The organism is Caballeronia mineralivorans PML1(12), from assembly GCF_001028175.1.
In the GTDB taxonomy this organism is placed as follows: Bacteria; Pseudomonadota; Gammaproteobacteria; order Burkholderiales; family Burkholderiaceae; genus Caballeronia; species Caballeronia mineralivorans.
On record NZ_AEJF01000173.1, the window covers coordinates 56,845 to 170,528 of the forward strand.

The 113,684-nt window shown below is 60.5% G+C and carries 107 protein-coding genes, 1 tRNA gene, 1 other RNA gene and 1 pseudogene (2 of these 110 only partly in view); 61 read left to right on the top strand and 49 right to left on the bottom strand.

All coding sequences use genetic code 11. The annotated features are described in order from the left end of the window. Positions 1–194: the beginning of a DNA-binding protein YbiB gene (ybiB, locus tag EOS_RS28760; RefSeq protein ID WP_047895587.1), read on the bottom strand. It extends 769 nt beyond the left edge of the window; only the first 194 of its 963 coding nucleotides appear in the window; it begins with the start codon at positions 192–194; its stop codon lies off the left edge, out of view. A 234-nt stretch (positions 195–428) separates the two neighbouring features. Between ybiB and EOS_RS28765 the strand changes: the two genes are divergently transcribed. Genes EOS_RS28765 through EOS_RS28775 form a run of 3 tightly spaced genes read left to right on the top strand, consistent with a single transcriptional unit; the run spans position 429 to position 2,401 of the window. After that, entirely contained in the window at positions 429–1,127 is a 699-nt protein-coding gene (locus EOS_RS28765) for a fumarylacetoacetate hydrolase family protein (RefSeq protein WP_047895588.1), read from the top strand. A gap of 21 nt (positions 1,128–1,148) precedes the next feature. Beyond that, positions 1,149–1,793: a maleylacetoacetate isomerase gene (gene maiA / locus EOS_RS28770; protein WP_047895589.1), complete on the top strand. Its 645-nt coding sequence runs from the start codon at positions 1,149–1,151 to the stop codon at positions 1,791–1,793. Continuing rightward, positions 1,790–2,401, top strand: a complete 612-nt coding sequence (locus tag EOS_RS28775) for a LysE/ArgO family amino acid transporter (protein WP_047895590.1) — start codon at positions 1,790–1,792, stop codon at positions 2,399–2,401. The genes maiA and EOS_RS28775 overlap by 4 nt, the downstream gene beginning before the upstream one ends. 41 nt (positions 2,402–2,442) lie before the next feature. Here EOS_RS28775 and ftsY read toward each other — a convergent pair whose 3' ends face one another. Beyond that, entirely contained in the window at positions 2,443–3,693 is a 1,251-nt protein-coding gene (gene ftsY, locus EOS_RS28780; protein ID WP_087882012.1) for a signal recognition particle-docking protein FtsY, read from the bottom strand. Positions 3,694–4,460: 767 nt separating this feature from the next. Between ftsY and rsmD the strand changes: the two genes are divergently transcribed. From rsmD to EOS_RS28795, 3 genes are all read left to right on the top strand, one after another. Further along, on the top strand, positions 4,461–5,138 hold the full coding sequence (gene rsmD, locus EOS_RS28785) for a 16S rRNA (guanine(966)-N(2))-methyltransferase RsmD (protein WP_082163551.1): 678 nt from the start codon (positions 4,461–4,463) through the stop codon (positions 5,136–5,138). Between the two features lie 169 nt (positions 5,139–5,307). Next, the gene (coaD, locus tag EOS_RS28790; protein ID WP_047895592.1) at positions 5,308–5,811 is read left to right on the top strand and encodes a pantetheine-phosphate adenylyltransferase; all 504 of its coding nucleotides are present in this window, start codon (positions 5,308–5,310) and stop codon (positions 5,809–5,811) included. 98 nt (positions 5,812–5,909) lie between these two features. Continuing rightward, a complete protein-coding gene (locus tag EOS_RS28795) occupies positions 5,910–6,167 on the top strand; it encodes a YfhL family 4Fe-4S dicluster ferredoxin (protein WP_047895593.1) in 258 nt (85 codons plus the stop codon). A gap of 34 nt (positions 6,168–6,201) precedes the next feature. Here EOS_RS28795 and hisC read toward each other — a convergent pair whose 3' ends face one another. From hisC to EOS_RS28835, 8 genes are all read right to left on the bottom strand, one after another. Further along, a complete protein-coding gene (gene hisC, locus EOS_RS28800; RefSeq protein WP_047895594.1) occupies positions 6,202–7,266 on the bottom strand; it encodes a histidinol-phosphate transaminase in 1,065 nt (354 codons plus the stop codon). 46 nt (positions 7,267–7,312) lie between these two features. Further along, positions 7,313–7,915, bottom strand: a complete 603-nt coding sequence (pth, locus tag EOS_RS28805) for an aminoacyl-tRNA hydrolase (protein WP_047895595.1) — start codon at positions 7,913–7,915, stop codon at positions 7,313–7,315. A gap of 187 nt (positions 7,916–8,102) precedes the next feature. Further along, the gene (locus EOS_RS28810) at positions 8,103–8,735 is read right to left on the bottom strand and encodes a 50S ribosomal protein L25/general stress protein Ctc (RefSeq protein ID WP_047895596.1); all 633 of its coding nucleotides are present in this window, start codon (positions 8,733–8,735) and stop codon (positions 8,103–8,105) included. 153 nt (positions 8,736–8,888) lie between these two features. Further along, the gene (locus tag EOS_RS28815) at positions 8,889–9,842 is read right to left on the bottom strand and encodes a ribose-phosphate pyrophosphokinase (protein ID WP_047895597.1); all 954 of its coding nucleotides are present in this window, start codon (positions 9,840–9,842) and stop codon (positions 8,889–8,891) included. Between the two features lie 47 nt (positions 9,843–9,889). Then, positions 9,890–9,966, bottom strand: a tRNA-Gln gene (locus tag EOS_RS28820). A gap of 55 nt (positions 9,967–10,021) precedes the next feature. Next, complete coding sequence (gene ispE / locus EOS_RS28825) at positions 10,022–10,942, bottom strand: 4-(cytidine 5'-diphospho)-2-C-methyl-D-erythritol kinase (RefSeq protein ID WP_047895598.1); 921 nt, start codon at positions 10,940–10,942, stop codon at positions 10,022–10,024. A gap of 17 nt (positions 10,943–10,959) precedes the next feature. After that, entirely contained in the window at positions 10,960–11,571 is a 612-nt protein-coding gene (gene lolB / locus EOS_RS28830; protein WP_047895599.1) for a lipoprotein insertase outer membrane protein LolB, read from the bottom strand. Between the two features lie 20 nt (positions 11,572–11,591). Next, positions 11,592–13,460, bottom strand: coding sequence for a tetratricopeptide repeat protein (locus EOS_RS28835; RefSeq protein ID WP_047895600.1), 1,869 nt, complete (start codon positions 13,458–13,460; stop codon positions 11,592–11,594). Positions 13,461–13,545: 85 nt separating this feature from the next. Here EOS_RS28835 and mutM point away from each other — a divergent pair, with 85 nt between their 5' ends. Both mutM and mutY read left to right on the top strand, forming a co-directional pair. Next, positions 13,546–14,376: a bifunctional DNA-formamidopyrimidine glycosylase/DNA-(apurinic or apyrimidinic site) lyase gene (mutM, locus tag EOS_RS28840; protein ID WP_047895601.1), complete on the top strand. Its 831-nt coding sequence runs from the start codon at positions 13,546–13,548 to the stop codon at positions 14,374–14,376. A gap of 5 nt (positions 14,377–14,381) precedes the next feature. Next, positions 14,382–15,440 carry an A/G-specific adenine glycosylase gene (gene mutY / locus EOS_RS28845; protein ID WP_047895602.1) on the top strand — a complete coding sequence of 353 codons (1,059 nt, stop codon included), beginning with the start codon at positions 14,382–14,384 and terminating at the stop codon, positions 15,438–15,440. Positions 15,441–15,464: 24 nt separating this feature from the next. Here the strand turns inward: mutY and EOS_RS28850 are convergent, their stop codons facing one another. The 11 genes from EOS_RS28850 to kdsD form a co-directional block, all read right to left on the bottom strand. Next, positions 15,465–16,097, bottom strand: a complete 633-nt coding sequence (locus EOS_RS28850; RefSeq protein WP_047895603.1) for an LON peptidase substrate-binding domain-containing protein — start codon at positions 16,095–16,097, stop codon at positions 15,465–15,467. A 35-nt stretch (positions 16,098–16,132) separates the two neighbouring features. Further along, positions 16,133–17,029 (bottom strand): RNase adapter RapZ, encoded by an 897-nt coding sequence (gene rapZ / locus EOS_RS28855; RefSeq protein WP_047895604.1) that lies wholly within the window; start codon positions 17,027–17,029, stop codon positions 16,133–16,135. A gap of 97 nt (positions 17,030–17,126) precedes the next feature. Next, positions 17,127–18,095, bottom strand: coding sequence for an HPr(Ser) kinase/phosphatase (hprK, locus tag EOS_RS28860; RefSeq protein WP_047895605.1), 969 nt, complete (start codon positions 18,093–18,095; stop codon positions 17,127–17,129). Positions 18,096–18,283: 188 nt separating this feature from the next. Then, on the bottom strand, positions 18,284–18,775 hold the full coding sequence (ptsN, locus tag EOS_RS28865; protein ID WP_075645410.1) for a PTS IIA-like nitrogen regulatory protein PtsN: 492 nt from the start codon (positions 18,773–18,775) through the stop codon (positions 18,284–18,286). Between the two features lie 363 nt (positions 18,776–19,138). Then, entirely contained in the window at positions 19,139–19,507 is a 369-nt protein-coding gene (hpf, locus tag EOS_RS28870) for a ribosome hibernation-promoting factor, HPF/YfiA family (protein WP_047895607.1), read from the bottom strand. 173 nt (positions 19,508–19,680) lie between these two features. Further along, positions 19,681–21,210: an RNA polymerase factor sigma-54 gene (locus EOS_RS28875; protein WP_047895608.1), complete on the bottom strand. Its 1,530-nt coding sequence runs from the start codon at positions 21,208–21,210 to the stop codon at positions 19,681–19,683. 165 nt (positions 21,211–21,375) lie between these two features. Continuing rightward, positions 21,376–22,143 (bottom strand): LPS export ABC transporter ATP-binding protein, encoded by a 768-nt coding sequence (gene lptB, locus EOS_RS28880; protein WP_047895694.1) that lies wholly within the window; start codon positions 22,141–22,143, stop codon positions 21,376–21,378. Positions 22,144–22,154: 11 nt separating this feature from the next. Further along, positions 22,155–22,853 (bottom strand): lipopolysaccharide transport periplasmic protein LptA, encoded by a 699-nt coding sequence (gene lptA / locus EOS_RS28885; protein ID WP_047895609.1) that lies wholly within the window; start codon positions 22,851–22,853, stop codon positions 22,155–22,157. Between the two features lie 48 nt (positions 22,854–22,901). After that, positions 22,902–23,501: an LPS export ABC transporter periplasmic protein LptC gene (gene lptC / locus EOS_RS28890; protein WP_047895610.1), complete on the bottom strand. Its 600-nt coding sequence runs from the start codon at positions 23,499–23,501 to the stop codon at positions 22,902–22,904. 5 nt (positions 23,502–23,506) lie between these two features. Further along, positions 23,507–24,055 carry a KdsC family phosphatase gene (locus tag EOS_RS28895; protein WP_047895611.1) on the bottom strand — a complete coding sequence of 183 codons (549 nt, stop codon included), beginning with the start codon at positions 24,053–24,055 and terminating at the stop codon, positions 23,507–23,509. Further along, a complete protein-coding gene (gene kdsD / locus EOS_RS28900; protein WP_047895612.1) occupies positions 24,055–25,038 on the bottom strand; it encodes an arabinose 5-phosphate isomerase KdsD in 984 nt (327 codons plus the stop codon). The genes EOS_RS28895 and kdsD overlap by 1 nt, the downstream gene beginning before the upstream one ends. A gap of 182 nt (positions 25,039–25,220) precedes the next feature. On the opposite strand from kdsD, the gene EOS_RS28905 reads away from it, so the two are divergent. From EOS_RS28905 to purU, 5 genes are all read left to right on the top strand, one after another. Continuing rightward, positions 25,221–27,221 (top strand): monovalent cation:proton antiporter family protein, encoded by a 2,001-nt coding sequence (locus EOS_RS28905; RefSeq protein ID WP_047895613.1) that lies wholly within the window; start codon positions 25,221–25,223, stop codon positions 27,219–27,221. Between the two features lie 22 nt (positions 27,222–27,243). After that, positions 27,244–27,819, top strand: a complete 576-nt coding sequence (locus EOS_RS28910; RefSeq protein WP_047895614.1) for an adenine phosphoribosyltransferase — start codon at positions 27,244–27,246, stop codon at positions 27,817–27,819. Positions 27,820–27,841: 22 nt separating this feature from the next. Further along, positions 27,842–28,456, top strand: coding sequence for a LysE family translocator (locus EOS_RS28915; protein ID WP_047895615.1), 615 nt, complete (start codon positions 27,842–27,844; stop codon positions 28,454–28,456). Positions 28,457–28,564: 108 nt separating this feature from the next. Next, positions 28,565–29,410, top strand: a complete 846-nt coding sequence (locus EOS_RS28920; RefSeq protein WP_047895616.1) for an NUDIX hydrolase — start codon at positions 28,565–28,567, stop codon at positions 29,408–29,410. 46 nt (positions 29,411–29,456) lie between these two features. Next, positions 29,457–30,326: a formyltetrahydrofolate deformylase gene (gene purU / locus EOS_RS28925; RefSeq protein WP_047895617.1), complete on the top strand. Its 870-nt coding sequence runs from the start codon at positions 29,457–29,459 to the stop codon at positions 30,324–30,326. Between the two features lie 52 nt (positions 30,327–30,378). On the opposite strand, the gene EOS_RS28930 is transcribed toward purU, so the two are convergent. Continuing rightward, positions 30,379–31,452, bottom strand: a complete 1,074-nt coding sequence (locus EOS_RS28930; RefSeq protein ID WP_047895618.1) for an AI-2E family transporter — start codon at positions 31,450–31,452, stop codon at positions 30,379–30,381. 103 nt (positions 31,453–31,555) lie between these two features. Beyond that, positions 31,556–34,429: an excinuclease ABC subunit UvrA gene (gene uvrA / locus EOS_RS28935; protein WP_047895619.1), complete on the bottom strand. Its 2,874-nt coding sequence runs from the start codon at positions 34,427–34,429 to the stop codon at positions 31,556–31,558. A 318-nt stretch (positions 34,430–34,747) separates the two neighbouring features. Here uvrA and EOS_RS28940 point away from each other — a divergent pair, with 318 nt between their 5' ends. After that, positions 34,748–35,950, top strand: a complete 1,203-nt coding sequence (locus EOS_RS28940) for an MFS transporter (protein ID WP_047895620.1) — start codon at positions 34,748–34,750, stop codon at positions 35,948–35,950. Positions 35,951–36,027: 77 nt separating this feature from the next. After that, entirely contained in the window at positions 36,028–36,555 is a 528-nt protein-coding gene (locus EOS_RS28945; RefSeq protein ID WP_047895621.1) for a single-stranded DNA-binding protein, read from the top strand. 159 nt (positions 36,556–36,714) lie between these two features. On the opposite strand, the gene EOS_RS28950 is transcribed toward EOS_RS28945, so the two are convergent. Then, the gene (locus EOS_RS28950; protein WP_082163553.1) at positions 36,715–37,311 is read right to left on the bottom strand and encodes a mobile mystery protein B; all 597 of its coding nucleotides are present in this window, start codon (positions 37,309–37,311) and stop codon (positions 36,715–36,717) included. After that, on the bottom strand, positions 37,302–37,751 hold the full coding sequence (locus EOS_RS28955; protein WP_235442999.1) for a mobile mystery protein A: 450 nt from the start codon (positions 37,749–37,751) through the stop codon (positions 37,302–37,304). The genes EOS_RS28950 and EOS_RS28955 overlap by 10 nt, the downstream gene beginning before the upstream one ends. A gap of 557 nt (positions 37,752–38,308) precedes the next feature. Here EOS_RS28955 and EOS_RS28960 point away from each other — a divergent pair. Next, positions 38,309–38,716: a CHRD domain-containing protein gene (locus tag EOS_RS28960; RefSeq protein WP_407639191.1), complete on the top strand. Its 408-nt coding sequence runs from the start codon at positions 38,309–38,311 to the stop codon at positions 38,714–38,716. Positions 38,717–38,814: 98 nt separating this feature from the next. After that, positions 38,815–39,747: an alpha/beta hydrolase gene (locus EOS_RS28965; RefSeq protein ID WP_047895624.1), complete on the top strand. Its 933-nt coding sequence runs from the start codon at positions 38,815–38,817 to the stop codon at positions 39,745–39,747. Positions 39,748–39,751: 4 nt separating this feature from the next. On the opposite strand, the gene EOS_RS28970 is transcribed toward EOS_RS28965, so the two are convergent. After that, positions 39,752–40,594 carry an EcsC family protein gene (locus EOS_RS28970; RefSeq protein WP_047895625.1) on the bottom strand — a complete coding sequence of 281 codons (843 nt, stop codon included), beginning with the start codon at positions 40,592–40,594 and terminating at the stop codon, positions 39,752–39,754. Between the two features lie 105 nt (positions 40,595–40,699). Between EOS_RS28970 and EOS_RS28975 the strand changes: the two genes are divergently transcribed. Then, positions 40,700–42,298 (top strand): MDR family MFS transporter, encoded by a 1,599-nt coding sequence (locus EOS_RS28975; RefSeq protein ID WP_047895626.1) that lies wholly within the window; start codon positions 40,700–40,702, stop codon positions 42,296–42,298. A gap of 96 nt (positions 42,299–42,394) precedes the next feature. Continuing rightward, complete coding sequence (locus EOS_RS28980) at positions 42,395–42,883, top strand: MarR family winged helix-turn-helix transcriptional regulator (protein WP_047895696.1); 489 nt, start codon at positions 42,395–42,397, stop codon at positions 42,881–42,883. Here EOS_RS28980 and EOS_RS28985 read toward each other — a convergent pair. Continuing rightward, positions 42,880–44,154 carry an amino acid deaminase gene (locus EOS_RS28985; protein ID WP_047895627.1) on the bottom strand — a complete coding sequence of 425 codons (1,275 nt, stop codon included), beginning with the start codon at positions 44,152–44,154 and terminating at the stop codon, positions 42,880–42,882. The genes EOS_RS28980 and EOS_RS28985 overlap by 4 nt on opposite strands. 145 nt (positions 44,155–44,299) lie before the next feature. On the opposite strand from EOS_RS28985, the gene EOS_RS28990 reads away from it, so the two are divergent. Genes EOS_RS28990 through EOS_RS29000 form a run of 3 tightly spaced genes read left to right on the top strand, consistent with a single transcriptional unit; the run spans position 44,300 to position 47,130 of the window. Beyond that, complete coding sequence (locus tag EOS_RS28990) at positions 44,300–45,208, top strand: MurR/RpiR family transcriptional regulator (RefSeq protein WP_047895628.1); 909 nt, start codon at positions 44,300–44,302, stop codon at positions 45,206–45,208. 39 nt (positions 45,209–45,247) lie between these two features. Next, positions 45,248–46,729, top strand: coding sequence for an N-acyl-D-amino-acid deacylase family protein (locus tag EOS_RS28995; protein WP_047895629.1), 1,482 nt, complete (start codon positions 45,248–45,250; stop codon positions 46,727–46,729). 14 nt (positions 46,730–46,743) lie between these two features. Beyond that, entirely contained in the window at positions 46,744–47,130 is a 387-nt protein-coding gene (locus tag EOS_RS29000; RefSeq protein ID WP_047895630.1) for a RidA family protein, read from the top strand. Positions 47,131–47,180: 50 nt separating this feature from the next. Here the strand turns inward: EOS_RS29000 and queF are convergent, their stop codons facing one another. The 3 genes from queF to ilvA are packed head-to-tail and all read right to left on the bottom strand — an operon-like array spanning position 47,181 to position 50,444. Continuing rightward, positions 47,181–48,011, bottom strand: coding sequence for an NADPH-dependent 7-cyano-7-deazaguanine reductase QueF (queF, locus tag EOS_RS29005; protein WP_047895631.1), 831 nt, complete (start codon positions 48,009–48,011; stop codon positions 47,181–47,183). Then, positions 48,008–48,913 (bottom strand): 5'-nucleotidase, encoded by a 906-nt coding sequence (locus tag EOS_RS29010; protein ID WP_047895632.1) that lies wholly within the window; start codon positions 48,911–48,913, stop codon positions 48,008–48,010. Before EOS_RS29010 ends, queF begins: the two co-directional genes overlap by 4 nt. A gap of 7 nt (positions 48,914–48,920) precedes the next feature. Next, positions 48,921–50,444, bottom strand: coding sequence for a threonine ammonia-lyase, biosynthetic (gene ilvA / locus EOS_RS29015; protein ID WP_047895633.1), 1,524 nt, complete (start codon positions 50,442–50,444; stop codon positions 48,921–48,923). 513 nt (positions 50,445–50,957) lie between these two features. On the opposite strand from ilvA, the gene EOS_RS29025 reads away from it, so the two are divergent. The 9 genes and pseudogenes from EOS_RS29025 to EOS_RS49015 all read left to right on the top strand — a co-directional run. Further along, positions 50,958–55,046 (top strand): DUF3683 domain-containing protein, encoded by a 4,089-nt coding sequence (locus tag EOS_RS29025; protein WP_047895635.1) that lies wholly within the window; start codon positions 50,958–50,960, stop codon positions 55,044–55,046. Between the two features lie 36 nt (positions 55,047–55,082). Further along, positions 55,083–55,511 (top strand): HIT family protein, encoded by a 429-nt coding sequence (locus tag EOS_RS29030; protein ID WP_047895636.1) that lies wholly within the window; start codon positions 55,083–55,085, stop codon positions 55,509–55,511. A 47-nt stretch (positions 55,512–55,558) separates the two neighbouring features. Continuing rightward, the gene (locus tag EOS_RS29035; protein WP_047895637.1) at positions 55,559–55,969 is read left to right on the top strand and encodes a gamma-butyrobetaine hydroxylase-like domain-containing protein; all 411 of its coding nucleotides are present in this window, start codon (positions 55,559–55,561) and stop codon (positions 55,967–55,969) included. A gap of 97 nt (positions 55,970–56,066) precedes the next feature. Further along, positions 56,067–56,798: a bifunctional demethylmenaquinone methyltransferase/2-methoxy-6-polyprenyl-1,4-benzoquinol methylase UbiE gene (gene ubiE / locus EOS_RS29040; protein ID WP_047895638.1), complete on the top strand. Its 732-nt coding sequence runs from the start codon at positions 56,067–56,069 to the stop codon at positions 56,796–56,798. A gap of 25 nt (positions 56,799–56,823) precedes the next feature. Beyond that, the gene (locus EOS_RS29045) at positions 56,824–57,846 is read left to right on the top strand and encodes a TIM44-like domain-containing protein (protein ID WP_047895639.1); all 1,023 of its coding nucleotides are present in this window, start codon (positions 56,824–56,826) and stop codon (positions 57,844–57,846) included. A 182-nt stretch (positions 57,847–58,028) separates the two neighbouring features. Then, positions 58,029–58,733, top strand: coding sequence for a ubiquinone biosynthesis accessory factor UbiJ (locus EOS_RS29050; protein WP_082163554.1), 705 nt, complete (start codon positions 58,029–58,031; stop codon positions 58,731–58,733). An 11-nt stretch (positions 58,734–58,744) separates the two neighbouring features. After that, positions 58,745–60,322 carry a ubiquinone biosynthesis regulatory protein kinase UbiB gene (ubiB, locus tag EOS_RS29055; RefSeq protein WP_047895640.1) on the top strand — a complete coding sequence of 526 codons (1,578 nt, stop codon included), beginning with the start codon at positions 58,745–58,747 and terminating at the stop codon, positions 60,320–60,322. A gap of 7 nt (positions 60,323–60,329) precedes the next feature. Beyond that, positions 60,330–60,989 carry a methyltransferase domain-containing protein gene (locus EOS_RS29060; protein ID WP_047895641.1) on the top strand — a complete coding sequence of 220 codons (660 nt, stop codon included), beginning with the start codon at positions 60,330–60,332 and terminating at the stop codon, positions 60,987–60,989. 234 nt (positions 60,990–61,223) lie between these two features. Continuing rightward, positions 61,224–61,331, top strand: a pseudogene (locus EOS_RS49015) (FmdB family zinc ribbon protein); the annotation flags it as partial. 29 nt (positions 61,332–61,360) lie between these two features. On the opposite strand, the gene EOS_RS49020 reads toward EOS_RS49015, so the two are convergent. Continuing rightward, a complete protein-coding gene (locus EOS_RS49020) occupies positions 61,361–61,723 on the bottom strand; it encodes a hypothetical protein (protein WP_053064076.1) in 363 nt (120 codons plus the stop codon). A gap of 91 nt (positions 61,724–61,814) precedes the next feature. Here EOS_RS49020 and EOS_RS29070 point away from each other — a divergent pair, with 91 nt between their 5' ends. From EOS_RS29070 to EOS_RS29110, 9 genes are all read left to right on the top strand, one after another. Further along, the gene (locus EOS_RS29070) at positions 61,815–62,471 is read left to right on the top strand and encodes a DUF502 domain-containing protein (RefSeq protein ID WP_047895643.1); all 657 of its coding nucleotides are present in this window, start codon (positions 61,815–61,817) and stop codon (positions 62,469–62,471) included. 77 nt (positions 62,472–62,548) lie between these two features. After that, positions 62,549–64,351: an aspartate--tRNA ligase gene (gene aspS / locus EOS_RS29075; RefSeq protein ID WP_047895644.1), complete on the top strand. Its 1,803-nt coding sequence runs from the start codon at positions 62,549–62,551 to the stop codon at positions 64,349–64,351. Between the two features lie 109 nt (positions 64,352–64,460). Then, entirely contained in the window at positions 64,461–64,937 is a 477-nt protein-coding gene (gene nudB, locus EOS_RS29080; protein ID WP_047895645.1) for a dihydroneopterin triphosphate diphosphatase, read from the top strand. After that, entirely contained in the window at positions 64,934–66,214 is a 1,281-nt protein-coding gene (locus EOS_RS29085; protein WP_047895646.1) for a phospholipase D-like domain-containing protein, read from the top strand. The genes nudB and EOS_RS29085 overlap by 4 nt, the downstream gene beginning before the upstream one ends. A gap of 202 nt (positions 66,215–66,416) precedes the next feature. Then, complete coding sequence (locus EOS_RS29090) at positions 66,417–67,016, top strand: TetR/AcrR family transcriptional regulator (RefSeq protein WP_047895647.1); 600 nt, start codon at positions 66,417–66,419, stop codon at positions 67,014–67,016. Positions 67,017–67,084: 68 nt separating this feature from the next. After that, a complete protein-coding gene (locus EOS_RS29095) occupies positions 67,085–68,872 on the top strand; it encodes an acyl-CoA dehydrogenase C-terminal domain-containing protein (protein WP_047895648.1) in 1,788 nt (595 codons plus the stop codon). Positions 68,873–68,955: 83 nt separating this feature from the next. Then, the gene (locus EOS_RS29100; protein ID WP_047895649.1) at positions 68,956–71,391 is read left to right on the top strand and encodes a 3-hydroxyacyl-CoA dehydrogenase/enoyl-CoA hydratase family protein; all 2,436 of its coding nucleotides are present in this window, start codon (positions 68,956–68,958) and stop codon (positions 71,389–71,391) included. 28 nt (positions 71,392–71,419) lie between these two features. After that, positions 71,420–72,619, top strand: a complete 1,200-nt coding sequence (locus tag EOS_RS29105; protein WP_047895650.1) for an acetyl-CoA C-acyltransferase — start codon at positions 71,420–71,422, stop codon at positions 72,617–72,619. A gap of 88 nt (positions 72,620–72,707) precedes the next feature. Continuing rightward, a complete protein-coding gene (locus tag EOS_RS29110) occupies positions 72,708–73,472 on the top strand; it encodes an enoyl-CoA hydratase (RefSeq protein WP_047895651.1) in 765 nt (254 codons plus the stop codon). Between the two features lie 67 nt (positions 73,473–73,539). Here EOS_RS29110 and fdhD read toward each other — a convergent pair whose 3' ends face one another. Further along, a complete protein-coding gene (gene fdhD / locus EOS_RS29115; RefSeq protein WP_047895652.1) occupies positions 73,540–74,391 on the bottom strand; it encodes a formate dehydrogenase accessory sulfurtransferase FdhD in 852 nt (283 codons plus the stop codon). A gap of 194 nt (positions 74,392–74,585) precedes the next feature. Between fdhD and EOS_RS29120 the strand changes: the two genes are divergently transcribed. After that, entirely contained in the window at positions 74,586–75,062 is a 477-nt protein-coding gene (locus tag EOS_RS29120) for a nitrate reductase associated protein (protein WP_047895653.1), read from the top strand. Between the two features lie 412 nt (positions 75,063–75,474). Next, entirely contained in the window at positions 75,475–78,675 is a 3,201-nt protein-coding gene (locus EOS_RS29125; RefSeq protein ID WP_082163555.1) for a sensor domain-containing protein, read from the top strand. Here the strand turns inward: EOS_RS29125 and EOS_RS29130 are convergent. Next, positions 78,621–79,016: an acyl-CoA thioesterase gene (locus EOS_RS29130; protein WP_047895654.1), complete on the bottom strand. Its 396-nt coding sequence runs from the start codon at positions 79,014–79,016 to the stop codon at positions 78,621–78,623. The genes EOS_RS29125 and EOS_RS29130 overlap by 55 nt on opposite strands. A gap of 319 nt (positions 79,017–79,335) precedes the next feature. Between EOS_RS29130 and EOS_RS29135 the strand changes: the two genes are divergently transcribed. From EOS_RS29135 to EOS_RS29165, 7 genes are all read left to right on the top strand, one after another. Continuing rightward, positions 79,336–81,246 (top strand): ABCB family ABC transporter ATP-binding protein/permease, encoded by a 1,911-nt coding sequence (locus EOS_RS29135; RefSeq protein ID WP_047895655.1) that lies wholly within the window; start codon positions 79,336–79,338, stop codon positions 81,244–81,246. Positions 81,247–81,594: 348 nt separating this feature from the next. Next, positions 81,595–82,563, top strand: coding sequence for a LysR family transcriptional regulator (locus EOS_RS29140; RefSeq protein WP_047895656.1), 969 nt, complete (start codon positions 81,595–81,597; stop codon positions 82,561–82,563). A gap of 109 nt (positions 82,564–82,672) precedes the next feature. Next, entirely contained in the window at positions 82,673–83,986 is a 1,314-nt protein-coding gene (locus tag EOS_RS29145) for a Glu/Leu/Phe/Val family dehydrogenase (protein ID WP_047895699.1), read from the top strand. 282 nt (positions 83,987–84,268) lie between these two features. After that, complete coding sequence (locus tag EOS_RS29150; protein WP_047895657.1) at positions 84,269–85,162, top strand: glutamate/aspartate ABC transporter substrate-binding protein; 894 nt, start codon at positions 84,269–84,271, stop codon at positions 85,160–85,162. 69 nt (positions 85,163–85,231) lie between these two features. Next, complete coding sequence (locus tag EOS_RS29155; RefSeq protein WP_047895658.1) at positions 85,232–85,972, top strand: amino acid ABC transporter permease; 741 nt, start codon at positions 85,232–85,234, stop codon at positions 85,970–85,972. Beyond that, complete coding sequence (gene gltK, locus EOS_RS29160) at positions 85,972–86,649, top strand: glutamate/aspartate ABC transporter permease GltK (protein ID WP_047895659.1); 678 nt, start codon at positions 85,972–85,974, stop codon at positions 86,647–86,649. Before EOS_RS29155 ends, gltK begins: the two co-directional genes overlap by 1 nt. Next, positions 86,646–87,371 (top strand): amino acid ABC transporter ATP-binding protein, encoded by a 726-nt coding sequence (locus tag EOS_RS29165; protein ID WP_047895660.1) that lies wholly within the window; start codon positions 86,646–86,648, stop codon positions 87,369–87,371. The genes gltK and EOS_RS29165 overlap by 4 nt, the downstream gene beginning before the upstream one ends. A gap of 125 nt (positions 87,372–87,496) precedes the next feature. Here the strand turns inward: EOS_RS29165 and EOS_RS29170 are convergent, their stop codons facing one another. Then, positions 87,497–87,850 (bottom strand): YegP family protein, encoded by a 354-nt coding sequence (locus EOS_RS29170; RefSeq protein WP_047895661.1) that lies wholly within the window; start codon positions 87,848–87,850, stop codon positions 87,497–87,499. Positions 87,851–87,912: 62 nt separating this feature from the next. Beyond that, positions 87,913–88,815, bottom strand: coding sequence for a class II glutamine amidotransferase (locus tag EOS_RS29175; RefSeq protein WP_075645411.1), 903 nt, complete (start codon positions 88,813–88,815; stop codon positions 87,913–87,915). A 389-nt stretch (positions 88,816–89,204) separates the two neighbouring features. Between EOS_RS29175 and pyrC the strand changes: the two genes are divergently transcribed. The 3 genes from pyrC to rnpB all read left to right on the top strand — a co-directional run bounded on the left by pyrC (position 89,205) and on the right by rnpB (position 91,729). Then, positions 89,205–90,287, top strand: coding sequence for a dihydroorotase (gene pyrC / locus EOS_RS29180; protein ID WP_047895700.1), 1,083 nt, complete (start codon positions 89,205–89,207; stop codon positions 90,285–90,287). A 174-nt stretch (positions 90,288–90,461) separates the two neighbouring features. After that, a complete protein-coding gene (locus tag EOS_RS29185) occupies positions 90,462–91,256 on the top strand; it encodes a DUF3025 domain-containing protein (RefSeq protein WP_053064077.1) in 795 nt (264 codons plus the stop codon). A gap of 55 nt (positions 91,257–91,311) precedes the next feature. After that, an RNA gene (rnpB, locus tag EOS_RS43725) (RNase P RNA component class A) lies at positions 91,312–91,729 on the top strand. A 74-nt stretch (positions 91,730–91,803) separates the two neighbouring features. Here rnpB and EOS_RS29190 read toward each other — a convergent pair. Then, on the bottom strand, positions 91,804–92,226 hold the full coding sequence (locus tag EOS_RS29190) for an OsmC family protein (RefSeq protein WP_047895663.1): 423 nt from the start codon (positions 92,224–92,226) through the stop codon (positions 91,804–91,806). 638 nt (positions 92,227–92,864) lie between these two features. Here EOS_RS29190 and rplM point away from each other — a divergent pair. The 3 genes from rplM (at position 92,865) to erpA (ending at position 94,305) form a co-directional block, all read left to right on the top strand. Next, a complete protein-coding gene (rplM, locus tag EOS_RS29195) occupies positions 92,865–93,293 on the top strand; it encodes a 50S ribosomal protein L13 (RefSeq protein WP_031357525.1) in 429 nt (142 codons plus the stop codon). 11 nt (positions 93,294–93,304) lie between these two features. Then, positions 93,305–93,697: a 30S ribosomal protein S9 gene (gene rpsI, locus EOS_RS29200; RefSeq protein WP_031357524.1), complete on the top strand. Its 393-nt coding sequence runs from the start codon at positions 93,305–93,307 to the stop codon at positions 93,695–93,697. A 242-nt stretch (positions 93,698–93,939) separates the two neighbouring features. Next, positions 93,940–94,305 (top strand): iron-sulfur cluster insertion protein ErpA, encoded by a 366-nt coding sequence (gene erpA / locus EOS_RS29205; RefSeq protein ID WP_031357523.1) that lies wholly within the window; start codon positions 93,940–93,942, stop codon positions 94,303–94,305. A gap of 103 nt (positions 94,306–94,408) precedes the next feature. On the opposite strand, the gene EOS_RS29210 is transcribed toward erpA, so the two are convergent. Then, complete coding sequence (locus EOS_RS29210) at positions 94,409–95,563, bottom strand: anhydro-N-acetylmuramic acid kinase (RefSeq protein ID WP_268760364.1); 1,155 nt, start codon at positions 95,561–95,563, stop codon at positions 94,409–94,411. Positions 95,564–95,936: 373 nt separating this feature from the next. Between EOS_RS29210 and tyrS the strand changes: the two genes are divergently transcribed. From tyrS to EOS_RS29225, 3 genes are read left to right on the top strand one after another with little or no spacing between them, the layout of a single operon-like run. Then, on the top strand, positions 95,937–97,193 hold the full coding sequence (gene tyrS, locus EOS_RS29215) for a tyrosine--tRNA ligase (protein ID WP_047895664.1): 1,257 nt from the start codon (positions 95,937–95,939) through the stop codon (positions 97,191–97,193). Positions 97,194–97,197: 4 nt separating this feature from the next. Beyond that, a complete protein-coding gene (gene dtd / locus EOS_RS29220; protein ID WP_047895665.1) occupies positions 97,198–97,656 on the top strand; it encodes a D-aminoacyl-tRNA deacylase in 459 nt (152 codons plus the stop codon). Positions 97,657–97,703: 47 nt separating this feature from the next. Beyond that, the gene (locus EOS_RS29225; protein WP_047895666.1) at positions 97,704–98,366 is read left to right on the top strand and encodes a histidine phosphatase family protein; all 663 of its coding nucleotides are present in this window, start codon (positions 97,704–97,706) and stop codon (positions 98,364–98,366) included. Positions 98,367–98,405: 39 nt separating this feature from the next. On the opposite strand, the gene ruvB is transcribed toward EOS_RS29225, so the two are convergent. The 12 genes from ruvB to EOS_RS29285 form a co-directional block, all read right to left on the bottom strand. Next, complete coding sequence (gene ruvB, locus EOS_RS29230) at positions 98,406–99,470, bottom strand: Holliday junction branch migration DNA helicase RuvB (protein ID WP_047895667.1); 1,065 nt, start codon at positions 99,468–99,470, stop codon at positions 98,406–98,408. 85 nt (positions 99,471–99,555) lie between these two features. Next, positions 99,556–100,137, bottom strand: coding sequence for a Holliday junction branch migration protein RuvA (gene ruvA, locus EOS_RS29235; protein ID WP_047895668.1), 582 nt, complete (start codon positions 100,135–100,137; stop codon positions 99,556–99,558). Between the two features lie 21 nt (positions 100,138–100,158). Then, positions 100,159–100,701 carry a crossover junction endodeoxyribonuclease RuvC gene (gene ruvC, locus EOS_RS29240; protein WP_047895669.1) on the bottom strand — a complete coding sequence of 181 codons (543 nt, stop codon included), beginning with the start codon at positions 100,699–100,701 and terminating at the stop codon, positions 100,159–100,161. 105 nt (positions 100,702–100,806) lie between these two features. Continuing rightward, a complete protein-coding gene (purH, locus tag EOS_RS29245) occupies positions 100,807–102,372 on the bottom strand; it encodes a bifunctional phosphoribosylaminoimidazolecarboxamide formyltransferase/IMP cyclohydrolase (protein WP_047895670.1) in 1,566 nt (521 codons plus the stop codon). A 94-nt stretch (positions 102,373–102,466) separates the two neighbouring features. Continuing rightward, complete coding sequence (locus EOS_RS29250) at positions 102,467–102,700, bottom strand: Fis family transcriptional regulator (protein WP_031357513.1); 234 nt, start codon at positions 102,698–102,700, stop codon at positions 102,467–102,469. Next, positions 102,697–103,809 (bottom strand): tRNA dihydrouridine synthase DusB, encoded by a 1,113-nt coding sequence (gene dusB, locus EOS_RS29255; protein WP_047895671.1) that lies wholly within the window; start codon positions 103,807–103,809, stop codon positions 102,697–102,699. The genes EOS_RS29250 and dusB overlap by 4 nt, the downstream gene beginning before the upstream one ends. 238 nt (positions 103,810–104,047) lie before the next feature. After that, positions 104,048–105,274: a UbiH/UbiF/VisC/COQ6 family ubiquinone biosynthesis hydroxylase gene (locus EOS_RS29260; protein ID WP_047895672.1), complete on the bottom strand. Its 1,227-nt coding sequence runs from the start codon at positions 105,272–105,274 to the stop codon at positions 104,048–104,050. Beyond that, positions 105,264–106,667 carry an aminopeptidase P N-terminal domain-containing protein gene (locus tag EOS_RS29265; RefSeq protein ID WP_047895673.1) on the bottom strand — a complete coding sequence of 468 codons (1,404 nt, stop codon included), beginning with the start codon at positions 106,665–106,667 and terminating at the stop codon, positions 105,264–105,266. The genes EOS_RS29260 and EOS_RS29265 overlap by 11 nt, the downstream gene beginning before the upstream one ends. 31 nt (positions 106,668–106,698) lie before the next feature. Then, the gene (locus EOS_RS29270; RefSeq protein WP_047895674.1) at positions 106,699–108,018 is read right to left on the bottom strand and encodes a THUMP domain-containing class I SAM-dependent RNA methyltransferase; all 1,320 of its coding nucleotides are present in this window, start codon (positions 108,016–108,018) and stop codon (positions 106,699–106,701) included. Positions 108,019–108,169: 151 nt separating this feature from the next. Then, on the bottom strand, positions 108,170–109,612 hold the full coding sequence (locus EOS_RS29275) for an NAD(P)(+) transhydrogenase (Re/Si-specific) subunit beta (RefSeq protein WP_047895675.1): 1,443 nt from the start codon (positions 109,610–109,612) through the stop codon (positions 108,170–108,172). Beyond that, positions 109,612–109,941: an NAD(P) transhydrogenase subunit alpha gene (locus tag EOS_RS29280; protein ID WP_047895676.1), complete on the bottom strand. Its 330-nt coding sequence runs from the start codon at positions 109,939–109,941 to the stop codon at positions 109,612–109,614. Before EOS_RS29280 ends, EOS_RS29275 begins: the two co-directional genes overlap by 1 nt. Position 109,942: 1 nt before the next feature. After that, positions 109,943–111,094 (bottom strand): Re/Si-specific NAD(P)(+) transhydrogenase subunit alpha, encoded by a 1,152-nt coding sequence (locus tag EOS_RS29285; protein WP_047895677.1) that lies wholly within the window; start codon positions 111,092–111,094, stop codon positions 109,943–109,945. Positions 111,095–111,316: 222 nt separating this feature from the next. On the opposite strand from EOS_RS29285, the gene EOS_RS29290 reads away from it, so the two are divergent. The 3 genes from EOS_RS29290 to EOS_RS29300 form a co-directional block, all read left to right on the top strand. Further along, positions 111,317–111,823 carry an NUDIX hydrolase gene (locus EOS_RS29290; RefSeq protein WP_047895678.1) on the top strand — a complete coding sequence of 169 codons (507 nt, stop codon included), beginning with the start codon at positions 111,317–111,319 and terminating at the stop codon, positions 111,821–111,823. A gap of 26 nt (positions 111,824–111,849) precedes the next feature. Continuing rightward, positions 111,850–113,001, top strand: a complete 1,152-nt coding sequence (mnmA, locus tag EOS_RS29295; protein ID WP_047895679.1) for a tRNA 2-thiouridine(34) synthase MnmA — start codon at positions 111,850–111,852, stop codon at positions 112,999–113,001. 427 nt (positions 113,002–113,428) lie between these two features. Continuing rightward, positions 113,429–113,684 carry the 5' portion of a TetR/AcrR family transcriptional regulator gene (locus tag EOS_RS29300; protein WP_047895703.1) on the top strand. 320 nt of this gene lie beyond the right edge of the window, so the window shows 256 of its 576 coding nt (coding positions 1–256); the start codon lies at positions 113,429–113,431; its stop codon lies beyond the right edge, outside the window.

Below are 113,684 nucleotides of genomic sequence, written 5' to 3' on the forward strand. Positions count from 1 at the left end.
AGTTCGGCGGCCGTTTCGCCCTTCACGCGATACGCCAGCAACACGGCACCGAGTTCGAGATCGGAGACGCGGTCGTCGAGCATCGCTTCGTAGAGGGCGTAAGTGTCCTCGCGGGTCAGCGCTCGTGCGCCGTTCGGCCCGCGGCCGATTTCCTTGATGAAGCGGGCGCACGGGAAAGCTGCAGTGTCGGTCATCGAATATTCCGAGCGGCCGGCTCGCGCGTCTTGTCTTCAATCACGTTGCGCACGATCAGCCGCTTCAATGTGTGGAGTGCGGGAACCACATTCAGTACCGCATTTGAGGCGGGCGTGCAAGTTGTAGGGACGTTCTGTTCGGGCCTATAGGCCGTTCAGCCGAGTCGCGACGCACAACCGTGCACGTTAAACTTGAGATCTTGGTCGATGCTTCATCACACAGGAGAAAGCGGAATGAGTCATGTATTTGCTCCGGCACCCGCGGTTGCGGTGCCCGTTGTCGGTTCCAGCGAGCAGTTTCCCGTTCGCCGGATTTACTGCGTCGGCCGGAACTACGAGGCGCACGCGCGCGAGATGGGGCACGATCCAGATCGCGAGCCGCCGTTTTTCTTCGGCAAGCCCACCGACGCCGTGCTGTACGTCGCGCCCGGTGCGACCGGCGAATTCCCGTATCCATCGCAATCGAAGAACGTCCACTTTGAGATGGAGCTCGTGGCCGCGATCGGCAAGCAGGGTAAGGACATTCCTGCCGACAAGGCACTCGATTACGTGTACGGCTACGCGCTCGGTCTTGATATGACGCGCCGCGACCTGCAGGCGGAAGCGAAGAAGCTGGGCCGTCCGTGGGACACGGCGAAGGGCTTCGATCATTCGGCGCCGCTCGGTCCGATTCATCCGGTTGCGAAGGTCGGGCATCTGGAAAAAAGCGCGATCTGGCTCACGGTAAATGGCGAAGAAAAACAGCGTTCGGACATCTCGCAACTGATCTGGTCCGTGGGCGACACCATCGCGTATCTGTCGACGCTATTCGAGTTGTTCCCCGGCGACCTGATTTTTACCGGCACGCCTGAAGGCGTCGGCGCGATTCAGAAGGGCGACCTGATGAAAGGCGGTGTCGATGGCATCGGAGAGTTCTCCGTGCGCGTGGTCTGACTATAAAAACGGAGGAGACCGATGAAGCTATACAGCTATTTTCGTAGCTCGGCGGCGTATCGCGTGCGGATCGCGCTGAATCTCAAAGGGCTTGCGTATGAATACGCGCCGATCCATCTCCTGCGCGACGGCGGGCAACAACTGAAGCCCGAGTATCGCGAGCTGAATCCCGACGGGATCGTGCCAACGTTTATCGACGGCGACCACGTGCTGACGCAGTCGCTCGCGATCATCGAATACCTGGAAGAGACGCACCCCGAACCGGCGTTGCTGCCGGGTACGCCACTGGATCGCGCGTTCATCCGGTCGATCGCGCTGCAGGTTGCGTGCGAGATTCATCCCGTCGACAACCTGCGCGTGCTGAAGTACCTGAAGCACACGCTGCAGGTCGGCGACGAAGCGAAAGACGAGTGGTACCGGCATTGGCTGGAGTCAGGTTTCGAATCGCTGGAGAAGCGTCTGGCGAACGATCCTCGCGTAGGCAAGCTGTGTTTCGGCAATACCCCGACGCTTGCGGATCTGTGCCTGGTGCCGCAGGTGTTCAACGCGCGGCGTTTTAATATCGATATGAGCCGTTATCCGACGATCGAACGTATCGCCGATCACGCCGCGCAAATCGATGCGTTCGCGCGCGCCGCGCCCGGGCAGCAACCGGACGCCGAATGACGACAGCCGTTTTTTTATCCGGCGCCGGGCTTGGCGCAAGTTTGATTATCGCGATTGGCGCCCAGAACGCGTTTGTATTGCGGCAAGGGCTGAAGCGGCGGCATGTGGGTTGGGTCGTTCTTATCTGCGCGTTGATCGATGTATTGCTCATCGGGTTTGGGATCGGCGGGATGGGGGCGCTGATCGCGCGAGCGCCGGTGCTGCTTGGGGTGATTCGCTGGGCGGGAGCGGTGTTTCTGTTTCTCTACGGCGTGCGGGCTTTTTACGCGGCTTGGAAAGGGCCAGGGCATTTACACGTCGAGAACGGCGAATCGCAGACGGTGTTGAGCGCGGTATCGACGGTGCTCGCTTTGTCGCTGCTTAACCCGCATGTTTATCTCGACACCGTCGTGTTGCTCGGCGGGATTGGAGCGCGGTATGGCTGGCCGGGGAACGCGTGGTTTGCCGCAGGGGCTATGTGTTCGTCGATCGTCTGGTTCACGGCGCTCGGGTTCGGCGCGCGATTGCTCCAGCCTCTGTTCGAGAAGGATCTCTCGTGGAGAGTGCTCGACGTGATCGTCGGGATTGTGATGTGGTGGATCGCCGGAGCGCTGGTCGTTTCCCGGTGATTTCGCCGCTGGTTGGCGGAATGCCAACCAGCGGCGCCGGTTTAATTGCCCAGCAACGCGTCCGCAAACTCGTCGGCGCTGAACGGCTGCAAGTCCTCGACCTTCTCGCCCACGCCGATGAAATACACCGGAATCGGCCGTTGACGCGCAATTGCCGCGAGAATGCCGCCCTTTGCGGTGCCGTCGAGCTTCGTCACGATCAAACCCGTCAAGCCAAGCGCATCGTCGAACGATTTCACCTGAGCGAGCGCGTTTTGACCCGTATTGGCGTCGATGACGAGCAGCACCTCGTGAGGCGCATCCGGCTGCGCCTTCGCAATCACACGCTTCACCTTGCGCAGTTCTTCCATCAAGTGAAGCTGCGTCGGCAGGCGGCCAGCGGTGTCGGCCATCATCACGTCGATCTTGCGTGCACGCGCGGCGCCGACCGCGTCGAAGATGACGGCGGCGGCATCGCCGCTTTCCTGCGATACAACCGTCACGTTGTTGCGCTCGCCCCAAACCGTGAGCTGTTCGCGCGCGGCAGCACGGAAGGTGTCACCGGCGGCGAGCAGCACGGACTGATCGAAACGCTGCAAATGCTTGGCCAACTTGCCGATGCTCGTGGTCTTGCCCGCGCCGTTCACGCCGGCGATCATCATCACCAGTGGTTGGGCACGGCCAAGCATCAGAGATTTCTCGAGCGGCCGCAGCAGGTCTGCGAGCAGCGAGCGCAATGCGGCCTTGACCTGCATCGAATCGGTAAGGCGTTCGCTGCGCACTTTTTCGCGCAGCGCTTCGAGCAGATATTCGGTGGCATCGACACCGGCGTCCGACATCAGCAATGCCGTTTCGAGTTCCTCGTACAAATCCTCATCGATCTTCGCCCCGATGAAAATTCCCGTCAGGCCCGTACTCGTCTTCGATAAACCGGTCTTCAGGCGCGTAAGCCAGGAACGCTTCGCACTCGGTTCAGGCTCCGGCGGAGGCACGATCACAACGGTTTCTTCAGGCGCCTTCCACTGCGATGCCGTGCGGCCTTGCCAGTAGGGTTTGGCTTCGGGGGGCGTATTCGCGGAGGGGGGAGTCGGCTGGGCCGGCGTGATGGGCGTGCTTGCCGCGGGAAGTGGCGTCGCGGCAGATCCAGCCGAGCCAGTTTGCGTACCCGATGCGGATGCGAGCGGGCTCGCCGGTTGAACTGGCGTGACCGGCGCGGTGGCGGTGTGAAGCGATGTTGCAGCCGAACCTGCTTGCGTATCTCCCGCAGGGGTGGCCGGGGCCGTGGGCTGCGCCGGCGTTGAAGGCGTCGTCACGGAATGAGGCGGCGACGCGGGCGTTTCTGCAGCCGCTACACCGCGCGCGTCCGCCCGCGACGGTTGAACCACCGAGTCCGCCGATTCAACTGGTTGTACGGACCCATCATGCGATTCCACCGTTTCGCTGGACGACCCGGTTGCCGCGGCCGGCTCCGCCGCAAACACATGTCTATTCGACTGCACCGGCGCACCAGCACCGACGTCCGCCTCGCGCGCTCGCGTTTCCGAAGTCCGAACCGCTGCCTCTCCACCTTCCTGCAAGGTTTCCACCGGCTGGGCCGGCATAACCGGCGTAGTCGCGTGCCGAAGCGCTTCAGCGCCTTCGGAACCTGAATCGGCGACGTCCTCGGTTTTGTTTTCCTCGGGCGTATCGGTCGATTTGCCTATTAATCGTTTGAAAAAGCTGAACATGGTCTGCAGTGGTGGGGGTGGCGCGTTTTATCGATGCCGTCGCAACCGCGCTCCTGCGTCGAACGTGCGCAAAAACGCAAATAACGCGCAAACGCAAAGGTGACGAGGGCCGCCGTGCCGCGAAAAGCCGCCGGAAACAGCGGTAAGAGCCGGGCGTGTGCGCAAAAAAGGCGAAAGACGCATATTTTATCAGCCGGCACCGATTGTAGTGGCCGGTCCGGCGGCGAACCCCTGCATCGGGCGCGGCGGGGCTGTGGTAACGTGCCCGCATCGGCGAGTGCGAATTCTTGCAAACCGACAACGTTCTCACCCGACCCACGCGATCATTGCGCCGCCTCAACCCACGCACGTCCATGTCCCGTTCCTCGATCACCCGCACACTAGGGCGAAATCCCGAACGCAGCCCGGAGCACACCGCCGAGCGCGCATCGAAAGTCCGCGAAGCAGCGCCATCGCGTGGTGGCAAGGCGCATTCCATCCGCATTATCGGCGGCGACTGGAAACGTACGCCGCTACCCGTCCTGAGCCTGGACGGCCTGCGTCCGACGCCGGACCGTGTGCGTGAAACGCTCTTCAACTGGCTCGGCCAGTCGCTCAATGGCAAGCGTTGCCTCGATCTTTTCGCCGGCAGCGGCGCATTAGGCTTTGAAGCAGCGTCGCGCGGTGCGGTACGCGTGCTGATGGTCGAACGCAGCGGTCGAGCAGTTGCGCAACTTAAGGCGAATCAAACGCGCCTGGCCGCGAAAAACATTGAAATCGTGGAAGCCGACGCATTGCGTCTCGCCGCGGGCCTCGCGCCGAATTCTTTCGATGTCGTTTTCCTCGATCCCCCTTTCGGCGATACCGCCATGCTCCAGCGCGCCATCGAATTGGCCGTGCCGCTGGTGTCGCCGGGCGGCGCGCTGTACGTCGAATCGGGTGAACCCGTCGATCTTGCGCAAACGCCTGCGCTGGCCGGCTGGGCAATTACCCGCGAAGGCAAGGCCGGCGCGGTCCGCTATCATTTGCTGCGGCGCGAAAATGAGGAATAATGCGTTCCAAAATGACGGCCTGGCGATGTCTGGCCGACGGTGGACGGGGCTTGGTGGACGTGATGGGCGGCGGGGTATCGGCGGGATTTTCGGGTCTTGTCTATACCGGCGGCGGCCCAATCTGTATCGAAAGACATACCAGAAGAAGGTTCAGAAGAGGAGATGCCCCATGGTTGTAGCCGTTTATCCCGGAACGTTCGACCCGCTCACGCGCGGTCACGAAGACCTCGTGCGACGTGCATCGAGTATTTTCGATACGCTTGTGGTTGGCGTGGCTGATAGCCGGAACAAGAAGCCGTTCTTCAGTCTGGCGGAACGGCTGGATATAGCCCACGACGTGCTTGGCCACTATCCGAACGTGCAGGTGATGAGTTTCAAGGGGCTGCTGAAGGATTTCGTGCGCAAGAACAACGCGCGCGTGATCGTGCGGGGTTTGCGTGCCGTCTCCGACTTCGAATACGAATTCCAGATGGCGGGTATGAACCGTTATTTACTGCCCGACGTCGAAACGATGTTCATGACGCCGTCGGATCAATATCAATTCATCTCGGGCACGATCGTGCGCGAGATCGCGCAGCTCGGCGGCGATGTCAGCAAGTTTGTTTTCCCCTCGGTGGAAAAGCGCTTGCAGGACAAAGTCGGTCCGATTGCGCCGGACCCCGCGGTGCCGTGAGCGCTTGAGCGTTCACTCATGTGCTCACCAAGCGCGCTCATTGAGAGCGCGCGGGCACCGAAAAAGCCGGCAGAGATGCCGGACGAAGAGAGTAAAGCATGGCCCTGTTCATTACCGACGAGTGCATCAACTGCGACGTGTGCGAGCCCGAGTGCCCGAACGACGCCATCTCGATGGGTATCGAGATCTACGTGATCGACCCGAACAAGTGCACCGAGTGCGTCGGCCACTTCGACGAACCGCAATGCCAGCAAGTGTGTCCCGTGGAATGCATTCCACGCGATCCGGCGCACGAGGAAAACGCCATCCAGTTGATGGCGAAATATCACGCGCTGATGAAGGCGAAGGGCGCTTGATTTAAACGTCAAGCTATAAGCGCCCTTGGGCGTTTCACAGCACCGCGCGCAACGCCGCTAGCAAGGCATCACACTCGGCATCGGTGCCAATCGTGATGCGCAGATGCTGATCGATTCGCGGCAGCTTGAAATGCCGCACGAAAATCTCCTTCTCCTTCAAGCGCGCGGCGAGCGTGGCGGCATCGTGTTCCGGATGGCGCGCGAATACGAAGTTCGCTGCCGACGGCACCACGTCAAAGCCCAACGTCTGCAACTCCACCGTCAGCCGTTCGCGGCTTGCCATTACCTTCGTACAGGTTTCGCGAAACCAGTCGTCGTCTTCGACGGCCGCGATTGCCGCCACTTGCGCCAGCCGGTCGAGCGGATAGGAGTTGAAGCTGTCTTTCACGCGCGTGAGCGCCTCGATCAGCGCTTCATGCCCCAACGCAAACCCCACACGCATCCCCGCCAGCGAACGCGCCTTCGATAACGTCTGCACGACCAGCAAATTCGGATTTTCATCGATAAGCGTCACCGCTGATTCCGCGCCGAAATCCACATACGCTTCATCGATCACCACAACCGAATCCGGATTCGCCGCGAGCAGTACCTTGATCTCGGCGAGCGGCAACGCGCGGCCTGTCGGCGCGTTCGGATTCGGCAGCAGCACGCCGCCATTGGGTGCGCGATAGTCGTCTACATCGATACCGAAATCCGCATTAAGCGGCACTGCGTCGAACGCTACGCCGTACAACTGCGCGTACACGGGATAAAAGCTGTAGGTGATATCGGGGAAACGAATTGGCTTGTCGTGCTTGAGCAGTGCCTGGAACGTGTGTGCGAGGACTTCGTCCGACCCATTGCCCACGAACACTTGCTCCACGCGCAGCCCATGATGTTGCGCGATGGTCGTGCGTAAAGCATGCGCTGTCGGATCCGGATACTTGCGCAGCGAATCGCCCTCCTCGCCGAGTTCGCGCCGGATCGCATCGACTACCCGCGGCGACGGCGCATAGGGGTTTTCGTTCGTATTGAGCTTCACGGGACGCGCGAGCGCGGGTTGTTCACCCGGCACATACGGCGTCAACTTATTAACGATGTCGCTCCAGAAACGGCTCACGTGTTGCTCCTTGTTTATCCAGCAGATTCACCGCCGCGCGCCGCGTTCAGCCGTTGCGATGCAGGTTCATCATCGCTCGCTCCATCTCGTCGTTGATCGCGAACGGCATCACGGCCAGCGCGCGTTCGATCGATGCATCGATCACGTCCTGCTCCTCGCGCCGCGGCGGTTTCAGCACAAAATTGGCTACATCCGGTTTCGCACCTGCGCGCGCGCCCTCGGGAATCAGATCACGCGGATGCCCGATGCCGATCCGCAACCGCCAATACTGTTGCACCGACAAATGCGCCGTAATGTCCTTCAGGCCGTTGTGACCACCGCTGCCGCCACCGAGCTTCAGCTTCACCGTACCAGGCGGCAAATCGAGTTCATCGTGCGCGACGAGAATCTCGTCCGGCAGGATCTTGAAGAACTGCGCAACGGCCACCACCGACTGACCCGATCGATTCATGAAGGTCTGTGGCTCGAGCAGATGAACCTCTTGACCATTGAGCCGGGCGCGTCCGTAGTGGCCGTGAAACCGGCGTTCATCACGTAGCGATGCACCCGCGTCGCGCGCCAGTTGATCGACGAACCAGAAGCCGGCGTTGTGACGCGTCGCGGTGTATTCGGCGCCCGGATTGCCGAGCCCGACGATCAGTTTGATCATGTTCAATCTTGGCGGCGTAGCGGCCCGTGGTTGCTCACAGCGCAACGACAGCACAACAACACAGGACACATCAACCGCACCAGAAAAAGGCCAAAAAAAACCCGCCGGAGCAGAGCAACGGCGGGTCACTTTGTCCGCTCTTCTGGGCGGACCCGAGCGGACTCAAGCGGACAGGCTTCAGCCAGACTTATGCAGCCGGCTTGTCGCCTTCGCTCGGAGCAGCAGCGCCACCCGAAGCTGCTTCGTCGGACACGACGGCAGCCGGGATGGTCGCCGAAGCGATCACCGGGTTTTCTGCGTCGAGGTGAGCGACCAGCGCTACGCCCTTCGGCAAAACGATGTCCTTCACGTGCAGTGCGTGACCGGCTTCAATCTTCGCCAGATCGAGCTCGACGAATTCCGGCAGATCGGCCGGAAGGCATTCGATTTCGACTTCGTTCAGAACGTGCGAGATCACCGCGCCACCAATCTTCACAGCCGGATTCGTTTCTTGATTCATGAAGTGCACCGGCACCTTGGTGTGCAGTTTCTTCTTCGAATCGACACGTTGGAAGTCAACGTGCAGAACCATTTGCTTGAACGGATGGTATTGCACGTCGCGCAGCAGAACCTGTTGCGACTTGCCGGCGATTTCCAGGTCGAGAATCGACGAATGGAACACTTCTTTCTTCAGCGCGTGCCAAAGTGCGTTGTGATCGAGCTCAACAGCTTGAGCTTCAGCATTTGCGCCATATACGATGCCCGGGGTCTTGCCCGAGTTACGCAGGCGGCGGCTCGCACCCGTACCTTGCAGATTGCGCTCAAAAGCGACTACTTTCATGATTCAACTCCATAATCTGCCCGCGACCAGGCAGTGAAAACGGGGCTGTCCGCAACAGCGTTCAGCCCCAGAGCAGCGGTTCAGGCCTTCGTTCGCCTGAACCGATTACGCAGTGTTGCAGAGTTTTGAACCTCCGCTAAACCGCTAATACTTTCAACCTTCTGCGAACAGCGACATCACCGAGTCGCCGCGCCGGATACGCGAGAACGTCTCGGCCAGCAATCCCGCGCTCGACAGCACGCGCACCTTCGTACATGCGCGCGCTTCGTCAGAGAGGGGAATGGTGTCGGTGACGACGAGTTCGTCGAGTTCCGACGCCGCAATCCGCTCGCCTGCGCCACCGGACAAAACCGGGTGCGTGGCATACGCGAACACTTTCGTCGCGCCGCGTTGCTTCAAAACCTGTGCTGCCTTGCAGAGCGTGCCTGCGGTGTCGACCATGTCGTCCATGATCACGCACGTGCGGCCTTCCACTTCACCGATGATGTTCATCACTTCAGCGACGTTCGCCTTCGGGCGACGCTTGTCGATGATCGCGAGATCGGTGTTCAGTTGCTTCGCCAAGGCCCGGGCGCGGATCACACCGCCCACATCCGGCGACACCACGAGCAGGTTCTCGTAGTTCTGCTTGCGCAGATCGCCGAGCAAGACAGGCGTGGCGTAGATGTTGTCGACCGGGATGTCGAAGAAACCTTGAATCTGGTCGGCGTGAAGATCCATCGTGATGACACGATCCACACCGGCAATTTCCAGCATGTTCGCCACGACTTTCGCCGAGATGGCGACGCGGGCCGAACGTGGCCGGCGATCCTGGCGGGCATAACCGAAGTACGGGATGGCTGCTGTGATCCGGCCAGCGGATGCGCGCTTGAGCGCATCGACCATGATCATGAGTTCCATCAGCGTGTCATTGGTCGGTGCACAGGTGGACTGCAGCACGAACACGTCCTTGCCCCGCACGTTTTCCTGGATCTCGACCATGATTTCGCCGTCGGAGAAACGGCTGACCATTGCCTTGCCAAGTGGGATTCCAAGGATTTTGACGACTTCCTGTGCAAGCGCGGGATTCGCGTTGCCAGTGAATACCATCAGGCCGTCACTGCTCATCGTGCACCTGTTCTGGCTGGAGGCGAGAGGAAAAACGCGAGAAATTTTGGCAGGGGAAGAAGGATTCGAACCTTCGCATGCTGGAATCAAAATCCAGTGCCTTAACCAGCTTGGCGACTCCCCTACACTAACTTTGAGTCCTGCCGGGTAGCGTAGGACAAACCCGGCAAAACGAAACTTTACGACGCGAAAGCAAAGAGAGGATGCGAATCCAGGCTTTCGGTCACTGTGCTCTTCCAGCTTGCCGGGAGTTTGGCTTGCGCCATCTCAGCTTCGGCCTTGCTACGAAAAGCGGCAAACACGCTCGCCCCAGATCCGGTCATTCGCGCAGGTGAAAGATCCGAAAACCACTCCAACACCTGAGCTACTTCCGCGTACTTCTCAACCACAACTGCCTGCATGTCATTTCGGCCAAAACTATCAGGCCAATCTGCGTCAGAACTATGTTGTGCAAGGAAGTCCGTTATTGTGAGGACTTTTGAGTCCCTTGTCAACGCTTTCTCTGAAAAAATCGCGGCAGTTGGGACATGCACCGCAGGACTCACCACGAGGAAAAACCGTTTCGGTAGATCGACGGCTTGCAGCGTTTCACCGACACCTTCCGCAAAAGCATTGTGCCCGAAGATAAAAAACGGCACATCGGCGCCGAGTTTCAACGCCAGATCCTGCAACGCTTCTCGCGACAAATCCACGCCCCACAAGCGATTCAGGACGAGCAACGTGGTCGCGGCGTCAGAACTGCCGCCGCCGAGACCGGCGCCCATGGGCAGTATTTTATCAATTTCTATGTTTACGCCAAGAGGGCTGCCCGTTGTCGACTGCAGCAGACGCGCAGCACGTACAACAAGGTCATCCGCTTCAGATACGCCCGGCACATCGGTTTTACGTGCGATGACGCCATCGTCGCGACGGGTGAAGTGCAGCAGATCGCCCCAGTCGAGCAACTGGAACACCGTCTGCAACGCGTGATAGCCATCTGGCCGACGGCCCGTGATGTGCAAAAACAGATTGAGCTTGGCCGGCGCGAGGCAATTGCGCAGGGACGCATCGGCCAGCGGGCGCGATGAGCCCCGCGATGAACCCGGTAAAGGTGACGGCATGCTGTTGAGCTAAAACGTTACTGGTCGAGGACGAGCTTGATGTCGAGCGGCGGTTCGTCGCGCGACAGATTCAGGCGCTTCACGCCGGTTGCAGGCGCGTCGGCGTAGGCCAGATAGTCGACGGTCCAGCCATCCTGCTTGATTTCCTTCAGGCGGCCGTTTTCAGACGACGAATCCATCGTTGTGCGCGCCCGCGAGGTCGGCGCTGGCGAGGGTTGCAGCCAGTACCGCAAGCCTTCCACCGGCAGCGCAAAACCCAGCGTGTTGCTCATCAGTTGGGAGACGTTATCGGCGGTCTGCGGCTCGCGGTTCGGCAATTCCAAGGTAGCCGAAGACGGCGAGGACGTCACGATAGCCAGTGTCTGCCCAAGCGGATTGCGCAATTGCAGCGTGACAGTGTCCCCGGTTTCCTGCCAGTCGAAGTTACCGTATGCGTTGCGCTGCTGGCCGTTCTGGTCGTTGTACTGGACAGAAAAACGGCCGTGATACGCGCGGGTGGTTTGCGCGGTGATCGCGGTCGCTGCATTCGATGTAGTCGGCACCCGCGGTTTGATCGCACACCCCGACACCACCACCACACCCGCTGCCATCAGCGCCAGCGCGCCACGACGCGCGCGCTGACTCCCCATGAAATTCGTAGCAATCAAGTTCAAAGGTCGTTCACCTGGAATCGTTTGAGCGTCTTCAAAAGTGTGTCATTGCCGGGTTCGAGCTTTTGCGCCTGACGCCATGTATTGCGCGCCTGGTCCTGCTGTCCCGACTTCCACTGCACTTCGCCGAGATGTGCGCCAATTTCGGCGTTCGGCTGCAGGTCGTAGGCCTTCTTCAGGATGCTCGCGGCTTCGGTCGCATTGCCCAGCCGATACTTTGCCCAGCCGAGACTGTCCATGATGAACGCGTCGTTTGGCGCAAGCGACACCGCCTTCTCGATCAGCTTCTCCGCCTCATCCAGGCGCTCGTTGCGATCGACGAGCGAATAGCCGAGCGCGTTATACGCTTGCGCATTGTCCGGCTGCTCTTTCATCAGCTTGCGCAGTTGCGCTTCCATCGTGTCGTAATGGCCATTCTTCTCGGCGGCCATGGCGTAGTCGTAGGCGATATCGGGATCATCAGGGAATGCAGTCGATGCCTTCGACAAAGCCGTTTCCGCTTCCGGATACCGTTGCGCCTGGAACAGCAACGCGGCGTCCGTGCGCGCGAGCAGCGCCAGATCGCGGGGATCGGATGTCTGCAGGCTGCCCAGCAACGCACGCGCTTCGTCGACTTTGCCGTGCGAGGCGAGGATTTGCGCGCGCGTGACTTGTGCCGGCAAATACTGTTGGCTCGAACGCGGAATCTTGTCGAGCCACTGGTTCGCGGCAACGTCGTCTTTTTTCTCCAGCGATAACTGCGCGAGATAGATGTACGCCTGGCCCGGGTCCGCGCCCGGCGTGCTCTCAGCGGCCGCTGCGTATTGCTTGAGATAGTCCTGCGCCTTGTCCGGTTGTTTCTTCTGAATATTGATCAACGCGAGCGCCATGAGCGGCGTCAAATCTTTCGCGTCGTTCTTGCGCATGATTTCGAACTGCTTCTGGGCGTCGTCGAGACGATCCGCCGATAGATACAGTTGCGCCAGCGCAAGCCGCGCGTCGTGCGATTTCGGATTCTTGTCGAGGTACTTCTCGAACGAAGCGATACCCTCGTTGCGTTCGTTCGGCCCCATGCGTGCGAGTGTCAACGCGGCAGGCAGATAGTCGGGCTTCAGTTGCAGCGCCTTTTCAAGCGACGCCTTCGCGCCCGGCAGGTCGTCGGCGGCAATTTCTTGCCGGGCGAGCGCCAGTTGTGTTTCCGGCCGGTCCATGTCGTTCTTGACCAGATCCTTCAGCACATTCAGTCCACCCACGCGATTCGGCCCGCGCGACAGCAGGACCTGCAGCGAGATGATCGCGTCGCCGCGTTGCTCCGCCGGTACTTTCGCGAGCTCGGTCGTGAGGATCGGCTTGGCGTCGTCGGGCTTGCCGGAGAGGATCAGCAGCGACGCGCTCAACTGCGCCGCGCGCTCCGAGTTCGGCGAGAATTGCTGCCAAAGCTGGACGGCCGTCAGTGCGTCGTTGGGACTTTGTGCGGCAATTGCAATCTCGGTCGCGCGCTGGGCAAAACGCGGATCGTGCGTGTCGCGGGCGAGGGCGAGATAGGTCTGATACGCCGGCGCAGCCTGATTGCGTTGCAACGCGACTTCGGCCGCGAGCACTTGGAACACGATCTGGCTGGACGCTGCGACGTTCGGCAAGTCCTGCGTTTCCTTGCCCGTCGGCGGCGCGGTGATCAGGTCCGCCGCGCTGATGGCCGCCTGATCGTCGTCCGGCGTGGGAAGTTGCGCGGGGCTCTGCGCGTAGGCAGGCGCGAGCGCGAACGCAGCCACCGCGAACGCAACTGCGGCCGCGAGCTTGCTCGGGTAGACCGGCTTACCGCGTGTAGCGCTCGTTTGAACGGTCGCTGCACGCTGCTTCGAAAACAACTTTACGAAGGACAAGTTCATGGAAATCCGATCAATGTTTCAGTCGATTGTAACGCGCTCGCTACAATACGCGCACATCCCACAGCAAGTTGCAGACCAGTAAAACATGCCAGAGTTGCCGGAAGTCGAAGTAACCCGACGCGGGATCGAACCGTTTGTTGCCGGACGCAGGGTGGAGCGCGTCGAGGTCCGCACGCCGGCGCTGCGCTGGCCGATTCCGCCGCATCTCGCGAAGACCATGAAGGCGCTGAAAATCGAAAAGGTTGAGCGGCGCGGCAAGTATCTGCTGTTCGAAACCTCCGAGGGTTGGCTGATCGTGCATCTCGGCATGACGGGGACGCTGCGCGTATTGCGCAACGTGCCGCGGCCGCCGGACGCGGCGAAGCATGATCATATAGATCTGATCTTCGACGAATTCATCCTGCGCTTTCGCGATCCGCGACGCTTTGGTGCTGTGCTCTGGCATTCGCGCGAAGACGGCGACGTGCTCGACCATCCGCTGCTCGCGGGCTTAGGCGTGGAACCGTTTACTGCTGAGTTTTCCGGCGCGCTGATGTACCGGCAGACGCGGGGGCGCAAGGTGTCGGTGAAGCAGGCGTTGCTTGCGGGCACGATGGTCGTCGGCGTGGGCAACATTTACGCGTCCGAGAGCCTGTTTCGCGCGGGTATCCGGCCAACGGTCGCCGCCGGGCGCGTCTCGCTCGTGCGCTACGACCTGCTCGCAGATGCCGTGCGCACGACGCTCGCCGCAGCGATCGAGAAGGGCGGCAGCACGTTGCGAGATTTCGTAGGTAGCAACGGTGAATCGGGCTATTTCCAGCTCGACTATTTCGTCTATGATCGCGCGGGCCAGCCGTGCCACGTGTGCGGAACGGCCATCAAACAAATCGTGCAGGGCCAGCGATCCACGTACTTTTGCCCGCGCTGCCAGCGCTAGCCGACATGCTCCAGCTCACCGATTTCTCCACGCGCCTGATCGCGTGGCAACGTGTTCACGGCCGTCACGATCTGCCGTGGCAAAACACACGCGATGCGTATCGGATCTGGTTGTCCGAAATCATGTTGCAGCAGACGCAGGTATCGACGGTGATTCCGTACTACGCGCGTTTTCTCGACCGTTTCCCCGATGTGAACGCACTCGCCGCCGCACCGCTTGACGACGTGATGGCGCTATGGGCCGGCCTTGGTTATTACTCGCGCGCGCGAAATCTGCATCGATGCGCGTGTGTTGTATCGATGGAGCATGGCGGCGAGTTCCCCCGCAGCGTAGACGAGCTTGCTGAACTGCCGGGTATCGGGCGTTCGACGGCGGCGGCAATCGCGTCGTTCGCGTTCGGCGCACGCGCGACAATTCTCGATGGCAACGTGAAGCGTGTGCTTGCGCGCGTGTTTGGCATCGACGGCTTTCCGGGCGAAAAACGCGTGGAAAACACGATGTGGACGCTGGCCGAATCGCTGCTTCCCGATGCCGCGCACAAGGACGAAGTCACCGCGTACACGCAGGGTTTGATGGATCTGGGTGCAACGCTGTGCGTGCGCGGCAAGCCGGATTGCGCGCGCTGCCCATTTGCCGCCGATTGCGTGGCGAACATGACTGGACGGCAAAAAGAACTGCCGGGCGCGCGGCCAAAGAAGACCGTGCCGACACGCAAGACCTGGATGCTGGTTTTGCAGGACGGCAATAGCGTGTTGCTGGAAAAGCGTCCGCCGACAGGCATTTGGGGCGGTTTATGGAGCCTGCCCGAAGCCGCCGATGAAAACGCGCTCGCGGCGGTCGCGCATAGCTTCGGCGGCACGGCTGAGCTTCAGCGGCTGAGCCCGTTCACGCACACGTTCACGCATTTCAAACTGGATATCGAGCCGCGTCTCGGTCGGGCGAACGGCGTGCCCGAAGCCGCCGATAACCAGACCGTGTGGGCACCGCTAGCGAATATCGACGCGTATGGCGTACCCGCGCCGGTTCGCAAACTCCTCGACGCGCTGCAGGGCTCGTTGATTTGATAAGGGCGCGTTGCTAAAGCCGCCTCACAGCAGTTGATGCTGCTGCATATAGTGATGCACGACATCGATCCGCGCGGCCGCGTCTTCGAGCTCCATCAACTTCTGCCGGGCGCGCATGGGGATCGGCAGGATCTCGGATAAACGATTGGATACCCAGGTCGGATCGTCGAGAAGGAAGGGTTCGGTGAACGGCAGGTCTTTGGCCTCGCGCGCCTTGATTGCATCGATGATCCGCTCCAGCACTTCCGCGCACGCGCCGAACTTCGCCAACGCTTCAGCGTCGTCCAGCGGCACGTCGTCCCCAATGGTTTCGGCCACGCCCACGAGCAAATTGCTCGGCTCCACGCGATGGGACAACAGCCGAAACCGGGTCGTCCCGCGTGCCTGGATGAGCAGCATGCCAAACGTGTCCACGTCGCATTGCGTGATCTCGGCCAGGCAACCGATGCTCTCGGGCACGGACGGGTCGCCCGGCGACGCAATCTCATTGCCGCTTTTCAACAGGCATACGCCGAACGGCGTGCCTTCGCGCAAACACTCGCGCGCCATGTCGAGATAGCGGGCTTCGAAGATTTTCAGGGGAAGATGGCCACCGGGAAACAGCACGGTGTGCAGCGGAAACAGCGGCAGGTCGGCGAGAAGGGGATTGGTGGACATCGCGCGCTTCTTTTAAAAAGACCGCCCGACGGCGATCAGGTTTGCAAGGGCGCGACGTGACCATCTACAGCGATGGGTGCGTCGCGATGCCGCACGATCACATTGGCCTTGTCCCCGAAGCGCGCGGCCAGCGCCTGGGCGATGAATACCGAACGATGCTGACCACCCGTGCAGCCGATCGCCACCGTCAGATAACTGCGGTTGTCGTCGCGAAATTGCGGCAGCCATTTGGCGATGAACGTGCCTACGTCATCGATCATCTGGTGGACCATCGGTTGGGCGGACAAAAAGTCGATAACCGGCTGGTCCAGGCCCGTCAGCGGCCGCAGTTCGTGATCGTAATAAGGATTCGGCAGCGTCCGGACGTCGAATACAAAATCGGCGTCGAGCGGCACACCGCGCTTGAACCCGAACGACTCGAACATCAGCGTGAGCCCGGCCGTTTCCTGCTCAATAAAACTCTTCACCCACGCGCGCAACACGTTCGCCCGCAGATTGCTCGTGTCGATCTGATGGCCGAACTCGGCAAGCCCCGAGACGAGTTCGCGCTCACGTTCGATCGCTTCGCCCAGCGAGGTGAGCAGCCCGACGTCGGCGTCGTGACCCGGTGAACCCGACAACGGATGACGGCGGCGCGTCTCGGAAAAGCGTTGAATCAGCGACTGCGTGCTGGCGTTGAGAAACAACACACGCAGATCGAACGACTGAGAAAGGTCTTTGATGATCGCGGGCACTTCGTCGAGCGAACGGCTCGAGCGTGCATCGATAGCGACAGCCAGACGCGGCTGCCCTTGTGTGTCGAGATATTTGGCGAGCTCGGGCAAAAAGCGCGGCGGCAGGTTGTCTACGCAATAGTAGCCGGCGTCTTCGAGCGCGTTCAGAGCGACCGATTTGCCGGAGCCGGAAATGCCGGTAATCAGAATGATGCGCATGAATAGGGACTCGTTCGCTCGAGGTAAAAACACGCAAAAACTTCGGGTCCGGGCGGCGGCTGGATGCTGGAGCCGCCGGTCTAGCCATATAAACCGATCAGATCAGTTTGCCGGGGAACTGGCTTTCGGGGTCCTGCATCGCAAGGCGCTGACGATCCATGAAGTCGCGCAGGGTATCGATACCCCGCAATTGCAGGATCGTGTTGCGCACCGCCGCTTCCACCAACACAGCCAGGTTTCGGCCGGCCGCCACCTGGATGGTGACCTTGCTGATCGGCAAGCCGAGCACGTCGACCGCCTGGCTTTCCAGCGGCAGGCGCTGGAATTCACCGTCTGGACGACGCACGAGCTGAACGATCAGCTTGAGTTTCATTTTCCGCCGAACCGCGGTTTCACCAAAGATGGTTTTGATATCCAGCAGGCCGAGGCCGCGCACTTCAAGCAGATTCTGCAGCAGCGGCGGGCATCTGCCTTCGACAAAATCCGGCCCGAGGCGCACGAAGTCTACGGCGTCGTCCGCGACAAGACCGTGACCGCGGCTGATGAGCTCCAGCCCGAGTTCGCTTTTCCCGAGCCCGGAGTCGCCGGTCAGCAGAACGCCCATGCCGAGGATGTCGAGGAACACGCCGTGCAGCGTGGCGCGAGGCGCGAGGATCCGCGACATATAGAGGCGCAGGCTGTCGATCACCGCCGCCGCTGACATCCGCGTGGTGAAGAGCGGGGTGGACGACCGGGTGCAGCGCAGAACCAGCTCAGGTGGTGCACCGACCTCGCCCGCGACCACCAGGAACGGTGGTTCCAGCGCGATCAGCTCGGCCATGTTACGCGAGCGGTCTTCGTCGGACTGGCGCTGGTAGTAGTTGATTTCGGCGTCGCCGAGTACCTGGATGCGGTTGGGGTGAATCAGGTTCAAGTGCCCCACGAGGTCGGCGCTCGACGTTGCATTGGCAACGGTTTCGGTCGAAAAGCCGCGCTCCCAGCCTTCGTGACCCGTCAGCCAACTAAGTTTCAGCGCGGCTGCGTTGTCGTCGAAAATGCTCTGGGCGTTGATGCTGGACGTATCCATGAGGCCGGAACTCCGTGAGAGGCCGCGAGCGTGAAGTGATTGAAGGGACCGGGAATGGTCTCTTTCAATGCTCCGCTCGATAGGACTAATTGTGCGCTAGAAGGGCCGCCGGCGCGAGAGGGCCGTTCGGCCTGGGTCTCGGCGCTGAGGCCGGCTTCAAGTCCAGCGCGAGACCCGGCTCAACAAGCTCAGGGCTGCCATTGCGTGAGGACCTGATGCAGCGCCTCACGGTTTTCTTCAGTATTCAGGCGTTCGCGTGCATCCCGGTCGGATAGCAATTGCGCTATCTCGGACAGGATTTCGAGGTGCTGTTGTGTGGCTTGTTCGGGAACGAGCAGAAAGATCAGCAGCGACACGGGCTGCCCATCCGGCGATTCGAAAGCGATCGGCTCAGCCAGGCGCACAAAGGCGGCGAGCGGATGCTTCAGGCCCTTGATGCGTCCATGGGGAATGGCGACACCTTCACCGAGACCGGTCGAGCCGAGGCGCTCGCGCGCAAAAAGATTGTCGGTGACGATACTGCGGCCAATGCCGTTCTGGTTCTCGAAGATCAGGCCCGCTTGCTCGAATACACGTTTCTTGCTGGTGACGGACAGTCCGAGGACGACATTTTCGAGGGGAAGAAATTTGGCTAAACGATTCATGTTGGCAGGCAGATGCGTGGCCTGAATTCTCCTCATCGTGGCGGCTGCAGAACCTGCACGAAACGCTCACGGCGATTTTGGTAAGGAATGCGCGGGAGACCAAGGTCTCGCTTCACTCCGATTAACAACCCCGGTACTAACCGGACCATTATAGAACAGCGCAATCAGCGATGGTGCGGCGCGCCATACGCTGCGTGCGTTTGTTGCGAATTACGCAACGGTTGCCGGTTGACCCAAACCCGCGGCAAAAAACGGCCCAAAACCGCGGGTGACAAAAAAAGCCGCCTGCTTTCAGGCGGCTCGTGCCGACTATCGGGCTCGGGTCTGGATTGCTCCGGAATCCGGCGCATCGAAAAATCATCCTGCCGATGCGCCGTCCAACCCATTTGAACCATTCCTCTAGCCGTTCACAACAACCGGAACTTCGCTCTCCTGCGGTTCGTGTCCGTACTTCATTGTGGCATGCGCATGGCCCTGGATCTTGTCCTTGTGGCGAAGCACTTGCCGGTCCAGTTTGTCGACCATCAGGTCGATAGCCGCGTACATATCAACGTCACAACTCTCGATGAAAATGTCCTTGCCCTTCAGATGCAGGTTGATTTCGACCTTTTGCCGCTTGTCCTTTTCCCTATGATTGTCGACCGAGAGGACCACACTGCCGTCGATCACCTGATCGAAGTGCCGTAGCACTCTATCCAGTTTGGTGATCACATATTCTCGCAACGCAGGCGTCAATTCGAGATGGTGTCCACTGATCTGCAGATTCATAGTTGCTCTCCAAGCTAATGGCCGCCTGGACGCTTTCACGCTGCTCAAACCGGTCGCTGCTTGCCCGTACATGCCCGTTCTGTTGAACGGTGGAACGGATCGGAATCGCATCGGCCGGCTCGTTCGCGCTTTCGCGACGCGGCCGGTAAAGGCCCGCCGCGACATGCAGCGGGCTACAGAGACTTTCGCAAGTTCACTGCCGGGATTTTCAGAGCTTCGCGATATTTGGCCACCGTGCGGCGCGCCACCACGAATCCCTGTTCTGCCAGCAACTCTGCGATGCGGCTGTCTGAAAGAGGAGATTTCGAGTCTTCGGCTCCTATCAGTTGCTTGATGAGTGCCCGGATCGCCGTAGACGATGCCGCGCCACCTGTGTCAGTTGAAACGTGCGATCCGAAGAAGTACTTAAATTCAAGCGTCCCGAATGGGGTCAGCATGTACTTACCGGTTGTCACACGTGAGACGGTGGATTCGTGTAAACCCAGCGTATCAGCAATCTCCCTCAAAACCAAGGGCCGCATTGCAATTTCGCCGTGCGCAAAAAAGTTCTTCTGACGCTCCACAATGGCTTGTGCAACGCGGAGAATCGTCTCGAATCTTTGTTGAATATTCTTGATCAGCCAGCGCGCTTCCTGAAGCTGCTGGCGCAACGAACCGCTGCCCGGATCGCCGCGATTGTTGCGCAAAATATTCGCGTAGAGGTGATTGATGCGAAGCCGCGGCACGATTTCAGGATTCAATTCTGCCGTCCAGCCACTGGACATCTTGCGCACCAGGATGTCGGGGACAACGTAATCCGCCTCGCTCTTGCCGAACGCGGCGCCCGGAAACGGTTCCAGCGAACGGATCAGCAAATGAGCATCACGCAGTGCGTCATCGGTGGCCTTGAGCTGCTTTCGCAAACGCGTGAAATCCCGCGCCGCCAGCAGCTCCAGATGGTGCATCACAATATCAAGCGCCAGCGTGCGAACAGGCGATGGCTCGAGCCGCAATAACTGCAGCTTCAGGCATTCGGACGCCGAACGGCCACCCACCCCCGGCGGATCGAAACTCTGCAGCAGGGCGAGCGCCGCACTGAGTTCGTCGACATCGACTTCGAGCTCGTCGGGCAAATCCGCCTTCACTTCCTCGAGCGACGACGTGAGATAACCGTCTTCGTCAAGCGATTCGATCAGGAACGTGATCAGCGCGCGATCGCGCTGATTCGCCTTCGTCATGCGCAGTTGCGACGTCAGGTGATCGCGCAGCGTAGTGGTGGATTCGTGGATTTGCAGCGGCGGCAGATCGTCGTCGTCCGAGCCGCTATTCGAGCGGCCGTAATCTTCCAGATTCCACGAACTCGAATCCGGCCCGTTATCCGACGAACTCAATCCGTTGTATTCGTCTACACCCTGAGGCTCGCCATTTTCGGAGCGGTCGGTCGTGGTCGTGCTACTGCTGCTGCCCGACGACGTGCCGTTGCTCATCATCGGGTCCGGCGCGCTCACCGAGGCCCCCGACGTGATCAGCGAGCCGTCCGCTGCCACGCGCAACGGGCTGGTGGTCCAGTCGTCCTCGTTCTCGAGCAGCGGATTTTGCGCGACAGCCATCGCGACTTCCTGCTGCAATTCGAGCGTCGACAACTGAAGCAGCCGGATGGACTGCTGCAGTTGTGGGGTCAGCGCAAGATGCTGCGACAGGCGAAGTTGGAGGCTAGCTTTCATGGCAAGGTTTTAATCATTGTAGAGAGTTTGCCACGGGCGCGACACCTCGCGGGGATCGACCAAAAACAAGCGTGCCGCCTCGAGGGCGGCACGTAAGATTTGCTGGCGGCACAGGACGCCGCCCACAACGGTGTTGCAAGGGCCGCCGGGCGTTGGTCCCTGCGCTCACATGCGGAAATGTTCGCCGAGATAGACGCGCCGCACGCTCTCATTTTCGATAATGTCGCTCGGCGCGCCTGCGGCGAGCACGCTCCCGTCGCTAATGATGTACGCGTGGTCGCAGATGCCGAGCGTCTCGCGCACGTTGTGGTCCGTAATCAGCACACCAATGTTGCGCTGCTTCAGGAATTTCACGATCTTCTGGATTTCGAGCACGGCGATCGGATCGACGCCGGCGAACGGTTCGTCCAGCAGGATAAACGCCGGATTGGTCGCGAGCGCACGGGCGATTTCCACGCGCCGCCGTTCGCCGCCGGAGAGCGATAACGCCGGGTTTTCACGCAAATGCGCGATCTGCAGTTCGTCGAGCAACGCTTCCGCGCGGTCCGTGATGCCCTGTTTGGAGAGCGGTTTTTCGCTCTCATCCATTTGCAGTTCTAGCACTGCGCGAATGTTCTGCTCGACCGTGAGCTTGCGGAACACGGAGGCTTCCTGCGGCAGATACGACAGTCCAAGGCGTGCCCGCTTGTGAATGGGCAGCAGGCTGATGGAGGTGCCGTCGAGCAGGATTTCGCCTGCATCGAGGGGCACCAGCCCGACGATCATATAAAACGACGTGGTCTTGCCCGCGCCGTTCGGCCCTAGCAGCCCGACCACTTCGCCGCTTTTCACGTCGAGCGAGACGTCTTTCACGACCGTGCGCGAGCCGTAGCGTTTCTTCAGGTTGCGGACGGTGAGCGAACTGCTCGTGCCGGCCGGCTTGCGATGGGGCATGGCGGGCGAATTCACGGCTGCTGCGTTCCTTGCATCTTGTTGGACGGCGTCAGGGTGGCCGGTGCGCCGGTGAGCGGCGCGGCGCCGCCGTTACGCGGCGCAAGCATGGCTCGTACGCGACCGGTCGGGTTGCCTGGACCGGCAACGTCCGGCCCGGCTTTCGCTGTATAGAAGTCTTTCTGGCCGTCGTAGGTAATCACGCTGCCGTGCACTTCGTCCTGAATCGTGGTGAGACCGACCAGGCGGCGCACGACGGCGCGCGTGGTCAGTGTGGTGAGATCCTGCTTGCCGTCGTAGTCGATCCGCACGGCATTGCCTTCGATATATTCGTCGAGGCCATCGCGTTTCTGGCGGAAATACGAGAGGTTGCCGCCGGTAGACGTGCCAGTTGCGTACTGGTACCCCTGAGGATCCTGGGTCACGTCCACACGATCCGCCCTGATGATGATCGTGCCTTTGGTGGCGACTACGTGACCCGTGAAGATGTTGACCTGCTTCAGGTCGTCGTAGGTCATGTTGTCCGCTTCAATATTCAGCGGCTTGTCGTTGTCGGCGCGTTCGGCGTGCGCGGCGGGCGCAAAGGCCGCCAGCGGCAACGCCACACAGGTTGCCGCGATCCCGAATTGCACGATGCGTGCGGCGCGGCGCGAAAATGCAGCGCGCGCTGCGCGCAGACGGCCGGATTCGGGTCGGAGAAACGGTTTGTTCATGCAGTCACACTTGAATGGAATAAGCGCAATTCGTCGGAACTGCCGGGGTTATTTGGACGAGGTGCCGAGGGTGTCGGACGCAGCGATCTGGCCGCGCACCTGTCCATAGAGCTTCATTACCCGGGTCGCGTTGTTGTAGTTCATGCCGTTGCCCGTCATCACCGACGGACCGCGCTGAAGTTTAACCGGCTTTTCCGTTTCGATGACATCGTCGTTCACAAGGATGCGAAAGTGCTCCGAATCCGCCGTCATCTGCGGGTCGCCATAACCGGCCACGCGCAGAATGTGAGCGTTTTCGTACAAGTCGACGATCGAGACGTCGCCGTTCACCGTACCGCGCTCGGACGTAGCCGTGACCGTTGGACGGAGCGGCTGGAACATGCGCATCGCGGGTTTCGTGAGGTCGCTGTTTTCGTCGTCTTCGTAATGCACCATCGAAATCGCGGTCAGGCGATATTGCGTCGTGCCGGTAGTGTCGAGTTCGGAGACCGAAAAATTCGTCGCGAAATAGTCGGGTGCGTGCTCTTTCGGGCGCTCCGGCGTCTGTGCCGGCGGCAGCGTCGCCTGCAGCAGCCAGTAGGTGATGCCCGCTAGCGCCGCCATCGCGACCAGCGGCAGCGCTGAAGTCAGTTTGGTGGGACGTGCCATGGGGTTCAGGCTCCGATAGCCGCGGCAAGCAGGCCGTCGTAGCGATTCTGGGCGCGCAGGATGGCGTCGCAGACTTCACGCACCGCGCCCTCGCCGCCGCGCTTGGTCGTGGCGACATGCACGCGTTGCAGCACTTCCTCATGCGCGTTGGCGGGCGCTGCAGCAAAGCCGCACAACCGCATCACGGCGAGATCCGGCCAGTCGTCGCCCATGTAGCCGCAGTCGGTGGCCGGGATACCCGTGGTTTGCAGCAATTCGGCGAGCGCGATGGTCTTATCGGCGACGCCTTGATGCAGGTGCGTAATGCCCAGCTCGCGCGCTCGTGCCGCGACAATGCCGGAGTTGCGCCCGGTGATGATCGCCGTCTGCACGCCCGCCACTTGCAGCATTTTCACGCCGTGGCCATCGAGCGAGTTGAAGGACTTCATGGCGTCACCGTCGGCGGTGAAAAACAGGCTGCCGTCGGTAAACACGCCGTCGATATCGAAAATCATCAGCTTCACGCGGCTTGCGCGGTCGTTCGCTTCGTCCGGCGTGGCAGACTTGTTCGGCATCAGATTACCTTCTTGGAAAAGAGGTCGTGCATGTTCAGGGCGCCGATCAGGATCGCGTTTTCATCGACGACCAGCATCTGATTGATGCGATAACGCTCCATCAGTTCCACCGCTTCCACCGCCAGATGGTCCGGACCGATCGTGCGCGGATTACGGGTCATGACGTCGATCAGCGGCAACGCGCGGAAATCGCCGTCGCGCTGAAGAATGCGGCGCAGGTCGCCGTCGGTGAAGATGCCTTCCACGTGACGCTTTTCATTGACCACGGCCGTCATGCCCATGCGCTTCGCGGTGATCTGGAAGAGGGCGTCGGAGACGGTGGCGTCGAGCGGCACTTCCGGCACTTCCGGCCCGACCCGCATCACGTCGCGTACGTACGTGAGCAGGCGCCGGCCGAGTGCGCCGCCCGGATGCGAGCGCGCGAAGTCGTCGGGACCAAAACCGCGGGCGTCGAGCACGGCGACCGCCAGCGCGTCGCTCAATGCGAGCACGGCGGTGGTGCTGGCTGTCGGTGAGAGATTCATCGGGCAGGCTTCTTTATCGACGTGCGCGTTCAGATGCACGTCGGCCAGTTTGGCGAGGCTCGATTCCGGCCGTCCGGTAATGGCGATCAGTTTTGCCCCGAGGCGCTTGATGATCGGCAGAATGGCGACGAGTTCAGAGGTTTCGCCTGAATTCGACATCGCGATGAACACGTCGTCGGCGGTAACCATGCCGAGATCGCCGTGGCTTGCTTCGGCGGGATGAACAAAGAAACCGGGCGTGCCGGTGCTCGCGAGCGTAGCCGCGAACTTGCGGGCGATATGCCCGGATTTACCGATGCCCGACACCACCACGCGGCCCTTGCATCCCAGCAGGAATTCGACGGCGCCGGTGAAGTTGTCGTCGAGTTGCGCGGACAGGCCGCGCACAGCGTCGGCTTCAATTTCGAGCACGGTGCGAGCCAGCGCGAGTGCCCGGTCGCCATTGATTTTCGCTATCATGCGCGAAGTATAACAAAGGCACATTTGCGCCGCGCCAGACACCGGACGGCCTGCAGCCGCTCATCCGCCCCCGAAAGGCCGTGTGTTTTGTTGCGCGCAACGCCCGCGCGCGTTAAAAAAACACAAGATCCGGATGCGCTCCCCAGAGCCACCATCCGCCGACAAACGAGGACGCTAGACGGATGACTTCCCCGCTTGAAATGACGTTGCTGTTGCTGCTGTGTTCAGTGGCAGGGGTCGTCGTATTCCGCTTTTTCAACCTGCCGCCCATGTTGGGTTATCTGGCCGTCGGGATCATTGTCGGGCCGCACGCTGCCGGCATCGCGCCGGATAGCGAACGCGCGCAGCATCTGGCTGAATTCGGCGTCGTGTTCCTGATGTTTTCGATCGGGCTCGAGTTCTCGTTATCGAAATTGCGTTCGATGCGCCGGATTGTGTTCGGCCTCGGTGCGAGTCAGGTGGCCGGGACGATTGCGCTGGCGCTGTTGTTCGGGTGGATCGCGAACTTCTGGACCGATATGTCGTGGGAGGCGAGCATCGCGCTGGGCGGCGCGTTGTCGATGTCGTCCACCGCCATCGTTTCGAAAATGCTTGCCGAGCGGCTCGAACTGGAATCCGAGCATGGCCGCAATATCTTCGGCGTGCTGCTGTTCCAGGACCTGGCCGTGGTGCCGCTGCTGATCATCATTGCCGCGTTCGGCAACGGCAATTCGAAGGAACTGGCGTTCTGGCTCGTGCTCGCTGCCGTGAAGATTGTGGTCGCGTTGACGGTGCTGCTGTTCCTCGGCCAGAAGTTCATGACGCGCTGGTTCAATATTGTCGCGCGCCGGCGCTCGCAAGAACTCTTCATGCTGAACCTGCTGCTGGTCACGCTGGGCGCCGCGTTCATCACCGATAAATTCGGCCTGTCGCTCGCGCTCGGCGCGTTTATCGCGGGCATGCTGATCGCGGAAACGCCGTATCGGCATCAGGTGGAAGAGGACATCAAGCCGTTCCGCGACGTGCTGCTCGGCCTGTTTTTCGTGACCACGGGCATGCTGCTGAATCCGCGCGTGATCTGGGAACATCCGTTGCTCGTGGCGGCGTTTTTTTTCCTGCCGATCCTGCTGAAAGCCGTGATGATTACCGGTCTCGCACGGCTGTTCGGCTCGCCGCCGGGCGTGGCGATGCGCACCGGCCTCAACCTCGCCCAGGCCGGCGAATTCGGTTTCGTGCTGCTGAATTTGATCCTCGATAAACATCTGGTCGAGCCGGTTCTGCTGCAAGCCATCCTTTCGTCGATGCTGCTTTCCATGCTGGCGGCGCCGTTCATTATCCAGAATGCCGACCGGGTCGTGCTGCGGCTTTCATCGACGGAATGGCTGCGGCAGTCGTTGCAAATGACGCGCATCGCGACGCAAAGCATCAAGCAGAGCGGTCACGTGATCATCTGCGGCTATGGCCGCGCCGGGCAGAACCTGGCGCGCATGCTGGAGCACGAAGGGTTGTCGTATGTCGCGCTGGACCTGGACCCGGATCGCGTGGCTGCAGCGGCGGCGGCCGGTGAAAGCGTGGTGTACGGCGACGCCGGGCGGCGTGAGGCACTGGTCGCGGCCGGCATACATCGCGCGGCCACGGTCGCGATCACCTTCGCGAACACGCCGTCCGCGTTGCGCGTACTGCATAGCATTCACGAACTCGAACCTACGCTGCCCACCATCGTGCGCACGGTCGACGACGCCGATCTGGAAAAGCTGATTGCGTCGGGCGCGACGGAAGTGATTCCGGAAATCGTGGAGGGAAGCTTGATGCTGGCGTCGCACACGCTCGTGCTGATGGGCGTGCCGATGCGGCGCGTCGTTCGGCGGGTGGAAGAAATGCGCGACGAGCGTTACAGCATGCTGCGAGGTTATTTTCACGGCGCGGACGAAGACGACGATGAGCGCCGCGAGCAGGTCCGGCTACAATCGGTTCCCGTCGATGAAAACGCCGACGCGGTCGGCCGAACGCTCGACGAACTCGGGCTGGTGGGCGACGGCGTGGAGGTGACGGCGATCCGCCGGCACGGGATTCGCGGCGTGGAGCCCGATCCCGACACCAAGCTGCGTGCGAGCGACATTGTGGTGCTGCGCGGTTTGCCCGAAGCGCTGCAGCAGGCGGAAGAACGGCTGTCGCGCAATCGCCGTGCGGGCGCGGTAGCCTGACGTTTTCCAGGAGACATCATTCATGTCTGAGTTCGCAGCGCCCTCAATACCCAATTTACCCAATCCCGCCAGTTTTATCCGGGAACGGATCCGCACCGTTCCGGACTGGCCGCAGCCTGGCGTGCAATTCCGCGATATCACGCCTGTGCTGCAAGACCGGCGCGCGTTGCGCACGCTGATCGATATGTTGGTGCAGCGCTATATAGATGCGCGAATCGATACGATCGCCGGACTCGATGCGCGTGGCTTTATCATCGGGCCGATTCTTGCGTACGAACTGAGCCTGGGTTTCGTGCCGATTCGCAAGAAAGGCAAGCTGCCGTTCAGGACGATTTCGCAATCCTATGAACTCGAATATGGCAGCGCGACTGTCGAAATTCACGAAGATGCGTGCAAGCCGGGCGAGCGCGTGGTGCTTGTCGATGACCTGATTGCCACCGGCGGCACGATGATGGCCGGCAAGATATTGCTCGAGCGGCTTGGCGCGGTGGTCGTGGAGGGTGCGGCGATCATCGATTTGCCGGAACTGGGTGGCTCGAAACTTCTGCGCGAGTCGGGGTTGCCGCTTTTCACGGTCTGCGAATTCAGCGGTCACTAATTTTTCTGAATTTCTCTGCGCCATGCCAAATTTCCTGTTGTTTCTCGCCGCTTCCATCGCGATTACCGTGGCGCCCGGCCCGGACAATCTGCAGGTGCTCGCGCGCGGCATTTCGCAGGGACGCGCGGCCGGCCTCGTTGCGGCACTCGGATTTGCCGCCGGGATTTCATTTCACACGACGCTCGCCGCGCTCGGGGTGGCGGCGTTGCTGAAGTCGTCGCCGACGGCGTTCGAAGCAGTCAAGCTGGCCGGCGCCGCGTATCTGGTCTGGATCGGCATCAAGGCAATTCGCAGCAAAGGGTTGTCGAGTGCACATGAGCGGCCGAGCCAGCCGCTCGCTGTCGTGTTCCGGCAAAGTGTGATCGGCAATTTGCTGAATCCGAAAGTGACGCTGTTTTTTATCGTGTTCCTGCCGCAGTTCGTGAATCCGCATGGCGGGCAAAGCGTCATGTTGCAGATGTTCGAGCTCGGCGGTGTGTTCATGCTGCAGACGGTGGCGGTGTTTTCGGTGTTTGGCGTCGCTGCCGGGATGATCGGTGCTTATTTGAAGCGGCGTCCGCGCGTGGGCGTGTGGCTTGACCGGCTGGCCGGGGCGACGTTTATCGGGCTGGGGATTCGCGTGGCGCTGAAGGATTAAGAGGGGGTTTTCGTTCGCACTAACCGACCCCGATCACCCGCAGTCAGAACCTCAAGTGCGAACGAAACCCACTGTACAATTTCCGGCTTTCCTCCGCCGGAGCCCCCCATGACCCTGCCTGCCATCGTTGCCGCGCGCCGTTTCGATGCGTCGGCGCACTTGCCGTTTTACATCGGAAGCGAGCGGGTCGGCTGGATTCGCCGCACCGACGCGCCCGCGCTGCAATCATGGCCGGATGTGTTTCACATCGATCAAACATCGATCCGTCTCGCCGATACCTTCTGCGACCTGAACGCCCGCAGCGCCGCGCTCGGCGCGGTAATCGGCATGCTGGCCGCTGATGGCCGCATCCCTGGCTGGCGCAACGAAACCTACGCAATCCGCAATAGTTTCGATGCCGAGCCGCTGGCGTTTATCGAACGGGCGGCGTCGCGGTTCTTCGGCACAATGACATACGCCGTGCATCTGAATGGCATCGTGGAAGAACCCGGCCGCGCGCCGCAACTCTGGATCGCGCGCCGCAGCGAGACGAAAGCGACCGATCCCGGCATGCTCGATAACGTGGTGGCGGGCGGTATCGGCTGGGGGATGGGGATCGAGGAAACGCTCGTGAAGGAGTGCTGGGAAGAGGCTGGCATGCCGCAGGAACTGGCTGTTAAAGCTGTACGTGGGCGCTTGTTCCATGTGCTGCAATCGCTGCCCGAAGGCACGCAGGCCGAGCAGATTTACGTGTTCGATCTGGCGTTGCCCGTTGATTTCGCGCCGCGCAATCAGGATGGCGAAGTGGGCGAACATCGGCTCGCGCGTATTGATGAAGTTGCGCGCTGGATTGAAGAAGGCGCGCTCACCGTCGATGCCAGCCTGGCCACGCTCGACTGCCTGCTGCGCCGTCGATGGATCGACGAAGACGCGTGCGAAGGCATGCAGGCAGTTTTCTCACCCCCCGCGCTGTGAACGCGAACAGACGTGTAGTTGAAACATCTCAAAGGAGTATCGGTTCATGTCGACCGAACATAGTTTTATCTTGAAGTTGTCGTGCCCGGATCGTCCCGGCATTGTCCATGCCGTGTCCGGATTCCTGTTCGATCTCGGCAGCAATATTCTCGATTCCGCGCAATTCGGCGACAGCCACACCGGCGAATTTTTCATGCGCGTGCATTTCCAGCAAGTCGGCGGCGACCCCGGCCTCGACGCGTTGCGCAAGTCGTTCACCACGCTCGCCGATGAGTTCGGCATGAAGTGGGAACTGCACGACGCGTCCGTCAAGCCGCGCGTGATGATCATGGTGTCGAAGATCGGGCATTGCCTGAACGACTTGCTGTTCCGATATCGCACGGGACAACTCGGGATCGAGATTCCGGCGATCGTTTCGAACCACCGGGATTTTTATCAGCTTGCCGCCAGTTACGACGTGCCGTTTCATCATCTGCCGTTGATTGCTTCAACGCCGGAAGGGAAGGCTTCGCAGGAAGCGCGCGTGCTGGAAATCGTCGATCAGCACAAGATCGATCTTGTCGTGCTCGCGCGCTATATGCAGATTTTGTCGCCGCAAATGTGCGCGGCGCTCAATGGCCGGGCGATCAACATTCACCACTCGTTTTTGCCGAGCTTCAAGGGCGCGAAGCCGTATTACCAGGCGTTCGATCGCGGCGTGAAGTTGATTGGCGCTACTGCGCATTACGTGACGACGGACCTGGATGAAGGGCCGATCATCGAGCAGGAAGTGGAGCGCGTGGATCACAGCATGGCGCCGGATCAGCTGACGGCTATTGGACGCGACGTGGAATGCGTGACGCTGGCGCGCGCCGTGCGTTGGCACGTGGAGCACCGGATCGTGTTGAACGGAAGCAAGACGGTGGTATTTCGGTGAGCTCAAACGCTGGCGGGCAGGGGCTTTGCAACCGACCCGCCAGTTGCCGCTCTCAAACCAGCCTTAAATAAACCAGCTCGCGTTTGATATAAGCGTAGAAAATCGGCGCCGCGATGACGCCGGGTAGCCCAAACGCGGCTTCCATCGCGAGCATCGCCAGCAGCAATTCCCAGGCGCGCGCCTCGATCTGCCCGCCAATGATGCGCGCATTCAAAAAGTACTCAAGCTTGTGAATGACAATCAGGAACACCAGCGAGGCCACGGCCGTCCCAAACGAAACCGACAATGAAATCGCGACAATGATCGCGTTCGAAATCAGGTTCCCGATCACCGGCAGCAACCCGACGATAAACGTGATCATCACCAGCGTCTTCGACATCGGCAGCTGTTCATGAAACACCGGCAGCGCGACGAGCAAATACAGCGCGGTGAATGCGGTGTTGATCGCGGAAATCTTGACCTGCGCAAAAACGATCCGGCGAAACGCCTCCGAGAAGCGTGTTACGCGCGTGACGAGCGCGGTAGAAAGCGGTAGCCGATGCGTCGTCCTCGGCACCCCCACCGCGATAATCGCTCCTACGATCATGCCGATCAGCACATGCCCGAAGCCCCGCGCAGCGTCCTTTCCGCCTTGCTGCAGCATCGCGGCGTGCTTTTGCATCAGTTCGGTCGCCTTGTCCTTCATCTGCTCGGAATCGACAGGAAGGTAGTTCGCAATCCAGTCGGGCACGCGCAGGCGAGCATGCGACGTGATCATCATGAGCTGATCGAGAAGCTTCTGAACGCTCGGCACATCGCGCTCAAAATGATTGATGAGCGCGACCGTCGCGCCCGCGAGCCCGCCCACGATGATCGCCGCGATAATCACAACCGAAACCCAGCGCGCGCGCCCGCTCGTCATGGTCTTTTCGATCAGCGGCGAGATCATATGCACGAGTTGGTACACGAGCATTCCCGCCAGCAGCGCGCCGAGCAATTGCAGATGCAGCACGAAGAACAGACCGGCGAACGCGGCAAGATAACTGCCGATTTCCACCGCTGACAACTTCGGCATGCTCATATCGCTCGTCAGCCGAACGGGCCGGACGACTGGCCTGGTTTCGGCCGCTTCGTTGCGCTTTGCCATGAATCCTTCAGTCTCCTGCCGCTAACGGGTTATTCACTGCCGGGTTATTGCCTGCCGCGGCCCGGACGGCGCGCGGCTCATAGTTGCGGTGTCGGCGAACCCGTCACGCCGCCGATCTCGGCCTTTGCAGCAAAGGCGCCAGATACCGGCCGGTAAAACTGGCCTTCGATTGCGCGACCTGCTCCGGCGTCCCCTGCGCGATGATCTGGCCGCCGCCGGCGCCACCTTCCGGACCGAGGTCGATGACCCAGTCCGCAGTCTTTATTACATCCAGATTATGCTCGATGATTACGACAGTATTACCTTGATCTCGCAGCCGGTGAATCACTTCGAGCAACAGTGCGATGTCGTGGAAGTGCAGCCCGGTGGTCGGTTCGTCGAGAATGTATAGCGTCCGACCCGTATCGCGCTTGCTCAGTTCCAGCGAAAGCTTGACGCGCTGCGCTTCGCCGCCCGACAGGGTGGTCGCCGACTGGCCAAGGCGGATATAGCCGAGACCCACGTCGAGCAAGGTTTTCAGCTTGCGCGCGACGATCGGCACCGGTTTGAAGAACTCGTACGCGGCTTCCACGGTGAGGTCGAGGACCTCGTGGATGTTCTTGCCCTTGTACTGGACGTCGAGCGTCTCGCGGTTGTAGCGCTTGCCGTGACACACGTCGCACGGCACGTAGACGTCGGGCAGAAAGTGCATTTCGACCTTGAGCACCCCGTCGCCCTGGCACGCTTCGCAGCGCCCGCCCTTCACGTTGAACGAGAACCGGCCAGGATCGTAACCCCGTTCCTTCGATGCCGGCACGCCCGCGAACAACTCGCGAATCGGTGTGAAGAGGCCGGTGTAAGTCGCGGGATTCGAGCGCGGCGTGCGGCCGATCGGCGATTGATCGACGTTGATCACCTTGTCGAAGTGTTCTAGCCCTTCGATCGCCTCGTAAGGCGCGGGTTCGGCGGACGAACCGTACAGATGCTGGGAGACCGCGTGGTACAGGGTGTCGTTGATGAGCGTGGACTTGCCCGAGCCGGACACGCCCGTCACGCAGGTCAGCAAACCGACCGGCAGATCGAGCGACACGTGCTTCAGATTGTTGCCGTAAGCCTCGATGATCCGCAGCCGGCGCTCGTCGGGCGCCGTGCGGTCGGTCGAATAGCTGATGCTCCGTTTGCCCGACAAATACTGTCCGGTCATCGAATTCGGGTCGTTCTCGACGTGCTTCGCCGTGCCTTGCGAGACGATTTCCCCGCCGTGGACGCCCGCGCCCGGGCCCATGTCGACCACGTAGTCGGCCATGCGGATCATGTCCTCGTCGTGTTCGACCACGATCACCGAGTTGCCGATGTCGCGCAGGTGCTTGAGCGTGGCGATGAGCCGGTCGTTGTCGCGCTGATGCAAGCCGATGGACGGTTCGTCGAGCACATACATGACGCCCGTCAAGCCTGAACCAATCTGCGATGCCAGCCGGATACGCTGCGCCTCGCCGCCGGAAAGCGTCTCGGCGCTGCGTTCCAGCGACAAATAATCCAGCCCGACGTTGTTCAGGAACGTGAGCCGCGCGACGATTTCCTTGATGACCCGATCGGCGATCTCACCCTTCGCGCCCTCCAGATGCAGCGTGTGAAAGTAACCGAGCGTCTCGCGCAGAGGCCAGCCGCTCACTTCGTAGATTGCGCGCGCGTTTTCGCCTGTGCCGAGCTTGACGTTGCGCGCTTCGGTCCGCAGCCGCGTACCCCCGCACGCCGGGCATGCCTGATTGTTCTGGTACTTCGCCAGTTCTTCGCGAACCGCTGCCGAATCGGTTTCCTTGTAGCGGCGTTCCAGACTCGGAATGATCCCTTCGAACGCGTGCTCGCGGACCGTCGTGCGGCCGCGCTCGTTGATGTACGAGAACGGAATGACCTCTTTGCCGGAACCGAACAGCAGGATCTTGCGCACCTTTTCGGGTAGATCGTCGAACGCGCCGTCGATATCGAATTCGTAGAACGACGCCAGGCTCTGCAGCATCTGGAAGTAAAACTGGTTGCGCCGGTCCCACCCCTTCACCGCACCCGCGGCCAAAGACAGCGACGGATGCGCGACCACGCGCTTCGGGTCGAAGAACGTAATCTGGCCGAGGCCATCGCATTCGGGGCACGCGCCCATGGGATTGTTGAACGAGAACAGGCGCGGCTCGAGTTCTTGCAGCGAGTACGAGCAGATCGGGCAAGCGAACTTCGAGCTATACAGATGCTCCTTCTCCGAATCCATTTCGAACGCGATCGCGCGGCCATCGGCGAGACGCAGTGCCGTTTCGAACGATTCCGCCAGCCGCTGCTTCATGTCCGGCCGCACTTTCAACCGGTCGATGACAACATCGATCGTGTGTTTGTCGTTCTTTTTCAGCTTCGGCAGCGACTCGATTTCATAGATCTTCGCGACGCCTTCATTCGCCGTCCCGCCGCCCGAGCGCACGCGGAACCGGATGAAACCCTGCGCTTGCATGGCTTCGAATAATTCGAGGTGCTCGCCCTTGCGATCCGCCACCACGGGCGCGAGGATCATCAGCTTCGTTTCCTCGGGCATGGCGAGCGCGGCGTCGACCATTTGCGACACGCTTTGCGCTTCGAGCGGAATGTGGTGGTCCGGACAGTGCGGCGTGCCGACGCGGGCAAACAGCAGCCGCAGGTAGTCGTGAATCTCGGTGACGGTGCCGACGGTGGAGCGCGGATTATGCGACGTCGCTTTCTGCTCGATCGAGATAGCCGGCGACAATCCTTCGATCAGGTCGACGTCCGGTTTCTCCATCAACTGCAGGAATTGACGCGCGTAGGCGGACAGACTTTCGACGTAGCGGCGTTGGCCCTCGGCGTAGAGCGTGTCGAACGCGAGCGACGATTTCCCCGAACCCGACAAGCCCGTAATCACGATCAGCTTGTGACGCGGCAAGTCGAGACTGATGTTCTTAAGGTTGTGGGTGCGAGCCCCACGAATACGAATTTCTTCCATGAACCGGGCGGAAAGTAAGGGGGCTAAACCTGCTACTATAACGACTTTTCGAGGGCGCGTTGCCCGCGCTCATCGGCGTCAATCAAGCGTGCGGCGGGGTTGCGAAGGGTGTTGGCGGATTACTGATGGTCCATTCCGGCAGCGCTCGGGCGACATTCGAGCGACTTTTGCGTGTCGTCCTGGCGCAGGTTTGAGGCGGGTCCAGACGCTTCAGCTACCCGTCCCATATAGTGCCGTTCCGGGCAACCACAAGGCGGCCGTGCTTGAGTTCCGCGTCCGCGCGCACGGCCAGACGCGTTTCCACATTACCTCGTCCCGATGTCCAATCCGTCTGCTACGTCCACACGTCTGAGCGCGCCCGAGTTGCGTGCGACCGTGTCGCTTGCCGCTATCTTCGCGCTGCGCATGCTCGGTCTCTTCATGATCATGCCGGTGTTTTCCATCTACGCGAAAACCATTCCCGGCGGCGACAACGTGCTGCTCGTCGGCATTGCGCTTGGCGCTTATGGCGTGACGCAATCGCTGTTGTATATCTTCTATGGCTGGGTCTCGGACAAGCTCGGGCGCAAGCCGGTGATTGCGTTCGGGCTGATCGTGTTCGCCATCGGCAGTTTCGTGGCGGCGATCGGGCACTCCATGACATGGATTATCGTCGGCCGCGTGATTCAGGGGATGGGGGCGGTATCGTCGGCGGTGATCGCGTTTATCGCCGATCTGACCGCTGAAGAAAATCGCACGAAAGCCATGGCGATGGTGGGCGGGAGCATCGGCGTTTCGTTCGCGGTGGCGATCGTGGGCGCGCCAATCGTGTTCGAGTGGGTCGGCATGAGCGGATTGTTCACGCTGATCGGCGTCTTGTCGATACTCGCCGTTGGTGTCGTGATCTGGGTCGTGCCTGACGCGCCCACACCGCCCGTGCACGTAAAAGCGCCCTTTGCCGAAGTGCTCCACAACGTGGAATTGCTGCGCCTGAATTTCGGCGTTCTCGTGTTGCATGCCACGCAAACGGCGCTGTTTCTCGTCGTGCCGCGTATTCTGGAAGCCGGCGGCCTGCCGGTCGCGGCGCACTGGAAAGTCTATTTGCCCGTTATGGGACTGGCGTTCGTGATGATGGTGCCGGCTATCATCGCCGCGGAAAAACGCGGGAAAATGAAGGCCGTGATGGTCAGCGCCATTGGTCTTATCCTGATTGGCCAGTTGTTACTCGGCGCCGCTCCGCATACTCTGTGGTCAGTGGCCGCGGTTTTGTTCGTGTACTTTCTAGGCTTCAACGTGCTGGAAGCATCGCAGCCGTCGCTCGTCTCCAAACTCGCGCCGGGCACGAGGAAGGGCGCGGCGGCAGGCGTCTACAACACGACGCAGTCGATTGGCCTCGCGATAGGCGGGGTGATTGGCGGCTGGCTGCTCAAAGTGGACGGCCAGAGCGCCGTATTTTTCGCGTGCTCAGGGTTGGTTTTTGCATGGCTGGTCGTGGCGGCGAACATGAAACCGCCGCCGCAGAAAGTCCGGCGCACGGCTTAGGCGGCTCGAGTGTCTGGCCGGGCGCGTCGCGAGCACACCGCATCAGATCGAATTGAATTGAATCAACAGGAGAAATCATGGCATCCGTCAACAAGGTCATTCTCGTCGGGAATCTCGGAGCCGATCCGGAAACCCGTTATCTGCCGAGCGGCGACGCCGTGGCCAACATCCGTCTTGCGACCACCGATCGTTTCAAGGACAAGACGTCCGGCGAGATGAAGGAGCTGACGGAATGGCATCGCGTGTCGTTTTTCGGCCGGCTGGCAGAGATCGTCAACGAATACTTGAAGAAGGGTTCGTCGGTATATATCGAGGGTCGGATCCGTACGCGCAAGTACACCGATCAGGCCGGCGTGGAAAAGTATGCGACCGAGATCGTCGCGGAACAGATGCAGATGCTGGGTGGACGCAGCGGTGCAGGCGGTGGCGGTGGAGGTGATGAAGGCTACAGCCGGGCACCGGCCGAGCGCAGTGGCGGCGGTGCGAGCCGTGGCAGCGCAGCGGCGAGCGGGCGTCCTGCAGGCGGAAGCACGGGTGGCGCAAGCCGTCCGAGCGCGCCGGCGGGCGGCGGCTTCGACGAAATGGACGACGATATTCCGTTCTAAAACAGACAAAGTGGTTTGTTTGTTGTTTGTTGTTTGTTTGTTTGTTGGTAGCAGCCCGCTCTCCCTTGCAGAGACGGGCTTTTGTTTATCAACATGCGTTTTCTAACTTTTTGCATGAGCGCCTAAACCATTACTAGACGGCAATTGTGGGTCCATGCCTTAAGCGGTGCTGCGAACGAAGGCGAGCAGCAACGTGTAGTCACCTTTATCCGCGGCACGCAGCGCGGTTAGATATAGCGCGCGAGCGTTGTCGGCTTCGACGAGCGTGCCTCCACCACCCCACGTAAAAGGAGACTCTTTCATGCTGCGCAAAAGCGCATCAGCCATCATCCGTGAGTGTCGGCCATTGCCGTTTGGAAAAGGGTGAATCCAGACCAGCTCACGATGAAATCGCGCGGCTATTTCATCCGGCGGGAAGATTTTATTCTCCATCCAGTAGCGCACATTGTCGAAAAGATTTCGCAGCTTGACGCTCACCTGCGTCCAATCACATCCGATGTTTTTGTCGGACTTCCGGAATGTACCGGCCCAAGCCCAAGTCTTGTCGAACATTCTTTTGTGCAGGGTGCGGCAGAAATCTTCACTGAGCACGTCTGGCTGACGGGCACGGCGAAGCCATGTCACCGCCGCCAGGATGTTCTCCTGCTCCCAGTCGTTAAGCTCACCCTTCGTGGCCAGGTGCGTTGGTTTTAGCCCGGCGATTTCGTCGGGGTCGAGAGGCGTTTGCCCCTCCTGCTCGTCAAAATTTATCGCCATAGTGCGGACCATCGGCCGCGAAGCAACTCTTCCGCGCGCTGCTCAACCTGTTTGCGGAGGCGCGCTGTAGCCGGGCGCTGGTCCTCCAAACTCATGGTGTGCGCTACCCCGCCGACCTCTTGCAGTGCAATGGCGTGCGCCCGCTCCATGACCACTTGCGTGAGTGGCTTCCGGGGCACCAAAGCATAGACCAGCTCGCAATCCAGCCCCTCTGCCAGCTTGCGCAATTGCCCAAGCGTGATTCGTTCATCCGCTTCCGCTTGCTCGGACTTGTGCAAAGTCGGCGCAGAGATACCCAGGCGCTCGGCCTGCTGCCGCTCAGTCAGGCCCAATGATTCTCGAATGAGCTTCAACCAGCCCCGAGGCGGCGCGCGGCGCTTCGCCAAATCGGCATACGCTTCAGCCGATTTCTGGACTTGTTCAAGCCGGAGTTGGTTCATCCTCGAATTCATTTGCTTGCCTACAGGCTAACGGAAAATCTTAATACGATAGCTTATAGGCAAGCACACTGCAATAGTTAGATAGCTTATGCTGCATCTGAAAGTTGTAATTTGCTGTCTTGTAAGCTATCAGGTAAATTCGTATTGGTAGCCTATAAGCAATCATTCGTTGACGGTTTGCTGCCCTATAAGCTATTGAAGAGAGGCAAGAAGAAGCCCTCCGAGGGGGCGCGTGAGTATTGTTGATGGCGTAAGGTTGTAGATATTCGGGTCTGCGTCACCGCTTCTAAATTGCAGAAAGTTTGACGTAGCAACGACACGGCGCATCACGGCACCCTTTCGCATTTCCGGGCCTGCATCGCTTACCCGGGTTCACGCGCGCAGGCTCGACACGCAAAATGCACTACCATGGCGCGTCGATGAGCCTGTGTTTATTCCTTTTTTCCTGCACGGCGATAAGCAGACGACTCGTCCACTCCTCAGTCATCCCGGAGAAAGCAAACATGGTCACGAAATTCAGTCTGCGTAACAGCGTGTTGAGTTTGAGCGTGGTGTTGATGTCGTCGGTAACATCCCTGGCGTCGAGTTCGGCGTTCGCCGATTCCGTCGCATTGCAAGCGAATCTGCAACCATCGAGCGAAGTGCCACCGCGTGTGAGCAAGGGGCACGGACAGTTGAAAGCCACCTTTGACACCACAACCAAGACGCTGCAGTGGACCGTGACGTACGCCGACTTGTCCGGCCCCGCGACCATGGCGCATTTCCACGGCCCGGCGCCCGTGGGCCAGAATGCCAAGGTGCAGGTTCCTATCGACAAGAACGCGCTGCCTAGCCCGATCACAGGTCAGGCCACGCTCTCCGAGGAACAGGCCAACGAGCTGATGGCCGGCCAGTACTACTTCAATATCCATACCGAGAAGAACCCGACCGGAGAGATTCGTGGTCAGGTGATGCCGGCGAACTAACGTAGCGTCTCATTGCAAGCCACGCACGGCGACCTTCTCTCCACACGCGGCCTCGTGAACGATCGTACTATTGGCGTTCATCGAAACGAGGAACGGTTATGAGTTGGCAAAGTGCGTTGGCCTGCTGGGTTTTACGTCGCCGGATGCGCCCTGAAACGGGCAAGCCTGCTATCGATGTGGCGCGGGCGCGGGCGTTGACGTCGAAGCGGGCGTGGTTGCCGAAAGTGCCCCCGGGCTGGCGTCTCGAGGAGCGATACGGCCAGGCCGATGCTCCGCTTCGCGGCGAGTGGCTTGTGCCCGATAAGCCGTCTGCGACCACGATCCTGTATCTGCATGGCGGCGGTTATTACTTTTGCTCGCCTGCGACGCATCGTGGGCTTGTCTTTCCCCTCGCGCGGCGTTCAGGCGCGCGCACCTTTTCCCTCGACTACCGGCTTGCGCCCGAAACCCCGTTTCCCGCGGCGCTGGACGACGCATTGGCCGCGTATCGAAAGCTGGTGGCTGATGGCACGCCGCCTGAGTCCATCGTAATAGCCGGCGATTCAGCCGGCGGAGGTCTCGCGCTCGCCACGTTATTGGCTTTACGCGATGCCGGTGACTTACTCCCCGCGGGCGCTGCAGTGTTCGCGCCGTGGACGGATCTGGCGGCCACCGGTGCGTCGATGAAAACCAACGATGGCCGCGATCCGATGTTCTACGGCAAAGCCTTCGCCCCTGCGGGCAAGCTCTATACGGGCGATGCCGATGTTCGTAACCCGTACGTATCACCGCTATATGGAAGGTTCGACGGTTTGCCGCCGCTGTTCATCCAGGTGGGCGATACCGAAGTGCTGCTCGACGATTCCACGCGTGTCGCGGAGAAAGCGCGTGCGTCGGGCGTGTCTGTGGATCTCGAGATCTGGCCGAAGATGCCACACGTTTTCCAGATTTTGGCGCCGTTCGTGCCGGAGGCGAACCAGGCGCTGGAGCGGGCGGCTGGTTTCGTGCGCCGGGTCACGATGCGGCAGGCCGAAACCGCGGAAGTGTCGTAGGCGCTTATCTGCCGCTACCTATATCGATTGTCTGAAAAGCACGCTCCACGGCCAGCTGCCCGTATTGGCGCTCCAGTCGGCGCACCGTGAAATGCCCGTGCGCCATCTGCTGGAAGTGGTCGATGAACACCGTGTTGACCATGGCCCCGAGCACCGCGCCGATCGCCGGAATCGACTTGGCGGCGACTTGCTCGCTGACCTGCACCGAAAACCGCGACGCCACCGTCTGCAAGAACTTGAGCAAGGCCGTCGAGCCGTGCCCGCTCAAGCCCTTCGCGGCAATCTCATTCGTCGCCTTCGATACCGACTGCGCCAAGGTCCCGCGCACGATGAAATAACCGATATCGGCGTTATCGTCGCTTGAACTCGGCCCGCCCATACCGAGCACCATCATGCATTGCAACTGGGTGTCGATGAGATGCACGTCTTCGCCCTCACTGCGCGCAATGTCGCATATTGAGCGAAACATCAACGTGGTCGTGACCGGCAATTCCACCGGCAACGCGAACAGCCCGAACGCACCGCCCGCCGCGCCCGTCGTCGCGACGGCCAGCTTATGCATCAGGTTGTGCGGTTTTTCGGGCGGCAGCACAACACCGTCGACCGTACTTTTGCTCAGCGTGCGTAGCGCGAGTTGCAGGCATTTCTTGAGCGCGGCCTGCGTCGCATCGTCGACTTTTTCCTGCGCGATGTTCGGCATCCGCGCCATCAGCTTTTCGATAGGCGAGCCAACCACGCTCGCGAGTTTCATCGTGAGCGATGGGCTTTCCAGCGCTTCCTTGGCGCGGCGCAAGGAAGCGAGATCCTCCTGCGAGAGGGGTGAAGCGGCGATGGGCGTCGGTTCCATGGCAAATTTCGAAAAGGTTGAGAGGGCGTCCGGTCTTGGATTAGAGCCTTTCACCGTGCTATGATTCCCGTTCTGTTGACATGTCAATCATTGCGGTATCAAAAAATGGCCGTTCATACTGCCGCGCACCACTCCGCGGGACAAGTGCTTCCGTTTCGCGAATCGCTGATGGCGATGTTGGGCATCTGTTTCGTGACCATGCTGGTCGCGCTCGATCAAACCGTGGTCGGCACGGCGTTGCCGACAATCGTCGCCGAACTCAGGGGCTTTGACCTGTACGCCTGGGTCGCCACGTCCTACTTGCTGACCTCTGTGATCACCGTACCTATTTTCGGCCGGCTCGGCGATTATTACGGCCGCAAACCGTTTGTGATTGCGTCAATTGTCGTGTTCACCGTCGCGTCCGCGCTCTGCGGCCTCGCCAACAACATGCTGTTTCTCGTACTCGCGCGCGGGCTTCAGGGCATTGGCGGCGGCATGCTGGTCGGGACCGCGTTTGCCTGCATCGCCGATCTGTTTCCTGACTCCGTCGTGCGCCTTCGCTGGCAGATAATGATGAGTTCGGCGTTCGGCATTGCGAACGCGGTCGGTCCGTCGCTTGGCGGGATTCTGACGCAATACTACGGCTGGCGCTCCGTGTTCTACGTCAATCTGCCGGTCGGCCTGCTGTCGGTGTTTTTCGTCTGGCGCTTCCTTCCGCATCTTCGACACGTCAAGCACGAGGACAAGATGCGGCTGGACTGGCAAGGCGCGGGCCTGATCGCGATTGCGCTCGGTTCGCTGCAATTATTCGTCGAAATGTTGCCGAAGCACGGGCTATCGGCGGGGTCGTGTACGTTGCTGGCCGCGAGCGTCGCGTCCGGCTTCGCGCTCTGGAAATGGGAGCGGAGTTGCAATTACGCCATTCTTCCCGTCGATATGTTCCGCAACAAGAGCCTCTCAGCGCTGTTCACGCTGTCGATACTCGGCGGTTTCACGATGTTTTCGCTGATGTTTTACGCGCCTCTGCTGTTTCAGGGCGGTTTTGGCATGTCGCCGAAAGACGCCGGCCTGATGATTACGCCGCTGGTCGTGTTCGTTACGATCGGCAGTATCGTGAATGGCCGGATCGTGACGCGCGTGAAGAATCCCAACGCAATGCTGTTTGTCGGTTTCGCGCTGTTGGCGCTAGCGTGTCTTGGCGTGGTGATCGCCACGCGCTCGATGCCGCGTCCGCTGTTGATGACGTTCATGGTGCTCGGCGGATTGGGGCTGGGTTTTGTCATGCCGAACCTGACCGTGTTCGCGCAACTGACGGCGGGGCGTGCGCATCTGGGGATTGCGACGGCGCTGCTGCAGTCGCTGCGCATGATTGGTGGGATGATCGGCACGGCGTTGACCGGTACGCTGGTCAGCCATCTGTACGCGAGCGGTGTGCGGCTTTCACTCGATAGAGACCGCGCCAGTCACTGGTTCAGCGACCTGAGCGATCCGCAGATCCTGATCAACCACGAAGCGCAAACCACGCTGCTTTCGCAACTCGCCACCGCCGGTCATAACGGCGCGATGTTGCTCGAATCGGCACGCGAGTCGCTGGTCGCGGCAATTCACATCGGCCTTGCGGTCGCGGCGGTTGTAGCCGTGCTGGCCTTCTGGCAAGCGCGTCGCGTGCCGCCGGTGCGTTTGAAGGGCGCGAAGGTCGAACCGGCGGTCATGGCCGAATGAAGCGTGATCGCGGAAAGTAACAGCACGATGAGCACCACGGATAGGCAGGACTTGGAAACACACAGCATCGAGGCAGTCAGCCGGGAACCAATCAGCATGGACGAAACGGAACGTATCGCCTTCATACAGCAGTTCGGACGCACTTATCGTGCGTTCATGCAGGCGTTCGAATCGCAGGTCGGCCAGCCGATGCCGCGCTGGCGCATCCTGCTCGCGCTGCATCAGCACGCGGGCGAGTTGTCGCAGAAGAGGTTGGTGGAGCGCCTGCGGGTGGACCCGGGCGCGCTCACGCGGCAGTTGAAAACGCTGGAGGCGCTGGGCTGGATTGCGCGCAGTGTCGATCAGCGTGATAACCGGGTATCGAACGTGATCCTCACCGATGCAGGCCGCGCGGTCACCGAAGCCGGCATGCCGCGCCGCAATGCGTTCCTGCACGATACGCTGTCGACGCTTCCCGACGACGCCGTGACAGCGCTCTCCGGTGCGTTGCGCGCGCTGGAGCAGCGCATCCAGGAAGTCGCCGCAGGAACCACTGAAGTGAACGACGCGAACGACCCGAACAATGCCGTTCCCGACGACGCCTAGAACGACGTTTCGATCACTTCCTTCACACGATACTTTGTGTCGACGACAAGAATCTGGCGCCATTTGTCGAAGGTCAGGCACGGGTGCGAGATGTCGAACGCGATCATGTCGCCGACCTTGATGTCGTCACCCGGTTTGATCCGCAGATACGCGTGCTGGTCCATCATGCCGAAGATTTCCCAGCCTTCGCCCGGCGCCACGTCACGCGGCCATTGCGTGCCGGGACGGAAGTGGCGAGCGGGTTCGGGCATGCCGGCGTCGAAGGCGGCATCGCGTTTTCCCAGACCGATGATCACGCGATCAGGCTCCGGAATCGACTGCACATAGGCCCACAATTGCAGCGCCGGTTTCAAGCCTTCGCCCATCTTCTTCGCGATCGGATTGCGCGCGAAAATCTCGTTCTGCGCTTTCTTGTACACACCCACGTCATGCGTCAGATAACAGCCCGGACGCAGGACCACTTCGATAGCATCGCTATTCGCTTTCGCGAATTCATCGGCGACCACGTCGTACCACGCCGAGCCCGCGCCCGACAGGATCGCCGGCTTGCGCTCGATCTTGCCGTCGGCGACCAGCGCGCGCGTCACGTCCACCGCGTTCTGCAGAAACGCCCGCACCTTCGATTCGTCCTGCAGCACGCCCTCGTATAACTCGACGCCGGTGAGCTTCACGGCGTCGGGCCAGCGTGCAATGGCGGCCAGCACCGCGTCGCGCTGCGCGTCGTCGCGAATACCCGTTCGGCCGCCCGCCACGCCTAGTTCCAGCAGCACGTTGATTTGCTTGTTCACAGCGCTGAAAAACGCGCCGAGCTGGTCGACGTTATCGGCCGAATCGACGAGGCAATGGAACTCGAAATTGGGATCGGAGAGCAATTCCGCGATCATGCCCATGTTGCGTTTGCCGACCAGCTGGTTCGCCATCAGCACGCGCTGCACGCCGCCGCGATACGCCGCGCGCACCTGATGCGCGGTGGCAAGCGTGATGCCCCACGCGCCGGCTTCCAGCTGGCGTCGAAACAGTTGCGGCGCCATGGTCGTCTTGCCGTGCGGCGCGAGCTTCACACCGTATTCCCCCATGAACGCCTGCATCCATTTCAAATTGTGTTCGATCCGGTCCGCATACAGCACCGCGGCCGGCAGGCTCACGTCCTCGTCCAGCAAATTCCAGTCGAGACGTGCAGCATCCACGAGATGCACGCTGACACCCGGCACCATGCCGAGACCCTTGCCAAAAGGGTCGATTGTCGCGCTTTGATAGTTTGTAACTTTCATGTATTGCTACTCCATCGTTCGTTTGTATAGAGTCGGGGCTTGTTTGGCTGTACTCGATTGATATCGAAGTTGACGCGACAATGGTACAGAAAGTACGATGCCCGAGACATTGTTATTTAGTACCAAGCAGGCCAAAAGGGTTTTCATGAACGTTTCGTCCGAACCGGCTGCCTTCGATGTCGTCGCCCGGATTGCCGAGCGCGCGCCAGAATTGCGCACGGCGGAGCGGAAGGTTGCGGCGCTTATTCTCGACGATTTGACCGGTGCGTCGCGCGCCAGCATTGGTGCGCTCGCGAAAAAAGCCGAGGTCAGCATTGCCACGGTGACGCGCTTTGCGAAGGCCGTCGGGTGTCAGGACGTGCGCGAACTGAAATTGCGGCTGGCGCAGGCGGCGGCCGTCGGCCAGCGGTTCTTGCGCGGCGGCCCCTACGAGGACAACGACGCCGGCGACCTCCCCGATTCGCTCGCTGCCCGTATTTTCGACGATATCCAGACCACGCTCGCCCACAATCGCGGCGCGTTGCGAGCCGCGCCTATCGCTGCCGCCGCCGACGCGCTCGCCGACGCACGGATGATCTACGTGTTTGGCATGGGCGGAGGTTCGACCGCTTTAGCCGACGAAATGCGTTTTCGCCTGGTCCGGCTGGGCCGGCCGGTGGCGTCGTATCAGGATGGTTTGCTGCAGCGCATGGTCGCCGCGACGCTGTCGCGCGAGCACGTGGTGGTGGCGTTATCGGTGACGGGGCAAACCCCCGAGATGGTGGAGAGTTGCCGGATCGCGCGCGAATACGGCGCGCGGGTGATTGCGCTGACTGCGCCCGTTTCGCCGCTGGCGCAACTAGCCGATTGGCTGATTCCGATCATCGCGAATGAAACGGATTTTATTTATAAGCCGTCGACGTCGCGATACGCCATGTTGATGGCGCTTGACCTGCTCGTCACCGAACTTGCCGTGAAGCAGGGCGATACGAGCCGTGAGCTTTTGCGGCGCATGAAACACGCGCTGGATGCGCACCGTGGCGGCAGCGACCAGCGTCAGCCTTTGGGCGACTGAGCACGCTCGGCCGACGCGTGAATTTTTAGGAGATGAAGCATGGCATCGGATGGTGAACACGTCGATACGCTGATCAAAGGTGCGCGGGTGATCGACGGAACGGGCGCGCCGGCGCTCGAGCGCGATGTGGCGGTGAAGGATGGCCGGATCGTGGCAATCGGCGCGCTCGATGGCTGGACGGCCGAGAACGTCGTTGCGGCCGAGGGGCGTGTGTTGGCGCCGGGTTTTATCGACGTCCATACGCACGATGACACCCACGTCATCCGCTCGCCGCAGATGTTGCCGAAGATATCGCAGGGCGTGACCACGGTGATCGTCGGCAATTGCGGGATCAGCGCGTCGCCGGTGACGTTGAAGGGCGATCCGCCCGATCCGATGAATTTGCTCGGCGCTCAGGGTGACTTTCAGTATCCAACCTTCGCCGCGTACATCGATGCCGTGAATCAGGCGCGTCCTGCGGTGAATGTGGGCGCGTTGATCGGGCACACGGCGCTGCGCAATAACCATATGGATCGGCTGGATCGCGGGGCTTCATCGGCGGAAATCGATGGCATGCGCGTGCAGCTCGAAGAGGCGTTGGCGCATGGCGCGCTCGGGTTGAGCAGCGGTCTTGCGTATGGCTCGGCGTTCAGTGCGCCGCCGGAAGAAGTGATGGCGCTGGCCGAACCTTTGGCTAAAGCCGGCGCGTTGTACACCACGCACATGCGAACCGAATTCGACGCCATTCTCGACGCGATGGATGAGGCCTATCGGGTCGGAAAACACGCGCGTATTCCCGTCGTGATTTCGCATTTGAAGTGCGCGGGGCCATCGAACTGGGGGCGCAGCACCGAGGTTTTGAAGTCGCTCGACAAGGTGCGCGACGGTCAGCCCGTGGGATGTGATTGTTATCCGTACAACCGGAGTTCATCCACGCTCGATGTGAAGCAGGTCACCGGCGATATCGACATCACGATTACATGGTCGACGCCGCATCCCGAAATGGCGGGCAAGTTGATTTCCGCGATTGCGGCTGAGTGGGACGTGACGCAGCAGGAGGCGGGCAAGCGCTTGCAGCCGGCGGGCGCGGTTTATCACAACATGTCGGAAGACGATGTGCGGCGGATCTTGTCGCATCCGGCGACGATGGTCGGCTCCGACGGCCTGCCGAACGATCCGTTGCCGCATCCGCGTTTGTGGGGCGCGTTTCCGCGGGTCCTGGGGCATTACGCACGCGACACGTTGCTGGTGCCGCTCGAAGAAGCGGTGCGCAAGATGACGGGATTATCGGCGCGGCGGTTTGGGTTGGTTGAGCGCGGCGAGGTGCGCGTGGGATATCACGCGGATCTGGTTCTCTTCGATGCCGACAAGATCCGCGATACCGCGACGTTTGCCGAGCCTCGGCAGGTGGCGGATGGTATCGATGCGGTTTGGGTGAACGGGGTGCTTTCGTATCTCGATGGCGCCGTGACGGGGTTAAGGGCGGGCCATTTTGTGGCGCGTGGCGAGGGTTCAAAACTCGACGCGCTTGGGCATTTTTAACTTGAGGTTTTGCAATGAAGCGATATGGCGTGGAAGGTGGGAAAGGGCAAGGCGGTGCGGTGATGCCGTTTTCGCGTGCTGTTGAAGCAGATGGCTGGTTGTTTGTTTCAGGCCAGACGCCGATGGAAAATGGCGAAGTGATCGAAGGCGGGATTGTGGCCCAGTCGCATAAGGCGATTCAGAATGTTTTCGCGATTTTGAAAGAAGCCGGGTATGGCGCGGAACATGTCGTGCGGTGCGGAGTCTGGCTCGATGACCCCCGCGACTTTGCTTCGTTTAATAAGGTATTCAAAGAGTATTTCGGTGAGCATCCGCCGGCACGCGCTTGCGTGGTTTCGTCGATGGTTATCGACTGTAAGGTCGAGGTTGATTGCGTGGCTTACAAGAAGGCTGGTGCTTAAGGGCGTTGATGTTGCTCGCGCGGGTGGGCACCCACCCGGCGCGAAAACTTTTACTGCCTCGCCAACCGCGCATTATCCGGCAACGGCAGATTGAAGTTGGTACGGAACGGATTGATATCCAATCCGCCGCGCCGGGTGTATCGCGCATAGACCGCTAGTCTTTCCGGCTTACATTCCCGCATGACGTCCATGAAAATCCGCTCGACGCATTGCTCATGAAACCCGGTGTGCTCGCGATAAGAAATGATATATCGCAGCAATCCAGCGTGATCGATCGGCGCGCCGACATAACGGATCTGAACGCTGCCCCAGTCTGGTTGCCCGGTAACGGGACAATTGGACTTCAGCAGGTTGGAGAACACCGTCTCATCAACAGGCGACTCGCCAAACGATGCGCGCAATAGTGACGGATCCGGTGAGTAAACCTCGGCATCCAGATCCAGGCGATCCAGCGACAACCCCTCAAACTCCTCCATCTTGAGCTTCAGCGCGAATTCGTAAGGCGCCACGAGCTGCACCGAAACATTCGCTCCGCATACCGCTGAAACATCCTTGCGAAGCGCCGCCCGCACTTCATCGATGGAATCAAACGCCGTCTGCGAAAAAGATCCCAGGTACAACTTGAACGACTTCGACTCGACAATATTCGGCGATTCCGCCGGCACGATGAACGTCGCCACCGCGATCTGCGGTTTGCCCTTGCGGTTGAGCCATGAAAGCTCGTAAGCATTCCAGATATCGGTGCCGAAGAACGGCAACTGCGCCGTCACGCCAATAGCCTCGCGCCCCGCGGCCCGGTCGATGGAGAAAAGCAGCGCCGGATCGTACCGTTCGGTGTACTGGACCGGCTTGCCAAGGGAAGATTGTTCGGGTGTGTTCATGATGCGTTCGATATGCCACTCGGTACGTGTCCTGTCGCGGTTACAACGCGGGCAGACTCGCAATGGCCAATTTGGTCGTCGAAGAAAAAATCGGGTTCGAACTTGGCCAAAAATGGGCCTTTGTCCAATCCACCGAGGAACATCGCTTCGTCGATTTCGATGTTCCAGTCCATCAACGTCCGTATCGCGCGCTCGTGCGCCGGCGCCGATCGCGCCGTGACAAGCGCGGTGCGAATGCGCATTCGCGTGGTGTCATGGCTGAGTTTTTGCAGCTTGTGCAGCGCTTCCAGCAACGGTTTCAACGGTCCGTTCGCCAAAGCCAGATCCTTCTTGCCGACCTCATGCTCCACAAACGCAGGCAAACCTTGCGCCTGGAACACTTGCTCGGCTTCGTCGGAGAAAAGCACGGCATCGCCGTCGAAAGCAATGCGAATTTCGTCAGGATACCGGCTCGCGGCAAGCGGTGCTCGCGGTACGACCGTTGCTGCGGGAAATCCGGCGGCGAGGGCGTCGCGGACATCGGCCGAATTGGCGGAGAGAAACAGCGAGGCCCGGAACGGCTCCAGATACCGGAATGGCGATTCACCGCGCGTAAAGACACCGCGCTCGATTGCCAAGCCATGTTCCTTGCACGAGCTGAACGCGCGCAAACCGCTAATGGGATCGCTGCGCGACAAAATCACCACCTCCACGCGCCGCTCGCCAGCTACGTTCAACGCAAGCAACTTCTCGATCAACGAAAACGCGATGCCGGGCGTCGCCGGAATCGTCAGCCGCGAACGCTGCAACGCCTCGTATTCACGCAAATCGCTGGTTTCGTAGACTTCGTTTTCTTCCTCGAAATCAAACAGCGCCCGCGACGAAATCGCGACCACGAGCTTGTCTTCCAGCGTGAAGGCCATGCGCGCGTCAGGCGAGGAACAGCTTGTAGACCGGGTTGGCGCCTTCGTCCCACCACTGATAACCCAAGGTGGCGAGGAATTGCTGGAACTCGGCGTTTTCCGACGCCGGCACTTGAATGCCGACGAGGATCGAACTCGTATCCGCGCCCTGGTTCCGGTAGTGGAACAGGCTGATATTCCAGTTCGGCGCCATTGATGACAGGAACTTCATCAGCGCGCCCGGGCGTTCGGGGAATTCGAAACGCAGCAGGCGTTCGTCCTGCGCAAGCGGGGAACGACCGCCAACCATATAGCGGATATGTTGCTTCGAGAGTTCGTCGTGACTGAGATCGACCGTGGCGAACCCATGTTCGATAAACGCATTCGCCATCTGCACGGCCTCGCCGCGCGTCTTGATCTGCACGCCGACGAAGATATGCGCGGCGTTGGCATCGGCGATGCGGTAGTTGAACTCGGTCACGTTGCGCGTGCCGACCAGCTCGCAAAAACGCCGGAAACTGCCGCGCTCTTCGGGAATCGTCACCGCGAATACGGCTTCCCGCGCTTCGCCCACTTCGGCCCGTTCCGCGACAAAACGCATGCGATCGAAGTTCATGTTCGCGCCGGACGTGACGGCGACCAATGTCTTGCCTTCGAGCGCTTCGCGCTCGGCGTACAGCTTGGCACCCGCTACAGCCAGCGATCCCGATGGTTCCAGCACGCTGCGCGTGTCCTGGAAAACGTCCTTGATGGCGGCGCAGAGCGCGTCGGTGTCCACCGTGACCACCTCGTCGAGCAATTCGCGGCACAGCCGGAACGTTTCCTCGCCGACGAGTTTCACCGCCGTGCCGTCGGCAAACAGGCCGACTTCGGCCAGCGTGACGCGCTCGCCTGCCTCGATCGATTGCTTCATCGCACACGAGTCGATGGCTTGCACGCCGATGACGCGGATCTCCGGCCGCACCGCCTTCACGTACGCCGCGACGCCTGCCGCAAGCCCGCCGCCGCCGATCGGGACGAAGATTGCGTGGATCGGTCCTTGATGCTGGCGCAGGATTTCCATGGCGACGGTGCCCTGGCCGGCGATGACGTCGGGGTCATCGAATGGATGGACGAAGGTCAGGCCGCGCTCTTCCTGCAACTTCACTGCGTGGCCGTACGCGTCGCTATAGGATTCGCCGTGCTGGACGATTTCCACGGTCGGCCCGCCGAATGCGCGCATGGCGTCGATCTTGACTTGCGGCGTGGTGACCGGCACCACAATGACGGCTTTGCAGCCGAGCCGGGTGGCCGAATAAGCGACGCCCTGAGCGTGATTCCCCGCCGATGCCGTAATCACGCCGCGCGCGAGGACATCGGTGGAAAGCTGCACCATCTTGTTGTAGGCGCCGCGAATCTTGAACGAGAACACCGGCTGGTTGTCTTCGCGCTTCAGGTAGACCGAGTTGCGAAGCCGCGCGGACAAGTTGCGGGCGTGTTCGAGTTCACTTTCGCGCGCGACATCGTAGACGCGAGCGGTCAGGATTTTCTTGAGGTAATCGGGGTGTGTCATTCCGGAGCCGTTCGCGCGCGGCTGCGCGCGCCAGTTTTTGAGAGCGAAAAGGTCAATAATAGCTCAGGGGCTCGCTGGCGCCTCCAAACCCCAAACCCATCCCCCAGCGAAAAAACCATCAAAAACCCGTCCAAAACTGGCAGGCACAAAGCCCTTCAACCCGCTAGCAAGTGCGAACGGCACTCCCCCCGATGGGTTAGAATTCCCTTTTCGATACAGGATCGGAAGATGCAACGGCAGTCCCGGACCGGCTTTTTGACGCATGTTCCCCGCGAATCGGGCGCGCTGCATTGCGCCGCCCACGCGGCGGCAGAGCGGCACGCGCGTCATACGCGATCGTGGCGCTGAGTCCGGTACCCGCGAAGGTTTTCGCCGTTCGCCACACTTCGCCGACGGCCGCCTTCACATAAAAAAGTTTCACTCGAAAATCTGCGCTTCCCCGCGCAATGCCGGCTATCTCGCTGCTTTTGATCTCATTGTCAGCACAGGCGCCGGCTCACCGAACTGTCGAATATGAACGCACCCCAAGCCTTCGATCCGAACGGCGCCGCGCATGCCGTGGCCCTGGATACCGAGCCGCGCCTGCGCGAAATTCCCTATAACTACACGTCGTTTTCCGATCGCGAAATCGTAATCCGCCTGCTGGGCGAGGAAGCCTGGGCCGCGCTCGCGGTCCTGCGCAGCGAGCGCCGCACCGGCCGCTCGGCACGCATGCTGTATGAAGTGCTCGGCGATATCTGGGTCGTGCGCCGCAATCCCTACCTGCAGGACGATCTGCTCGACAACCCGAAACGACGCGCATTGCTGATCGAAGCGCTGAACCATCGGCTGAGCGATATTGAGAAACGCCGGAAAGCGGATCTGTCACAGCATCAGGACGACGCCGGCCGGGGTCGCGCAGCGCGCGTGGAAGTGCTGATCAGCGCCGCCTGCCGCGCGGTCGAGGACTTCAAGAAAGAGTTCGAGCAGACCTACGATTTGCGCAAGAAGGCGTCGAAGGTACTTGGGCGCGTGACCGAAAAGGACAACATCAAGTTCGATGGTTTGTCCCGCGTGTCCCATGTGACCGATGCAACCGACTGGCGCGTGGAGTACCCGTTCGTCGTACTGACGCCGGATACCGAAGCCGAAATCGCCGGCATGATCAAGGCGTGTTTCGAACTCGGGCTGACCGTGATTCCACGTGGAGGCGGCACGGGTTACACCGGCGGCGCGATCCCTTTGACGCCGTTTGCGGCCGTCATCAACACCGAAAAACTCGAACAACTCGGCCCCGTCGAAATGACGGATCTGCCGGGCGTCGATCATAAGGTTGCGACTATTTTCTCGGGTGCGGGCGTCGTTACGCGCCGTGTAACGGAAGCCGCCGAGCAGGCCGGTTTCGTCTTCGCGGTGGATCCGACGTCGCTGGATGCATCGTGCGTCGGCGGCAATGTCGCGATGAACGCAGGCGGCAAGAAGGCCGTGCTGTGGGGCACGGCGCTCGATAACCTCGCCTGGTGGCGCATGGTCGATCCGCAAGGCAATTGGCTCGAAGTCACGCGTCTGGATCACAACTGCGGCAAGATTCACGACATCCCCGTAGCGCGTTTCCGGCTCGACTGGTTCGACGGCTCGCGTGCGCCGGGCGAGAAATTGCTGCGCACGGAATCGCTCGATATTTCCGGCAGCAAGTTCCGCAAGGAAGGGCTTGGCAAGGACGTGACGGATAAATTCCTGTCAGGTTTGCCCGGCGTGCAAAAGGAAGGCTGCGACGGTCTGATCACGTCGGCGCGCTGGATCCTGCACAAGATGCCCGCGCATACGCGCACGGTCTGCCTCGAATTCTTCGGCCAGGCGCGCGATGCGATTCCGAGCATCGTGGAAATTAAAGATTTCTTGTTCGAGACATCGAAGCAGGGCGGCGCGATTCTCGCCGGTCTGGAACATCTCGACGAACGTTATCTGCGCGCCGTCGGTTATGCGACCAAGAGCAAGCGCAACGCGTTTCCGAAGATGGTGCTGATCGGCGATATCGTCGGTAACGATCCGGATGCAGTGGCTCAGGCCACGTCCGAAGTCGTCCGCATGGCGAACGGCAAGAGCGGCGAAGGGTTTGTCGCGGTGAACGCCGAGGCGCGCAAGCGTTTCTGGCTCGATCGCTCGCGCACGGCCGCTATCGCAAAGCATACGAACGCGTTCAAGATCAATGAAGACGTGGTGATCCCGCTGAATCGCATGGGCGAGTACACGGACGGGATTGAGCGGATCAACATCGAGTTGTCGATCAAGAACAAGCTGCAACTCGTCGATGCCCTCGAAACGTTCTTCAAGAACGGCAAGCTGCCGCTCGGAAAGAGCGACGACGCCAACGAGATTCCAAGTGCCGAGTTGCTCGAAGATCGCGTGCAGCAAGCGCTCGATCTGTTGCAGCGAGTGCGTGAACGCTGGACGTTCGTCGGCGAAAAGCTCGATATGCCGTTGCGTGAAGCGCAGCACTATATGGTTCAGCTCGGCTACGAAGGCTTGGCCGAGAAGATGGCGGATCGGGTGGATTCGCAACCGGGCGTTCGCGTATTCGATGTCGCGCAGGACCGTACGATCCGTATCTCCTGGAAGCAGGAAATCCGCGCCGAACTGCGTCACATCTTCAACGGCGGCGAGTTCAAGCCCATCCTTGAAGAAGCGCAGAACATCCACAAGACGGTTCTGCGTGGCCGCGTGTTCGTCGCGCTCCACATGCACGCCGGCGATGGCAACGTCCACACCAACATTCCGGTCAACTCCGACAACTATGAGATGCTGCAGGACGCGCACGTCGCGGTTGCGCGCATCATGAAGCTCGCGCGCGATCTGGATGGCGTGATTTCCGGCGAACACGGCATCGGCATTACGAAGCTGGAATTCCTGACCGAAGACGAAATCGCGGAGTTCCGCGAGTACAAGCAGCGCGTCGATCCCAATGGCCGTTTCAACGCGGGCAAGCTGCTCGCGGGCGCCGATCTGCGCAACGCCTACACGCCGAGCTTCGGCTTGATGGGCTACGAGTCGCTGATCATGCAGCAGTCCGATATTGGCGCGATCGCGGATTCCATCAAGGACTGCCTGCGTTGCGGCAAATGCAAACCAGTCTGCGCGACGCACGTGCCGCGCGCCAATCTGCTTTACAGCCCGCGCAACAAGATTCTCGCGACATCGCTGCTGGTCGAGGCGTTCTTATATGAAGAGCAGACGCGCCGCGGCGTATCGATAAAACATTGGGACGAGTTCAACGACGTCGCCGATCACTGCACCGTCTGCCACAAGTGCGTGACGCCGTGCCCGGTGAAGATCGATTTCGGCGATGTCACCATGAACATGCGCAACCTGCTGCGCAAGATGGGTAAGAAGAAGTTCAACGCGGGCAACGCGGCCGGCATGTTCTTCCTTAACGCGACGAACCCGCAAACCATCAACCTGGCCCGCACGGCGATGATGGGCGTTGGCTACAAGGCGCAGCGGCTTGGCAACGACGTCTTGAAAAAGTTCACGAAGAAGCAGACGGCGAAACCACCGGCAACGGTCGGCAAACCGGCGGTCACGCAGCAGGTGATCCACTTCATGAACAAGAAGATGCCGGGCAACCTGCCGAAAAAGACGGCGCGGGCGTTGCTTGACATTGAAGACAACAAGATTGTTCCGATCATCCGCAATCCGAAGACGACTACGTCCGACACGGAAGCGGTTTTCTACTTCCCGGGCTGCGGCTCGGAGCGCTTGTTCTCGCAAGTCGGTTTAGCGACGCAAGCGATGTTGTGGGAAGCCGGCGTGCAAACAGTGTTGCCGCCGGGTTACCTGTGCTGCGGCTATCCGCAACGCGGGGCGGGACAGTTCGATAAAGCCGAGAAGATCGTCACGGATAACCGCGTGTTGTTCCATCGCGTGGCCAATACGCTGAATTATCTCGATATCAAGACGGTGGTGGTGTCGTGCGGGACTTGCTACGACCAACTGGCCGGATACGAATTCGAGAAGATTTTCCCGGGCTGCCGGATCATCGATATCCACGAATTCCTGCTCGAGAAGAACATCAAGCTGGAAGGCGTGACGGGCACGCGCTACATGTATCACGACCCATGCCACTCGCCGATCAAGACGATGGACCCGGTCAAGCTGGTGAACGAGCTCATGGGTTCGGCAAACGACGGCTACAAGATCGAGAAGAACGACCGATGCTGCGGCGAATCGGGAACGCTTGCCGTCACGCGACCGGATATATCGACGCAAGTCCGCTTCCGCAAGGAAGAGGAAATCCGCAAGGGAGCCGCGAAGCTGCGTGACATTCCGCTGCTCGCCGAAGCGGGCGCGAACGGCTCCAATCTGGCGAACGCGTCGGCGGGAACGGCGGGTGCTGCGCCGGGTTCGGTGCTAAAAGCGGGTGATGCCCAATCGACCGGAACCGACGTCAAGATCCTGACGAGCTGCCCGTCCTGCCTGCAAGGTTTGTCGCGCTATAACGAGGACGCGAACATCGAGGCGGACTATATCGTCGTGGAAATCGCCCGCAAGGTGCTCGGCGCGAGCTGGATGGAAGATTACGTCGCGCGCGCTAACGATGGCGGTATCGAGCGCGTGCTGGTGTAATAGCGGAATCGGGGTTTGTTTCGCTAGAGGAAAATGATGGACTGTGTCTTTTGCCGTGAAGACGGCGGCGAGGTCTTGTGGTCGGACGACGCAGTGCGCGTCGTCCTCGCCGACGAACCCGAGTGGCCGGGCTTTTGCCGCGTGATCTGGCATGCGCACGTGGCCGAGATGTCCGATCTCGACAACGCCGCCCGGCTCAAGATCATGGCGGCGGTGAATGGCGTGGAGCGCGCAATCAGGCGAGTGCTGGCGCCGGCCAAGGTGAATCTGGCGAGTCTTGGCAACCAGGTTCCACACGTCCACTGGCACGTCATTCCCCGCCATTCCAACGATTCCCGTTTCCCGCTGCCCATCTGGGCGCCGCGCCAGCGCACGGTGTCGCAAGCGCTGCTGTCGAATCGCCGTGCCCAGGCCACGTTGCTGCGCGAAGCGGTGCGTAGCGAGATGGCGCTGGCTTTCGGCTGATGCAGGTCGACGCGGGCTAACCTCATCACCTGATCTAAAGGCTCACCATGAGCGGACTGACCAAACAAACGCCGATTCCGACGGGTGTCGTCGTGCATTCGAAAACACGCGCCCTCGAGTTGCAATATCCGAACGATCAGACGTATCGCATACCGTTCGAGCTGTTGCGCGTATATTCGCCGTCGGCGGAGGTGCAGGGCCACGGTCCCGGACAAGAAACGCTGCAGACGGGCAAGCGCGACGTATTGATCCTCGCGGTCGAGCCGGTCGGCCATTACGCGCTGCAGCTCAATTTCTCCGATGGCCACAATACCGGCCTCTATTCCTGGGACATCTTGCATGATCTCGCGGTTCGTCAGGATGAACTCTGGGCCGACTATCTCGCCAGACTGGAAGCCGCGGGTATCGACCGCGATATGCCGATGACGCCGAAAGCGTCCGGCGGCCATTGCCACTGACCGATTTCTATCTCGCAGCGGCAATTTGCCGCGGCAACCGGCCCAAAGCCGACAGCAGGCTCGGGCCCACAACACGAACAAGACAAGGACGAACGCGATGAGCAAGACCCACTTCGGTTTTGAAACGGTCGACGAACAGGAAAAAGCGAAGAAGGTGGCGGGCGTTTTCGATTCGGTCGCGAGCAACTACGACTTGATGAACGACCTGATGTCGGGCGGCTTGCATCGCGCGTGGAAATTCTTCGCAATCGGGCAGGCGAAGGTCCGTCCGGGTTACAAAGTGCTCGATCTGGCAGGCGGGACGGGCGATCTGGCGAAAGCGTTCGCAAAACAGGCGGGCGAAAAAGGCGAGGTCTGGCACACGGATATCAATGAGTCGATGCTGCGCGTCGGGCGGGATCGCCTGATCGATCGAGGCGTGATCACACCCACGCTGATCTGTGACGCAGAGAAGATTCCGTTCCCGGATAATTATTTCGATGTAATTACAGTTGCCTTTGGGCTTCGTAATATGACGCACAAAGATGGTGCGTTGGCAGAAATGTATCGGGTTTTGAAGCCGGGTGGACGGGTGCTCGTGCTGGAGTTTTCGAAGGTATGGGAGCCGTTAAAGAAAGCCTACGATCTCTACAGTTTCAAGTTTTTGCCGTGGCTTGGCGACAAGTTCGCGAAAGATGCAGATAGCTACCGGTATCTCGCGGAGTCGATCCGGATGCATCCGGATCAGGAAACGCTGAAAATAATGATGGAACGCGCGGGATTGGATCGAGTCGAATATTACAATTTGTCAGGTGGCGTGGTAGCTTTACACGTCGGGACCAAATTTTAGTGTTCCACTTTTATAAGGATTCGAAATGTCCGATTCGCGCTTACCCCAAACTCGGGGTTTCCTGAAGTCGTTATTCAGGAAAGCCGGGGTCGTTGCGCTGGCTGGCGTAATCATGGCCGGTGCGTTGATCGCTGAAGATGCAGAGGCACGCCGCATGGGCGGCGGCCGCAGCTTGGGTCGTCAATCAACGACCGCAGCACAACAGAATCAAGCTACGCCGCCCTCGCAGTCCATGCAGTCGGGCCAGGCAGCTAACGCCCAGCGAGCAACACCGGCACCCGCACCGGCACCTGCCGCGCCGGCTGCACAGCCGGCGCGTAACCGCTGGATGGGACCGCTCGCCGGCCTGGCAGCGGGTCTCGGTATCGCCGCGCTGCTGTCTCACTTCGGCCTTGGCGGCGCGTTTGCTGGCGCAATGGCGAACATCATCATGATCGCGTTGATCGTGATGGCTGCCGTGATGATCTTCCGCTTCTTCATGAATCGCAGGAAGAACGCCAACACGCCGGCTTACGCAGGTGCCGGCGCGGGTTCGCCGTTTGGCGGCTCGGCGCGTACCGAGTTTAATCAACACGAACCCAGCTATGTGCCGCCATCGGCGCCGGGTGGTTATGGCCCGTCGGCCGCTGCGCTGAGCAGCGCGAACACCGTGGACGCTGCGCCGCAAGTCGAAGTGCCCGCAGGCTTTGACACTGAAGCATTCGTGCGTAACGCGAAGGTTTATTTCGTGCGCTTGCAGGACGCATGGGATCGCGGCAATTCCAACGACATCCGCGAATTCACCACGCCGGAAATGTTCGCGGAAGTGAAGCTGGACATCGATGCACGTGGCACGCAGCCAAATCGCACCGATGTCGTTCAGCTCAACGCCGACATTCTGGGCGTAGAGGATCGCGGCACGGAAAGTCTCGCCAGCGTGCGTTTCCACGGCCTGATTCGTGAAACGGAAGGCGCTGCTGCCGAGCCGTTCATCGAAATCTGGAACTTGTCGAAACAGAAGTACGGCAATGAAGGCTGGTTGCTCGCCGGGATTCAACAGGTCAGCTAATTGGGCTCATGAGCGGGCTGATGAGTGGGCTGATCGAGCCGGTCGTCCAGGCTTTGTCGGCTAGGTCTTATGGCTAACGTCAAGGTGTGGCGGCCAAGGGCCAAACGACAACGCCCGTTGCAAAGGTAGAATAGAAACCCGCGCGAGTGACCGCTTGCGCGGGTTTTTTCATCTCAGAGCCGATGACGCACGCAGACGAATTCGCCCACCCCGTAGCAACTTCTGCCTCCCAGGCCGCTGCCAGAACCGCGTCGAAAGCGTTCGCGGCCGCTGTGAACCACGTGCTCGCGCGCGAATCGTGGGCTCGCGAGCGGCTTACGCCATACGCCGGCAAAACCGCGCGGCTCGTGCTTTCACCGTTCGCGTTGTTGCTGATGGTCCAGCCGGACGGGTTGATTGCCGCCATCGACGAAACCGAAGCGCCGACTTTCGACGTGACCCTCTCTGTTCCCACTGAGGCCGTCCCTACGTTCCTGCAAGGCGGTCAGGCGGCCGTGATGAAACACGTGCGCATAGAAGGCGACGCTGAATTTGCGACCACCATTGCGAAGCTGGCCGAGCATCTGCGCTGGGAGCCAGAAGAAGATCTGGCGCGCGTGATTGGCGACGCTCCCGCTCACCGCATCGGCTCGACCGTGCGCAAGGTCGGTGAACAGGCGCGCCGTTCGGGACGCAATTTGCTCGAATCGGTGGCCGAATACCTGCTCGACGAACAACCTCAACTCGTGCGCCGTAGCGCTCTCGATACGTTCAATGCTGAGCTGTCGACTGCCCGGGACGCGCTCGCGCGCGTCGAAAAACGCATCGAGCGACTCGAACAAAAAGCCGAAGCCCGAGGCGCATCAGCGTCCGGCGCTGCCGCGTCAGCGCGCGGCACGAGCAAGTAATGGGCTGAACCATGCGTTTTCTGCGTTTCCTCAAGATTTTTTTCACGGTAGTGCGATTCGGGCTCGATGAACTGGTGCTGAGCGGCATCCAGGACCGGCGCGTTCGCGTGCTGATGCGCGTTACCACGTTCGGCCGCAAGTTCGAGGTCGAGCGCGGCGTGCGCTTGCGTCTTGCACTCGAAAGCCTCGGGCCGATCTTCGTGAAGTTCGGGCAGGTGCTATCTACACGGCGCGATCTGCTGCCTGTAGATATAGCGAATGAACTCGCCAAGCTGCAGGATCAGGTGCCGCCGTTCGATTCGGACGTGGCTATCGCGATCGTCGAAAAGTCGCTGGGCTCGCCCATCGACGTGTTGTTCGATGACTTCGAACGGGTGCCGGTGGCGAGTGCCTCGATTGCGCAGGTGCACTTCGCCCGGATCAAGACCGGCGCGCACGCGGGCAAGGCGGTGGCCGTGAAGGTGTTGCGGCCGAACATGCTGCCCGTGATCGACTCCGATCTCGCATTGCTGCGGGACATTGCATACTGGACCGAGCGGCTGTGGGCGGACGGCAAGCGGCTGAAACCGCGCGAGGTGGTCGCGGAGTTCGATAAATATCTCCACGACGAACTCGACCTGATGCGAGAGGCCGCGAACGGCAGCCAGTTGCGGCGCAATTTTGCGGGCCTCGATCTGCTGATGGTGCCCGAGATGTATTGGGATTATTCCGCGCCCACCGTGCTTGTGATGGAGCGCATGGTTGGCGTGCCGATCAGCCAGGTCGAGGTCTTGCGAGCGGCAGGCGTGGATATCCCGAAGCTGGCGCAGGAAGGCGTCGAGATCTTCTTCACGCAGGTATTCCGCGACGGCTTTTTTCACGCCGACATGCATCCCGGCAACATCCAGGTGAGTCTCGCGGAAGAGACGTTCGGGCGGTATATCGCGCTGGATTTCGGGATTGTCGGCGCGCTGTCAGACTTCGATAAAAACTATCTCGCGCAGAATTTCCTGGCGTTCTTCAAGCGCGACTATCACCGCGTGGCCACCCTGCATCTGGAGTCGGGCTGGGTGCCGCCGGATACGCGCGTCGAGGAATTGGAAAGCGCAATTCGCGCCGTCTGCGAGCCGTACTTCGATCGCGCGCTGAAGGACATTTCGCTTGGCCAGGTGCTGATGCGGCTGTTTTCCACCTCGCGTCGTTTCAATGTCGAGATTCAGCCGCAACTCGTGTTGCTGCAGAAAACCATGCTGAATGTGGAGGGCCTTGGCCGTTCGCTCGATCCTGAACTCGATCTGTGGAAAACGGCCAAGCCGTATCTCGAACGCTGGATGAACGAGCAGGTCGGCTGGCGCGGCTGGTACGAAAGGCTGAAACTGGAAGCGCCGCAATGGAGCAAGACGATGCCGCAGTTGCCGCGGCTGATCCATCAGCTGCTGGCTGACCGGCACGATCAGCCGCGCGGCGGCAACGACGAACTGATGCGCATGATCCTGGTCGAGCAGAAACGCACCAACCGGTTGTTGCAGGCATTGCTGATATTCGGGCTGGCCGTGGGCGCGGGCGCCGTGCTCGCCGAGTTCTGGCAGGTATTTGCGTACGGAGGTTGAGGGCACCATGACAGACACTCGCAAACCCGCCGCTCCCGCTATTCCTCTCACCTTCGAAACGCGCGACTCGAATTCCCCCGATTTCTGGAATGAACGCTTCGATCAGCACTTTACACCCTGGGATCAGGCCGGCGTACCCGAGGCGTTTCAGACGTTTGCTCTGGCACATCGCGACACGTTGCAGAACGTGCTGATTCCCGGCTGTGGCAGCGCGTACGAAGCACTTTGGCTTGCGCGCGAAAACTGGCCGGTGAAGGCTATCGATTTTTCACCCAGCGCCGTCGCGGCGGCGCGCGAGCAATTGGGCGAGCACGCGGGGGTTGTCGAACAGGCGGATTTCTTCGCGTATCGGCCGCCATTCGAAACGAACTGGATCTATGAGCGCGCGTTCTTGTGCGCGTTGCCGCGTGAGCGTTGGCAGGACTACGCCGTGCGCATGGCTGAATTGCTGCGGCCCGGCGCGCTGCTGGCCGGCTTCTATTTCCTCGGTGCGACGCCCAAGGGGCCGCCGTTCGGCATTGAGCGGAGCGCACTCGATGCACTGCTTACGCCATATTTCGAGCTGGTGGAGGAGCACGAGGTGACTGGTTCCATCGATGTCTTCGCGGGACGCGAACGCTGGCTCACCTGGCGGCGGCGCGCGCCGCAAGCCGGATCTGCCGCCTAACCGCGTTATTCCGGACATTGGCTGCACCGGGCAGCACACGCCCACTACACGCCGCACACCGGCGAATCCTCCTGCATCCACCTGTGTCGCGTTTCTACGAAAGAAACACGCGCAAACCTGCTCCATCACCTTGAAACCCGCGCCTGCGAGCCCAAAATTAAGGGGCCGCCGATGGTTTGCGGCTATAATTCAAGGCTTTGCAAGCGCCGAAACGTTAATCGTAGGAAGAGTGACATGCCGATCTACGCGTACCGCTGCGAGTCCTGCGGCTTCGAAAAAGACGCGCTCCAGAAAATGAGCGATGCGCCGCTCACCCACTGTCCGCAGTGCGGGAAAGACACATTCGTCAAGCAAGTTACCGCTGCGGGCTTTCAGTTGAAAGGCTCCGGCTGGTACGTAACCGACTTCCGCGGCGGCAACAATGGTGCGGCCGCCAAGAAGGACGATGGCGCCAAAGCCGCAACGAAGAGCGAAGGCGCGTCAGATTCGGGAAATTCGGGTAGTTCGGGTAGCGAGTCTTCGAAATCCGATTCGTCCACCGCAGGCGCGGCTGCATCGGATAGTTCGAAGAGCAGCACGGCGTCTGCACCCGCGGCATCGTCGAAACCGGCTGCTCCGGCGTCGAATTGACGCTGTCCGGTTCCCTGGAACGAAGCGCGAAGTCTGAAACGGAAACGAAGCTCGACCCGCGCCTCCACCGCGCTCAACCGCTCGATCTGTCCGATCGTACGCACGCAGATGTCCGCCCGAAACCCACGACGTAACATCGGGCGGCGAACCAGCCAAACCGCGAAATCCAAGCGGGGCGGCCTTCCGGCTGTGTAAATGACGACCAAAAAGACTACGTTGAAATCCGTGTTCGCGACCGGCCTGCTGGTGCTGGTGCCGCTCGCCATCACCTTATGGGTGATCGGGCTCGTGATCGGAACCATGGACCAGACGCTCCTGCTGCTGCCGGAATCCTGGCAGCCCGAGCGGCTCTTCGGCTTTCATCTGCCGGGCCTCGGCGCTGTGCTGACGCTGGCTTTCATTTTCGTCGTGGGCTTGCTCACGCAGAACTTCGTCGGCCAGAAACTGGTCGAGTGGTGGAATGTGATCGTGCGCCACATTCCCGTGGTTGGACCGCTGTATACCAGCGTCAAACAAGTGTCGGACACGTTGCTCTCCAGCAGCGGCAACGCGTTCCGCAAGGCACTGTTGATCCGGTACCCGCATTCGGGGTCGTACACCATCGGTTTCCTGACGGGCATTCCTGGCGGCGACGTAGTCAATCACCTGACCGAAGAACATGTGAGCGTCTACGTGCCGACCACGCCGAATCCCACCTCGGGCTTCTTCCTGATGGTGCCGAAAAGCGAAGTCATCGAGCTCGACATGTCTGTCGATGCTGCGTTGAAGTACATCGTGTCAATGGGAGTAGTCGCGCCGTCCATGCCGCAAGCGCAGGCCGCGCCGCGCCGCCCCGTCGATCCGCCGCTGTAATGCCGGCGTGCTGCGAACAGCGTTTTGAGCTTGTTCGCGCGCGCCGTTGATCAATGAATAACGAAAGACACAACATCATGTCGATGAGATCTGAATACTGCGGTCTGGTGACCGAAGCCTTGCTGGGCCAAAGCGTTTCGCTGTGCGGCTGGGTACATCGCCGGCGCGATCACGGCGGCGTCATTTTTATCGATCTGCGCGACCGCGAGGGCCTCGTGCAGGTCGTGTGCGATCCGGATCGCGCAGAAATGTTCAAGGTGGCCGAAGGCGTGCGCAACGAGTTTTGCGTGCAGGTGAAAGGCGTGGTGCGCAGCCGCCCGGAAGGCACGGCGAACGCCGGGCTGACCAGCGGCAAGATTGAAGTGCTGTGCCATGAGCTGAATGTGCTGAACGCGTCGGTGACGCCGCCGTTCCAGCTCGACGACGACAACCTTTCCGAAACCACGCGCCTTACGCACCGCGTGCTCGACCTGCGTCGTCCGCAGATGCAACAGAACTTGCGCTTGCGGTATCGCGTGGCTATTGAAGTGCGCAAGTACCTGGACGCGCAGGGTTTTATCGATATTGAAACGCCGATGCTCACCAAGAGCACGCCGGAAGGCGCGCGCGATTACCTGGTGCCGTCGCGTACCAACCCGGGCCAGTTCTTCGCGCTGCCGCAGTCGCCGCAATTGTTCAAGCAGCTGCTGATGGTGGCGAACTTCGATCGCTACTATCAGATCGTGAAATGTTTCCGCGACGAAGATTTGCGCGCCGATCGTCAGCCGGAATTCACCCAGATCGACTGCGAAACGTCGTTTTTGACGGAACAGGAAATCCGCGATCTGTTCGAAGCGATGATCCGTCACGTTTTCAAGGAAACGATCAACGTCTCGCTCGACGAGAAATTCCCGGTCATGCTGTATTCGGAAGCCATGCGCCGCTTTGGGTCGGACAAGCCGGACCTGCGCGTGAAGCTGGAATTCGCTGATCTGACGGACGCTGTTCGCGATGTCGACTTCAAGGTCTTCAGCACGCCGGCGAACTCGAAGGACGGCCGCGTGGCGGCGTTGCGCGTGCCGAAGGGCGCGGATCTGTCGCGTGGGGATATCGACGGGTACACGGAATTCGTGCGCATCTACGGCGCGAAGGGCTTGGCCTGGATCAAGGTCAACGACGTGACGAAGGGTCGTGACGGCCTGCAAAGCCCGATCGTGAAGAACCTGCACGAAGCCGCGATCGCCGCGATCATGGAACGTACGGGCGCGCAGGACGGCGACATCATTTTCTTCGCAGCGGATCGCGCGAAAGTGGTCAACGACAGCCTGGGCGCGTTGCGTCTGAAGATTGGTCATTCGGAGTTCGGCCGTGCGAACGGGCTGTTCGAATCGGGCTGGAAGCCGCTGTGGGTGACCGACTTCCCGATGTTCGAATTCGATGAAGAAGACAACCGCTACGTGGCCGCGCATCATCCGTTCACGAGCCCGAAGGACGAGCACCTGGAATATCTGGAAACGGATCCGGGCCGTTGTCTGGCCAAGGCCTACGACATGGTGCTGAACGGCTGGGAAATCGGCGGCGGATCGGTTCGGATCTATCAGGAAGAAGTGCAGAGCAAGGTGTTCCGCGCGCTCAAGATCAGCGCTGAAGAGGCACGGATCAAGTTCGGCTTCCTGCTCGACGCGCTGCAGTACGGCGCGCCGCCGCATGGTGGTATTGCGTTCGGGCTGGACCGGATCGTCACGATGATGGCGGGCGCCGATTCCATCCGCGACGTGATCGCCTTCCCGAAGACGCAGCGCGCGACCGACTTGCTGACGCAGGCGCCGAGCGAAGTGGACGAGAAGCAGTTGAAGGAACTGCATATTCGTTTGCGTGCGCCGGAGCAGAAGGTGCAGTAAGCGTAGCAAGTTGCAGCATCCGAAATGAAAAAGGCGCCTAGTGCGCCTTTTTCGTTTTTTAGGTTACATTCTTCGGCCAGCTTCCACGAATGGCCGCACCGTTTCCACCATGCCCAAGCCGCCGAAAATCCCCGAATCCGTCCTTGTCGTCATCCACACGCCCGAAATGGACGTGCTCGTCATCGAGCGCGCCGACCGGCCGGGTTTCTGGCAGTCCGTGACGGGCTCGAAAGATCACATCGATGAACCGATAGCCCTGACTGCCGCGCGCGAAGTGGCCGAGGAAACAGGGATCGTGATCGGCAGCCCAACCGTGCCGGAACGCTCGCTGATCGATTGGCATCATCAGATTGAATACGACATCTATCCCGAATGGCGGCATCGGTATGCCGAAGGCGTTGTGCGCAACGTAGAGCACCAGTTCAGCCTGCTCGTGCCGCATTGCCTGGAAGTGACCCTGGCGCCGCGCGAGCACACGGCATTTCTCTGGCTGCCGTTCCGGGAGGCGGCGGCGAAGTGTTTTTCATCGTCGAATCGTGAGGCGATCTTGCAATTGCCCGAGCGCCTCGCGGAGCACAACCGGTGATCGGTTTCGGCGCACCCAAACGCCGGTTCGCCAGACTCAAGCAAGCCCTGTTTCGCGGGCGTCGCCCGGGTCGGCTGTGCTTCACCATCCACAACACGGTGCGGCTGTTCAAAACAGGCCAGGAGTTTTTTCCGGCGCTGATCGAACGTATCGACGCCGCGAAGCTCGACGTCTCGCTCGAAACCTATATCTTCAGCGACGACGCCACCGGCCACGCCATTTCCACTGCATTGATGAACGCCGCCCGGCGCGGCGTGCACGTGCGGGTGATCACGGACGGCATCGGCACCGCGAAGCTTCCGCTCTTCGATGAATGGCTACAGGCGAACGTCGAACACCGGGTGTACAACCCGCATCTGTTCGGGCAGCTTGGATTCTCGCGCACGCACCGGAAGCTCGCGGTGATCGATCACCACATTGCGTTCTGCGGCGGCATCAATATTGTCGATGACTTCGAGCAGAATGGCGTACGCCTCGACTTTCCGCGCTGGGATTTCGCGATGGAAGCGCAAGGCCCGGTAGTGTCGGACGTGCGTGAAGCCTTCGATCTCCAATGGCAGCGGATTCGCCTCGGCGTAAAGCCGCGGGCATCGCGACCACCGGATCAGCCCGACGAGCCGGGGGCATCGGCGAGAACGAACTGGCGCGCCTTACGTACGCGTCTGCGAGTGCGGCGCGGCTTGATCCACGCGGTCGATCAACCGTGTGTGGCGTTCGTCGCCCGCGATAACCTCGTCAACCGGCGCGCAATCGAAAAGGCGTATCTCGCAGCGATTTCGCATGCGCAAAAGGAGGTGATGCTCGCGAACCCGTATTTCATGCCGGGGCGCAAGCTGCGCCGAGCGCTGGCCCGCGCTGCGCAGCGCGGCGTGCGCGTCACGCTGGTGATCGGAAGGAAGGAGTTTGTCGCGCTCGACTACGCCACGCCATTTTTGTATCGCAATCTGCTGAAGTACGGCGTGCGCATAGCGGAATATGAGAAAACGATCCTGCACGGCAAGGTGGCGGTGGTCGATTTGAACTGGGCGACGGTTGGATCGTCGAATCTGGACGCCTTGAGCCTCGTCCTGAATAACGAGGCAAACATGGTGCTGGTGAACCACGAGAACGAGATCGTGAAGTTGCGCGATGCGATCCTGGAGGCTTTCCACGACGGCCGGCCAATTACTGTCGAGCAATACGCGGCGCGTCCGGTTGGTGAGCGTCTGCTTAACTGGCTGGCCTACAACGCGTATCGCACGATGATGAAAATGCTCACCATCGGCCGCTACGATTGATGTGAGGAAGCGCCGCGCGGTCAAACCCGGGCAGCCCCGACTGGCCGCTCACCTATAAACCGGGACAAACTGAGACTCGTCCTATGGACGTTGCAAAAGTTAGACCCCGATTTCTAATAAAAAGCTTGTCTCATGAACGGCTACCTATAACAATAGTACGGCCGTTCGATTTTATTTCGACTACATGAAAACGGTAAAAATCATGCGAAAAGGCGAACAGACACGAGTCGCGATCCTCGACGCTGCGTTGGACCTGGCAAGCCGGGATGGACTCGAAGGCTTGACGATCGGCTTGCTGGCCGAACGGATGCAGATGAGCAAGAGCGGCGTGTTCGCGCATTTCGGCTCGCGCGAGGATCTTCAGGTGGAGGTGGTGAAGGAATATCACCGTCGCTTTGAAGACGAAGTGTTTTACCCGAGCCTGCGCGAAGCACGCGGTTTGCCGCGTTTGCGTTCAATGCTGGCGCGCTGGATGGAAAAGCGCATCGAGGAAGTGACAACGGGCTGTATCTACATCAGCGGCGCGGTGGAGTACGACGATCGCGCCGACAGTGCGGTCCGCGAGCAACTCGTGCACAGCGTGACGACCTGGCGGGCGGCGCTGACACGGGCGATTAAACAGGCGCAAGACGAAGGGCATTTGCGCGCGGATACGGATCCGGCGCTGATGCTGTTTGAACTCTATAGCTTCACGCTCGGCCTGCATCATGATGCGCGTTTCCTGCACTTGCCGGATGCCGTGCAACTGACGCGGGACGCGCTGGAAAAAACGATTGTTTCGTATCAAAGCAACGGCCGTTAGGCGTCGGACGAATCAGCAGATTTGGCGGCGAGCAAGGCCCAAGCTTCCTGGACACTTGGAGAAGAAAAATGGGACAGTACACAGCGCCGCTGCGTGACATGCAATTCGTCTTGCACGAACTGCTCAACGTGGAAGCCGAGGTCAAGAACATGCCGAAGCATGCGGATCTCGACGCCGACACCATCAATCAGGTTCTCGAAGAAGCCGGCAAGTTTTGCGCCGAGGTGCTTTTCCCGCTGAACCAGATTGGCGACCGCGAAGGCTGCACGTACGAAGGCGATGGCGTCGTGCGCACGCCGGCGGGTTTCAAGGAAGCCTACAAGCAATACGTGGAAGCGGGCTGGCCGGCGCTGGGTTGCGATCCGGAATACGGCGGCCAGGGCTTGCCTGCGTTCGTGAACAACGCGTTGTTCGAAATGCTGAATTCGGCGAATCAGGCCTGGACGATGTACCCGGGCCTGTCGCACGGCGCGTACGAATGCGTGCATGCGCACGGCGCGCCTGAGTTGCAAAAGACGTATCTGCCGAAACTCGTCGATGGCACCTGGACCGGCACCATGTGCCTGACCGAACCGCATTGCGGCACGGACTTGGGAATGCTGCGTACCAAGGCCGAGCCGAACAGCGATGGTTCCTACGCCATTAGCGGCACGAAGATTTTCATCTCCAGCGGTGAGCATGATCTGGCCGAGAACATCGTGCATCTGGTGCTGGCTCGTTTGCCGGGCGCGCCGACTGGCACGAAGGGTATTTCGCTTTTCATCGTGCCGAAGTTCATTCCTACGGACGCCGGCGCTCCGGGTGAGCGCAATGGCGTGAAGTGCGGTTCTATCGAACACAAGATGGGCATTCACGGCAATTCCACTTGCGTGATCAATCTGGATAGCGCGAAGGGCTGGCTTGTCGGCGAACCGAACAAGGGCTTGAACGCCATGTTCGTGATGATGAACGCGGCGCGTCTCGGCGTTGGCATGCAAGGGCTCGGGCTGACGGAAATCGCGTATCAGAACTCGCTCGTGTACGCGAAGGAGCGCCTGCAAATGCGTTCGCTGACCGGTCCGAAAGCGCCGGAGAAAGCCGCCGATCCGATCATCGTGCATCCGGATGTGCGTCGCATGCTGCTCACGCAAAAGGCCTACGCCGAAGCGGGCCGTGCGTTCACGTACTGGGCTGCGCTGAACATCGACAAGGAACTGTCCCACGCCGATGAATTTGCGCGTAAAGACGCCGCCGATCTCGTCGCGCTGCTCACGCCTGTCATCAAGGCGTTCCTCACGGACAACGCGTTCGAAGGCACTAACATGGGCATGCAGATTTACGGCGGCCACGGCTTCATCTCCGAATGGGGCATGGAGCAATACGTGCGCGATGCCCGCATCAACATGATCTACGAAGGCACGAATTCGATTCAGGCCTTGGATCTGCTCGGCCGCAAGATCCTCGGGGACATGGGCGCGAAGCTGAAGAAGTTCGGCAAGCTCGTGACGGATTTTGTCGAGCAGGAAGGCGTGAAGCCGGAGATGCAGGAGTTCATCAACCCGCTCGCGGATATCGGTGACAAGGTGCAGAAGTTGACCATGGAAATCGGCATGAAGGCGATGCAGAATCCGGACGAAGTCGGCGCTGCAGCCGTGCCTTATATGCGTACTGTCGGGCATCTGGTGTTCTCGTATTTCTGGGCGCGCATGGCACGTATTGCGCTGGATAAAGAAGCCGAAGGCGACCCGTTCTACAAGGCGAAGCTCGCTACCGCGCGTTTCTACTTCGCCAAGCTGCTGCCTGAAACGGCATCGACGATCCGCGCTGCGCGCGCTGGATCGAAGACGCTGATGGACTACGACGAAGCCTTGTTCTAGGCCTCTTTTGCACTGCGCCGCGTTTAGGTGGTTCAAAAAACGCGGCGCATCGTCTTACCGAATACCTCTCCCGGAGACACAACGTGAGCAATCTGAACATACGCAAGGTGGCTGTGCTCGGCGCCGGCGTGATGGGCGCGCAGATCGCTGCGCACCTGATCAACGCCCAGGTGCCGGTCCTGCTGTTCGACCTGCCGGCCAAGGAAGGTCCGAAGAACGGCATCGCGTTGAAAGCGATCGAGAATTTGAAGAAGCTGTCGCCCGCGCCATTCGGCGTGAAAGACGATGCGCAATACATTCAACCGGCGAATTACGACGACGACATCGAGAAGTTGAAGGACTGCGATCTCGTGATCGAAGCAATCGCCGAGCGCATGGACTGGAAGCACGACCTGTACAAGAAGGTGTCGCCGTATATCGGTGCGAAGGCGATTTTCGCGACCAATACGTCGGGGTTGTCGATCACGGAGTTGTCGAAGGGTTTCTCCGATGAACTCAAGGCGCGTTTCTGCGGCGTGCACTTTTTCAATCCGCCGCGCTACATGCACTTGGTCGAACTGATTCCCACCGATACCACCCAGCCGCAGATCCTCGATCAGCTCGAAACGTTCCTGACTAGCGTGGTGGGCAAGGGCGTCGTGCGCGCGAAGGACACGCCAAATTTCATCGCGAATCGCGTGGGTATTTTCTCGATTCTCGCGGTGATCGCGGAAGCGGAGAAGTTCGGACTGCGTTTCGATGAAGTCGATGACCTCACCGGCGCGCGTCTTGGCCGCGCTAAATCGGCGACATTCCGCACGGCGGACGTGGTCGGCCTCGACACGATGGCGCACGTCATCAAGACGATGCAGGACAACCTGCCCGACGATCCCTTCTTCCCGCTGTATGAAACGCCGGCGGTTCTTGCCGGCCTGGTGAAGAACGGCGCGCTGGGACAGAAGTCGGGCGCGGGGTTCTATAAGAAAGAAGGCAAAGCGATCAAGGTGCTGGATCCGAAGACGGGAACCTACGTTGATGGCGGCAGCAAGGCGGACGAACTCGTCGGCCGGATCTTGAAGCGCCCGCCGGCTGAACGCCTGAAGCTGCTGCGCGAATCGGAGCACCCACAAGCGCAGTTCCTCTGGTCCATCTTCCGCGATGTGTTCCATTACATCGGCGTGCATCTGGAATCCGTTGCAGACAATGCACGCGATATCGATCTCGCGATCCGCTGGGGTTTCGGCTGGAACGAAGGTCCGTTCGAAGGCTGGCAATCGGCTGGCTGGGTGCAAGTGGCGAAATGGGTGCAGGAAGATATCGATGCAGGCAAGGCGTTGTCGAAAGCGCCGTTGCCTTCATGGGTCTTCGACGCTCCGGTCGCGGAAAAGGGCGGTGTGCATACGGCTGAAGGATCGTGGTCGCCTGCATCGAAGAGTTTTGTGCCGCGCTCATCGCTCGATGTTTATAAGAAGCAGGTCTTCCGCGCGCCGCTGGCCGGCGAAACGGGCGTCGATCCGAAGACCTACGGCAAGACGCTGTTCGAAACCGACGCCGTGCGTGCATGGGTCGATGATCGCGCGGGCGAGGACGATGTCGTCATCGTGTCGTTCAAAAGCAAGATGAACGCGATCGGACCGTCGGTGCTCGATGGCTTGACGCAAGCGATCGAACTGGCCGAAGCCGATTACAAGGGCGTCGTGATCTGGCAAACGTCTGCACTGAAACTCGGTAATCCGGGAGGTGCGTTCTCGGCCGGCGCGAACCTGGAAGAGTCGATGCCCGCGTTCATGATGGGCGGCGCGAAGGGTATGGAGCCGTTCGTGAAGAAGTTCCAGCAAACCATGTTGCGCGTGAAGTACGCGAGCGTGCCGGTGGTTGCCGCTGTGTCGGGGATTGCGCTCGGCGGCGGGTGCGAACTCGCGTTGCATTCGGCCAAGCGTGTTGCGCATATCGAGAGCTACCTGGGCCTGGTGGAAGTCGGTATCGGTCTCGTGCCGGCGGGCGGCGGTCTGAAGGAAGCAGCGTTGCGTGCGGCGACGGCTGCAAGCGCCGTGAACGCAACCAGCGATCTGCTCAAGTTCCTCCAGAAATCGTTTGAGAACGCCGCGATGGCGAAGGTCTCCGCCTCCGCGTTGGAAGCACGCACGATGGGTTATCTCAAGCCATCGGACACGATCGTTTTCAACGTGCACGAATTGCTCGATATCGCGAAGAAGGAAGCACGTGCTTTGAGCGCTGCCGGTTATCGCGCGCCGTTGCGTGCCACGCAAATCCCAGTGGCAGGACGCTCAGCGATCTCGACTATCAAGGCGTCGCTGGTGAACATGCGCGATGGCCGTTTCATCAGCGATCACGATTTCCTGATCGCGAGCCGCATCGCGGAAGTGGTGTGCGGCGGCGACGTTGAAGCGGGCAGTCTCGTCGATGAAGAATGGCTGCTGGCGCTCGAACGTCGTGTGTTCATCGAGTTGCTCGGCACCGCCAAGACGCAGGAACGGATCATGGGCATGTTGCAGACCGGCAAGCCGGTTCGTAACTAACGCGCGCGGACATTAGGGGAGCTGCAAAATGAGCAAACAAGTGCAGGACGCATATATTGTCGCCGCGAGCCGGACGCCTATCGGCAAGGCGCCGCGTGGCATCTTCAAGAATACGCGCCCGGACGAGCTGTTGGTCCACGCGATTCGTTCGGCGGTGGCGCAAGTGCCGGGGCTGGATACGAAGCTGATTGAAGACGCGATCATCGGTTGCGCGATTCCCGAAGGCGAGCAAGGGCTGAACGTGGCGCGTATCGGCGCGTTGCTGGCCGGCTTGCCGAACTCGGTGGGCGGCGTGACGGTGAACCGGTTCTGCGCATCGGGCGTGACGGCGTTGGCGATGGCCGCCGACCGGATTCGCGTTGGTGAATCGGATGTGATGATTGCGGGCGGCTGCGAGTCGATGAGCATGGTGCCCATGATGGGTAACAAGCCGTCGCTGTCGCCGCATATCTTCGATCGTGACGAGAATATCGGGATTGCTTACGGCATGGGCTTGACGGCCGAACGCGTGGCCGAGCGCTGGAAGATCAGCCGCGAAGCGCAGGATGCGTTCTCGGTGGAATCGCATCGGCGTGCGTTGGAAGCACAACGCACCGGCGAGTTTAACGATGAAATCGCGGCGTTCACGCTGAACGAACGTTTCCCGGATCTGGCTACGGGCGAGATTCGCGTCAACGCACGCGAGATCAAGAACGACGAAGGTCCGCGCCAGGACACCACCATGGAAGGGCTCGCCAAGCTGCGTCCTGTCTTCGCCGCAAAGGGTTCGGTCACGGCGGGCAATAGCTCGCAGACGTCGGACGGCGCGGGTGCATTGATCGTGGTCTCCGAGAAGATCCTCAAGCAATTCAACCTGACGCCGCTCGCGCGTTTCGTGAGCTTCGCGGTGCGCGGCGTGCCGCCGGAAATCATGGGCATCGGTCCGAAGGAAGCGATTCCCGCAGCGTTGAAAGCAGCCGGTCTGACGCAGGACGATATCGACTGGATCGAACTCAACGAAGCGTTTGCGGCGCAATCGCTCGCGGTGATTCAGGACCTGGGGTTGGATCCGTCGAAGATCAATCCGCTCGGCGGCGCGATTGCGTTGGGCCATCCGCTCGGCGCAACGGGCGCTATCCGGGCCGCGACCGTGGTTCACGGCTTGCGCCGGCGCAACCTGAAGTACGGCATGGTGACCATGTGCGTGGGAACGGGCATGGGTGCGGCGGGCATTATCGAACGGATGTAAGCGGTAAAACCCGGCGTATCGCTAAACGTAGAACGACGGTTCGCGCGCCATCCGGTTCGCGAACCGTTTCTTCATTCAGGAGACGAAAATGGACATCATCACCGAACACGTTGACGGCGTGCTGAGCATCACGATGAACCGTCCGGCCCGCAAGAACGCGCTGACGGCCGCGATGTACCAAACCATGGCCGACGCTTTCTTCGATGCCGAAAATGATCCCGCCGTGCGCGTGGTGCTGATTCGCGCGGTCGGCGATACGTTCAGCGCAGGCAACGATATCGAAGACTTCATGAAGACACCGCCCGCGAATCAGGACGCGCCCGTGTTCCAGTTCCTGCGCCGCATCAGTTCCGCGCAGAAGCCTGTTGTGGCGGCGGTGGCGGGCGGGGCTGTAGGTATCGGTACGACGATGCTGCTGCATTGCGACCTGGTCTACGCGGCGTCGACGGCGAAGTTTGCGCTGCCCTTTGTGCAACTCGGGTTGTGTCCGGAGGCGGCGTCGAGCTTGCTGCTGCCGCGCATTGCCGGTTATCAGCGGGCGGCGGAGAAGCTGCTGCTGGGCGAAGCGTTCGATGCCGCCGAAGCCGCGAACATGGGGATTGTGAACCGGGTTTTATCGGCGCAAGAAGTGGGTGATTTCGCGTTCGCTCAGGCGAAAAAACTCGCGGCGTTGCCGCCGGCATCGCTTAAGGCCACCAAGGCTTTGATGAAGGGTGGTCAGGCGGGAGAAGTCAGCGCGCAGATGGACGCGGAAGCTGCGCACTTCGCGCGCATGCTGACTGCGCCCGAAGCGAAGGAAGCGTTCACGGCGTTCTTTGAGAAGCGGAAGCCGGACTTCAGCCGGTTTAACTGACAATCGGCTTCGCCGCAAACTTGCTTGGAACCGATGCCGCAAGCCGGTGCTTACGCCCGCTTGCGGGTCAGCTTTCAGCGTTGTCCACGCGGCCGTACTCCACAAATCCGTTCTCGCGCGCAAAACTAACCAGCCTCAGCCCCGCTTTTTCCGCGATGGAAATAGCCAGCGACGTCGGCGCCGAAATCGTCACCAGCATCGGCACGCCGACCCGCGCCGACTTGCGCACGAGCTCATAACTGGCCCGGCTTGAAAGGAATACGAAACCTTGCGTGGTATCGACGCGTTGCAGCACCAGATGGCCGATCAGCTTGTCGAGCGCGTTATGGCGACCCACGTCCTCGAACGCGTATTTCACCGCACCGCTTTCGTCGCACCAGGCGGCCGCGTGCAACCCGCCGGTCAGCTTCGACAACTGCTGATGCGCGGGCAATTCATGCGCGGCGTGCGCGATGGCGTTATCGGCTAGACGGCTCAGGAAGCCGGTATCGGGCACGCGTTCCGGCTGCAGATCCAGCAATTCGATACTTTCAATCCCGCACACCCCGCAGCCCGTGCGCCCGGCCAGCGCGCGGCGTTTGTCTTTCAACGCGACGAACGCCTGCTGCACGACCTGAACGTGCACCTCGGCGTGCGGCAATGTGCCGCCGGGGGTATCGTTATCGTAGAAAAATACCTCGATGTCGTGGATGTCACTGCCGCGCTCCACAATGCCTTCGGTCAGCGAAAATCCCACTGCGAAGGCTTCCAGGTCACGCGGCGTGCACATCATTACCGCGTGCGAGATGCCGTTGTACACGAGCGCGACGGGCCATTCCTGGCCGACGTCGTCGGCGGCGTCGCGTATTTCGCCGAGCCGGTGCCGCCGTACGGGGCGTTCTATGTAGCCGGGTTGATCGTCGATGTCTGTGTCATTCATGGCGTGGCTCACTTGCTGATAGCTTTCGATGTCGCGTTTTAGCCGCTTCCCATAAGCATTTACGAGATAAATTCGGGCATAACGCTTGCTGCTTTATGGAGCAGCGAACACACTACAAGCCGTTCAAGGCCCTACGATAACCTACCGCGGCCTCACTCGCTTTCCTTGTCCATCAAGCCAACGAGGCACCTGCCATGGCACTTTACGACGCTCCGCGCCTGTTCGGATTCGAACTGGAGTCGACTGAGAATCTGAGTTTCATTCCGCTCGTCGTGCGCTTTAACCTAGACCGCTTCGGCCAGCGCATTTCGCTCGATCAGTGGCGAAGACTGCCGCACGGCGACCGCGAGTTGCTCGCACGCTTTCCTGTTGAAGATGACGCCGCGATCGAACCCAATTTTGACCGGGCGCTCGCCGAGATGTTGCGAACTCACACCGACGCGGTGCCGGAGACATTTGCGCCCGACAGCGACCCGATATGGGCGCACACCGACGTCGTGCCCGAAACCGTGATTCGCCAGAGCAGTTTGTGCGGGATCGGCTTGCCGAGTCTTGGCCGGTGGTCGGAACTTTCGCCGTTCCAGCGCTATGCGCTGGCCAAGTTATCGCGAAAGAGCGAGGTGAATCACGACTTCGTTCCGGCGATGCGGGAGTTTGGCCTAGCCGATTAGAATTCCGCTCGCACGTGGACGGGCGGCCGAGGGACGCTGGGCGCCGGCAGAACCCTGCCTGCGTAAAGCCCAGGTGCGAGCAGTAGCCACTGCCGACGGCGACTAATGAAACTAACCCGTAAAGCGGACCGCTGCGCCTCACCAGTAACCCGCGATCGATGCCAGCCGGTCGCTGGCAGACGTAGCCTGTAAGACCGAAAGCAAATCCGCCCCGCCGCAGCTCCCGACCGACCTCTTTTTGTCGCCCCTTGCCTCCGTTGCGAGCAAGAAACCCTGCCAACAGGCACTTTTTAAGCGCCTACCCTAAATATCCCCCACCCCCTGCCGATAACTAGAGATCGATGCTCGGAAATCGATGCGAAGACTCGCGCCCAGTCTTCCCAGCCCCGCATGCCGGACGGCGATCGACACCATGAATTCATTCTTTTCCCGCCGCCTGCTGGTCAATCTCGCCGTCGTCCTGGTGGCCATGGGCGCGAACGCGTTCATCGCCTATGAGCAAATCGACCTCCAAAGCGATGCCGACGCCCGCACGCGCCGCTCACTCAGCCTGATGCGCGACCTCGATGCGTACCGCAGCGCTCTCGGCGAAATTCTCCCCGAAATCAGTTGGTACGAGGCAAGCGGCGTACTCAAGCCGGCCGACGTTCGCGAGGCGCGTGCAGCGCATATCAACGCGCTGGAAAGCGGCCTGCGCGCCCAGTTCGCTTACGAACCAGGCATGGAAGGCGCGTTCTACCTGCTCGGCGAAAGCGCGCGTATCGCGAAACGCGACGCTCAAGCGGCGTTCGAACGCGCGGCCGTGGACACGCCCGGCGCCGCCCGCGATTGGACCCGGCAAGCGGTGCGCCGGCTCGCCGAGGACCTGCTATCGCTCGATGTCGAACTGGCGGTGTTGCGCGCGCGAGAAGCCGATTCGCTCGCGGCGACGCTCAACGAATCCGCGCGGGCGTCCAGCCGCGCCGTGTTCCTGCTGATCCTCACCATGCTCGCCGGTGGCGGTGCGCTGATCTACACCTTCGCGAGCCACGAGAAGTCGGCGCGCGACAAGTTGCGCATTGCCCGGGCCATGCAGCGCAGCAACGAGCGTTTCCGCGATCTGTTCGACGCGCATCCCGTGCCCATGTGGATCGTCGATGCCGCGACGTATCGCTTTGTCGCAGTGAATCCGGCGGCGCTCGCGCATTACGGCTACAACGAGCTCGAATTCCTGTCGATGACCGTGCGCGACCTGCACGCCGACGACGATTTCGATCGCCTCGCCGCGCTGCTCGCGCGCTACACCAGCGATCAGCCGCGCCAGACGGGCCAGACAAGCGCGCAGCGGCGCGCGGGCGTATGGCGGCACAAGCGCCGCGACGGCGAGCAGGTCAGCGCCGACATCTCGTCTCACGCGCTGACCTATTCGGGATACCCGGGTATTTTCATGCTGGCGAACGACGTCACTGACCGCATCAATGCCGAGATCGAAGCACGGCGTTCGAAGCAGATGCTGGAATTGCTTATCGACAATATTCCGCAGCGGATCTTCTGGAAGGATCGCGAGTCGCGTTATCTGGGCTGCAATTCCGCCTTTGCCCGCGACGCCGGTCTCGCCAGCAAGGAACAAGTGGTCGGCATGACCGACGACGCGCTGCCCTGGGCGCATTCGGCCGCGGAGCTTCGTGACGGCGATTGCCAGGTCATCGCGACCGGCCAGCCGTTGATGAACCAGGAGCGCGACATCCACCGCAACGGCGAAGTGCGCACCTCCATCACCAGCAAGCTGCCGCTGCTGGATGGGGCGGGGCGCATTATCGGCGTGCTGGGTTCGTACGACGACACGACCGAGCGCAAGCGCGCGGAACTCGCGCTGCGCCTGCAAAGCCGGGCGCTGGATGCCTGCGTGAACGCCGTGCTGATCACTGGCACGACCGCCACGGGCAACGTGATCGAGTATGCGAATCCTGCGTTCAAGCGCATCACGGGCTACGATCCGGCCGATATCGTGGGCCGCGATTGCCGTTTCCTGCAACGCGACGACCTCGATCAGGAAGGCCTCAAGGCAATCCGCGAGGGCTTGGCCGCGAACCGCGAAGTCAGCGCGGTGCTGCGCAATTATCGTAAGGATGGCGTGCTGTTCTGGAACCAGCTATTCATCGCGCCTGTGCCGGACGCGCACGGGCATACGACACATCACATTGGCGTGATCAACGATGTCACCGAGGTGATCCGCTATCAGGAGCAGCTCGAATATCAGGCGAACTACGACACGCTCACGCGCCTGCCGAACCGCAATCTGCTGCGCAACCGGCTGCAGCACGCTATCGATAGAGCACGCCAGCAGGACACCACGGTGGCCGTGGTTTTCGTCGATCTCGATGGCTTCAAGAACGTCAACGACAGCCTTGGCCATAGCGTTGGCGACCGTTTGCTCGCGGTGGTCGCCGAGCGGCTGGCGCGTTGCGGGCGCTCCGGCGATACGATCGGGCGCCACGGTGGCGACGAGTTCGTGGTCGTGCTCCCCGACATGACCGGCGAAAGCGCGCTGATCGCATGGATGGAACGTGTGCGGACCGCCATCTCGGACCCGGTGTGGCTCGACGGCACGGAGATGTACGTGGGCTGCAGCATGGGCGCGAGCCTGTTCCCACAAGACGGCGACGATGCCGAAACCGTGCTCAAGAAAGCTGATCTCGCGATGTATCGCGCGAAGGACATGGGCCGCAACACGTACCAGTTCTACCAGCCGGAGATGAACGCCAGCGTGGGGGCGCGGATGGACGTCGAGCGGCGGTTGCGGCGTGCATTACGCGACGGCGAATTCCTGCTGCACTACCAGCCGCAAGTGGATCTGACGACGGGCGAGATCGTCGGCATGGAAGCGCTCGTGCGCTGGATGGACCCGGAGTTCGGGCTGGTCTTGCCGACTGCGTTTATTCCGGTGGCCGAAGAATGCGGGCTGATCGGGCCGCTGTCCGAATGGGTGCTGCGCGAAGCGTGCCGGCAAAACAAGGCGTGGCAGGATCAAGGGCTGCCGGCAGCGCGGATGTCGGTGAATTTGTCGGCGCGGCAGTTCCAGCAACGCGATATCCGCGTACTTGTTACGTCCGTGCTCGAAGAAACTGGCCTCGCGCCGCAGTACCTGGAAATCGAACTCACCGAAAGCGCGATCATGCGCAACGGCGAAGAGGCCGTTACCACCTTGTCGGAACTGGCGGCGCTGGGGATCAGTATTGCCATCGACGACTTCGGGACCGGGTATTCGAGCCTCAGTTATCTGAAGCGCTTTCCGGTTCACCGCTTGAAGATCGATCGCTCGTTTGTCGCGGATATCGGTTCGTCGGGAGGCAATGAAACGATTACTTCAGCGATCATCGCGCTCGCTCATTCGCTCGAGTTGCGGGTGATTGCGGAGGGCGTGGAGACGGCAGCACAACTGGATTTCCTGGTCGCCCGCGCCTGCGACGAGATGCAGGGCTTTTTCTTCTCGCAGCCGCTGCCAGGCGGCGATATTCCCGCGCTGTTGCTGAACAGCGGGACCAGCCGGTGGCTCGGCCCGCGTGAGAGTCAGTCCGATCAGTCCAGCGCGGGCAGTGCGCGCGGACGGCGGTCGCTGTCGGTCGCGACGTAGGTCAGCGTAGCTTCCGTTACCTTCACCACGTTTTCCGCGAGGCTCATGCGCTGCGCGTAGACCTCGACCGATACCGTCACCGACGTATTGCCCGTCTTCACGATATCCGTATAAAAGCTCAGCAGATCGCCGACAAACACCGGCTGCTTGAACACGAACGAATTCACGGAGATGGTCGCCACGCGCCCGTTCGCGCGCCGGCTTGCCGGAATCGATCCGGCGATATCCACTTGCGCCATGATCCATCCGCCGAAGACATCGCCGTGGACGTTGGCATCGGACGGTTGCGGCACCACGCGCAGCGCGACCGGTTTGTTCGGGAGTTGCAGGGATTGGCTCACGAGCGGATTTCCATGAAAGAGTGACAAAGACGGGATGCCGGCGGGCCAGCGCGCCGCGGCACCTTCTGCGACAATGCAACATTAAACGATGTTGCTTGGCGCTCCGAACGAGCTCGAACGATTTACAGCCACGATTCACAGCCGTCCAGCGTGCTTTTTACCGCGTTTGGCTGAGGCTCCGGCTGAGTGTCGCCCGCGCCGGGAAACATTGAATTGTACGGGAAAGCCCGCATTTTGAGATGGGTGCCCCGTCCCGCGATACCTCGCTTGTCCGACGCCGTTTCTCTATGCGGCGAGGACCTCTGCAGACCTTGAATCCATGCGCCGCAATTCTCCTTCCGAACCGGTTCCCGCCGCCAAAGGGCCGCGTAACGACTGGCAGACCATTCTCTCGCTGCTGCCGTACCTGACCACATACAAATGGCGCGTTGCGTTTGCGCTGACGTGCCTTATCGGTGCAAAAGTTGCGAATCTGGGTGTGCCGATCGTGATGAAAAAGGTCATCGACAGCCTGAGTTCCATCCAGCATCTGACCGCGCTCGGACGCGCGCAGGACTCCGCTGCGATCATCTTAGTGAGTGGCGTGGGCTTGCTCGTGGTGGCGTATGCGGTCGTGCGCTTGTCCACTTCGCTCTTTACCGAATTGCGCGAAATGCTGTTCGCGAAGGTCACCGAAAGCGCCGTGCGGCAACTCGCGCTCAAAGTGTTCCGGCATCTGCATTCGCTCTCGTTGCGGTTTCATCTGGAGCGGCAGACCGGCGGCATGTCGCGGGATATTGAACGAGGCACACGCGGCATTCAGCAACTCGTTTCGTATTCGCTCTACAGCATCCTGCCGACGCTCGTGGAAGTCGGCCTCGTGCTCGGGTTTTTCGTCGCGAAATACGAAGCGTATTACGCGATCGTCACGTTGATTGCGCTGGTGACGTACATCGTGTTCACGATCAAGCTCACCGAATGGCGCACGCACTTCCGGCGCACGATGAACGAGCTGGATTCGAAGGCCAATTCGCGTGCCATCGATTCTTTGTTGAACTACGAAACCGTCAAGTATTTCGGCAACGAGGAGTGGGAAGCGCAACGTTACGACGAGAACCTCAAGCGCTACAGGACGGCGGCGATTCGCTCGCAACGGTCGTTGTCGGTGCTTAACTTCGGGCAGCAATTCATTATTGGCACGGGATTGGTTTTTATCCTCTGGCGTGCGACGCAAGGCGTTGTTGCGGGGCATCTGACGCTCGGCGATCTCGTGCTGATCAACACGTTCATGCTGCAGTTGTATATCCCGCTGAATTTCCTGGGCGTGGTGTATCGCGAGCTTAAGCAAAGTCTCACCGATATGGACCGCATGTTCACCTTGCTCGGCGCCGGGCGTGAAGTGCCCGATGTGCCGAATGCGCCGCCGCTTGTCGTCAAGGGCGCGGAAGTGCGCTTCGAGAACGTGAGCTTTTCCTACGACCGCGCGCGGGCGATTTTGCATGGCATCGATTTCACGATTCCTGCCGGGACTACGACGGCGGTGGTCGGCCATAGCGGTTCGGGCAAGTCGACGCTCGGGCGTCTGCTCTTTCGTTTCTACGATCTCGACCGCGAGCAAGGCGGGCGGATTTTGCTGGACGGCCAGGATATCCGCGACGTCGCGCAGGATTCATTGCGCGCGGCGATCGGCATCGTGCCGCAGGACACGGTGCTCTTCAACGATTCGATCTACTACAACATCGCGTATGGCCTGCCATCGGCTTCACGCGACGAAGTGATCGCGGCGGCGCGTGCGGCGCATATCCACGAGTTCATCGAAAGTTTGCCGGCGGGGTACGAGACGCCTGTGGGTGAGCGCGGGTTGAAGTTGTCGGGCGGGGAGAAACAGCGCGTGGCGATTGCGCGGACATTGTTGAAGAACCCGCCCCTCCTGATCTTCGATGAAGCCACGTCCGCACTCGATTCGAAATCCGAACGGGCGATTCAGCATGAGCTGGATCTGATCGCGCGGGAGCGGACGACGCTGATCATTGCGCATCGGCTATCGACGGTGGTTCATGCGCAGCAGATTATCGTGATGGATCACGGAAGGATTGTGGAGCGGGGGACGCATGCGGAACTGGTGCGCGCCGGCGGATTGTTCTCGCAGATGTGGGCGCTGCAGCAGCAGAAAGCGCAGGAGCCGGAAGAGGGTGGGAGTGATGCGGGTGGGAGTGATGCGGTGGAAGTGGGGGAGTCGGCGCGGGCTTGAAACGCTGTGGCAGCCGGAAGGCGACGGCGGAAGCGTCCCGGATATGACCTGAAACTCGCAACAAAAAAGCGTCGATGCCGGCTGGCATCGACGCTTTTTTTACGGTGTAGCCGATACCCGCAGACCCAACAGCGATGCGCCTTGGCGCTGTACGAAGGCGCGCGGGAGCCGACGTTTCGCTCACTTGAACCCGATACCGCGCGCACTGCTATCGCTGCGACGCAGCACCGCGCGTGTGCGGGTCGCGTGAGAATGGTGCGAGGTAGTTCACGGATCCAGCCATCGCCAACGGAACGGTAAAATGCCGGAGCGTTCAGGGCGCATCCCCAATCAGGCCGAAGGAGCCGCATGGAACTGAAATGGCTCGAAGATTTCGTCTCGCTCGCAGAGACGCGCAGTTTCAGCCGTTCGGCTGAACTGCGGCACATCACGCAACCGGCTTTCTCGCGCCGTATCCAGGCGCTCGAAGCGTGGCTCGGTACGGATCTCATCGATCGCTCCGTCTACCCGACACGCCTCACTCAAGCCGGTCAGGTGTTCTACGAACAGGCGCTCGCGATGCTCTCCCAGTTTCACGAAGCACGCACGCTATTGCGAGGTCAGACCGGCGTGCCTGATGCAACCATCGACTTTGCGGTTCCTCACACGCTTTCGCTGACTTATTTTCCGCGATGGCTGCAACACATCGAAGCCCGGCTTGGGCGCATCAACACGCGCTTGCGTGCGCTGAATGTTCACGACGCCGTGTTGTCGCTGGTGGAAGGAGGCTGCGATCTGGTGATGGGTTATCACCATCCGAGTCATCCGGTCGCGCTCGATCCCGCGCGCTACGACATGCTCATGCTCGGGACCGAACCTATCAGCCCGTTCTCGTCGGTGAACAAGGGAGGCCGCGCGCGCTACACCTTGCCCGGCGCCGCCGATGCCCCCGTGCCCTATCTCTCGTACACGCCGAACGCTTACCTGGGCCGCATGACGGAGGTGATCATCGGGACATCGCCGGCGCGCCTTTATCTCGACAAGGTCTACGAAACCGACATGGCCGAAGGTCTCAAGGCGATGGCGCTGGCCGGTCATGGCGTGGCGTTCCTGCCGCACAGCGCAGTCGCCAAGGAAGTCGATGAAGGCAGCCTGATCCGGCTAGACCGGGGAACCCGCGGAACGCCTGCCGGTCAGTTCACGCTGACGATGGAAATTCGCTTGTACCGCGACAAGATGGCGTCGAAAGGTGACGATCCTCGTCAGGCCTTGATGCGTAATCTTTGGGAAGCAGTTGGCGAGGAGCTCTCACGACCCGTGGAAACCCAGTCCACATAAGCGTTCCAGGCGTTATGCATGAAAGACATAACGCAATGATGAAACGGCATTGGATTTCAATATCCGAATTTTCGACAATGAAGTCATTCCACACAACGCTGGGGCTTCGATGTCATCGCCGCAACAAGACCATTCGGTTTCCGCTGTTCAGCACGCCATTCCCTCCTATCTCGATTCCACCCACCTCGGCCCTTGGGGCAACTATCTTCAGCAGGTCGATCGCGTAGCGCCCTATCTCGGCTCGCTGTCGCGATGGGTCGAAACCCTCAAGCGCCCGAAGCGCATCCTGATTGTCGATTGCCCTATCGAACTCGATAACGGCACGGTCACGCACTTCGAAGGCTATCGGGTCCAGCACAACATGTCTCGTGGTCCGGGCAAGGGCGGCGTGCGGTATCACCAGGATGTGACGTTGTCGGAAGTGATGGCGCTGTCGGCGTGGATGTCGGTGAAAAACGCGGCCGTGAACGTGCCGTACGGCGGCGCGAAGGGAGGTATTCGCGTTGATCCGCGCACCTTGTCACGTGGCGAACTTGAGCGCCTGACGCGTCGATACACCAGCGAAATCGGCATCATCATCGGACCGAACCAGGACATCCCCGCGCCCGACGTCAACACGAATGAGCAGATCATGGCGTGGATGATGGACACGTACTCCATGAACCAGGGCCAGACGGCAACCGGCGTGGTCACCGGCAAGCCGATCTCGCTTGGGGGTTCGCTCGGCCGCAAGGAAGCGACCGGTCGCGGCGTGTTTGTGGTGGGTTCGGAAGCGGCGCGCCGGATTGGCTTCAATATTGAAGGCGCGCGCATCGCCGTGCAGGGTTTTGGTAACGTTGGCGGAATCGCGGCGCGGCTGTTCCAGGAAGCCGGCGCAAAAGTGGTGGCGGTGCAGGATCACACTGGCTCGCTGTACAAATCATCGGGTATTGATGCCGTCGCATTGCTCGAGCACGTCGCCAAACATGGTGGCGTAGGCGGCTTCGAAGGCGCGGACCCGGTCAGCAAGGACGAGTTCTGGACCATCGAAAGCGACATCCTGATTCCCGCTGCACTGGAAGGCCAGATCACGGAAGAAAACGCACCGAAGATCAAGACGAAGATCGTTGTGGAAGGCGCGAACGGCCCGACCACCACGGCGGCCGACGACATTCTCCACGACAAGGGTATTCTCGTGATCCCCGACGTGGTCGCGAATGCGGGCGGTGTCACGGTTTCATACTTCGAATGGGTGCAAGATTTCTCCAGCTTCTTCTGGACCGAAGACGAGATCAACCAGCGACTCGAGCGCGTCATGCGCGAAGCGTTCGCGGCCGTGTGGCAAGTAGCGAGCGAGCATGCGGTGTCCGTGCGCACGGCGGCGTTCATCGTCGCGTGTACGCGGATTCTGCAAGCGCGCGAAATGCGCGGCTTGTACCCGTGATTTCAGGAACAAGCAACGTTTGCGAGCGTAGGCCAGAATGAGGCGGCGCTAAAGCAAAAAGCATCAAGACGCCCGGCGGCGTCCTTCGGGACGACGACGGGCGTTTCGCGTGACAAGTACAAGAAAATTAGGGCGGAACCACGGCAGTTGAAGGCGCTCGAAAGCCCGCTCAGTCAGACATTGCAGCGGGTGTCTCAAAAATAAGCAACTGTGGACAACATTCATTCTTTCAGTTTTATTACCCTGCTAAAATTGCGCCGTTTTCGCCAAGGAGATCAAACTATGAAGTTTAAAAAAGCCGCGCTACTGCTCGCCGCACTGGGTATATTCGCCTCGGGTGCGCAAGCGCAAAACAACGATACGTTAAAGAAGATCAAGGATTCCGGGAACATCTACCTGGGTTTCCGCGAGTCGTCGATACCGTTCTCGTACTACGACGACAAGCAACAGGTCATTGGTTATTCGTATGAGTTTGCTTTGAAGGTGGTCGACGCCGTCAAGGAAAAGCTCAACATGCCGAACCTGAAGGTTCAGCAGAAGTCGGTTACGTCGCAAAACCGTTTGCTGCTCGTGACGGGTAATCAAATCGACCTCGAGTGCGGTTCGACCACGAACAACCTCGAACGTCAGCAACAAGTCGCGTTCTCCAACACCATCTTCGTGATCAGCACGCGCTTGATGACCAAGAAGGATTCGGGGATCAAGGACTTCGCCGACCTGAAAGGCAAGACCGTGGTGACGACCGCGGGCACCACGTCCGAGCGCCTGCTTCGCAAGATGAACCAGGACAAGAGCATGGGCATGAACATCATCAGCGCGAAGGATCACGGCGACTCGTTTTTGACGTTGTCGACGGGACGCGCCGTTGCGTTCATGATGGACGACGCGTTGCTCGCCGGCGAACGTGCGAAGTCGAGCAACCCGGGCGATTTCGTGATTGTCGGTACGCCGCAATCGCGTGAAGCTTATGGTTGCATGCTGCGCAAGAACGATCCGGAGTTCAAGAAGGTAGTCGACGACGCGATCGCCAAGGTAGAAACCTCGGGTGAAGGCGACAAGATCTACAAGAAGTGGTTTGAAAGTCCGATTCCGCCGAAGGGTCTTAACCTGAACTTCCCGGAAAGCGACGACATGAAGGCGCTTTTCAAGAACCCGAACGACAAGGCAATCGATTAATCCCGATGCTTCTGGATTGATGGAAACGGAAGGAGCGCTGCTTCTTCCGTTTTCTTTTGGAGGGAGTCCATGTCCTACCACTGGAATTGGGGCGTTTTCCTAAGCCCCGTATCGACCGGCGAGCCCACAACCTATCTCGGCTGGCTCATTTCCGGTTTCTGGGTGACCGTTACCGTGTCGCTCGCGTCATGGGTCCTGGCGCTCGTGGTCGGCTCGTTGTTCGGCATTCTTCGCACCGTGCCGAACCGCAAGCTGGCTGCCATCGGCACGGTTTATGTCGCCATCTTTCGTAATATTCCGCTGCTTGTGCAGTTCTTTATCTGGTACCTCGTGATACCGGAATTGCTGCCGCCTTCCATTGGTAACTGGTTCAAGCAGTTGCCGCCGAACGCGCAGTTCTATTCCTCATCCATCATCTGCCTCGGGTTATTCACCGGAGCACGCGTGTGCGAGCAAGTGCGCTCGGGCATTGCGGCCTTGCCGCGCGGACAACGCGCCGCCGGTCTCGCCATGGGTTTCACCGAATGGCAGACGTATCGATACATCTTGATGCCGGTCGCGTATCGCATCATCGTGCCGCCGCTGACGTCGGAATTCTTGAACGTGTTCAAGAACTCGGCGGTGGCGTCGACCATCGGTTTGCTCGAACTGTCGGCGCAGGCGCGGCAACTTGTGGATTACACCGCGCAGTCGTATGAGTCGTTCATTGCCGTGACGCTTGCCTACATGCTGATCAACCTGATCGTCATGCAACTGATGAAAGTGGTCGAAGCCAAGACTCGGCTGCCCGGCTACATTGGAGGCAAGTGATGCATCATTTCAACTGGAGCAGCGTGGTGAGCTCACTGCCCACGCTGTGGACCGGCGCCATCATCACCTTCAAGATCACGCTGCTCGCGCTCGTGTTCGGGATTTTGTGGGGCACCGTGCTCGCGCTGCTGCGCCTCTCGGGCGTCAAGCCGCTCGAATGGTTCGCGAAGGGATACGTCACGCTGTTTCGCTCGATCCCGCTTGTCATGGTGCTGCTGTGGTTCTTTTTGATCGTGCCGCAGTTCCTGCAGAATGTGCTGGGGTTATCGGCGGAAGTCGATATCCGTTTAGCGTCTGCCATGGTCGCGTTCTCGCTGTTTGAAGCTGCGTATTATTCGGAAATCATCCGCGCGGGCATTCAGGCGGTGTCGCGCGGACAGGTCAACGCGGCGTTCGCGCTTGGCATGACCTACATGCAGGCGATGAAGCTGATCATCCTGCCGCAGGCGTTTCGCGCGATGGTGCCGTTGCTGCTCACGCAGGCTATTGTTTTGTTCCAGGATACGTCGCTGGTGTATGTGATCAGCCTCGCGGACTTTTTCCGCACGGCCACGAATGTGGGCGATCGCGACGGTACGACCGTCGAAATGGTGTTGTTCGCCGGCGCCTGTTATTTCGTGGTGTGCCTGGTTGCATCCGGTCTCGTCAAAAGTCTTCAGAAAAAGGTCGCCCGATGATCTCACTCAAGAATGTTTCGAAATGGTATGGCCAGTTTCAAGTGCTGACCGATTGCACGACGGAAGTCAAAAAGGGCGAAGTGGTGGTGGTGTGTGGCCCGTCCGGTTCGGGCAAGTCGACGCTGATCAAAACCGTGAACGGACTCGAGCCGTTCCAGAAGGGCGAGATCACGATCAACGGTCAGTCGATCGGCGACAAGAAAACCAATCTGTCGAAGCTGCGCTCGAAGGTCGGCATGGTGTTCCAGCACTTCGAGCTGTTTCCGCATTTGACTATCGTGCAGAACCTGACGCTTGCTCAGATCAAGGTGCTCGGGCGCTCGAAGGACGAAGCCACCGCAAAGGGGTTGAAGCTGCTGGAGCGCGTAGGACTGAGCGCTCACGCCGATAAATTCCCCGGCCAGCTTTCCGGCGGGCAGCAGCAGCGGGTGGCGATTGCGCGGGCGTTATCGATGGACCCGATCGCCATGCTCTTCGACGAACCCACGTCCGCGCTCGATCCGGAAATGATCAACGAAGTGCTCGACGTGATGGTCGAACTGGCGCAGGAAGGCATGACCATGATGTGCGTCACGCACGAAATGGGCTTTGCGAAGAAGGTCGCGCACCGCGTGATCTTCATGGATCGCGGGTTGATCGTGGAAGACGACAAGAAGGAAGCGTTTTTCGAGAATCCGAAGTCGGATCGCGCGAAGGATTTTCTCGCGAAGATTCTGCACTGATGGGGGTGGCGGGCTGTTTCGGCTAGCGCCGGACAGCTACGTAGCCATCGCGCGTTGATCTAAAGAAGCGCGCGGCGTAAAAAAGGGCCGTCCAGCACATGCTGGACGGCCCTTTTCTTCTAACGCTAGTGGCTGGTTGACGCTGCCTTGGTGTTGTCTTGCGTCACGGCATCCGGAGCGTTTTTCTTCAGAGATTCAATCCCGGCATCGCGCGCCGCCGCGCTGCTGTATGCCTCGCTTACGCCTATAACCTCGTGATTGCCCGCCTTCAAATTGAAATAGGGTGCGCCGCTTTTGTCCGTCTTACGCTCATAGCGTTCGTCGATCAGCGCATTCGCCTTGACCGATGCAATGCCGTGTTCCGCCGATGCCCGCGTCACATACGTCTCGCTCTTGAGGATCGGTTCGCCGTTGGCTGCCCGCAGGTTGAAATAGAACTGGCCGTTGCGGGCTCGGTCGATGACGAACTTTCCTGACATGGCATGTGCTCCCTGGGTAGTGGAACGAGCGTGAGTTCAGGTGATCCTCAAAAATCGCGAAACTACTCGATGCCGAGTTCGGTCTCCACATCAGCGGTCGTCTCGATAGTCTCGACGCGCAGCACCGATTCAACGCAAACCTTGCACAGTGGTTCGCGCGCTTTCTCCGCGACATCGGCCGGTACCGGAACATTGACCGTCTTGAGCAATGCGCCATGCTGGAACAACGCGAGGTCGCCGGGTTCGAAGCGCGTCCAGATTTCGTCGTCGGTGAGCGGCGAGGTCGCGATCACCGCGACGCGATCTTCCGGCGTAGTGTATTTCGCGAAATCGATCGACATGTCTGCATCGATCAAATGCGCCGTGGAGAACGGCCAACTGCGCACAAGATAATACAGATGCGTGGAGCAATGCGAAAACAGCGCCTGGCCATTCGACATCAGGAAATTGAATACGCCGAATTGCGTGATTTCGCGCGTCAGCTTTTCCAGCGTCGCGAAAAGTTCGTCGAGCGGCGGCTGGCAGCCGGGGAATTCGCGCCGCAGACCCTGCAGCAATGTGCAGAACGCCAACTCGCTATCGGTCGTGCCGACCGGCTGATACTGCCCGTTCAGACAGGGTTTGAAATCTTTCAGATCGCCGTTGTGCGCGAAAATCCAATGCCTGCCCCACAATTCGCGCATGAACGGATGGCAGTTCTCAAGCAGGATGTGACCTTGCGTGGCCTTGCGAATATGCGCGATCGTATTTTTCGACTTGATCGGATAACGCTTCACCATTTCGGCGAGCGGAGAACTGGCCGACGACTGGTGATCGATGAAAAGGCGGCACGCCTTGTCTTCGAAGAACGCTATGCCCCAGCCGTCCGCGTGATGGTCGGTGACGCCGCCACGCGCCGCAAAACCGGTGAACGAGAAAGTCACGTCCGTGGGTTCCGCGCAGTTCATTCCGAGAAGTTGGCACATTGCTGGGGCTGCAGACTGGGTGAATGGAGCTAACCGTTACAATACGGGTTGCCAAAGCATAGCATCGACCAAACCGCCAAAAAATCGCGGCGTTCGACCGCGGGGTGGCATCGTGGTGGAATTTCCACGGTATGGGCGCGGCTCGCGCGAGGAAAACTGACCGATTGCTCCAGCGCGTCGCTGCGCACGCGGTGTTGGAGTGCGATTCGCTTATCCAGCCGGCGGATTTTCGTGGCGAACCTGCGCCCGTTGGGTTGAGGGGTTTTGCAGTGAACGCGTCGTTGCGGCGTGCTTCGGCCCGCCGATGTTCTGCGTGCGTGCTAATGTTTTTATCGTCACCGCTGTCCTTCTGTTTCCGTCATCCGATTATTTTCGCCGTTATCACGCCAATGTCCGCTTCCACGCCTGCTTCCGCCTCGTCCGCATCTTCCGTTGACTCCGTCACGCTCGCGCGTCCCGACGACTGGCATTTGCACGTGCGCGACGGCGCCGTGCTCGCGGCCGTCCTTCCGCACACGGCGCGCCAGTTCGGCCGCGCGATCATCATGCCGAACCTGCGGCCGCCGGTGACGACGACCGGGATGGCGGCGGCGTATCGCGAGCGGATTCTGGCGGCCTTGCCGAAGGATGGCCCGGCCGCGCGTTTCGAACCGCTGATGACGCTTTATCTCACCGACAACACCCCACCCGACGAAATTCGCCGCGCCCGTGAAAGCGGTTTTGTGCACGGGGTGAAGCTTTATCCCGCCGGTGCGACGACCAATTCCGATGCCGGTGTGACGAGCATCGCGAAATGCGCCAAAACGCTGGAGGCCATGCAGGAGCACAACCTGCCGCTGCTGGTGCATGGCGAAGTCACGGACGCGGCCGTCGATATGTTCGATCGGGAGAAGGTTTTTATCGATCGCGTGATGACGCCTTTGCGCCGTGATTTTCCCGCGCTGAAGGTGGTGTTCGAGCACATCACGACGAAGGACGCCGCCGATTATGTCCGCGATGCCGACGGTCCGACCGGTGCCACGCTGACCGCGCATCATTTGCTGTACAACCGGAATGCGCTGTTTGTCGGCGGGATTCGGCCGCATTACTACTGCTTGCCGGTGCTGAAACGCGAGACGCATCGCGTGGCGCTGGTGGCGGCGGCGACGTCGGGAAATCCTCGGTTTTTCCTCGGCACGGACAGCGCGCCGCACGCGAAGGGGCTGAAGGAGCACGCGTGCGGCTGTGCCGGTTGTTACACGGCGCTGCACGCGCTGGAGCTCTATACGCAAGCCTTCGATCAGGCTGGTGCGCTTGAGCGGCTTGAGGGTTTCGCGAGCTTTCACGGCGCGGACTTTTACGGTTTGCCGCGTGCGACGGAACGTGTGACGCTGCGCCGGGAACCGTGGACGCTACCCGCCGAATTCATGGCCGGCGGTGACGAAATCGTGCCGCTGGGCGGGGGAGAATCGATTGGCTGGCGCATGGAGTGACGGCTGCCGGGGCACGTCATGCGTATGCCTCGGCGTGCCGGATAATTAATTCCTGGACCTTAAAGCCCGTGCCTCTCTCTAGCTACTCGCATGTCCGACCGGGAAAATTCACCGAAGCCTGAATGCGCGGGATCATCGTCGGGGCTATCCGATGCCCGCGTGGCGGAGAGTTTTATGGGCATCGACTGGTCCAGCCCGTGGCTTGCGCCACTTGCCGAGCGCGGCGAACGCTGGCGCCAGGCCGCACTCGATAGCTACCCTGCCTATCTTTCCATCCTTAACGCCGATGCCCGCACCGACCCGCGTGTAACCGGACGTGGCAAGCCGCTGTCGTTCATCGCGCAGGACGAGTTGCCGGCGGGCGCCTCATATGAAGGGCATATCGCCGAGACTGGCTGCGTGCCGACGCGCTACAACCTGCACGATTTCTTCAACGGCACGATGTGGTTCCAGTACCCGCGCATCAAGGCGGCGCTGAACGCTCGCCAGGCCGCGGAAATCGATGTGCTCGGCATTGGTCCGACGCGAGGCGCGGCGCGCGACGCCCTGACGCTGTTCGACGAAAACGCCGTCCTTTTTGCGTGCGCCGACCCTTCGCTTGCCGCTGCGCTTCGCGCATTCGACTGGCACACGTTGCTCGTCGAACAACGCGATGCCTGGGGCTGCCGATGCGAGGCGCGCATCTTCGGCCACGCGCTGCTGGAAAAGCTGGTCGCGCCGTACAAGGCGTGCACGGGACACGCGTGGATCGTCGAGGTCGAGCCAGCCTATTTCTTCGCCACCGATGCCGAGCGCCGCGCCACCCTCGACAATGCTGTGTCCGAACGCTTAAAGAGCGAAGCCGTTTCCAGCCAATATTTCACGCCGTTGCCCGTGCTGGGCGTGCCGGGCTGGTGGCAGGGGAACGAAACTCCGTCCTTCTACGACGACTCCCAAGTTTTCCGATCCGGCCGCCGGCCGCGCGCTTAGCCAGCACAATGAGCCCGACGGCGAGGCTGCGCGCCCATGCTAAAATCAGTGCTGCAAAGCAGGCCAGGCAGTCGCGGCTTTTCCGGTTTCGGCCGGAGAGGGCGAGGAAAGTCCGGACTCCACCAGGCAGGGTGATGGCTAACGGCCATCCGTGGCGACACGCGGAACAGGGCAACAGAAAGCAAACCGCCGATGGCCCCGGGCGCAAGCCAGGGGATCAGGTAAGGGTGAAACGGTGCGGTAAGAGCGCACCGCGGCTGCTGCAAGGCAGACCGGCAAGGTAACCTCCACCCGGAGCAATTCCAAGTAGGCAGGCGCGCATCTTCGCGATGCAGGACGGTGCCTCCGTCTCGTCTGCGGGTAGGAAGCTTGAGCGCGTCAGTAATGGCGCGACTAGAGGAATGGCTGCCACGCGCCTCACGCTTTCGGGTGTGATGCGTGCACAGAATCCGGCTTATCGGCCTGCTTTGTGACTATTTAAAAAGAAAGCCGGCGTCAGTGATGACGCCGGCTTTTTTCGTCTTCGTATTTTCGATGCGCGCGGCGTCTAGCTCGCGACGATATCGAACGAATGCGTCAACTCAGCCGTCTTGGCAAGCATGATCGACGCGGAGCAGTATTTATCGTGTGACAGGTTGATCGCGCGCTCGACCGTCGCGGGATTCAGGTTCTTGCCCGTCACCGTGAAGTGGAAGTGGATCTTCGTGAACACTTTCGGATCCTCGCTAGCACGCTCGGCCTTGAGCGTCACCGAGCAGCCCGCGATTTCCTGACGGCTTTTCTTCAGGATCATCACGACGTCGTACGCGGTGCAGCCGCCCGTGCCGAGCAACACCATTTCCATCGGCCGTGGTGAAAGATTGCGGCCACCGCCTTCCGGCGCGCCGTCCATGGTGACCAGATGGCCGCTGCCCGTTTCCGCGGCAAACGCCATTCCGTCCTGTCCCATCCAGCTAACTTTGCATTCCATGAGAAAACTCCGGGTGCCGTAAGGGCACTTGTTTAATCGTGTTGATTGTAGCGTTTTAGCTGATTGTAGGAATCGAAGCCGTGTTTCTTTCCAAGCTTAGCCGCAGCGCATTGTTGCATTGCGATACGTAAGATGAATCCGCAATTTCCCTACTAGGGATAAGGGGTTTTGATGAGCGCCTACGCTTCCTGTGCTTTCTTGATCTATAGTAAGTTACTGATTATAAATACTAAATTTATGAGATCCTCGTTTCGTCATAATTTTGCATTATGAAACTCTATCCCATAATGCAAATTTACTTGCTTTGCACAAAAGCACTTCATATACTTGCTCTCACTGGTTGTCGCAGTCCGACAAACACACAGCGTCTCCTCCACCTCCTCCTAGGTGGATTCAGCCCGAGCCCAAGGCTCGGGCTTTTTTTCGTCTGCTTTTTCGTCGATTTCGGTCCTGACCTGGGGCACATTAGCTTGCTGAACAGGCAAGTTTTGACTTCACATCAAAATTTCCCTTATAATTCAAAGTTCTCTATCCGCACCATGCCCGCGGACGAGAAACAGGGAGAGCCCGCACGCGCCTCGATGCGCACTTACATACAAGCGGGACATCACAGGGCAGAATTATTTTTTGGATCGATCATGAAGACGTTTTCCGCAAAAGCCCATGAGGTGACGCGTGAATGGTACGTGATTGACGCGACGGATAAGGTTCTCGGACGTGTCGCCAGTGAAGTGGCCGCCCGACTTCGCGGCAAGCACAAACCCGAGTTCACCCCGCACGTCGACACTGGCGATTTCATCGTCATCATCAACGCCAGCAAGTTGCGCGTTACGGGCAACAAGGGTACTGACAAGAAGTACTACCGTCACTCGGGCTACCCGGGCGGCATCTACGAAACGACGTTCAACAAGATGCAAGAACGCTTCCCGGGCCGTGCGTTCGAGAAAGCGGTCAAGGGCATGTTGCCGAAAGGTCCGCTCGGCTACGCTATGATCAAGAAGCTCAAGGTCTACGCTGGCGCAACGCATCCGCACACGGCTCAACAGCCTAAAGCGCTCGAGATCTAAAGGGAGCCCATATGATCGGTAATTGGAATTACGGTACGGGCCGCCGCAAGAGCGCCACTGCCCGCGTGTTCATCAAGTCCGGCACGGGCGTGATCATCGTCAATGGCAAGCCCATTGCTGATTATTTCTCGCGCGAAACATCGCTGATGATCGTGCGCCAGCCGCTGGAGCTGACGAGCCACGCCACCACGTTCGACATCAAGGTCAACGTGAACGGCGGCGGTGAGACGGGTCAGGCAGGCGCAGTTCGCCATGGCATCACGCGTGCCCTGATGGACTACGACGCTACGCTGAAGCCCACGCTGTCGCAAGCCGGCTTCGTTACCCGCGACGCACGTGAAGTCGAACGTAAGAAAGTTGGTTTCCACAAGGCACGTCGCCGGAAACAATTCTCGAAGCGTTAAGCTGGTTGGCGGTTTCGTCGTTATTACGGCGAAATGGCTCGAAAAAGCCGCCTGCGTGTATGCGCTGGCGGCTTTTTTCGTGGCGGATGGTCGCGGATCGCGGCAATTCGTCAGCGGTGCCCTAGGCAGCCGCGGCAAATTCGGGATAGTGTGGAGTGATAGCCTATTGATTACATGGGCTTCCAGCACGATATTGAGATCAGCCCTACAATAGGCACTAGAAGCTTTTTTGGAGAGTTCGAATGAACGCTGTCACCGACACCCCCACGACCGAAATGCCGCTGCCGTTCGTTTTCACCGACGCAGCAGCTGACAAGGTCAAGCAACTGATTGACGAAGAAGGCAATCCGGAACTGAAGCTGCGCGTATTCGTGCAGGGCGGCGGTTGTTCGGGTTTCCAGTATGGTTTCACGTTTGACGAAGCCATCAACGAAGACGACACCGTGATGGACAAAGCTGGCGTCCAGCTCCTGATTGATTCGATGAGCTATCAATACCTCGTCGGCGCCGAGATCGACTACAAGGATGATCTGAACGGTGCGCAGTTCGTGATCAAGAATCCGAATGCAACCAGCACCTGCGGTTGCGGATCGTCGTTCTCGGCCTGATTCTGATCGGATTACGCGGTAGCAGTGCAGATGTGAAACGGAGCCTTCAGGCTCCGTTTTTGTTTTTGCGCGGGCGTACCGGGCTGTTCGTTGCGGGCGGCACTCAGCGCGGATAAATCGCCCCCAAAACCCGTTCTCCCGCGGCGCCCGTTACCGCCGGGACACTGCCCGGCTTACGCGCCACGCAACGCATGGCCAGCCATGCGAATGCCAATGCTTCGACCTGTTGGGGCGGCACGCCGAGCGCGTCGGTGGTCATTACGGGGACACCCGCCACGCCGGTCTCTCCAAGCGCCTGCTCGATCGCCTTCATCAGCACCGGATTACGGGCGCCGCCGCCGCACACATAGACCGCACGGCAATCGGATGCATGCCGCTCGATTTCTCGCGCGACGGTAATGGCTGTTAGCGCTACGAGCGTTGCTTGTACATCCTCGGGCGAAACCTTCTCAAAACCCACGAGTTTGGTGTCGAGCCACTCAGGATTGAACAAGTCGCGCCCGGTGCTTTTGGGTGGCTGCTGTTCGAAGAACGGTTCATCGAGCAAGACGTTCAACAGCGGTTGATGCACCTGGCCCTGCGCTGCGAAATGACCGCCTTCGTCGAAGGGGCGTTGCAGATGGCGATGCGCCCATTCGTCCAGCAATGCATTGGCTGGCCCGCAATCGAAACCGTGCACGCCGCCGTCGGCCGAGAGAATGGTGATATTGCTGATGCCGCCAAGATTGCAGACCACGCGCGTTTCGTTCTTGCTGCCGAAAATGGTCGCGTGGAACGCCGGGACGAGCGGTGCGCCTTGGCCGCCCGCGGCGACGTCGCGGCTACGAAAATCGGCGACGATGTCGATGTTGGTCATTTCAGCAAGCAGCGCAGGATTGTTGATTTGCCGCGTGTAACCCTTTTCCGGCCGATGCCGCACCGTCTGCCCGTGTACGCCGATCGCGCGGACTTTCGCAGACGAGTAACCGCTCATGCTCGCCAGTTCGTGACAACACACGGCGTAGCGCGTGGCGAGCGCGTTCGCCGCGAGGGCTTCGCGTTCCAGTTCATTGTCGCCTGGGGCCTGAAGGGCGAAAAGCGCGTCGCGCAGGCCTTGTGAGAACCCGACATGAGCCTCGCCAAGCACGACGGGTGGCTTGCCGGCCGTGAACTGGACGGCAATGCCGTCTACGCCATCCATGCTTGTGCCCGACATCAGCCCGAAATACACGCCGTCCGCCATGTCGCTTGTTTCCGTCGCCTCGGTCCGTCGCGCCACATTGCTCTCCTGTTCGATGCGGGTTCGCCGACGACCGCTGGTCGGGGCGCCATCGTAGAAATTCGTTTGGCCAAATCGGCCGCGATGGACCGATTATCCACGCATCGATGCAACTCGTTAAGCCGCTGGCCATTCAGCCATGTTTGGCGCAGGGTATCCCGAGCCGCAACGTCCGAAACATGGCCGAACGGCCAACGCGCGGGGAAAACGGGGCGAAGGCGCACGACATCACGTAAAATCCGTTGCCTGAACAAGCGAATGCCGCACGATTTTCCGCGTTCGAACGCGACTGTGAACGTGCCCGGAAACAGCGGCTATTGCCAGATACGCGCCCGTTAGCGCCCCGAATAAATCACCCGAAAAAGTTGCAAGCATGACCACTGAACCGAACGACTCTCCGGCTTCGGCTGCGAAAACCTTGCCCCTCACCGACGAAGTGCAGGCCGCGCTTGCTATCGCGAAACGGGGCTGTGACGAGTTGCTGATCGAAGCCGAGTTCGCGCAAAAGCTCGCTCGCAGCGCCGTGAACGGCAAACCGCTGCGCATCAAGCTTGGGCTCGACCCGACCGCGCCTGACATCCATATTGGCCATACGGTCGTCCTGAACAAGATGCGCCAGTTGCAGGATCTCGGCCACACGGTGATCTTCCTGATCGGCGACTTTACTTCGCTGATCGGCGATCCATCGGGGCGTAACGCCACGCGGCCGCCGCTTACGCGCGAGCAGATCGAGTCGAACGCGAAGACCTATTTCGAACAGGCTGCGCTCGTGCTGGATCGTGAGAAGACCGAGATTCGTTACAACAGCGAGTGGTCAATGCCGCTCGGCGCCGACGGCATGATCAAGCTCGCCTCGCGCTATACGGTTGCGCGAATTCTTGAACGCGAGGATTTCACGAAGCGCTATCAAGGCGGCGTGCCGATCTCGATCCATGAGTTGCTCTATCCGCTGATGCAGGGTTACGACTCGGTTGCGCTGAACGCCGATCTCGAACTCGGTGGCACGGACCAGAAGTTCAATCTGCTCGTGGGCCGCGAATTGCAAAAGCAATATGGCCAGGAGCAGCAATGCATCTTGACCATGCCGCTGCTGGAAGGGCTGGACGGCGTCGAAAAGATGTCGAAGTCGAAACACAACTACATCGGTATCAGTGAGAAGCCGACCGACATGTTCGGCAAGCTGATGAGCATCTCCGACACGCTCATGTGGCGCTATTTCGAGCTGCTGTCGTTTAGAAGTATCGAAGAGATTGCGCGGTTCAAGAGTGAAGCCGGGGGTGGTCGCAACCCGCGCGATTTCAAGGTGCTGCTGGGGCAGGAAATCGTCTCGCGTTTCCATTCGCCGGCCGACGCCGAACGGGCATTGGAAGACTTCAATCATCGTGCGAAGGGCGGTGTGCCGGATGAGATTCCGTCCGTGACGCTCAGCGGCGCACCGCTCGCTATCGGGCAATTGCTCAAGCAAGCCGGGCTGGTGCCTTCGACTAGCGAGGCGCTGCGCAATATCGAGCAGGGTGGCGTGAAGATCGATGGCGCGACGGTGTCGGACAAGGGCTTGAAGATCGAGGCGGGCGAGTTTGTCGTGCAGGTCGGCAAACGCCGCTTCGCGCGCGTCACGCTGGCGGCGTAAGCGCGTGATCGCACTCATTCAGCGCGTTTTGCGGGCCGACGTGCGCGTGGGTGACCGCGTGACGGGTGCGATCGATGCGGGCTTGCTGGCGCTTGTGTGCGCGGAGCGTGGTGACACGCCTGCGGTCGCCGACAAGTTGCTGGCAAAGATGCTGGCGTATCGCGTCTTCAGCGACGCCGCTGGCAAGATGAATCTGCCGGTGAGGGATATCGACGGTATGGGGCGTGCCGGCGGCGTGTTGCTGGTGTCGCAATTCACGCTCGCGGCGGATACCTCAAGCGGGCTGCGGCCAAGCTTCACGCCCGCCGCGCCGCCTGAGGAAGGCCGCAGGCTCTTCGAATACTTCGTTGCGCAGGCGCGCGCCGCGCATCCGATAGTCGAGACCGGCGAGTTCGGAGCGGACATGCAGGTGTCGCTGGTCAATGACGGGCCGGTCACTTTCTGGTTGCAAGTACGTCCCTGATGTTTTGTCACTGCGCCGGCTGACCAGGCGCGTCCTCTGGAATCCCCATGACCACGCAAGTCCTCTTCATCAGGCACGGCGAAACTGACTGGAATCGCATCAAGCGGATTCAGGGGCATATCGACATTCCGCTCGCCACAACCGGCATCGCGCAGGCAGGGCAGCTTGCCCAGCGTCTTTTGCGGGAGTCGAAGGAAGGCGCGCCGCTAGACGCGGTGTATTGCAGCGATCTGCTGCGTGCCCAGCAAACGGCAAAACCGTTTGCGAACGCACTCGGTTTGTCACTGAACCTGAATGAAGGTCTGCGCGAACGTTGGTACGGCGACTTCCAAGGTCACGACAGCGAAGAAATCCGCGCGAAGTATCCCGCTGAATATGCTGTCTGGCAGAGCCACGATCCGGATTTTGCTCCGCCCGGCGGCGAGTCGCAAAGGGCCTTCTCACAACGCGTGTTACGCGCCGTCGAGCCGATCGTGGCGACGCATCCGGATGGACGCGTCGCGTGTGTCGCGCACGGCGGCGTGCTGGATTGCATCTATCGGTTCGTGCGTGGAATTCCGCTCGACGCGCCGCGCGATTGGCCGTTGCTGAATTCGAGCATCAACGTGGTGGACTTCGAGAATGGTCAGGCGAAGGTCGTGTCGTGGGGCGATGTCGCGCATCTTTCGTCCCCCAGCAGCGACGACGACCTTAAGGAAGTGCCGCGCTAGCTTGATCGGACATCGGCTTGAGCTCAAGGCTGTTGAGGCTTACGTATCCAGATTTGCGTCCCACAGATCGCGAACGGGACCCGCGTCCGGGGCGGCGAGACCAAAGTGGCGATACGTGAGCAACGTGGCGACGCGTCCGCGTGGCGTGCGCTGCAAGTACCCCTGCTGGATCAAATAGGGCTCGAGTACGTCTTCAATGGTGTCGCGCTCTTCACCAATTGCCGCAGCCAGATTGTCGACCCCGACCGGGCCGCCATCGAACTTATGCAGGATGGCTTCCAGCAGTTTCCGGTCCATCAGGTCGAAGCCGACCGGATCGACGTCGAGCATTTTCAACGCGGCATCGGCCACTTCGGCCGTGATGTTGCCGTCCGCTCTGACCTCGGCATAATCGCGCACGCGGCGAAGCAGCCGGTTCGCAATCCGAGGTGTGCCGCGCGCCCGCTTTGCAATCTCCAGCGCACCTTCCGGCACGATATCCGCCTTGAGCAACGACGCTGAGCGCGTAACGATCCGCGCCAGTTCGCTCGCGGTGTAGAACTCCAGCCGCGACACAATGCCGAAGCGATCGCGCAACGGATTGGTCAGCATGCCAGCACGCGTGGTCGCGCCAACCAGCGTGAACGGCTGCAAATCCAGCTTCACGCTGCGCGCTGCAGGACCTTCGCCGATCATGATGTCGATCTGATAATCCTCAAGCGCCGGATACAGGATTTCCTCGACGACCGGCGACAGCCGGTGGATTTCGTCGATGAAAAGCACGTCGTTCTTTTCGAGGTTGGTCAGCAGCGCGGCGAGATCGCCGGCGCGTTCCAATACTGGCCCCGAGGTTTGCCGCAGATTCACGCCCATTTCCCGCGCGATGATGTGCGCGAGCGTGGTCTTGCCGAGACCCGGTGGCCCGAATAACAGAACGTGATCGAGCGCTTCAGAGCGCCGCCGTGCGGCCTCGATAAAGATCTGCAGCTGATCCCGGATCTTCTCCTGCCCGACGTATTCCTCGAGCTGACGCGGCCTCAGCGCCCGCTCGAACACTTCCTCGTTCGGCGAGACCGGAGTAGCCGAAATGATGCGTTCGGCGGCGAGTTTGTCGGTTTCTATCATGCGTCGATTGTACAGCGTCGCTAAAACGCCGAAAGCTGGCCGGTCGGCCGACTGTTGGCCGGATCAGTCGCATGGGAGACTGGCTTCAGCTCTTGGACAACGCCTTCAGGGCCAGTTTGATGCCCTCGGAGACGCCCGTGCCGGCTGGAACATTCTTGACCGCCATGAGCGCTTCTTTATCGGAGTAACCCAATGCCAGCAATGCATTCAGGATATCGCTCGCGTGATCCGGACCGGTCACGGCGCCCGCCGCCGTGCCCAGATCCGCACCCAGCTTGCCCTTCAATTCGAGCAAGAGGCGTTCGGCTGTTTTCTTGCCAATGCCAGGCGTACGCGTCAGGCGCGCAGCGTCCTGCATCGTCACCGCTTGCGCCAGTTCCTGAACGCTCATACCAGAGAGCACTGCCAGCGCCATACGCGCGCCGATCCCGCTGATCTTGAGCAACTCGCGGAAGGTCGTGCGTTCCTGCTGCGTGCCGAAGCCGTACAACAAATGCGCGTCTTCACGAACGATCAACTGAGTCAGCAGTACAACCTTTTCGCCGCTGTTCGGCAGGTTGTAGAAGGTGCTCATCGGCACGGCGATCTCATAACCGACGCCGCCGCAATCAACCAGCAAATACGGCGGGTTCTTTTCCAGCAAAACGCCTGCGATACGACCAATCATGGTGGAGAGCTTGTAATGGAGTTAGCCGACAAGGCGGCCGCGCCGTACGCGCAGGCCCTTTTTAGCCAGCGATGGCGCGATGCCGCCGAGTGCCGTCATCGCACCACCTGCATGCGCGTGACAGATGGCCATGCCGAGTGCGTCGGCGGCATCGGTGCCGGGCACGCCGGTGAGTGCGAGCAAGCGCACCACCATCTGCTGCATTTGTTCTTTCGTTGCACGGCCGTAGCCCACCACGGCTTGCTTTAACTGCAACGCGGTGTACTCGGCCACTGGCACGCCGTTCGCAACCAGGCCGCAAATAGCCGCGCCGCGGGCCTGGCCGAGCAGCAGCGTCGATTGCGGGTTGACGTTCACGAACACCTTCTCGATCGCGGACTGATCGGGCGCGTGCTGCCTGACGAGCGTCGAAATGCCTTCGAAGATCGTATGGAGACGCGACGGCAAATCGGCGTCGGCGGTTTTGATGACGCCGCTGGTCACGTAGGTGAGCGTTTGGCCGGTCTTGTCGATGACGCCGAAACCGGTCACGCGCAGGCCCGGGTCAATACCAAGAATTCTCATGGAGTGCCGTTGGAACGTAGTGCTTGCGATACTAACAGCGCGGCGCAGAAAGTAAAAAGCCCGGTGCGCCTGCCGGCCACCGGGCTTTCTGAAGGTGAAGCGTGCTTAGTGACGGAAGTGACGCGTTCCGGTGAGCACCATCGCGATGTTGTGCTCGTCGGCAGCGGCGATCACTTCGTCATCGCGCATGGAGCCGCCCGGCTGAATCGCGCAGGTCGCACCCGCATTCACGACGACGTCGAGGCCATCGCGGAACGGGAAAAACGCATCCGATGCCACAGCCGATCCCGCCAGCGACAACCCGGCGTTCTGCGCCTTGATGCTGGCAATGCGCGCCGAATCCACGCGGCTCATTTGCCCCGCGCCCACGCCGAGCGTCATGCCGCCGCCGCAGAACACGATAGCGTTCGACTTCACGTACTTGGCGACGCGCCAAGCGAACAGCAGATCGTCCATTTCCTTCGGTGTCGGATGACGCTTCGTGACCACGCGCAGCTCATGCTGCTGCACGTTCTTCGAATCCAGCGATTGGACGAGCAAGCCGCCGCCCACGCGCTTCAGATCGAACGCGTTGTGGCCATCGCCGAGATCGATCTGCAACAGACGCACGTTCTGCTTCGCCGCGAAAATCTGCTTTGCGGCTTCGCTGAACGAGGGCGCCATCAGCACTTCCACGAACTGTTTCGCAACGGCCTGCGCTGCCGCTTCATCCACTTCGCGATTGAACGCGATGATGCCGCCGAACGCCGACGTCGGATCGGTCTGGAACGCCTTCGAATACGCCTCGCGCGCATCCGCGCCAATCGCCACGCCGCACGGATTCGCGTGCTTGATGATCACGCAGGCCGGCACGTCGAAGGTCTTCACGCATTCCCACGCAGCATCGGAATCCGCGATGTTGTTGTACGACAGCTCCTTGCCCTGCAACTGCTCGTAGTTCGCCAGCGCGCCAGCCGGCGTCGTGAGATCACGATAAAACGCGGCGCTTTGATGCGGGTTCTCGCCGTAACGCAGATCTTGCACCTTGGTGAACGCGAGGTTGAACGTCGACGGGTAGGTGTTGCGGCTCTTGTGCTGCAACTCGTCGGTCAGGCTCGTCAGGTAGTTCGTGATCGCGCCGTCGTATTGCGCGGTGTGCGCGAAGACTTTGGTCGCGAGCTTGAAGTTCGTCGCGTAGCTGACGGTGTTTTTAGCCGAACGCATTTCGTCGAGGACCGTCGTGTAATCCGAAGGATCGACAATCACGGTCACATCGCGATGATTCTTGGCGGCCGAACGCAGCATGGTCGGGCCGCCGATATCGATGTTTTCGATCGCATCTTCCAGCGAGCATTCTTCCTTCGATACCGTCTGCACGAACGGATACAGGTTCACCACCAGCAAGTCGATGGTCGGAATGCTGTGTTGCTCGAGCGCGGCCATGTGTTCCGGCAAGTCGCGACGCGCCAGGATGCCGCCGTGAACCTTCGGGTGCAGCGTTTTTACGCGGCCGTCGAGCATCTCCGGGAAACCGGTGTAGTCGGCGACTTCGGTGACGGGCAGGCCGGCATCGGCGAGCAGTTTTGCGGTGCCGCCGGTCGAAAGCAGGCTGACGCCTAGCTCCGACAGCGATTTCGCAAATTCGACGATGCCAGACTTGTCGGAAACGGAAAGGAGCGCTTGCTTGATCATGATGGGAACGGCGGAAGCCGGTAGGGGAGTCGAGGGAATCAGGAAATTCGAGTCGACCGCCGTACGCCGCGACGGTCCGGATAAAACAGATGCGTCAAATCAGGCCGTGCTGTTGGAGCTTCTTGCGCAGCGTGTTGCGGTTGATGCCGAGAAACTCCGCCGCGAGCGACTGGTTGCCCTCGGCTTGCTTCAGTACAACTTCCAGCATCGGTTTTTCGACGCACGAAATCACCATCTCGTAGACGTCGTGCGGTTTCGAGCCGTCCAGGTCCTGGAAATAATTGTCCAGGCTCTGGCGGACGCATTGTTCTATGTGATGTCTACTCATGCGGCTAGTCGGTCTGTGTGGTTCTGCCCGTCGCACGATTCTTGCGCTTCGTCGTTGCCGCCGCGCTCGGCGTCCGCGCCGAGTTCCTCGACATAGACGAGGCGGTCGGACAACGCCTTTTGGGCGTCGAAGAATTCGTTCACGGCGAGCAATTGTTCTCGTGTGGAGTCCAGCGTGTTCATCCGATGTCTGAACGTGTTGGCGCCGGAAAGGCCGCGAGTGTACCAGCCGATGTGCTTGCGCGCTGTACGAACGCCCGTGAATTCGCCATAGAAATCATAGTGATCTTCGAGATGCTCATTCATCAGTAACTGGATCTCGTCGATACGCGGCGCCGGCAAATGTTCGCCCGTCGCCAGAAAGTGTTCGATCTCGCGAAAGAGCCACGGACGGCCCTGCGCGGCGCGGCCGATCATGATTGCATCCGCGCCGGTGATGGCGAGCACGTGACGCGCTTTTTCGGGCGTGGCAATGTCGCCGTTTGCTACCACCGGAATGCGCACGGAAGCTTTGACGGCCGCGATGGTCTCGTATTCCGCGTCGCCTTTGTACAGATCGGCGCGCGTGCGGCCATGCACGGTCAGCATCGAAATGCCTGCGTCCTGCGCGATGCGCGCAACGTTCAGCGCGTTTTTGTTCTCGCGATTCCAGCCCGTGCGGATTTTCAGCGTGACGGGCACGGCATCGGGACCAACGCCGACCGCGTTCACCACGGCCTGTACGATCTGCGCGACCAATGTTTCGTTTTGCAGCAATGCCGACCCAGCCGCCACATTGCAGACTTTTTTGGCTGGGCAGCCCATGTTGATGTCGATGATCTGCGCGCCGTTCGCGACGTTGTGACGCGCGGCTTCGGCGAGCATTGTCGGATCGGCGCCGGCGATCTGAACCGAGATCGGCTCCACTTCGCCGGCGTGATTCGCGCGACGCAGCGTTTTCTCGCTTTTCCACAATTGCGCATTCGACGCGACCATTTCGGACACCGCGTAACCCGCACCCATGCGCTTGCACAACTGCCGGAACGGCCGGTCCGTCACACCCGCCATGGGGGCGACGAACAAGTTGTTGCGCAAAATATGGGGGCCGATGGCCGGTGTGGAAATGGGCATGAAACTCGCGGCGTCCCGGATCGGAGGGACGCAAAAGCGCTTAAGGAAACGCGTATTTTAACGCGAACGCGCTGGGTCAATTAAGTCCAATCGACGGGCAAATTGTTAAATCCTCTATGAAACTTACGAACGTCATAGAGTAAAAGCACGACTTTGGGTAGATGAATGCCGTATCGGTAAGGCATGTGGTCATTCACCGCAAGCAAGCGCGCAACTTACGCGCCTGACTCGAGAAGAATCAGCGTCGCTGCCCGAACATCATCTGCCGTGCCAGCACGGTCTTAACCGGCGGGACAAATTCCAGCGCGCTCAATGCCAGTCCGCGCAGCGCTGCGAGCGGTGGGAAGTCGATGGTGAAAAGACGCGCGAGAGTGTCGGTGGCACCGATCGTCATGCGCCGGTCCAGCGCGCGTCGTTGAGCAAAAAGACTCAAGGCAACCGTTGACGGGCCATTCGTCGATAACGCGTCGCAAAGCGCGTGGGCATCGCGGAGACCGAGATTGAGCCCTTGTCCGGCGACCGGATGCAGCGTTTGCGCCGCGTTGCCGATAGCGACCGTGCGCCTGTCGACGAGCGCATTCAGCGCGTTTAGTCCGAGCGGGAACATGGCTCGTCCCGCGATTCGCGTGAAGCGGCCCAAGCGTTCGCCGAATGCCGCGCCTAGTTCGGCGAGGAACGCATCGTCAGGGAGTTGCGATCGGCGAGCCGCCTCTTCAGGATCGCAGCACCAGACGAGCGCGTAGTCCGCCTGACGCGCGCCGCCGCAGGGCAGCAGTGCGATCGGACCCTCGGGCGTGAAGCGTTCCCATGCGACGCCAGGTTGGGGCGACGACACGCTCACCGTCCCGACGATAGCCGTCTGACCATAATCGCGCGTGTTCTTGACGTCGGCTGAAAGAGCCGAAGAAGTGTCCGTTTCCTTATACAACCCGCCTTCAGCGTTCACCAGAATGCGCGCGCGGATCGTGCGGTCGCCGATTGCCGAATGGATCGGCAGCGTGACGCCGTCGTGATCGTGCAGGGGCGTCGATGCGGTGGTTTCCGTGAACCAATGCACGCCAGTTTTGCTCACGGCCTGCGCCAGCGTTGTAACAAGCGAGCCATAACGCACGACATATCCGAGCGCGGGCAAACCGTGCTCATCGTGATCGATCAGCGTGCGGCCGAATTGACCGCGTTGCGAAACGTGAATGCGTTTGATCGGCGTGGCATCGGCGGGAAAACCGAGCGACGATTCGAGCATCGCGCGGCTTCCATGCGAAACCGCGATGGCGCGTGGATCAGCCGACGCCGCGCCAGGTTCGCGCGCATCGATCAACGCCACCGATAAACGCGATGTCGCACTCCGCTTCGCCAGCCAGCCGGCAAGCGCAAGCCCGACGGGTCCCGCGCCGACAATCGCTATATCGAAGTGATAGTCGGCAGGCGGTGCATGGCCGATAGTTTCTGCAGTTTCAATTTGCATCTGGCGTTTGCGCGTCGCGCATCAAGGCTTCGATTTCGTTGGCATCGACGGGCACTTCGCGCGTCGTCAACTCGCAGCCATTGTCGGTGACGATGGCGTCGTCCTCGATCCGGATGCCGATGTTCGCATAACGTTCCGGCACGTCTTCGGCCGCGCGAATGTACAGGCCCGGCTCGATGGTCAGCGTCATGCCCGCCTTCAACGTGCGCCACGCGCGTGCGCCCTGGTCGTCGAGTTGCGCGTGCGCGTCGCGGTAATCGCCGGCATCGTGCACGTCCATGCCGAGCCAATGTCCCGTCCGATGCATATAAAAACGCTGATAAGCGCGCTCGGCGATGACATCGTCGACGGTTGCGAACTTGTTCTTGTCGACAATGCCCGTGTCCAGCAAACCCTGCGCCAACACACGCACCGCCGCTTCGTGCGGCGCGTCGAAACTGACGCCCGCGCGAGTCGCGTCGACGGCGGCGTATTGCGCGGCCAGCACGATGTCGTAGATTTCCCGTTGCGCCGATGTGAACCGCCCGCTCGCCGGAAACGTGCGCGTGATGTCGGACGCGTAGCCGTCGAGCTCGCACGCGGCGTCGATCAGGATCAGGTCGCCTTCGCGCACGATCGCGTTGCCTGCGGGGTAATGCAGCGTGCAGGCATTTGCGCCGGCTGCGACGATCGTGCCGTAGGCGGTCGCTTGCGCGCCGCGTCGGCGAAACGTGTAGAGCAACTCGGCTTCGATTTCGTATTCGTGCATCCCGGGGCGGCAGGTTTGCATTGCGCGCCGGTGTGCAACGGCTGAGATCGTCCCGGCGCGCCGCATGATCGCGAGTTCGTGCGCGTCTTTGATCAGACGCATTTCGTCGAGCATAGGCAGCAGGTCGTTTGCTCTCAATGGCGCTTTCACACCGATCCGGCTTTGCGCCCGAACCGCCGCGAGCCAGCCGCGCACTTGCGCGTCGAGCTCGGCGGAACTGCCGAGCGCGTAGTGCAACGCGGGTTTGTCGGCGAGCAGGCGCGGCATTTCTGCGTCGAGCTGATCGATCGGGAATGCCGCGTCGAAACCCAGCGCGAGACGCGCGCCTTCGGGACCGTACCGGAAACCGTCCCAGGTCTCCCGCTCGGCGTTTTTCTCGCGGCAGAACAGGATGGCGGCGGGCGCGTCGGCTTCAGCGCTGGCGTCGAGTACCAACGTCGCTTCGGGTTCGGTGAAACCCGTCAGGTAATAGAAGTAGCTGTCGTGGCGGAACGGATAATCGGCGTCGCGATTGCGCATGACTTCGCGCGCAGTCGGCACGATGGCGATGCCGCCGCCCGATTCACGCAGCGCCGCGAGGACGCGTTCACGGCGGCTGCGATAGACGTCGATGGCTAAGGATTGGGCTTCAGTCGATGAGTTCATGCAGCGATTGTAGCGCCGGGTTTGCGATGCTTCACTCGGTCGCTTCGGGCGACTGATCGGCGGCTGGGGCCGGTCGATTCCGCACGCTGCCGGCGATCAGATCGAAGCGGAACAAGCGGCATTCGAGCGCGCCGTTGAAGAGCGGCGTTTTCGTCGATTCACGCAGGCGCAACAAGCCCGGCAGTTTCCGGTCCGATGTCAACACATACGCGCGCCAGCCCGGAAAGCGCTGCTTCAGCGCGTTGCCAAAGGAGATGAAAAATTCCTGATCGGCCGGATCGGGTTGCGCGCGGATGAACGCTTCTTCGTCTTCGTCGCGACCGCGGTTTTTCGGTTCGCGAAGTTCGCCGCGCGGACCGCGTCCGCGTACTTCGATACGTTCGCCGTACGGCGGGTTCGCCACGAGAATTCCGGGGGTATCGGTCGGTGGTGTCATGTGGCGCGCATCGACTTGTTTAAGCGATAGTTCCGGCAAACCCGCACGTTCGAGATTCGCATACGCCTTGTCGAGCATGTCGCCAGAAATGTCGCTGCCGTAGATCTGAAGATCCGCACGCGATGACTGCGCGGCGCGTTTGGCGTCGACGGCTGCGCCCTTCAGCTTTTGCCACGCGTTCACGTCGTATTGCTTTAGCTTTTCGAAGCCGAAACGACGGTCGACACCCGGGGCGATGTTCAGCGCGACTTGCGCTGCTTCGGCGAGGAAGGTGCCGCTGCCGCACATCGGATCGAAAAGCGGTGTGCCGGGCGTCCAGCCGGTCAGACGTAAAATTCCCGCCGCGAGATTTTCACGCAAAGGGGCCGCGCCCTTGTCGAGCCGCCAGCCGCGTTTGAAGAGCGGATCGCCGGAAGTATCGATGTAAAGCGTGCATTCGTTCAGCGTGAGGAAGGCGAAGACGCGGACGTCGGGTTGCGCGGTATCGACGCTGGGACGGTTGCCCGTCAATTCACGCAAGCGATCGCAGACGGCGTCTTTTACGCGCAAGGTCGCGAATTCGAGGCTGCGTAAAGGCGATTTGATGGCGGTGATATCGACGCGAATGGTTTCATTCGGCGAGAACCACTTCTCCCATTGCTGCTGATACGCGAGTTCGTAAATGTCGTGTTCGCTGCGATACGGGCCTTGAGCAAGCTTCAGCAACACCCGGCTCGCGATGCGCGAATGCAGGTTCGCGGCCATGCCGGCCGCCCAGGAGCCACGGAAATGCACGCCGCCAGGGACTTCCTTGCCGGTCCGGAACTGCGAGCCATCCACATGCTTCGCTCCGATTTCGGCGAGTTCGGCCGCAAGCGGCGCCTCGAGACCGCGCGGGCAGGGGACAAACCAGTCGAAAAGGAAAGTAGTGGCCATGGGGCGGTGCTTGTAGGGGAGATTGAAGGCGATATTGTACGCGGGGGATGAGAAGCGAACGGGCTATACGCAGTCTGACGCAATGGATCAACAAAAACGCCGGTGTCTCATAGGAGCACACCGGCGTTCGTGACTCAAACCACAACCCCCCTCACTCCACCGCCTTCACCATATCCTCGATCACCTTCTTGGCGTCGCCGAAAACCATCATCGTCTTGTCCATATAGAACAGTTCGTTATCTAGCCCGGCATAACCCGCTGCCATAGACCGTTTATTCACGATAATCGTCTTCGCCCGATACGCTTCCAGAATCGGCATACCCGCAATCACCGATTTCGGGTCGGTTTTCGCCGCCGGGTTCACGACGTCATTGGCCCCGAGCACCAGCACCACGTCTGTTTGCTGAAACTCGCCGTTGATGTCCTCCATCTCATGGACCAACTCGTAGTCCACTTCGGCTTCCGCCAGCAACACATTCATATGCCCCGGCATACGACCGGCCACCGGGTGAATCGCGTACTTCACGTCGATGCCTTTCTCAATCAGCTTATCGGTGAGTTCCTTTAACGCGTGCTGCGCGCGCGCCACGGCCAGCCCATAACCCGGCACGATCACCACCGTTTCAGCGTTGCCGAGCATGAACGCAGCGTCATCGGCGGAACCGGATTTCACCGGGCGCTGCTCTTGTGCACCACCCGTTGCCGCCGCACCGCCTTCGTTACCGAATCCACCCAGCAGCACGTTGAAGAACGAGCGGTTCATCGCACGGCACATGATGTACGAGAGGATCGCACCCGATGACCCGACCAACGATCCCGCGATAATCAGCATCGGGTTATTCAACGAGAAGCCAATGCCCGCCGCCGCCCAGCCCGAATACGAATTGAGCATGGACACGACCACCGGCATGTCCGCCCCGCCGATCGGAATAATGATCAGCACGCCGAGCGCGAACGCGATCGCCGTCATGATCACGAACGGCAGCCACGCTTGCGTCAGCATGAAGATAATGCCAAACCCGAGCATCGCAAGTGCGAGCAGCAAGTTGATCATGTGCTGACCGCGATACACGACCGGCGCGCCCTTGAACAAGCGGAACTGATACTTGCCCGAGAGCTTCCCGAACGCAATCACCGAACCGGAGAACGTGATCGCACCCACAAACGTGCCGATAAACAACTCCACGCGATTGCCCACGGGAATCGGTTCACCCAACGGGGCAAGCCCGAACGCTGAGGGTTCCGAAACAACTGCGTAGGCAATACACACGGCCGCCAGACCGATCAGCGAGTGCATCGCGGCGACGAGTTCGGGCATCTTGGTCATCTCGACTTTCGCCGCGACGTACGCACCGATCGCGCCGCCGACCACGAGCGCGGCAAACAGCAAGCCCAAGCCCAGCGACAGATCCGACCCGAGCGCTGAAGCCTGCTTCACGATCAACGCGATGGTCGTCAGAATCGCGATCGCCATGCCAACCATGCCGAACGTATTGCCGATACGCGCCGTCTTCGGATTCGACAGCCCTTTGAGCGCCTGGATGAAACACACCGAGGCGATGAGATACAGGAGGGTAACGACGCTCATGCTCATTACGCGACCCCCTTCTTCGAAGAATCAGTGATCTGCTTGGGCGCTTTCTTCTTGAACATCTCGAGCATTCGCCGCGTTACCAGGAACCCGCCGAACACGTTGACCGCCGCGAGCAACACCGCAAGCGTGCCGAAGAACTTGCCGGCATCGCCAATCGTGAGACCCGCTGCAAGCATCGCGCCGACAATCACGATCGCGGAAATCGCGTTCGTGACGGCCATCAAAGGCGTGTGCAACGCGGGCGTGACGTTCCACACCACGTGATAGCCGACATAAATCGCCAGCACGAAGATGATGAGGTTGATGACCGTGTGATTAACCAGTTCCATGTCAGTCTCCTTTGATCCCGCGCGTCACCTGGCCGTCGCGGCACAGGAGCGTCGCAGCGACGATGTCGTCGGCCATATCGATATTCAACGCGCCTTCCTTCGTCACGATCAGCTTGATGAAATCGAGCAGGTTGCGGGCGTAGAGCGCGGAGGCATCGGCGGCGACCATCGATGCAAGGTTGGTGTAGCCGACCAGATGCACGCCATGTTTCGTCACGACCTGATCGACTTCGGTGAGCGGACAATTGCCGCCGCGCCGGCCTTCGTCTTCAGGACCGCGTCCCGCCGCGAGATCGACGATGACCGAACCCGGTTTCATCTGCTGGACGGTTTCCGCCGCGATCAACGTAGGCGCGGGGCGGCCGGGAATCAGCGCGGTCGCGATCACGATATCGGCTTGTTTTGCGCGCTCGGCGACGAGCACCGATTGACGCGCGAGCCAGCTTGGAGGCATCGGCCGCGCATAACCGCCGACACCAACTGCGGCTTCGCGTTCTTCATCGGTTTCGTAAGGAACGTCGAGAAACTTCGCGCCCAGCGATTCGATTTGTTCCTTCACCGCCGGACGTACATCGGATGCTTCGATCACCGCGCCGAGCCGCTTGGCCGTGGCAATCGCCTGCAAGCCTGCCACGCCCGCTCCCAGCACGAGCACGCGTGCCGCTTTCACAGTGCCGGCCGCGGTCATGAGCATTGGCATGAAGCGCTGATAAATATTGCTCGCGACCAGCACGGCCTTATACCCGGCGATATTCGCCTGCGATGACAACACGTCCAGACTCTGCGCACGCGTGGTGCGCGGGGCAGCTTCCAAAGCGAACGCGGTAATCCCGGCAGCGGCTAAACGCGCGTTGTTCTCGGCGTTGAACGGATCGAGCATCCCGGCTAAAACCGTACCGGGTTTCAGCAGCGGCAACTCGGCTTCATTTGGCGAATGAACCTTGAGGACGAGCTCGGCGGCGAACGCGGTGTTCGCGTCGACGAGCTCGGCGCCGGCAGCGGTAAACGCATCGTCGATATAACTCGCTGGCACGCCCGCGCCGCGCTGCACCGTGACCCGGTGACCCTGCGACACAAGCTTCTTGACCGTCTCCGGTGTGGCGGCGACTCGCGCCTCGTTCGCCCGCGTTTCGGCAGGCACTCCGATATGCATCTTCATCCTCCTCACGTTCTAGTTTTGATATGGCCGTGTTCAGTCGCTCGCGCTGTTGCCAGGGAGACGCCTGTGCACATGATTAAGCGGTTGTTTAAGCTGTTATTTGCGGCTGATCGTCACTGTAACCGAAACATTCGTGAAAAATGACTCGTTCCAGCAACATCGCGCGTTATGGCCGCGGGCGACGGAAAAACGCGCAAAACGGTAAAATACTGTCCCATGAAACCAGATCGTTGGACGCCGCGCGTGACCGTCGCGGCGATTGTGGAGCGGGACGGGCGCTTTCTCGTCATCGAGGAGCAAACGTCGGACGGGCTCAGGATTAATCAACCGGCCGGGCATCTGGAAGCGGGAGAAACGCTCGTCGATGCCGTCAAGCGCGAAACGCTCGAGGAAACGGCGCACCATTTTGAGCCGGAGGCGCTCGTCGGCACGTATCTGACGCACTTCGAGCGGCCGGGAAGGTCGGTCACGTACCTGCGGTTTACATTCTGCGGCACGACCTCAGGCGAGGTGCCGGGCATGGAACTCGATTCGGGTATCGTCCGTACCATGTGGCTTACCGCCGACGAACTGCGCGCATGCGCGGACCGGCATCGGTCGCCGGCAGTGCTGGAATGTCTCGATCATTACCTCGCTGGGCGGCGCGTGCCGCTCGACTTCATTCATACGCATTCGGTCGCGCCGGTGCGGGTTCAGGATTTGAATTCAGCTTCAGGCAAGTAATTCAGGCAAGTAACGCAGAGATCAAAATGAGCAAGGCCGGAAAACAGAAAGTCGTGGTGGGCATGTCGGGCGGCGTGGATTCGTCGGTAACCGCATGGCTGCTCAAGGAGCAGGGCTACGACGTGATCGGCCTGTTCATGAAGAACTGGGAAGATGACGACGACAGCGAATACTGCTCGACGCGGCAGGACTGGATCGACGTGGTGTCGGTGGCGGATCTGATCGGCATCGACGTGGAGGCGGTCAACTTCGCGGCCGAGTACAAGGATCGCGTGTTCGCGGAGTTCCTGCGGGAATATTCGGCTGGCCGCACGCCGAATCCGGATGTCCTGTGCAACGCTGAAATCAAGTTCAAAGCCTTCCTCGACCACGCAATGTCGCTTGGCGGCGAGACCATCGCGACCGGGCACTACGCTCGCGTGCGTGAGCGCGACGGGTTGTTCGAGCTGCTGAAAGCCACCGATTCGACCAAGGATCAGTCGTATTTCTTGCATCGGCTGAATCAGGCGCAGCTGTCGAAGACGCTGTTTCCTCTCGGAGAAATGCCGAAGACGAAGGTGCGTGAAATCGCCGCGCAGATCGGCTTGCCGAACGCGGCGAAGAAGGATTCAACGGGCATTTGTTTTATCGGCGAACGGCCGTTTCGCGAGTTCCTGAACCGCTATCTGCCAACGCAACCCGGTCCAATGAAAACACCCGATGGGAAGGTTATCGGCGAGCATGTCGGGCTGGCGTTCTATACGTTCGGGCAGCGCAAGGGCATTGGGCTCGGCGGCAGCAAGGACGGCAGCGGCGATCCGTGGTTCGTCGCGGGCAAGGACATGGCGTCGAACACGTTGTACGTGGTGCAGGGCCACGATCATCCCTGGCTGTTGTCACGCTCGCTCGTGGCAGGAAATACGAGCTGGGTGGCGGGCGCCGCGCCGGTCGAAGGCACCGTTTGTGCGGCCAAGACGCGGTATCGGCAGTCGGATGCGCCTTGTGTGATGGGGGCGTCGGGATCGTCGGATGGTCACTTCGACCTCCGTTTCAACGATGACCAATGGGCCGTCACGCCGGGACAATCGGCGGTGCTTTATCAGGGCGATGTTTGCCTGGGCGGCGGGATCATCGAATCGGCGGCAACCGCGCAAGCCATGCGCCGCGAAGCGGGAGCGGCGTTGCTTACGGCCAGGTAGACGGTCCTCGGTACATCGCGTTGGTTGAGAGCGGGCTGCGGCCCGCTTTTGTTTGTCGCTCAGTTCGCGGGAAAACGCGCACAAATCAGTAATTCACAAAAAATCGGTACATACCCGATGGGGTTTGTGCGTGCTGTGGGCTGCCCAGAGGGAAAAATATGGCCCGTGCAGTGGGAAATTTGTGTGAAATCCGTACAAAGTTTGTGGAAAACCTTGTGAGAAATCCTTGACTATCTATCTTCTAGTAGGTAAATTAGATGCATGGGCGTGAGTATGCGTATGAGTATGAGTGTGACTGATCGTGGATGCGGGCGATTCAAGGTTGAAGCGAACGGATTTGATCGCGATTGATGGCAACGACGCGACGACCCAACAACCAGGCAACACCAGCGCAACAATACTGTGTAAGCAGCGAGCCAAAACTGAAATGAACACCGACAAAACACCCGACAAAAATACTGTGCGTGAGCAATTGCTCGATCATGCACAGGCGTTGCTCATGACTCGCGGCTACAACGGCTTCAGTTATCGGGATCTGTCGGCGCTGGTCGGCGTGAAGACATCGAGCATTCACTATTACTTCCCGTCGAAGGAAGATTTGGTGCTCGAAGCGGTGAATACGTACAGCGCGGACGTCATGTCGTCTATTTACGCCATCGACAGCTCCGCTTCCGCCGAGAAAA

Coding starts and splice junctions, on each gene's coding strand:
- EOS_RS29135 (WP_047895655.1), top strand. CDS start 79,336: ATGCGCCGCAATTCTCCTTCCGAACCGGTTCCCGCCGCCAAAGGGCCG.
- kdsD (WP_047895612.1), bottom strand. CDS start 25,038: ATGATAGCGAAAATCAATGGCGACCGGGCACTCGCGCTGGCTCGCACC.
- EOS_RS28915 (WP_047895615.1), top strand. CDS start 27,842: ATGCCAAATTTCCTGTTGTTTCTCGCCGCTTCCATCGCGATTACCGTG.
- pth (WP_047895595.1), bottom strand. CDS start 7,915: ATGATCAAACTGATCGTCGGGCTCGGCAATCCGGGCGCCGAATACACC.
- ruvA (WP_047895668.1), bottom strand. CDS start 100,137: ATGATTGGTCGTATCGCAGGCGTTTTGCTGGAAAAGAACCCGCCGTAT.
- EOS_RS28910 (WP_047895614.1), top strand. CDS start 27,244: ATGTCTGAGTTCGCAGCGCCCTCAATACCCAATTTACCCAATCCCGCC.
- EOS_RS28965 (WP_047895624.1), top strand. CDS start 38,815: ATGAGTTGGCAAAGTGCGTTGGCCTGCTGGGTTTTACGTCGCCGGATG.
- EOS_RS28815 (WP_047895597.1), bottom strand. CDS start 9,842: ATGAGCAGTGACGGCCTGATGGTATTCACTGGCAACGCGAATCCCGCG.
- nudB (WP_047895645.1), top strand. CDS start 64,461: ATGCCCAAGCCGCCGAAAATCCCCGAATCCGTCCTTGTCGTCATCCAC.
- EOS_RS29165 (WP_047895660.1), top strand. CDS start 86,646: ATGATCTCACTCAAGAATGTTTCGAAATGGTATGGCCAGTTTCAAGTG.
- mutM (WP_047895601.1), top strand. CDS start 13,546: ATGCCAGAGTTGCCGGAAGTCGAAGTAACCCGACGCGGGATCGAACCG.
- EOS_RS29050 (WP_082163554.1), top strand. CDS start 58,029: ATGACGCACGCAGACGAATTCGCCCACCCCGTAGCAACTTCTGCCTCC.
- EOS_RS29095 (WP_047895648.1), top strand. CDS start 67,085: ATGGGACAGTACACAGCGCCGCTGCGTGACATGCAATTCGTCTTGCAC.
- EOS_RS29275 (WP_047895675.1), bottom strand. CDS start 109,612: ATGAGCATGAGCGTCGTTACCCTCCTGTATCTCATCGCCTCGGTGTGT.
- uvrA (WP_047895619.1), bottom strand. CDS start 34,429: ATGGAAGAAATTCGTATTCGTGGGGCTCGCACCCACAACCTTAAGAAC.
- EOS_RS29060 (WP_047895641.1), top strand. CDS start 60,330: ATGACAGACACTCGCAAACCCGCCGCTCCCGCTATTCCTCTCACCTTC.
- rapZ (WP_047895604.1), bottom strand. CDS start 17,029: ATGCGCATCATTCTGATTACCGGCATTTCCGGCTCCGGCAAATCGGTC.
- EOS_RS29035 (WP_047895637.1), top strand. CDS start 55,559: ATGAGCGGACTGACCAAACAAACGCCGATTCCGACGGGTGTCGTCGTG.
- EOS_RS29110 (WP_047895651.1), top strand. CDS start 72,708: ATGGACATCATCACCGAACACGTTGACGGCGTGCTGAGCATCACGATG.
- EOS_RS28895 (WP_047895611.1), bottom strand. CDS start 24,055: ATGCCGAACAAGTCTGCCACGCCGGACGAAGCGAACGACCGCGCAAGC.
- ilvA (WP_047895633.1), bottom strand. CDS start 50,444: ATGACACACCCCGATTACCTCAAGAAAATCCTGACCGCTCGCGTCTAC.
- EOS_RS29045 (WP_047895639.1), top strand. CDS start 56,824: ATGTCCGATTCGCGCTTACCCCAAACTCGGGGTTTCCTGAAGTCGTTA.
- EOS_RS28765 (WP_047895588.1), top strand. CDS start 429: ATGAGTCATGTATTTGCTCCGGCACCCGCGGTTGCGGTGCCCGTTGTC.
- EOS_RS29105 (WP_047895650.1), top strand. CDS start 71,420: ATGAGCAAACAAGTGCAGGACGCATATATTGTCGCCGCGAGCCGGACG.
- EOS_RS29270 (WP_047895674.1), bottom strand. CDS start 108,018: ATGGCCACTACTTTCCTTTTCGACTGGTTTGTCCCCTGCCCGCGCGGT.
- EOS_RS28795 (WP_047895593.1), top strand. CDS start 5,910: ATGGCCCTGTTCATTACCGACGAGTGCATCAACTGCGACGTGTGCGAG.
- EOS_RS29185 (WP_053064077.1), top strand. CDS start 90,462: ATGGGCATCGACTGGTCCAGCCCGTGGCTTGCGCCACTTGCCGAGCGC.
- EOS_RS28940 (WP_047895620.1), top strand. CDS start 34,748: ATGTCCAATCCGTCTGCTACGTCCACACGTCTGAGCGCGCCCGAGTTG.
- rplM (WP_031357525.1), top strand. CDS start 92,865: ATGAAGACGTTTTCCGCAAAAGCCCATGAGGTGACGCGTGAATGGTAC.
- purU (WP_047895617.1), top strand. CDS start 29,457: ATGTCGACCGAACATAGTTTTATCTTGAAGTTGTCGTGCCCGGATCGT.
- EOS_RS29190 (WP_047895663.1), bottom strand. CDS start 92,226: ATGGAATGCAAAGTTAGCTGGATGGGACAGGACGGAATGGCGTTTGCC.
- EOS_RS28980 (WP_047895696.1), top strand. CDS start 42,395: ATGGACGAAACGGAACGTATCGCCTTCATACAGCAGTTCGGACGCACT.
- EOS_RS28875 (WP_047895608.1), bottom strand. CDS start 21,210: ATGAAAGCTAGCCTCCAACTTCGCCTGTCGCAGCATCTTGCGCTGACC.
- fdhD (WP_047895652.1), bottom strand. CDS start 74,391: ATGAATGACACAGACATCGACGATCAACCCGGCTACATAGAACGCCCC.
- ptsN (WP_075645410.1), bottom strand. CDS start 18,775: ATGAGGAGAATTCAGGCCACGCATCTGCCTGCCAACATGAATCGTTTA.
- EOS_RS29010 (WP_047895632.1), bottom strand. CDS start 48,913: ATGGCCTTCACGCTGGAAGACAAGCTCGTGGTCGCGATTTCGTCGCGG.
- EOS_RS29290 (WP_047895678.1), top strand. CDS start 111,317: ATGAAACCAGATCGTTGGACGCCGCGCGTGACCGTCGCGGCGATTGTG.
- EOS_RS29280 (WP_047895676.1), bottom strand. CDS start 109,941: ATGGAACTGGTTAATCACACGGTCATCAACCTCATCATCTTCGTGCTG.
- lptA (WP_047895609.1), bottom strand. CDS start 22,853: ATGAACAAACCGTTTCTCCGACCCGAATCCGGCCGTCTGCGCGCAGCG.
- EOS_RS28850 (WP_047895603.1), bottom strand. CDS start 16,097: ATGTCCACCAATCCCCTTCTCGCCGACCTGCCGCTGTTTCCGCTGCAC.
- EOS_RS28990 (WP_047895628.1), top strand. CDS start 44,300: ATGAACGTTTCGTCCGAACCGGCTGCCTTCGATGTCGTCGCCCGGATT.
- queF (WP_047895631.1), bottom strand. CDS start 48,011: ATGAACACACCCGAACAATCTTCCCTTGGCAAGCCGGTCCAGTACACC.
- EOS_RS29285 (WP_047895677.1), bottom strand. CDS start 111,094: ATGCATATCGGAGTGCCTGCCGAAACGCGGGCGAACGAGGCGCGAGTC.
- EOS_RS28930 (WP_047895618.1), bottom strand. CDS start 31,452: ATGGCAAAGCGCAACGAAGCGGCCGAAACCAGGCCAGTCGTCCGGCCC.
- EOS_RS28905 (WP_047895613.1), top strand. CDS start 25,221: ATGACTTCCCCGCTTGAAATGACGTTGCTGTTGCTGCTGTGTTCAGTG.
- EOS_RS28945 (WP_047895621.1), top strand. CDS start 36,028: ATGGCATCCGTCAACAAGGTCATTCTCGTCGGGAATCTCGGAGCCGAT.
- EOS_RS28960 (WP_407639191.1), top strand. CDS start 38,309: ATGTCGTCGGTAACATCCCTGGCGTCGAGTTCGGCGTTCGCCGATTCC.
- ispE (WP_047895598.1), bottom strand. CDS start 10,942: ATGCCGTCACCTTTACCGGGTTCATCGCGGGGCTCATCGCGCCCGCTG.
- EOS_RS29155 (WP_047895658.1), top strand. CDS start 85,232: ATGTCCTACCACTGGAATTGGGGCGTTTTCCTAAGCCCCGTATCGACC.
- lptC (WP_047895610.1), bottom strand. CDS start 23,501: ATGGCACGTCCCACCAAACTGACTTCAGCGCTGCCGCTGGTCGCGATG.
- EOS_RS29025 (WP_047895635.1), top strand. CDS start 50,958: ATGAACGCACCCCAAGCCTTCGATCCGAACGGCGCCGCGCATGCCGTG.
- ruvC (WP_047895669.1), bottom strand. CDS start 100,701: ATGAGAATTCTTGGTATTGACCCGGGCCTGCGCGTGACCGGTTTCGGC.
- rpsI (WP_031357524.1), top strand. CDS start 93,305: ATGATCGGTAATTGGAATTACGGTACGGGCCGCCGCAAGAGCGCCACT.
- EOS_RS28920 (WP_047895616.1), top strand. CDS start 28,565: ATGACCCTGCCTGCCATCGTTGCCGCGCGCCGTTTCGATGCGTCGGCG.
- EOS_RS29120 (WP_047895653.1), top strand. CDS start 74,586: ATGGCACTTTACGACGCTCCGCGCCTGTTCGGATTCGAACTGGAGTCG.
- hpf (WP_047895607.1), bottom strand. CDS start 19,507: ATGAATCTGCAGATCAGTGGACACCATCTCGAATTGACGCCTGCGTTG.
- aspS (WP_047895644.1), top strand. CDS start 62,549: ATGTCGATGAGATCTGAATACTGCGGTCTGGTGACCGAAGCCTTGCTG.
- EOS_RS29000 (WP_047895630.1), top strand. CDS start 46,744: ATGAAGCGATATGGCGTGGAAGGTGGGAAAGGGCAAGGCGGTGCGGTG.
- EOS_RS29140 (WP_047895656.1), top strand. CDS start 81,595: ATGGAACTGAAATGGCTCGAAGATTTCGTCTCGCTCGCAGAGACGCGC.
- purH (WP_047895670.1), bottom strand. CDS start 102,372: ATGATCAAGCAAGCGCTCCTTTCCGTTTCCGACAAGTCTGGCATCGTC.
- EOS_RS29090 (WP_047895647.1), top strand. CDS start 66,417: ATGCGAAAAGGCGAACAGACACGAGTCGCGATCCTCGACGCTGCGTTG.
- EOS_RS28835 (WP_047895600.1), bottom strand. CDS start 13,460: ATGAACTTGTCCTTCGTAAAGTTGTTTTCGAAGCAGCGTGCAGCGACC.
- lolB (WP_047895599.1), bottom strand. CDS start 11,571: ATGGGGAGTCAGCGCGCGCGTCGTGGCGCGCTGGCGCTGATGGCAGCG.
- pyrC (WP_047895700.1), top strand. CDS start 89,205: ATGTCCGCTTCCACGCCTGCTTCCGCCTCGTCCGCATCTTCCGTTGAC.
- coaD (WP_047895592.1), top strand. CDS start 5,308: ATGGTTGTAGCCGTTTATCCCGGAACGTTCGACCCGCTCACGCGCGGT.
- EOS_RS29175 (WP_075645411.1), bottom strand. CDS start 88,815: ATGTGCCAACTTCTCGGAATGAACTGCGCGGAACCCACGGACGTGACT.
- mutY (WP_047895602.1), top strand. CDS start 14,382: ATGCTCCAGCTCACCGATTTCTCCACGCGCCTGATCGCGTGGCAACGT.
- EOS_RS28975 (WP_047895626.1), top strand. CDS start 40,700: ATGGCCGTTCATACTGCCGCGCACCACTCCGCGGGACAAGTGCTTCCG.
- EOS_RS29030 (WP_047895636.1), top strand. CDS start 55,083: ATGGACTGTGTCTTTTGCCGTGAAGACGGCGGCGAGGTCTTGTGGTCG.
- EOS_RS28775 (WP_047895590.1), top strand. CDS start 1,790: ATGACGACAGCCGTTTTTTTATCCGGCGCCGGGCTTGGCGCAAGTTTG.
- rsmD (WP_082163551.1), top strand. CDS start 4,461: ATGTCCCGTTCCTCGATCACCCGCACACTAGGGCGAAATCCCGAACGC.
- EOS_RS28995 (WP_047895629.1), top strand. CDS start 45,248: ATGGCATCGGATGGTGAACACGTCGATACGCTGATCAAAGGTGCGCGG.
- maiA (WP_047895589.1), top strand. CDS start 1,149: ATGAAGCTATACAGCTATTTTCGTAGCTCGGCGGCGTATCGCGTGCGG.
- tyrS (WP_047895664.1), top strand. CDS start 95,937: ATGACCACTGAACCGAACGACTCTCCGGCTTCGGCTGCGAAAACCTTG.
- ubiE (WP_047895638.1), top strand. CDS start 56,067: ATGAGCAAGACCCACTTCGGTTTTGAAACGGTCGACGAACAGGAAAAA.
- ruvB (WP_047895667.1), bottom strand. CDS start 99,470: ATGATAGAAACCGACAAACTCGCCGCCGAACGCATCATTTCGGCTACT.
- EOS_RS29260 (WP_047895672.1), bottom strand. CDS start 105,274: ATGCAAATTGAAACTGCAGAAACTATCGGCCATGCACCGCCTGCCGAC.
- EOS_RS28955 (WP_235442999.1), bottom strand. CDS start 37,751: ATGAACCAACTCCGGCTTGAACAAGTCCAGAAATCGGCTGAAGCGTAT.
- EOS_RS29070 (WP_047895643.1), top strand. CDS start 61,815: ATGACGACCAAAAAGACTACGTTGAAATCCGTGTTCGCGACCGGCCTG.
- erpA (WP_031357523.1), top strand. CDS start 93,940: ATGAACGCTGTCACCGACACCCCCACGACCGAAATGCCGCTGCCGTTC.
- EOS_RS29265 (WP_047895673.1), bottom strand. CDS start 106,667: ATGAACTCATCGACTGAAGCCCAATCCTTAGCCATCGACGTCTATCGC.
- EOS_RS29125 (WP_082163555.1), top strand. CDS start 75,475: ATGAATTCATTCTTTTCCCGCCGCCTGCTGGTCAATCTCGCCGTCGTC.
- gltK (WP_047895659.1), top strand. CDS start 85,972: ATGCATCATTTCAACTGGAGCAGCGTGGTGAGCTCACTGCCCACGCTG.
- mnmA (WP_047895679.1), top strand. CDS start 111,850: ATGAGCAAGGCCGGAAAACAGAAAGTCGTGGTGGGCATGTCGGGCGGC.
- EOS_RS29150 (WP_047895657.1), top strand. CDS start 84,269: ATGAAGTTTAAAAAAGCCGCGCTACTGCTCGCCGCACTGGGTATATTC.
- EOS_RS29145 (WP_047895699.1), top strand. CDS start 82,673: ATGTCATCGCCGCAACAAGACCATTCGGTTTCCGCTGTTCAGCACGCC.
- EOS_RS28985 (WP_047895627.1), bottom strand. CDS start 44,154: ATGAAAGTTACAAACTATCAAAGCGCGACAATCGACCCTTTTGGCAAG.
- EOS_RS29250 (WP_031357513.1), bottom strand. CDS start 102,700: ATGAGTAGACATCACATAGAACAATGCGTCCGCCAGAGCCTGGACAAT.
- EOS_RS29225 (WP_047895666.1), top strand. CDS start 97,704: ATGACCACGCAAGTCCTCTTCATCAGGCACGGCGAAACTGACTGGAAT.
- EOS_RS28810 (WP_047895596.1), bottom strand. CDS start 8,735: ATGAAAGTAGTCGCTTTTGAGCGCAATCTGCAAGGTACGGGTGCGAGC.
- EOS_RS28970 (WP_047895625.1), bottom strand. CDS start 40,594: ATGGAACCGACGCCCATCGCCGCTTCACCCCTCTCGCAGGAGGATCTC.
- ubiB (WP_047895640.1), top strand. CDS start 58,745: ATGCGTTTTCTGCGTTTCCTCAAGATTTTTTTCACGGTAGTGCGATTC.
- lptB (WP_047895694.1), bottom strand. CDS start 22,143: ATGCCCCATCGCAAGCCGGCCGGCACGAGCAGTTCGCTCACCGTCCGC.
- EOS_RS29170 (WP_047895661.1), bottom strand. CDS start 87,850: ATGTCAGGAAAGTTCGTCATCGACCGAGCCCGCAACGGCCAGTTCTAT.
- dusB (WP_047895671.1), bottom strand. CDS start 103,809: ATGCCCATTTCCACACCGGCCATCGGCCCCCATATTTTGCGCAACAAC.
- EOS_RS28950 (WP_082163553.1), bottom strand. CDS start 37,311: ATGGCGATAAATTTTGACGAGCAGGAGGGGCAAACGCCTCTCGACCCC.
- hprK (WP_047895605.1), bottom strand. CDS start 18,095: ATGGATACGTCCAGCATCAACGCCCAGAGCATTTTCGACGACAACGCA.